This window comes from Sporomusa sp. GT1 (genome assembly GCF_014634905.1).
Classification (GTDB): Bacteria; Bacillota; Negativicutes; order Sporomusales; family Sporomusaceae; genus Sporomusa; species Sporomusa sphaeroides.
Map to the genome: position 1 here is coordinate 1 of NZ_BMBX01000012.1, position 115,343 is coordinate 115,343.

Consider the following 115,343-nt stretch of genomic DNA (forward strand, 5'->3'; position numbering starts at 1 on the left):
TTTAAAGTGCTCATTGAGCACCGCACATCTGGCTTTTTATGATGCATTACTTACATTGTTCAGTTTTCAGGGAACGACGCGCATGAATGCGCTGCTGTCTCGGACGCATCTTGCACATTTTATCCGGGACATCATCGCCGTAACAGCGACAACTCTTTTATGTTACCACGCTTACGCTACCGTGTCAACATATTTATTTTGGTATTTACTGCCGCCACTATAGGTTTTGGTTATTATTACCTCCCATTGAGACGACCTACTTATATTATCACGCATTTGTTGATTATGTCAATAACAGTTTATTCCATATTACAGTGCAGGCGGCGGTTATGCATAAGCGCAGGGTCGGCACCAACGGCGCAGCGTTGTGGAATTATACTGCTTGTTAGGACAAAAAAACAGAGCACCCCGCCATGGCGGGGCGCTGCTAGCTTTAATCGTTATTAGCCTTTTTTTCAACAACAGCCAATGCTATTACCTGATCCTCCGCATCGGTGCGCATAACTTTTACACCCTGCGTGCTGCGGCTGGTTATCGATATGGTATCAATCTCCATCCGGATGATAATGCCGTCAATGGTTATTAACATTAGCTCCTGTCCGGGCTTGACCACTTTAATGCCAACTACATGGCCAATTTTTTCAGCCGAGTTTGGTTTGATATTAATAACACCTTTGCCGCCCCGTCCGGTTATCCGGTAGTCGGTGACCGCAGTACGTTTGCCATACCCTTCAGAAGTTATTGTCAGCACTTCACCATCTTTTTTGGTTACATCCATGCCAACAACCTGATCGCCTGGTTCCAGAGTTATGCCTCTGACCCCATGCGCTGTCCGGCCCATAATCCTGACATCGGCTTCACGGAAAACAATGGCCTTGCCATCCCGGGTACCCATAATGATATCACATTCGCCATTTGTCAGTTTAACGCCAATCAAGTCATCATCTTCATCTAAGGAAATCGCGATTAAGCCGCCTTTACGGGCAGTATCAAAATCAAGCAGTTCCGATTTTTTGACAGTACCTTTTTGCGTAGCCATAAACAAGTACCGTTTGGCACTAAACTCTTTGATCGGAATAACGGCAGTGATTTTTTCATCTTTCTCCACTTGCAGCAAATTAACGATAGCCGTTCCTTTGGCTGTGCGCCCGGCCTCCGGTAGTTCATAGCCTTTTAACCGGTACATCCGTCCCCTGCTGGTGAAAAACAAGAGATTATGATGAGTTGTCGCCACAAATAAATGCTCGACAAAATCTTCTTCTTTGGTTCCCATCCCGGTTACGCCTTTACCGCCCCGCCGCTGACTGCGATAGGTATCAACCGGCAAACGCTTGATATAGCCTTGGTGAGTCAAGGTTATTACAATATCCTCTTCCGCAATCAGGTCTTCCATGTCCATTTTGGAAACATCGCTGGTAATAACCGTACGCCGTTCGTCCGAAAACCGTTTTTTAACATCTAAAAGTTCTTCTTTGATGATGTTCATTACTTTGCTTTCGTCTGCCAGTACGCCTTCCAACCATTCGATGGTCTCCATTATGTCCTTATACTCGTTCTCAATTTTTTCGCGTTCCAGTCCGGTCAAACGCTGGAGACGCATATCCAGGATAGCCTGCGATTGCTTTTCACTCAGGCTGAATTTATCCATTAATGCATTTTTAGCAATTTCCGGAGTTTGCGATTGCCTAATTGTGCTAATAACAGCATCCAGATGATCAAGCGCAATTTTCAAGCCTTCTAAAATGTGAGCTCTGGCCCGCGCTTTAGCCAATTCAAACTTAGTGCGGCGAACAATTACTTCTTTTTGATGTTCCAGATAATGATATAGAACTTCCTGTAAGTTAAACACTTTGGGACGGCCGTTTACCAGAGCCAGCATATTAACCCCGAAAGTATCCTGCATCTGGGTATGCTTATACAACTGATTTAACACAACATCTGCGTTAGCATCCCGTCTAAGTTCGATAACCACTCGCATACCATTGCGGTCGCTCTCATCTCTAAGATCGGTAATGCCGTCAATGGTTTTGTCCCTAACAAGGGCAGCAATGTTTTCAATCAATTTGGCTTTATTAACCTGATACGGCAGTTCACTCACCAAAATACGCTGTTTACCGCCAGACATATTTTCTATTCTGGCTTGAGCTCTGATTTTAACACTGCCCTTACCGGTAGTATAAGCCTGTCTAATGCCTTCCCGTCCCAGGATTAAAGCTCCTGTGGGAAAATCAGGGCCTTTAATGGCCATCATTAAGTCGGTTATAGTTACCTCAGGATTTTCAATCATCATGATTAGGCCATCAACAACTTCCCCCAGATTATGAGGAGGAATATTGGTAGCCATCCCTACCGCAATACCCGAAGAACCATTGATCAAAAGGTTGGGTATTTTGGCCGGCAGTACTGCGGGCTCTTTTAACGATTCATCATAGTTGGGAACAAAATCAACGGTGTCTTTTTCAATATCTGCCAGCATTTCTTCAGCAATCCGTGACATGCGCACTTCTGTGTAACGCATAGCCGCTGCCGAATCGCCATCCACAGAACCGAAGTTTCCATGTCCGTCTACTTGCATGTAGCGGGTCGAAAAATTCTGCGCCATACGGACAATGGCATCATATACCGAACTATCGCCATGAGGGTGGTATTTACCAAGAACTTCACCGACAATACGCGCCGATTTTTTGTACGGCTTATTGGCAGCCATTCCTGCTTCGTGCATGGCATACAGTATCCGGCGATGAACAGGTTTTAGTCCATCGCGGACATCAGGCAATGCCCGCATAACAATTACACTCATAGCGTAGTCAATATATGAATTTTTCATTTCATCTTCAATTTTGATCGGCAATACTTTGCCTAAACCAAAATCCAAACCATCTTGCACAAAACCACCTCAATAATTCGTCATTCTACTATAATTTCCCCACATATGCAAAAAAATCCTGCAAACACCAGACAAAGTCAAAAACAATCTCTATTATCCCGCCTGTAACCGAACTTTTCCTCAAACCATATACTACTATAAAGAAAACACGGCTTGCGCCGAGCCCTTGGCGACAGCACAAGCCGATGTTAATCCTGCTCTTAAGAAAGTTATACTTTCTGTTAGGGCGAAAGACAACACTGTCTCATCATGACAGCAGGAGGCGTAAGATTCATGAGCATTTTTTATGTATTGCTGCTCGGTTTGGCAGTCAGTATTGACGGTTTCGTCGCCGGTGTCGCTTATGGTTTGAAAAATATCAGGATGCCCTTAATATCACTCATCATTGTCGGTATAGTTGCAAGCATCTGCACCGCTGTGGCAATGGTTATGGCCTATATGGTCGGTCAATTTATCAATACCGATATTGCGCTTATCCTTGGCGCGTTACTCCTGATTTTGCTTGGCTTATGGAGCCTCGGCCAACAGTATTTTACCAAAAGTGTCACCTCCTATGAAATGGATGGCGAGGTTACCGCCCGTAAACTGACTTTTTCATTTGGCCGGCTGGTTGTCAGTATTATGGCCAAACCGGAAACTGCTGATGTCGACAGACTGGGCTTCATCAGTTCACTGGAAGCAGTATTCTTAGGCTTGGCCGTTGGTGCTGATGCCATGGTGGGTACCTTTGCCGTTGCGCTTATGGGTTCACTGCCGCTCTACACACCAATAGTCATAGGATTGATACATATGATATGTATTGCAGGCGGCTGCTACTCTTCCCGCAAATTTTTCCCGGAAAACTTAAAAAAACGCTTTCCCTATCTTCCCGGAACCTTATTAATTATCTTAGGACTGCTGCGTCTGGGCTGATACAATAGGAGGAAAAACTATGCTTTATGTGCTTTTACTGGGTTTTGCCGTCAGTCTGGATGCTTTTACCGCCGGGGCAGCCTATGGGTTAAAATCAATAACCGTCCCCTTACAGTCCATGGCCGTAATCGGCGTTATCACAGCCCTTTGTACCGGAGCTGCAATGGCCTTCTCTTATTACCTGGGTTCGTTTCTCAACACCCACGTGGCTGTTATTGCCGGCTCGCTGCTCTTAATTAGTATTGGAGCCTGGAACATTTTTTGCGAATACCTCACTAAAAGAAGGTTCTGCCAGGCTGCCGAATCAAGCAACAACTGCCTTACCTTTCGCCTGGGACGCATTGTTATTAATATCATGGCCGATCCGGAAACCGCCGACATGGATAATTCCCGCTCGATAAATTCCTCTGAGGCCATACTTCTCGGTTTAGCCCTGGGCATTGATAATTTTATTGCCACCTTTGCCGCAGCCCTGATTAAACCGCTGCCGCTCTATACCCCGGCAGTCATGGCTTTTATTCAGGTATCTTTGATTGCGGCAGGAATTAGCGCTGCTGCCCGCTTAGCCTCAGATGATTTAAAGAAACGGTTTCCTTATATCCCAGGGGCAATTTTAATTATTCTCGGACTCTTGCGTCTGGTCTAGCCAGACTTTTTCTTTGCTCTCGCCACTTAACAAATTCAGGTAATAATACTACAATAGAGCTAGCTATATTATTGCAGTAAATGGAGGTCATATTATGCCATATAAAATTCTAACAATAAACCCTGGTTCTACTTCCACCAAAATCGGCTTATACGAGGATACAACCGAAATCCTCAGCCAAAATATCAACCATAGCGCTGAAGATATTGCAAAATTTGCTGTTATTGGCGATCAGCTGGAATACCGCCTGGAAAAAATTCATGCCTTTTTCGCCGGCCAAAATATTAACGCCAGCGACTTAGCGGCAGTCGTCGGCCGCGGCGGACTGCTAAAACCTATGCCCAGCGGTACTTATGAAATAAATGAGGTTATGCTCGATGATTTAAAAAACAACCGCTATGGCGCCCATGCCAGTAACCTTGGCGCTATTTTGGCTGAGGGCATTGCCAGACAAAGCGGCTGCCCCGGTTATATTGTCGATCCTGTCGTTGTCGACGAACTGGCACCTGTGGCCCGGATTACCGGCCGCCCCGAGATTACCCGCAGAAGCATTTTTCACGCCTTGAACCAAAAAGCTGTCGTTAAACGGTTTGCCAAAAGCATCAACCGCGATTATGACAGCCTTAATCTGATTGTCGCCCATTTAGGCGGCGGTATTTCGGTCGGTTGTCATACCTTCGGGGAAGTGGTTGAGGTAAATAACGCCCTGGACGGCGAAGGTCCGTTTTCCCCTGAACGTGCCGGTACAGTTCCGGCTGCTCAGTTTGCTGAAATTTTGATTACGGAAAAACTGGACTACCCTGCCGCCGCTAAACTCCTGGCCGGCAAAGGCGGTTTGGTGGCCCATCTGGGCACCAACGATGTGCGTGAAGTGGAGCGTCGTGCGGCCACCGGCGACAACCAGGCAGCACTTGTCTATCAAGCGATGATTTATACTATTGCCAAGAGCATTGCCGCCGCTGCCGTACCTGTCTGCGGTAAAGTAGACTATATTATTTTGACCGGTGGTATTGCTTACTCCCAGCAGCTTACCGCCAAACTCAAAGAATATATCGGCTTCATTGCGCCGGTGATTGTCCTGCCGGGAGAAAACGAACTGCAGGCGCTGGCCGAGGGCGCTTACCGGGTACTGACCGGTGAAGAGACTGCCAAAGTATATAATGCCTAACAGCAAACCCCCAGGCCAAAACATAGGCCTGGGGGTTTGCCGTCATTATACTATATCCCACACAGATACAATCTTATCCTCGGTACACCGGATTATCTTATCCTTGTCATTAAGCCTGGTCTTTAACTCCACTTTGCCGCCCCATAGTTCTGCGACATACTTAATGGTTTCTTTGGCATAATTCATTTCCAATTCCCGTCCGTCATACATATGCTGCAGCAGCAGCACACCATTTTCCACACCCTCCGGATTAATTTCCGGCACTGTCCCCAGGCCAACAGTATTGGCCAGTTCATCCCGGATTGCTTTCCAGCCTTCTTCGTCAGCCACCTCTGATACCACAAGATCCACACCGCGCACCTTGTAATTAAACAACTTCATTTCTTCACACAATTCCTGGTTCAAATACCGCCGTAAAAACGATGTGTCCCGCTCTTGCTCCCGGATTTCGAATAGCTTTTCCCGCCCATAGTGTTTATCAAGATATTCAAACATCTTAAATCCCATAAAGTATGGATTAAGCTGCCCTTCAAAAGGCCTGACAACCAGGTTGTGGCGCTGCAGGAATTCCAGCTGCAATCCCTGTGGCAGTGAAAGTTCATTCAGCAGGCTGTAATGCCAATAACTTGCCCAGCCTTCATTCATAATTTTGGTTTCCACCTGGGGAATAAAATAGAAGCTTTCTTCCCTGACAATACTTATTATATCCCGCTCCCAGTAAGCTAATTTTCCCCGTTCGCTTAAAAACCACAGCAGGTCTCTTTTTAACCGGTCAGGCACTTGATGAGGCAGTTCTTTGGCCAGCTCACTTTTTCCCGGCACTTTCCCCTCGCCTTGCCGCCGGACTTGAAACCTTAGCGCGTGAGCGGCGTCAAGAATACGTTCCACCTTTTGCGGTCCAATGCTGGGATCGGCTATATAATCCCGTACCCGGTTGGCATGGGCTTTAAACATTTCAACAGTAAGCTCTGCCCGGGTATTTTCTTTAAACAGCCGGTTATTTTTAAAAAAATCATTATGCCCATATACATGGGCAATGGTCAATATCTGTAATAACAAGGTATTATCCCGCATGAGATAGGCAATGCAGGGATCTGAATTTATCACCATCTCATACGGCAAGCCGGTCAGATTATAGCTATAAAAAGTCTTTTGGCGTTCATACGCTTTGCCATAGCTCCAGTGGGGATAATGGGACGGCATGCCGACATAAGCTTCATAGCACAGCATATCTTCATAGCTGCAAATTTCAAATTGCTGCTCATAACAGGTAAGTCCCTTTGCTGCAACAAGCTGCTCAAGCTTCCGGCTCCACTCTTCCAGTTCATGCATTGCATAATCTGCTGCCATTAGCTGTCACCCCCGGCAGTTGTGTCAACTTCCGATTCTTTTTCCAATATCCGTCTAAGCGCCGGCCAGATATCTTCTTTCCGTCCCATAGAAACAATAACAAAATTATCATCCCTAATGCTTTTCTCCAGTTCGCGCCTGATAGTAATGCCATAGCCATAATTGGCCAGTATCTCAACATAGCCCATCAAATTACTGACACTGACCAGCTCTTTGGCTTTCTCAATGGTTCGCGGGTTGTCTTCCGTCCAGTTGTCGCCATCGGTGCAGTGAAAGGCGTAGATATTCCATACCGAGGGACTGTACCGCTGCTCGATAATCTCCAGTGCCTTGGCATAACCGCTCGAAATCATGGTGCCACCGGACTCACCGTGATGAAAAAACTCGCGTTCATTTACTTCTTTGGCTTCCGTGGTATGGGCAACAAATACTACTTCAACCTGTTCGTATTTCCAGCGCAGAAATTGATAAAGCAGAAAATAAAAAGTACGGGCCAAATACTTTTTGCTCTGGTCCATGGAGCCTGATACATCCATAATGCAAAAAACCACCGCATTGGAATGACGCCTGATATCCTCTTTTACCCGAAAATAACGCAAATCCTCCTCACGGAAAGGCACCCGCTCACGTACCGGGCAGCCATTATCATCAAGTGATGGTGTATATGCCTTTTCTCTGGACATTCCCTGCTGGCGTTTGATTTTTTCGACCATAGTCCGTTTTTTTGCCAGTCTTGGCGGAATGCCCTTGCGCTGGTAGCCTGACTTTTTAAACTTGTATTCCGACTCCTGGAGCGAAAATTTCTTGCGTTCCAAGTCAGGCAGGTTAATATCTTCAAACAAGTAGTTGATGATTTCATCCATAGTGATTTCTGTCTCGTAAATGTCTTCCCCTTGCTCGTTGCCGGCCTGACCTAAGCCTTTTTCCGGCTGGCCGTTGATCCGTCCAATGACCTGGCCGCGCTGCTCGCCGCCTGTGCCGCTGGCAGAGCCGCCATTATTCTTGCCATAGATAAACTGATATTCTCTAATACCGCGGATGGGTATTTTTATTTTTTTGTTTTTACTTTGACCAATAATACTTTCTTCGGCAATAATATCGCCTAAATTCCGTCTTATAGAGTCTTCCACCAGCTCCCGGTGGCGTTTACGGTCATATTGTGAACGGTCAGACTGGCCGGTACGTCCCTCCTTGAAGATTGCCATAAGTCACCTCCGCTCCCGCACTAGTAGTCTGCCAAGTCTAAAGTCTGTGGATTTGGGCTTGGTGGACTACTAATCCTTCCACAAGTTATTGGCTGCATATTTTAAGATTACATTGCAGCAATGCGGACAATAGCCATTCTCGTTCATGGATTCCACCATGGCGTCAAACTTGCTGTCCTGCTCTTTATCCCGCACCCTGGCTTTGGTAATAATCCGGGAAAGCTCTTTGACTGACGAAGTCAGCTTCTTTTCAATAGCTTCTTTAAGCGGTTCATAACTCTTATAATCAATTTTCCCCCCACCCCGCATAACGGTGAACATATAGGAGGTAACATCCTGACGAAAGCCTTGGGCAGCTGTAGCGGTTATACCAATTTGCTCTTCAATGGATTGCAGAAATTTGATATCAGGCTCAAGCTCTTCGCCGGTGTTTTTATCTTTTAGTTTTGTCATGTTGACATAAGCCTCGGCATGGTCCAGATAATTATTAAACAGGCTTTCGGCCTGTTCTTTGTAGCCATGAATAAAGGCTTTTGTCACTTCTTTTTCCAGTATTTTATTATACTCTTTTTTTACCGTATCCTGTAAAAATCCCAGATAGCGTTTCTTTTCATCCTCGGCAATAGCAAGGTCTTTAACGGCTCTGACCATTGTCTCAATAACAGCAATGGGATTGATGCAGTTAAATTCCGACTCCGACAAGGTAGTATCAAGCGCTTTCATAATAAAACGGGTAGAAATGCCTGTCATGCCTTCCCGCACAGCTTCCTCGCGCAATTCAAATATATCAACTTTTTTCGTAGAACCTTTCTCAACAATTTCTTCCCCATTATAAATTTTTAATTTGGTAAACGAATCCACCTTGGATGAGGGTGCCAGCCGTGTGAGTATGGCAAACATGGAGGCAACCTCGATGGTATGGGGGGCAATATGGGCATTAAAAGTGCTGTTTTTAAGCACTTTACGATAAATCTTGACTTCTTCATCAAGTTCCAGGCAATATGGCACCTCTACCTTGACAATCCGGTCAAGAATGGCTTCATTGGTATGATCGGATTTAAACTTGTTCCATTCGGCTTCATTAGAATGAGCCAGAATAATGCCGTCAAAATAAATCATAGCCCCTTTGCCCGGGGAGGGAATCGACTTTTCCTGGGTGGCTGTAATCATTGTGTGCAGATACTCTACATCGTTTTTAAATACTTCGATAAACTCGACCACACCCCGGTTGCCGACGTTAAACGCGCCGTTTAAGGATAAGACCCGCGGATCGTCTTCCGGGTATAAGTCCAGTTTGGAAATATCGACAGAGCCGGATAGTACCGATGTATCCTGATTATTAGGATCAACCGGCGGTACAACGCCAATGCCCTTGCGGGACCGGATGGAAAACCCGGTGGTAGTAACCGGAAAACGTTCGAATTCGCCATCATAATCATTTTTTAACCGGTAACGGCAAATAGGACATAAGTCACCTTCCACACTAATACCCAATAATTCTTCAAACTGCGGGCGCAAATGTTTTGGGATAAGGTGCAGCGGTTCTTCCCGCATGGGGCAGTCTTTGAGTATATAAATAGGCGGACTCATTTCCAAAGCTTGTTTCAGTGCTTCCATAATCGAAGACTTGCCTGCCCCCACCGGGCCAACCAGGTACAACACCTGCCGGGATTCTTCCCCCTTCATGGCCGCCGAATGGAAGTAACGCATAATCTTCATAATACTTTTGTCTATCCCGAAAAAGTTGTCTTGAAAAAAACGATAACGCTTGATGGTATCGTTGCCATAGATTCGCCGCAACCTTGGATTTTCTTCGGTTCTTATTGTCTCGACACCAGGCTTTATCAGCAGTTCGTGCATTCGCTGATGCGCTAATACGGCAAGCCCTGGATTTTCTTTAATAATTGTTAAATAATCCAGAAAATTACCATCAAATTTATATTGTTTATGCTCTTTTCGGTCTTGCTTAATTAGCTTCTCAAAATCATAGGCCATATAGTACCTGCCTCCTTGTTTAGAATTATAAGGTCTGACTTGGATTATTTTTAATATTTATACATTTTATGTCACGAAGTAATTATATCTTTTTACTAATTTATTACCTTGTTGCAAAATATGGGCCTGTCTTAAATAAAAAAAGAGCAATAGCTGCTTAAAAAGCATCTATTGCTCTTGGACCGGGTTCATTATTTTAGTTTTTCTCCAACAAACAGCATCCCGACAATATGTCCGGTTTTATCCTTGAGTGCTTCATAATTTACTACATACCACTGCCGCATAACGGTAGCGCGGCCAATATACTCCGTATCCCGTTCCAATACCGCTTTTTCCACATATTTGGCTGCCGGGGTGTTAGTGGCCCGGCGTCCGGCTCTGGTGGTAACGGTAGTTGCTACCCGGGTATTGCCTTGGAATATAGTAAAATCAGCGCCAATCTGCCGGGATATTTCATCAACAAGGCGCTCATTGTTATTAATTATCTGATTACCGGCCGCCAGCTGATTACTGCCGTCTATATGAACCGGCCCGTAAGCAGTCAACAAATGCCGCGCCTTATTTAGCTTATCTTTAATTCTCTGTCTGGTAATTGGGTCAACGGCAACAAATTGAACCGTCATTTCTTCCATATTCTGGGCCATATCATTAAGCTCTTTCGCCGCTGTGGTGATTTTCTCGATGGTTGCAAATACTTCTTCACTGGCAGCATTGATTTCCTCACTGGCCCCGGAGAAATGACGGGCAATATTTGTTATTTCTGATACATTGTCTGCAATATTTTGAATGTCGGTGGTTACGCCGGTTGTATTTTTCGCCATAATATCAATTTGTTCATTAAGCTTCTTGCTGATAGTAATAATCCGGGTTAATGCGGCTTCTGAGCCACTGGCCTTATCCGCACCCTGATGGGCCTGGGTAAGCGCATTTTCAATAGCTGTCACAGTATCTATTGTTTCCTGCCGTACCCCGGTAATCAATTTGGTTATTTCTTCGGCCGATTGGCGGGAGTTTTCGGCAAGCTTCCGCACTTCATCGGCAACTACAGCAAATCCTCGCCCTTGTTCGCCCGCCCTGGCGGCTTCAATGGCGGCATTAAGCGCTAAGAGATTGGTCTGATCAGCAATACCGGTAATAACCTCAACAATCTGCCCAATCTGGTTTATCCTGTCAGCTAAGCCATGAATGGCCTTTGATGAAATATCCATCTGCGTATTTACGACCTTCATGGTGGCAATGGCTTCCTTGACCTGAGCTGCCCCTTCACCGGCGCTGGCATTGGCTTCTTTCGCCAATTCAGCGGTCTGAGCCGCTAAATGATTGATGTCAAAAATCTCGTTACTGGCATGTGCCGTGGACTTACTGCACAATTCCAAATCATGCACCTGCCGGGATGAACCGGCCGCTATTTCCCCGATATTTTCGGTTGTCTGACGCATGGCTTCACTTACCTGAGCAGTATAATCTGACAGATGTTTACTGGCCGTCAATGTCTTGCCGCTAATTTGTGTAATTTCCCCGATGAGATCCGAAATTTTTCCCATAACATTATTGGTATTATGGGCAAGATGTCCGATTTCATCACTTGTCTCGACCTTTAACTGCTTTTTAAGATCACCGCCGCCTGACGCCATTTCCCGCATACTGCCAAGCAGCTGATGAATGGGGGTGGCGATACACCGGGCAACAACGATTGACCACAGCAACAAAGCTGCTGCCGATACAATAATATAAATACATAGTAGTCCTTCAAACCGGTTAGACGAAAATATCTTCATAAAAAAAACAATTCCTGCAAGCGGTGCGATACCGGTAAAAAACAAGCATACAGCCAGCTTACCGGTAATTCCTTTAAACCACTTCACCATTTGGGTCATTACACTAACTACCTCCTTTCGATTAAATTTTAAAAAATCTGATAATTTATTGTGTTTTTATTACTTCGTGAAAATTATTTCAAATCCTCCTGTTCATGAAAAATAGTTTAAAAATTTAAAAAACTAAAAATAAAAGGAAGAGCAATTCCCCTTAGAAATTACTCTTCCTTCACCTTCAGCCTGGCTTCGCATACTATGGTAGCAGAGGTGATGCACACATGACATATTCTATTAAAATTTCACTTACCAGGCGGCTCTTATATGTAAGACAGGGTAATAAGGTTGTCAGAACCTATCCTGTCGGTGTCGGCAAAATAGAGACTGCCACTCCGGTTGGCCGCTATCACATTATCAGTAAAGTCCGCAATCCCGGCGGCCCTTTCGGCGCCATGTGGCTAGGTCTCAGCCAGCCCCATTACGGCATTCACGGCACCAATAATCCGTCTTCCATTGGTGGTGCCGTTTCCAAAGGCTGTATCCGTATGTATAACCGGGATGTACTTGAACTCTCCCAGCTGGTGGCTGTCGGTACCCCGGTTAGTATTGAAAATAATTAAACTTTATTCAGTTTGCCAAAATCCATCGGTGGTTATCCGTGATAGGCATAATTCTGCCGATAATTGTTCAAAAAAATTGACATTAAACTCTCCCGGAGCAGTACCGTTAGTTCGCCGGTTACTGTGAAATCCGATAATTACTCCCTGAATAATAGCCATGGTCTTAGTTCTTGGTATCGGGATCCCCCGAAACGGGTTAAAATCGAGCGGTGCAACATAATAATTAAGTATCCCGTTATCATTTACCACCAACCGGTTAGGATCAAAGCCGTCTGCCGTATATACGGCATCGGTAGGTGCAGCCGGCCGAAGTCCCCGGTCGGTAGCAAACCACACCGTATAAACCCCCAGAGGAATAAGGCCTTCAGCCGATATCGAAATAGTGCCGCAGCCATCATAGCCACATACCTCACCGTTGGCTGTAGCCTGCACCCAGAACCCGGCATCAATGTCTGGCGGCCTATTGATAGGCATTATCACAAAATCAAGCGGACAGCAACCATGGCATTTGTCAGCTTTTCTGCTATCCATATATAAACATCTCCTTTTCGCAAGGTTCAATTAGTTTATATATTATATGTGGCAAACATTACATAAGTTCCTTGTACCTATACCCGGCCAGCAAAGATTTACAGCCAGGCTATGCAAGCACCAGTCTCAATTTTATGATATATTTCGGCTCACGCCCGGTCAATTGGCCACCATTACCGCAGGGCAAGTCATTGAGGTAAAATAATATCAAAATCCTGCCGGCATTTCACCGGCAGGATTTTTAATCCCAACAGAAAATATAACTTATTACTGAGGTGCAGTGGCATACAAAACTTATTTATATTATTTGCACCATTTTATTATGCCTGCTCCCCAGGTTAAGCCGCCGCCAAAACCGGCTAATGCAATAATATCCCCCTGCTTAATCCTGCCGCTTTTAACCCCTTCATCAAGCGCTATGGGAATGGAAGCAGCCGAAGTATTGCCATATTTATCAACATTAATGACAACCTTGTCAAGCGGCAAACCCAAACGTTTAGCAGCCGACTGAATAATTCTCATGTTGGCCTGATGTGGTACCAGACAGGTAATATCTTTCGCCGACAGGTTTGCATCGGCCAGCGCTTTTTTTACGGTTTCACCCATCACCTTAATGGCAAATTTAAATACCTCATTGCCATCCATATGAATAAAATGAAATCCCTGCGTAATGGTTTCCAGCGTAGTAGGCATCCGTGAACCGCCGGCCGGTACTTTCAAAAGATCACCACCAGCCCCTTCTGCTCCCAGATCAACGCCAAGAATTCCATACCCGGGGCTTGTTTCACCCAAAACGACAGCGCCGGCCCCATCGCCAAACAATATTGCCGTATTCCTGTCTGACCAGTCGACAATTGTTGATAAAGCTTCTGCACCAATCACTAGGACTTTTTTATAAGTACCTGATTTAATAAAAGAGCTGCCTGTAACAAGTCCGTAAATAAAACCGGAACAAACTGCTGTAAGATCAAAGGCAGCGGCATTAACGGCTTTAAGATTTTTCTGTACCAGGCAAGCAACAGAAGGAAACATCATATCAGGAGTAACAGTTCCAACAATAATCAAATCAATCTCTGCCGCACTGATTCCGGCATCAGCCAGAGCCCGTTCAGCAGCTTTGGTAGCTAAATCCGAAGTGGTTTCTCCCTTTGTTACAATGCGCCTCTCCCTGATACCGGTACGCTCAACAATCCATTCATCTGATGTCTCCATCTTCTGCTCCAGATCAAAATTGGTTACAATTGTTTCCGGAACATAGGAGCCTATCCCCAAGATACCTACATATCTTTCGTTCACCAAACGTCCTCCTTAAAATCCTTTATCGCCTTTTTATGAGTAGGTACTATTAGTATACCATAAAATTATTACAAACAATACTATTAAGTAATTGTATTGGGTAACAAATTATATACTATTTAAGAAATTTTTACTCAATTATCGCTTATTTGATCTGCGCCATATTTTCATCTGTTCTGCCTGGTTAATAAGTTCCTCACGGAAATGCGGATGGGCAATTGTGATAATTCGCTCAGCCCGCTCCCAGGTAGAGCAGCCGGCTAAATTGACTTTGCCCCACTCGGTAACAAGATAGTTGACTTGAGCCCGCGGGTCTGTCACAATACCGCCTGCCGGCAGTACCGGTACCACCCGGGAAGACATTACCCCTGATTGCTTATCAGTAAAGGACGAGCGAAAGCAAATAAAACTTTTTCCGCCCGGGGATAAATAGCTGCCTGTAACAAAATCAAGCTGTCCGCCGGTACCGCTGATTTGCCGTATTCCGGCAGATTCTGAAGATATTTGTCCATATAAATCCACTTCAACACAATTGTTAACCGAAACGAAGTTATCAATTTGCGCAATAACGGCCGGATTATTGGTATAATCCACCGGAAAACTGGCTAAAGCCGGATTACAATCCACCCAGTCATACAACTCCCGGGTTCCGGCACAAAATGCCCAAACCCCTTTGCCCTTATCCAGTTTCTTATATTTATTGGTTAATTTTCCTTTTTTATACATTGAAAGATAGGCATCCACCAGCATTTCGGTATGCATACCCAGGTCTTTTACATCTGAGTCGGCAATTAAATTACCAACAGCATTCGGCATACCGCCAATCCCCAATTGAATGGTTGCTCCATTAATAATCTCCTCGACAATCAGTCTGGCCACTTTTTCATCCAGTTCATCAGGTACGGTTGGCAACAATTCAGGAATAGCCGCACTGCCGCCTTCAACAATGAAATCCACTTCAGAAATATGAATACATTCCTCCCGGCCGCCTAAAGCTATCGGCAACCGCTCATTTGTTTCAATAATAACAACTTTGGCGGTTTCCAGAATAGCACGCATAGCAGCCGTTGACAGGGAAAAATTAAAGTAACCGTGCTTATCCATCGGTGACACGGCAACCATAGCAACATCAACAGCAAGCTCATTGCGATAAAAATGGGGTTTGTTGCGAAAAATCATGGGAATATAGTTACAAAGGTTACGGTCGTGCAATTGACGGTCATAACCGCTAAAATGCCAGCTTGAATAAGTAAAAACCTCCCGCTCCGGGTCTGCGTTGATGATCTCCCGCGGCCTTAGCGACAAAGCGCTGCGAATTTTTATATCCTTCAACTCTGTTTTGCGTTTAGCCAACGCCTGATCAAGCAGCACCGGTTGACCGGAGCCAAAGCCATAATCCACCCAGTCGCCTGATTTGACAACTTTTACTGCTGTCTCCGGACTACATAACTTTGCTTTGTACTCATTGATAAAATTCACAACTCATCCCCTCTATTTTTATTTGATTTCATAGAGTTGCTATTTTTCGCCATAAGCCCGGCTGTATCCTGCACGGCCTTACAAATAATATCTTACCCAAAATCATAGGTTGCCCTTGAGAATATTACCGATATCCATTATATTAACTTTATAATAAAACGCAAAAAGGATTGATAAAATAAAATGAAAATAGGAGCCCGTATTATAAAAACAGGTATTGCGGTAACCATCACCATGTTTATCTGCAATACGCTTAGCCTGGAACCGGCCTTTTTCGGCGCAGTCTCGGCTATTGTTAATATGCAGCCATCAATACTGCTAACTATTGAATCAGCCAAAGACCAGGTTATGGTGCACATTTTAGGAGTTTCCGTTGGCCTGATATGTGGCTACACTTTAGGCAACCATCCCATTATCATGGGACTTGTAACGATTCTGCTCATATATTTACATATAAAATTCCGCTTTCAGAGCAGTATCACCATGGGAATTATTGCGGCTTTATTCATCCTGAGCTCCAGTGCCGAACAATTTCTGCCACATGCATTAATGAGAACAGCCGTAATTTTTGTTGGTTTACTTGTGGCCATGCTTGTTAATATTACACTTTGGCCTCCCCGTTATCAACAGCAGCTTAAAGAACAACTGAAAAAAAGCAATCAGCAGATTGTCCGTTACTTTTGCCAGGCTATCCAGGATTATGTCGAGCTTAAAGATACCCAGCCGCCGCTTCGCCAGGAATTAAAAGAAAGTGTTCATGCGATTAATAAAGAATCACGCAAACTGATGAATTTTATGAGACGGGAAGGAGAATTATTAAAACCGGGAGCGTCAGAGCAGGAAGACTGGCTTGCTCTTGCGGAAAAACTGATCGATTATAACCAGTCTCTCCTTCGCAAAGCCGATCGGGTATATGAAATCTTACCACCCCGCTTTGAGCGCCGGCTGCAATTAGGCTCCCCGCCTATCGCCCCAAGTTTCCGGGTTATTTTGGAATTGCTGGCAAGCAGCTGTAATACCATAACCAGAGTCAATGAAAAAATACTGTCTGTTATTATTGACGGAGCAGCTGTAGAACCTGAAGAAATTAATGAAGAATACTGGGAAAAATTAACCGAGGCCATTGAACAATTTCAAGCCGACCCTAACAATATTGATTATGTACACCCCCTGCTTGATATAGCCGTAACAGCAAATGAAATCAAATGGGCCTCACGCCAGGCAAAAAAATTATTAGCTGACATTGTCCAGCAAACAACTTGACATTTTATTCGATTTAAAAAATAGCAGCCATCAGGCTGCTATTTTTGATAATTGACCAGCTATCAACTGGTATTCTGCCTTTATGTTACATTCTTGCTAAATTATATATCCAGATTTCTAACCTTACTTGCATTTTCCTCAATAAAATTACGTCTTGGCTCCACTTTGTCGCCCATCAGCACTGTGAAAATTTCATCGGCAGCAATGCCATCCTCAAGCTCCACTCTGAGAATTGTCCTTGTTTCAGGATTCATGGTTGTTTCCCATAACTGCTCAGGATTCATCTCACCCAGGCCTTTATAGCGCTGTACATTGATATTTTCCCGGCCAATCCTTTCCAGCAGGCTGTCCATCTCAGCATCACTGTAAAGATACCAGCTTTCTTTACCTTTTTTTATAAGATACAATGGTGGCTGAGCAATATATACATGGCCATTTTGGATTAACGGCTGCATATGGCGATAAAAGAAGGTCAACAGCAGGGTACGGATATGAGAACCATCAACATCAGCGTCTGTCATAATAATGATTCTTCCATAACGGCGTTTTTCAAGATCAAATTCTTCGCCAATACCGCTGCCAAAGGCAGTAATCATGGCACGAATTTCCTCATTGTTAAGAATTTTGTCCATACGGGCTTTCTCTACATTAAGAATTTTGCCCCGTAACGGCAAAATAGCCTGGAACCGGCGGTCGCGGCCCTGTTTTGCCGAACCGCCTGCACTATCGCCCTCGACCAGATAAATTTCAGCCTGATCAGGATCTTTTATCGAGCAATCAGCAAGTTTTCCTGGCAGTGAGCTGGATTCCAGGGCACTTTTACGCCTTGTCAGCTCACGCGCTTTGCGGGCAGCTTCCCGGGCACGGGAGGCCATAACGGATTTTTCAATAATTTTTTTAGTTATACCGGGGTTTTCCTCGAAAAATTCATTAAGTCCTTCGGATATAATATTGTCAATAATGCCACGAACCTCACTATTGCCAAGTTTAGTTTTGGTTTGGCCCTCAAATTGCGGTTCCTGAATTTTGACACTAATAACAGCGGTTAGGCCTTCGCGAACATCTTCACCGCTCAAATTTTCATCATTTTCTTTAAGTAAATTAAGCTTACGGCCAAAATCATTGATCGTCCGGGTCAGAGCGATTTTAAACCCGCTTAAATGGGTACCGCCCTCCTGGGTATTGATATTATTAACAAAAGAATGGATATTTTCCGCATAGCTGTCATTGTATTGAATAGCAATTTCCGCAATAGTGGTGTCTTTGGAACCATTTACATATATGGGGACAGCATGAACAACATCTTTACTTTTATTAAGATGTTCAACAAATGAAACTATACCGCCTTCATAATAAAATTCTTTCTTTTCATCATTCCGTTCATCTTCCAAAACAATGGTAAGGGTTTTATTAAGAAAAGCAAGCTCACGCAGGCGGGTTTTTAAGGTATCAAAACTATATTCAAGCTCCTCAAATATTTCTTTATCCGGTTTAAAAGAAACTTTAGTGCCTGTCTCCTCTGTTTCACCAGTAACTGTAAGGCTTTGAACAGTATTGCCGCGCTCAAACCGGATAAAGTGAATTTTGCCGTTTCTTTTGACTTCTACTTCCATCCATTCTGACAGCGCATTTACTACCGATACACCAACCCCATGAAGACCACCTGATACTTTATAGCCTTCACCGCCGAATTTTCCCCCGGCGTGAAGGATGGTGAGCACAACTTCAACGGCCGGTTTCCCTGTTTCATGCATATCTACCGGGATGCCGCGGCCGTTGTCAGTAACCGTTATACTGTTATCCGGATGTATTTTAACTGTCACTTTATTGCAAAAACCGGCTAAGGCTTCGTCAATACTGTTGTCCACAACCTCATATACCAGATGATGCAAACCTCTGGCCGAGGTGCTGCCAATATACATGCCAGGACGTTTACGAACAGCTTCCAAGCCTTCAAGAACCTGAATCTGTTGCGCGCCATAGCTGCCATTTACTGTTGTATCACTTATATCCACCATATCTACCATTATGTCAAACCCCCGTTATCTTCTACAACAAGTTACGACTGTGCCGCCATCTGCGGCATTACTGCTACTCTTCATCGACCGGTATATAGCCTGCCCGCTTTTTCAGCGTTTGCGAGGAGATAGCTGATAAATAAACATTTTGGTCGGTTATAACAAAACTTTTAGCATTATTATCAGAAATATCAATAACTTTATTTGTAGATTTACTGTTTTTCATATATTGGTCAGTAACCGCTGACCCGGTTATTTTAAAGTCCAAGATAGCAATTACGCTGCGTAAGGGAATAACAGTATCAGCGCCTATATGCAGAAACATGACTTTTCCTCCTGACTTTTTCCGCAAGTCGCACTTTTATCTTACCGATTACGGTATCTACCATTGTATCATTGATCCTGCCTGGCTTAACTCCGGTCATTAACATAACCAGAGTGGCTTCGTTAAGCTTGTCCCAGCCGGGTTCAAATAAAGCATGAATCAGCTTATGGACTAAACGCTTTTTCGCAGCATGGAATTGACGTGGGCTGCACGGAACAAACTGGCAAACTTCTTTATAAGTAAGCCAGGGAGCTTCTGTCAGCAGTTTGGTAATAGCCTGTTTTGTCTCCTGCTTACACTCAATACTGCATACTGTGCAATACACTTGAGCAGGTGGCACCAATACATTGCAGCGCTTACAGGATTTCCAGCCTTCTTGTTGCTTGGCTTTATGCAATGCCGTTTGTTTTATTAACACATAATAACATTTTTTTCTTAGACTGTCATCTTGTATTGCTGCTGTTGCCTGCCACAGGGCAGCTAATTCTTCCGAATTTAACTTTGCTGGCTGCAATAAGGGAATATTCACCCCATCTTCTTGATTATTCTGGTAGTTTTGCAAATTTCCTGCTTGGAATCTAATATCAAATACTAGTTTTTCGTTTAAGTATGTATTGATTTTGTCCATAAGTATGGGTTTTAGCATCATAAGATGATGGCTCCATACCGGATTATTTACAGCCAGCAATAAAACTCCACGCTGAATGGATATCGGCCAGGCATGGCTGGCAATTTCGTCACCGGCAATCTCCTGCCAATGAACAATAACCGACTGGGTATTGTATTGCTTGGTCAAACCGATGGTTTTTAGCGTATTTGGCAATATATCCTTTAGCCGAAACATCGTAATCACTCCGTTACTGTACCGCCCAGTATGCGATAAAATTTTCCCAACTTTGTTTGGCCAAAATATTGTTCGTCCGCAGCGGTAATAAAGGTCTGAACACGCTCTTTGATAAACAAGAGCAGCTCGGAACGGCGGGCGGCGTCAAGTTCACTCATAACGTCATCTAGTAGTAATATCGGATATTCACCGGTTTCTGATTTAATAAATTCCAGCTCTGCCAGCTTTAGAGCCAATACACCGGTTCGCTGCTGGCCTTGTGAACCAAAGTTGCGCAAATTTTTTCCGTTCACTAACAGAATAAGATCATCACGATGCGGACCAACGCCGGTACTGCCGCTAAAAATATCCTGTTGCCGCTGCCGGCCAAGCTGTTCATGATACCAGCCGCTTAAATCCTCGGTTTTATCTTGCTGTAAACCGTTCAGATGATAGGATACTATTAAATTTTCACGACTGTTGGTAATTTTGCGGTGATGAAGGTTAGCCAGCATGGTTAGTTTTTTTACAGCCTCTAAGCGTTTTTTGGTTATAACCGCAGCAGCGCCGGCTATTTGCTCGTCCCAGGGAGCAAGTAATTCTTGACAGGCTTTTCGTTCCCGGATTTTTTTTAAGAGGTTATTACGTTGACTAAGCATTCTGTTATAGTTTAACAACTGCCGGTAATAGGACGGATTCGCCTGCGAAATTTCATTATCCAAAAAGCGCCGACGTAAAGCCGGCGCTCCTTTTATTAATAACAAATCCTCCGGTGAAAATAATATGGCATTGAGTGAGCCTACAATTTCCCGGGCCGGTAAGGGGTGACTATTATATAGTATCTCCTTATTTTGGTTAGCTATAAATTTAATTTTTAAAGAGTTTTCAAGCTCCTGGCGAACAAACATAACTTCAATACTGGCTGCCGGCTGGTCCCAGTAAATAAGCTCCTGATCGGTATTGGTCCGGTGTGAACGCCCCATAGCTGCCAGGTATAAAGCTTCTAACAGATTAGTCTTGCCTTGCGCATTAGGGCCAATAAACACATTGATATTGGCAGTAAAATCAATATCAATGTGTTTATAATTACGAAAATTACGTAAACTAAGCCGGTTTACTCTCATACCTCACCTGTAATAATTCTCCAGCTGCCAATTCCGGCTATTTCAATAATATCTCCAGGACGGACTTTTTTCCGGCGTTCAGTAACAATAGCACCATTAAGCTTTATCAGTTGATCTTCAATAAGCGGTTTTATTTGGGCTCCATTATCAGTAATGCCTGCCCATTTTAACAGCTGGTCAATATTAATTTCCTGTGTGTGTATTTCAATTTCTTCCATCGTCAATCCTCTATTTTTACAAAGTACGAACCGGAGTAATAATATACGTGTAATTTTCGTCATTAACCGGTCTGATACTGGCCGGGCTAAGCGGTGTATTCAGCGAAAATAGCAGTTCAGGACTACCGATATTTTTAAGAATGTCGGTTACATATTTGGCATTAAAAGCAATGGTGATGTCAGTACCCTCGGTGGAAACAGGTATGGTTTCATAAGCTTTGCCGATATCAGGGTTATTGGAGGTAATGCTGACTTCACTGGTATTAAACTGGAATTTTATTACATTATATTCGCCGTCTTTGGCCATCAGGGAAACACGTTCTACAGCATCGATAAATAATGCGGTATTGATGGTGGCGGTTGTACCAAATTCTGGTGGTATAACCCGATTATAGTCAGGGTATTGTCCTTCGATCAGTCTTGATTCCAAATATACATTTTCGAAGCGAAAAGCTACTTTGTTCTTTTCCCAGCAAATATTTACATCTACCGGTAATTCCGAATTGAGTAAACGGGCTAATTCATTAAGAATCTTGGAAGGAACAATGATTTTTAGGTTGCTGTTGCTTGTAGTTTGCTCAGTTATACTCTTTTTTAACGCCAGCCTGTGAGTATTTGTGGCCACCATCCGTACATCATTTTCTGTTAGCTCCAACAATGCTCCCGTAAATATCGGTCTGCTTTCTTCGGTGGCGCAGGCAAAGACTGTTCTTTTAATTAAATCGCGTAAAACATTATCTTTAATAGTTAAGTTGCTTGTACCATTTTGCTTGTCAAATAAGGATTTTAATACAGGAAATTCATCGGCTGGCAAGCTCAATAAGTTAAATTGGGAAGTGCCTGCCATAATTTTTATTGTCCGGTCTTCGGTTGAAGAGGCAATTTCTACTGTGTCGCCAGGGAGCCTTTTTACTAATTCTTGAAAATATCTGCCAGAAATAACTATCTTCCCGGGAATATCCACCTGTGCATCAATCGTGCAGCAAATGCCAAGTTCATAATCGGTGGCCTGCAGTTCCAATTTGTTATTTTCCGCAGATAAATAGATGCCTGATAAAATCGGCAGCGTAGCTTTAGCCGCAACTGCTTTTTGGACTGTTTGCACTGCGTGATTCAGCCTGTCTTTAGAACAGGTAATTTTCATTAGAGGAGCCTCCTTGCGATTGAAAATAAGAAAAATTTTTTATTTAAAGCTGTAATATTATTATTATTTAATGCATATAGTAATAAATAGCCGTAATAGTAGTAGGCGCTGTTGATATGTTGATAAATATGTCGAATGCTTGCAGTATATGAATTTATGATGTTAGTAATATGTCGATAAGTGATAGGGCAGTTATCAACATATTAACACAAAAATACCTGAATAAAGTTATACACATTTTGTGTACATCTTTAATAAGAGGTTATTAACAGGTTTATACACTATGATTCAATACGTTTAACCAGATCCTTGATTGTATTGTTCAATTTGGCGTCCATTTGTCTTTCGCGGCTGATTTTATCATGGGCATGGATAACTGTGGTATGATCACGGCCGCCAAAGATTTCACCGATCTTAGGCAATGACGTTTCGGTTAGTTCCCGGCATAAATACATGGCAATTTGCCGGGGATAGGTTACATTGCGGGTGCGTTTTTTGGCTGAAAGATCTTCCAGCTTGATTTTAAAATGACCGGCGACAATATCTTGAATAAGTTCTGTGGTGATTTGTTTTGGCCGGCCGTTGGGAAAGATATCTTTTAAGGCTTCGGTGGCTAAATCAATATCAATTGGCTGATTATTTAAAGAAGCATAGGCAACTACGCGGATAAGAGCGCCTTCCAGTTCGCGGATGTTATTTTCAATCCGGCTGGCAATATAGACAATGACTTCATTAGGGACATTGAGGCTTTCTATCATGGCTTTTTTACGGAGGACGGCAATACGTGTTTCCAGATCAGGTGGCTGAATATCTGTGATCAGCCCCCATTCAAAACGGGAACGCAGCCGGTCTTCCAGTGTCTGAATTTCCCGCGGCGGCCGGTCGCTGGAAATAATGATCTGTTTATTGGCTTCATGCAAGGTGTTGAAGGTATGGAAAAACTCTTCCTGGGTATGCTCTTTTTTCGACAAAAACTGGATATCATCCACTAAGAGAACATCGATATTGCGGTAACGCTGGCGGAAACTCTCGGGATTGCCGCTAATAATCGAGTTAATGAGCTCATTGGTGAATTTTTCGCTGGAAATATAGACAACCTTAATATTAGGGTTATTTTCCCTAATACGGTGACCAATGGCATGCATCAGATGTGTTTTGCCAAGGCCTACACCGCCATAGATAAAAAAAGGATTATATACCTGAGCCGGCGCCTCTGAAACAGCCAGCGAAGCTGCGTGGGCCAATCGGTTGGAATTGCCGATAACAAAGGTGGAAAATACATATTTGGGATTTAGGTTAAAATCTTCTGTTGCCGGCATATTGTTGTTTGGCTGCTGGTCAAAACGTTTTGTTTTTGGCACAGCCGGCCGGGAGGGGGCCTCCAGGATAGCCGGGGAAGGAGCAAGGGCGGCGGCTTGAGGAATATCGCCGATGTCGTCAAGGTATTTTAAATAATCTACATTATCTATGTCAACATCTTCTGCCGGTTGGGATAGTTGGTCTGAAGGGGTAATGTTTTTTTCCTGCTGTTGCTGTTCCTTTTGTTTTTCTTGTATGGAATCGATCTGTGCTTCCAGTTCAATGTCCAGTAGGGCAGTTTCGTCTACTTCTTCCTCCATATCCATATTAATAAAAACAATCTCAAAGTCTTTGTTGGCGGCAGCTTTTAAGGCTTCCTTAATGATCGGGACGTAACGGCTTTCCAGCCATTCCTTGACAAATTGCTTGGGAGTGCCAATTTCAATAACGTTATCATTAATGGATAATGGCATGGTTGATTTGATCCATGTTTCAAAAAGCGGCTTGATAAATGCTTTTTTCATATGTACCAGAGCCTGCTGCCATATGCTTGCCATATAAGCGGTATCAGCGCTCATTGTAAGTAATCATTCCTTTCTGTTGTTATGAAATATTTCCACAAAATATATGAGAGATTAACATAAGTTATCCACAAAGATATCAACAACTGTGAATAACTTTTGTAAAAAAAGTATTTAGGGCGAAAAAAAAATACAACGGCGGTACATAACAAGTCCGCAAGCGTGTATTAGCAAGTTATTTAATCTTGTGGATAAACCTGTGAATAACTATGTTTTTCTGGGGATAAGTTGATAAATGTGGATAATAAGGGACATTTCCACCAAAATTGTTGATAACTGTGCATAACTATATTAACAAATCATCTGCCAGTTATCAACAAGATATTTTCAGTCATGACTAAAAAAGGGATAATTTATCCACAGATATCCAATTTTGTCGGCATCAATATTCTTGACATAGAGCCTTACGCTGGTCTATAATCTATACTAGTGAAATTTTGTAGATTTTAGTGGGTTTCTCCCTTTTATATAAGGAGGTGTTTAGAGTGAAACGTACTTATCAACCTAATACGCTTTGGAAGAAAAGAACTCATGGTTTCCGTGAGCGTATGTCAACAGCCGGTGGCCAAGCTGTATTGAAAAGAAGACGTGCCAAAGGCAGAAAAAAATTGTCCGCATAGAGCATAGTCAGTAGGCCGCTTTAGTGGCCTATTTTTTCCATTAATTAAACCTGATTATGAAACTTACTTATATTTATATGTTTTGTAAGCAGTGGCGAAAAATAATTAAGAAACCGGATGATTGAACATGGTCAAAAGGTTTACTCTGCCTAAATGGGGCAGACTTTGTAAGAATAAGAGCTTTCAGGCAGTATATCGATCAGGTAAGTCATATGCCAATAAACAATTGGTAGTATATGTCTTGCCTAATCGTTCTGCTAAACGGCAGGTTGGTTTTGCGGCGGGAAAACGTTTAGGGTCGGCTGTTGTGCGCAATCGCCTGAAACGTCTGTTACGGGAAGCCTATCGGCTGCACCAGGATAAATTTATCACCGGTGTTGACCTGGTGCTTGTTGGCCGTAAGCCATTGGTTGGAGCCGGATTGGCTCAAACAACGAAGGCTGTATTGGAGCTTAGTGCCAAAGCAAAAATATTGGCAGAAAAACTATGAAAAAACTAGTAACTTTATTAGTTATCGGTTTGATTAAGTTTTACCGGGGCTTTATTTCACCATTAAAGCCGCCAAGCTGCCGGTTTGTGCCTACCTGTTCCGAATATGCGTTACTGGCTATCGAAAAGTATGGGGTTGCCCGCGGCTTAGTGATGGCTGTGCGGCGTATCTTGCGCTGTCATCCGTTTCACCCCGGCGGATATGACCCTGTTTAAAATACATATCCTATTGCTTGCAGGAGGGAAACTTTTTTGGATTTTTTAAGCAACATTATGCAAACTGCATTGACTTTCTTCTACAATTTAACAATTAGCATGGGGTTTGCCAACTATGGTATTGCGATAATTTTGTTAACTATCGCGATTAAATTAGTGCTGTATCCGCTAACTGTAAAGCAAGTAAGGTCAATGAAAGCAATGCAGGAAATTCAGCCTAAAATGAAGGCGCTGCAGGATAAATACAAAGGCAATCCGGAAAAGCTCAATAAAGAACTGGCTGCTCTTTATAAAGAGGCAGGCGTAAACCCGCTGGCAGGCTGTTTGCCACTGCTGGTGCAAATGCCGTTTTTAATTGCCATATTCTTTGCCATCCGTGATTACCAGTATGCTCAATTGCCGCCAAGTTTTTTATGGATGACAGATTTGGCTCAGCCTGATCCTACATATATACTGCCGGTTTTGTCGGCTGTTACTACTTATATCCAGCAAAAGCAAACAACTACCGAAATGAATCAGCAAACCAAGATGATGATGATTTTTATGCCGCTGTTTATCGGGTATATTAGCATAACTTTCCCGGGTGGTTTAGTACTATATTGGGTAGTCAGCAATATATTCCAGATTTTTCAGCAGTGGTTTATGTATCGTAATAATCCGTCTGTCGTTCAGGAGGAGGTACGCTAATTGATGGCTGGTAAGCTTACTGTTACGGAAAAGACCGGAAAGACAATTGACGAGGCAATTGAACTTGCATTGGCAGATCTTAATGTAAGTCGTGACCGGATTGATTATGAAGTATTGGAAGTTCCTAGCAAAGGGCTGTTCGGGTTTATCGGTTCTAAGCTTGCTAAAGTAAGAGTGACTGTCCGGGCTATTGATTCGGTGGAAGAAGCAAAACAGTTCTTAAACAATGTATTTAAAGCCATGAATGTTACCGTAAGTATGGAAAAGATGAACCAGGGTGATCATGTGGTTATCAATTTACGCGGTGAAGATTTGGGTGTGCTTATTGGTAAACATGGACAAACACTGGATGCCCTGCAGTATTTGACTAATCTTGCCGCTAATCGGGAGGCTGACGAACGCACCCGGATTATCCTTGATGTGGAAGATTACCGTAAACGCCGTGCCGAAACGCTGTCCCGTCTGGCTACACGGTTAGCCGATAAGGTTAAGCGCCGGGGAGAGCGCGTGGTGCTTGAGCCTATGAGCCCGCAGGAACGCAAGATTATTCACATGGCACTTCAGAATGATAACAGAATTGTTACCTATAGTGAAGGCGACGAGCCCTACCGCAAGGTTGTAATTGCCTTAAAAAACAACGGCAGATAAAGTAGATTTAGCTTCAGGTGGGGTTTTCATCCTTGCTGAGGCTGAGTCAGCGGATAATAAAAAAACCGGGGATATTCCCCGGTTTTTATTTGTCCTGACAGCATGTATATGTTTTAAACGCTGCTGGTGCTTAACCGCCGCTTATGCATAACGGCTAGCCACGCCTCGGCGGTGGTAGCAGCGTATTAACGGTTTTGCTGTTTATTCAATAGGTAATCAGTGTGCGCTGGTATTGGCCGCCGCAATGGCAGTATTCTTCAGTGGAGGCGTTGTCGGTATTGCTTTCCGACACATAATCACAGACTGTGCAGGCTGTTTTTAGTTTAACCAGATAGTGACCGGCTGTTTTTGCCTGGTTTATGGCGGTTGTGACTGCGTTTAGCCCTTCTTTCGGAATAATGAACATTGTATTTTGGCAACCGGCGGCATCCTGATAGCTGATCATCAGGTTTGTTTCCGGTGATGTTGCCGCAGGGGAAAGGCTGCTGATTTGGTCATAGGGAATGATTAGCCAACGGGAACTCTGATCACCGGCAGGCTTGTCAATAAAATACAAGGCATGGCTGGTGATGACTAAGGCTCCGTTTTCTCCGGCAAAACTGGCCGGAGAAATATGATAAATAGCTTCTCCCAGCCAAAGGTTATGAGGGACATTGGCAAGCAGCGCTTGTAAGTCAAGACTTAACTTGTCAAAATTACGGTATAGCCTATAAAGCGGTAAAACTGGCGGCATATTTTCCGGCAGAACAGTTATTGCGGCAAATTCAGCTTTAAACGCGTTAAGTATTGGCAGAATTTTGTTAGTGTTGCCCTTATAGATAATAACAGACGGCATATTATCCAGAGCCAGTTTTATTGCCAATCGTCCGCGGAGTAGAATCTTGTCTAAACGCTGCCCCAGGCTTTCCCGGCGGGAGCAGTTTTTCAAAATAACACTGTAGTAGTTGGGTTTACAGTCCAATACAGGCACCTCGCTTTCACCAATATTGTGTACTGCTTACAGTATTTGAAGAATAACAGGGAAAATGGCCACTCCGGTTAATGAGCAGCCACTTAATTTTACTCACTATAAAATGAACCTGTCGACAAGTTCTATTAATTGATTGATTTCAGGCTTGGATACTTGTCCGTTAGCTCCGATGGACTCACCTTTTAAGCGCATTTCTTCGTTAATAAGCGAAGAAAAGATAACTACCGGCAAATGCTTGCATTTCTCATTTTCTTTGATGCGTTTTGTGAGATGATGACCATCCATTTGCGGCATCTCAATATCTGTTATTACCAATTGGATATTATTTTCAATCGGTTCGCCACTTTTAACAAGCTGCTCAATTTTGTTCCAGGCTTCCTGCCCATTTTCTGTTGAGATTATCTTGGCATAACCGGCAGTATGCAGCGTACTTAATAGCAGATCACGCAGCATTTTGGAATCTTCGGCAACCAGGATGGTTTTATTTTTACGGTTATCAAGTATGGTGGAAGAGGTGGAATCTATTTGGCTGAACTTTTCATTCATTTCCGGGTTTATGTCGGCCACTATTTTTTCGAAATCCAGCAATACAACCATTTTTTCCGCCATCTTAATAATGCCGACAACCATATCGGAGTTTGCAATATGGGGAGGCGGTTCCATGGCTGTCCAGGAAATGCGGTGAATGCGTGATACTTCATCCACCAGAAAAGCTACATAGTAGTTATTAAGTTCACTGACAATAACTTTGGGGGAAGTGGTTGTTGATTGATTGCCAAGGCAGCGGGGGAGATTAACAAGCGGCATAACCCGGCCGCGCAAAGTAAATATGCCGTCAACCCATGGATGAATATTGGGCATTTTTGTGACAGGAACCGGGTTAATAACTTCCCTTACTTTGGCCACATTAATGCCATAACTGACAGGGCCAATTGAAAACTCTACTATCTCAAATTCATTAGTACCGGTTTCCAGTAAAATTCCCTTTTTATCAGACATTGCCGTCCCTTCTTTCTTATATCTTATGTCACATTTGTACCTGCTATAGTGTGTAGATAAATCGGAATAGTAAATATTTCTATACTTTGCTTACTTTACCTGCTAATAATTTATAATTAATAATAATTTTTTACAGGTATTATTCAACTTAGCCGGAGAATACTATATAGATTAATCATATTTTGCAGGAAATTGGGAAAGAGTGGGGAACAATATATTTTTGCAGTATTAATATAGCGGATATGGGACGTATATGTAGATATAAGGAGTGAAAGTACTTGAGCATGCTGACAGGCGATGATACTATTAGCGCTATCGCTACAGCAATCGGCGAAGGCGGTATTGGCATTATCCGGATAAGCGGCAGTAAGGCCATGGCTATTGCCGGCAAACTGTTTATCAGTAAATCAGGTAAAACGGTTGACAGTCTTTTGTCCCATCAGGTTATGTATGGGCATATTATTGATCCCGCGAGTGGTGAGACGGTAGATGAAGCCATTTTGCTGATTATGCGTGCTCCCAGGTCATATACTTGTGAGGATGTTGTGGAGATTCACTGTCACGGAGGGCCGGTTCCGTTAAAGCGTATCTTAGATTTGACCCTTGTCCAGGGGGCGAGATTGGCGGATCCCGGAGAATTTACCAAACGGGCCTTTTTAAACGGCAGGCTGGATTTGGCGCAAGCCGAAGCGGTCATTGATATTATCAGGTCAAAAACCGATGCGTCGCTTAAAGTGGCTGTGGGCAATTTGTCAGGTCAATTATCCGAACAAGTAAGAGCCTTGCGCCATGCTGTTTTGCGAATGATTGCCCAGCTGGAGGCGGCCATTGATTTTCCGGAAGAGGATATCGAAGAGGCGGCAGCCGCTGATGTTGCCCAATTAATTGCTGAAGTTAAGAGCCGGCTTACCACACTGTTGGCTACCGCCCAAACGGGGCGAATTTTACGCGAGGGCCTGGCAACCGTTATTATCGGCAAACCCAATGTCGGTAAATCCAGTCTGCTAAATGCCCTGCTGCGGGAGAAGCGGGCCATTGTAACCGACATTCCCGGTACTACCCGGGATATTATTGAAGAATATGTCAATATTGGTGGTATACCGCTTAAAATCATTGATACGGCAGGTATTCGCGATACCGCCGATGTAGTGGAGAAAATCGGGGTAGAGCGGGCAAAAGCTTTGGTGGAGCAGGCGGATTTGATTTTGTTATTATTGGATTCATCAGCACCGCTGTCACCGGAGGACCGGGCCGTTCTGGAGCTTTTGCCAGGCAAACAAGCCATTGTGCTGATTAACAAAAGTGATTTGCCAGCCCGGCTGGAGACTGAAGAAGTTGAGAAATATACCGGCGGCCGGCTGGTACTAAAGATATCGGTCGCCAGGGAAGAGGGGCTGGCTGCACTGGAGCAGGCGATTGTCGATATGGTGTATGGTGGTCAAGTCAGCCCGGGCGAGGCAGCTTTTGTTAATAATGTCCGTCATAGTGCCGCGCTCCGGGCGGCGCTGGAGCGGCTTAACGATGCTGAAGTCACGATTGAGGCCGGCATGCCGGCCGACTGTATTGTTGTTGATCTGCGTGCGGCTTGGGAAAAGCTGGGTGAGGTTACCGGCGACACCGTGGGTGAAGATATAATTGATCAGATATTTACACAGTTTTGTATCGGTAAGTAAGAAGAGGTGACAATGTTGTTTCAAGCAGGAAGTTATGATGTGGTGGTTATCGGTGCCGGACATGCCGGGTGTGAGGCGGCGCTGGCAGCAGCGCGGCTGGGCTGCCGGACACTGGTTACCACTCTGAATATGGATAATATCGCTATGCTGCCATGCAATCCGTCGATAGGCGGACCGGCCAAAGGCCATTTGGTGCGGGAAGTGGACGCGCTGGGCGGTGAAATGGGGATTAATACCGATAAGACCTGCATCCAGATGCGGATGCTTAATACCGGGAAGGGACCGGCGGTACATGCCTTACGGGCGCAGGCTGACAAACGCCTGTATCAGTCGGGTATGAAGCATACTCTGGAAAGTCAGCCCAAGCTGGATGTCAAACAGGCGTTGATTGACAATATACTTGTGGAAAATGGCCGGATTAGCGGTGTTGTTACCGAGCTGGGGGAAATCTACAATGCCAAATGTGTTGTGATTGCTACCGGCACCTATCTGCGGGGTAAGGTCATCCTTGGTGAAACTACTTACCCTGGCGGGCCGGCCGGACAGCGGACTGCGGAAAAACTGTCTGAAGTGCTTAAAGCATTAGGTATTACACTGATGCGGTTTAAGACCGGCACACCGGCACGGGTGGATGCCCGGACGGTTGATACCGGTAAAATGACCATTCAGCCTGGTGACAGTGTGGTCCATAATTTCTCGTTTATGAGCGATATTGCTGACCGGGAGCAAATTCCCTGCTGGCTGACATATACCAATGAACGAACCCATGAGATTATCAGGGCCAACCTGCATCGTGCCCCGATGTATACCGGCATGATCGAGGGTACCGGACCGCGCTATTGTCCTTCGATTGAGGATAAGGTAGTACGGTTTGCCGAGAAATTGGCTCATCAGACATTTATTGAGCCGGAAGGCGCCAGTACTACGGAAATGTATGTCCAGGGTATGTCGTCAAGCCTGCCTGTAGATGTGCAGCTGGCTTTTTTACGAACCATCCCCGGTCTGGAGCAGGCGGAAATTATGCGTCCAGGCTATGCGATCGAATATGATTGTGTTGACCCGACAGAGCTTAAGCCAACCCTGGAAACCAAAAAGGTCGGCGGTTTATTTTCAGCCGGACAGGCCAATGGTACTTCCGGGTATGAAGAAGCTGCCGCCCAGGGGCTGATGGCCGGTATTAATGCCGCTTTGCTGGTACAAGGCAAGCCGCCTTTTATTTTGTCCCGGTCTGAGGCTTATATTGGTGTGCTGATTGACGATCTGGTGACAAAGGGAACAAGTGAACCTTACAGAATGATGACTTCCCGGGCGGAATATCGTCTGATTCTGCGGCAGGACAACGCCGACCTCCGGCTGACGGAAAAAGGGCGGGCCCTTGGGCTGGTTACCCAGGAGCGGTATGAACGGTTTGCGGCCAAGCGCGAGGCCATTGACACTACTCTGGAACTCTTAAAAAGCAGGCAAATTACCCCTATTCCCGAAACCCAGGCTAAAATGACAGCCCTTGGCACAGCAGAGCTTAGGACAGGGATTACTTTGTATGATTTACTCCGGCGCACAGAAGTAACGTATGAAGCCATACGGGCGCAGTTTGATTTACCGGAAATACCGTCACTGGTACGTGAACAGGTGGAAATTGCGGTTAAGTATGAAGGCTATATTCAAAAGCAGGTAGAACAGGTGGAGCGGTCAGCCAAGCTTGAGGTCAAGCATTTGCCTGAGGATATCGACTATAGCCAAATCAGCGGCTTGTCGCTGGAAGCCCGGCAAAAGCTCAACAAAATCCGGCCCCTGTCGGTTGGCCAGGCAGCCCGCATTTCCGGTGTTTCACCGGCAGACATCGCCATATTAATGGTGTATTTAGAGCAGCGGCGAAGTCGTCAGGCATAGAAAGGAGACGGTTATGGGGAGTTTTCAGGAGCTGGTGGCTAATGCTGCTGCTGAATATGGACTGCAACTGACAAACGGGCAAATAGCGGCAATGGATACCTATTACCGGCTGTTGCTTGAATGGAATGAAAAAATGAATTTGACAGCCATAACTGAGCCTCACGAAGTGGCTGTAAAACATATGATTGATTCGTTATCCTGTTACCGGGAGGAAATTTTTACTGCTGCTGCCAGGATTGTTGATGTTGGTACCGGCGCCGGGTTTCCCGGGATTCCACTGAAAATTTTTCAGCCGGAGCTAGAGCTTATCCTGATGGATTCGCTCAATAAGCGGCTGAATTTTTTGCGGGAAGTTGCAGGTAACCTGGGTCTGCAAGGGGTTGCTTTTGTTCATGCCCGGGCGGAGGAAGCCGGGAAAAATAAACAGCACCGTGAAAGTTATGATATCGCCGTATCACGGGCGGTTGCCAGACTGAATGTATTATGCGAGCTATGCCTGCCGATGGTCAAGGTGGGCGGCTGGTTTATTGCGCTTAAAGGCGCCCAATATGAGGATGAAGTGCACGAAGCCGCCAAAGCGCTGACTATTCTTGGCGGCAAAGTGGCAGACATCCGGCCTGTCAGCCTGCCGGGGCTTGCTGACAAACGTGCGGTAATCTATATTAAAAAGGTTGCCGCAACACCGCTCTCGTATCCGCGCAAGGCTGGAACACCCGAAAAAAAGCCCTTGTGATTTAAAGGAAAATTCCATTATTTGTAGAATATATCAGGATAAAAGTACAACATGTCTTAATGTTGTTTTGTAGGTGGTGGAAACATGAGAAATTTGGCCAGGTTATTTGGCATCGGAGATGCTTCGCCAAATGTTCCCGAAGTTGTTGCCGAGGCTGTCCCGGAATTGGTTCCGTCAGTTGCCGGTGAACAGCATGATACAGCTAATGATGCTTCTGATACTGCGATAGAGGTTAGTGCCAGCGAGCTGCAATCAGTGCAGCGGGTTTCACCGGAAATCATTGTGCCCAATCCTTTTCAGCCGCGTAAGACTTTCCATGACGAGTCGCTGCAGGAATTGTCCGCATCTATCCGGGAGTTCGGTGTAATTCAGCCGCTGTTAGTCCGCCGCCAGGGAGAACGCTTCGAACTTATTGCCGGTGAACGGCGGCTTAGGGCCTCAAAACTGGCTGGCCTTGACGAAGTTCCGGTCATAGTACGCGAGCTGGACGACAAGGAAATGGCTGAATTAGCGATGATTGAGAATCTTCAGCGGGAAGATCTGCATTTCCTGGAGGAGGCTGAAGGCTATCAGCATCTGATTGCCAGTTTTAATTTTACTCAAGAAGAATTAGCCAGACGGGTAGGCAAAAACCAATCAACCATTGCCAATAAACTCCGTTTGTTAAAACTTGCGCCAGAAGTGCGCCAAGCTGTCGTGGGGCAGAGTTTGACAGAGCGCCATGCGCGTGCGTTATTGAAACTGGAAGATACGCGTGTGCAAATGGAAGTGCTTGACGGGGTCAGGGAAAATGGTTTAAATGTCCGGGCAACAGAAGACTTGATTGAAACCTATACAGATAATATTTCCCGGGAAAAGAATAATAAAGAAGTCACCCCAAAACAGACGCTGGTTAAAATAATCAAAGATGTCCGCATTTTTATTAATACTATTAACAGTGTAATCAGCCAGATGAAGAAAAGCGGTATGGATATAAAGGTTAAACAGGATATTGAGGGCGATTATGTTACTATTAATATTCAGGTGAAAAATAGCCGTAAGTAACTAAGTTTTATACGAATTCATTCTTCATAAGAAATTCATAATGTCGCGGTATGATATAGACAGACGGAAACAGTCCAGAATTTAACTAGGAGGCGATATTATGAGCAATAAAAAAATGTATCTGATTATTGGTGCGGCTGCCCTGATTATTCTGATGGTTGGTGCGGCAGCTATGGCTGCATCAACTGCAAATGACTGTATTGCCCCCATGGATAGACAGCACCGGGTGATGCTGGATCAATTGGTGCAAGATCAGGTTATTTCCTCAGAACAAGCTGCAACTATTCAAAGCAGAATGGCGGAAACCATGTCCCGGCACATGAATACTATGCCGGAGATGATGAATAATAAAAGGGGCGGCATGCCGGATGATACTGGTTCTTGCTGCGGCTCACAGCAGGTTGTTGCCCCGGAATAGCTATGCTGAGACAAAGCCTCCCTGTGTTAGGGAGGCTTTTGTATCGTTGATGGTGGTAATAGCGAGGGATAAAACTTGTGGCTGGTTGACTGAAGGCTGCGCATCTAAGCTTCAGACGGAGGGAGAAATCATGGCCCAGTATTCTGTAGTTATTGTTGATGATGATGAAAAAATTGTCCGGTTGTTGAAAGCGTATTTTGAAAAAGAAGGCTTTGCCGTGTTTACTGCCTATGATGGTTTGGCCGCGCTGACTGCGGTAAAAGAACATGCTCCTGATATTGTTGTGCTGGATCTTATGCTGCCTGAACTTGACGGCTGGGAAGTATGCCGGCGCCTGCGGCAGGAGAGTGAGGTGGCGATACTTATGCTGACGGCGCGGGATGAGGAGAGCGACCGTTTGGTTGGCCTGGAGCTGGGGGCTGATGATTATGTTGCCAAGCCATTCAGCCCACGGGAAGTGGTGGCCAGAGCCAAAGCCATTCTGCGGCGGGTAGGACGCGCAATAAATAAAGCCGATATTTTGCGTTTTGGCTTGCTTGAAATTGATTCTTTGCGCCATCAGGTTGTATTTAATGGCAATGTTGTTGAACTTACTCCCACAGAGTTTAAGATATTGGAACTGCTTGCTAAAAAACCGGGTCAGGTATTTTCCCGGCTGCAAATTGTTGACGCGGTGCAGGGCTATGCGTTTGAGGGCTTTGAGCGTACCATTGATGCCCATGTGAAAAACCTGCGCCGTAAGATTGGCGACAATCCTAAAGAACCGCGATATATTCAAACCGTATACGGTATCGGGTACAAGTTCGGAGGAGAATATGAATAGCATTACTTACCGGATTACCGGACTCATGTTTTTAATGGTATTGTTTACCGTTGTTAGTTTGATCACACTGGCAGAATGGCAAATGACAGATTTATTTCATAATTATCTTTTAGGCAGCAGTGACAGGACGACTGACGGATTTTCGGGTCATCAGCCGATGCACGGGCAGCTGCTGGGCGCCTCTGAATTGATCTATTTATCCTCGGTACACCGGGCGCTGATCTGGGTTGGATTAGCCATTTTGGTATTTGGCTTAGGTGTCAGTTTTGCCCTGGCGCGCAGCATAACTGTACCCCTGCGAAAATTGAATCAGGCGGCGGCACAAATTGCCGAAGGCCATTTTGGCCAAAAAGTGCTGGTAGAGTCAAAGGATGAGGTGGGTCAGCTGGCCAACGCTTTTAACCATATGACCGAAGTGTTGGCGGTTAATAACCGTTTGCGCCGGCAGCTGCTGGTAGATGTCGCCCATGAGCTGAAAACACCGCTTACCGTCATTCAGGGAAATCTGGAAGGCATGATTGACGGGGTAGTGGCCAGAGACAGTGGACAACTGCACTCTCTTTTAGATGAGACCAAACAGCTTAACCGGATGATTAAAGATTTACGGGAATTATCGCTGGCCGAGGCCGGGCAGCTGTCGCTGGAAAAGGAGCCGGCCGATTTGTGTCAGCTGCTGACAAGAGCCGTCAATATGCTAAAGCCTATGGCTGAAGAAAAAGATATTGCCATTCAGGTTATTGCGCCACAACCGGTAATGGCAGATATTGATATTCAGCGCCTGAACCAGGTTGTATATAACCTGCTTACCAATGCTATTCGCTACACGCCTCCTGGCGGCGAGATAACGGTTGAGCTGCGGGAGACAGCAGAGGCAGGCAGCTGCTGGCGGCAGATAGCGATCCAGGATACAGGCCAGGGAATTCCCGCTGAGCATCTGCCCCATATTTTTAATCATTTTTATCGTGTGAATGCCGCGCGTGACCGCCGGAGCGGCGGGTCGGGCATTGGTTTGGCGATAGTCAAACGACTGGTTGAGCTTCATGGCGGCAAAATCATGGTTGAGAGCCAACTTGGCAAAGGCAGCATATTTTATGTTTATTTACCCCGGTAAACTTGTTCCGGTACAGGGCACCAGGATAATCGCCTATAGATATCTTGACTAAGACAAAATAAATCCTGACACCAGGAAAGGGGTGTCAGGATTTATTCGTTTATTTACTGTGCGGAGAGTTTGCATAACGAATCGGCCAGTTCTTCTATATATTCCCGCCGGTATACTTTGGCAAGCCAGGAAGCGGGTATGCTGTTTGCCCCGTAATAGGTTCCGGCTAATTGCCCGTAGACAGCAGCGGTGGTATCGGCGTCATCACCAAGGTTTACGGCAAGCAAAGCACCCTCGGCAAAGCTGTCGCTATGATAAAAAGCCCATAGTGCTGCTTCCAGGCAATCAACAACATAACCTGTGCCGCGAATGTCCGGCGGGTTTTTGGACTTATACGAGCCGGCAGCAATGGCGGCGATATTTGGCGACAATGGCCTGATCCAGCCTTCCGGCAGGGGTGAGTAATGCCGGGTAAGCAGTGTGGCCTTATCCTGATCCTGAAGTGCGCCGATCAGCAGGGCGGCTAAATAGCGGCAAGCATCAACGGCTTCAGGCGCGGCGTGGGTGGTACGGGAACTGTCTGCTGCCAGGTCGATAGCCAGCGCCGGGTTTGCTGCATACCGCAGCGGGACAGGCGCCAGGCGCATAAGGGAGCCATTGCCGGCGGTACGGGGGTCTTCCGAGCCGGTGTAAGGCTGGCCGGTACGGCTGTAAGTTTCCAGGGCGGCGCGTACGGTTTGGCCAATGGAAAAGCAGCTGCCTGTACTGCTTAGATAGCCTTCTTTGTACCACCGCAGGTAATGCTCCATTTGATCGGCCGGATCAAATTTCTGACTGTGGATCAAGCTTTCTGCCAGGCATAAAGCCATAGAGGTATCATCAGTCCAGTAGCCGGGCTTGAGCGCAAAAGTACCGCCGCCGATCAGGCCGGTTATCGGCGCAAAACTGCCTGGCAGCTTGCCTTCAAGCGGTACTCCCAGGGCATCCCCGGTTGCCAGCCCCAAGAGTGCGCCCCGGTAACGGTTATGTTTCATCGATATTCACTCCCGTGTTTTTATTATATACAAGACCCGGCACGGGCGACCGTCAGCCAACGCTGCGCCGCTGGCGCTTAACCTCCGCTTATGCTTAACGGCCGCCCGTGCCTCAGTACTGTTTAGGTTCGGCCAGCCCCGGTTGCTTCCGTGACCCTCCGGCCATTGCCGGAAAAAGCGTTCCGCAGGAGAAAAGCCGGGTGGTATTCCGTTAAAAAATCCGTACTGTTTGAGCGTAGCGAGTTTACGGATTTTAGGAATACCACCCGCTTTTCAGCTTTTGGAGGCTTCAGGCCTAGACTTTTTGTTACTTTTGGGGCAATGCCAAAAGTAAAACCGTTCTTCTTGTATTCCCGGATTTGCTGATATTGGGCAAAGCCAAAGGCCCGGGGTGGCTGCTTGGCTTAACAGCCAAGCAGTTGTTTAGCAATATTCACCGCCGCTACGCCGTTGGCCGCGTAAGCATCGGCTCCGGCCTGCCGGGCATAGCTTTCGGTAAGTACAGCACCGCCTACTATGGTTTGACCGGGGAAGCCGTCAGCCTTGAGCGCGGTAATGGTGGCATCGACTTGCGGCAAGGTGGTGGTCATCAGGGCGCATAAACCGACAATATGGGCCTGATGGTTCCGGGCGGCATCGACAATGGTTTCGGCAGTAACATCTTTACCTAAATCAATGACTGTAAAGCCATTGTTCTCTAATAATGCGGCAACAATGTTTTTTCCCAGGTCATGAATATCCCCTTTTACTGTGGCCAGTACTACCGTACCCAGGCTTTGGGTGGTATGGGAGGGGAGTACCTCTTTAATCGTGGTAAAAGCCGTGCGCATGGTTTCGGCCGATAAGAGTACCTGCGGCAGGAAGCAACGCCCCTGCCCGAAGGCTTGCCCGACCTCGTTCATTGCAGCTGTCAGTGCCTGTTCGGTAATGGCAAGCGGGCTATGATTTTCGGCTAAGGCCTGGCGGATCAGCGGCGCTACTCCTGTTGTTTCGCCATTGATTACTGTTTGGCGAATTTGCGTTAAGATATCAGGGGCAGTTGTGGCAGACTCCGGCGCCTGAGCGGGCATATTCACATATTTTTTGCTGTATTCGGCCACCGCCTGGCGGTGGCGTCCCCCTAAAGCCACCGCAGCCGACCAGATGTCTTGCATTAACGGATCAAAAGGATTGAGAATGGGGGCATCAAGCCCGGCATCTAACGCCATAGCGCAAAAGGCGGCATTCATTACATCACGCCGCGGCAGGCCGAAGGAGACATTACTGAGTCCCATGACTGCCGGGCAGCCGAGTTGTTCGCGATATAATTTCAGGGTTAACAGCGTTTCAGCCGCAGCCTGGGAGTCTGTTGCCACCGTCATAACCAAAGCATCCAGCAGCAGATCCTGGCGGTTTAGTCCATGCTCCTCTGCCTGCTGAATAATTTGTCTGGCTATTTTTATGCGTTCGGCTGCGGTTTTTGGTACACCGCTATCTGATAGCGGCAGACATAAAACAGCTGCGCCGTATTTTTTTGCAAGTGGCAGGAAGGTATCTAAGCGCTCGGTCTCGGCGCTGACGGAATTAATCAGCGCCCGGCCGGGATAAGCTTTTAGTCCGGCTTCCAGCGCTGCCGGGTCGGTGGTATCAATGGCCAGGGGTACATCGACCAAGGCCGATAAATCTTCGATAGCCTGTTTCATGACAAGTACCTGGTCAATACCGGGTACACCCATATTGACATCTAAAATACCGGCACCGGCCTTGATTTGTGCCAGTGCTTCTTTTTTTACGGTGACAAAACTACCGGCCTTGATCTCAGCCGCGAGGGCTTTGCGGCCTGTGGGATTAATTCTTTCACCGATTATTACCGGCGAAACCTGGGGGCCAAGGTATACCGTACGGGTGCGGCTGGTTAGTGCGGTGAATGTCTGAATCTGTTTGGCCGGCGTGGCTGTCAGCTTATCAGCCGTTTGGCGAATGGCCTGTATGTGTGCAGGGGTAGTGCCGCAGCAGCCGCCAATGTAACTGGCACCGGCAGCAGCCAGTTTGGGTACCCAGACGGCCATTTCTTCTGCCGACATCGGGAATACCGTTTGACCGTTGACCAGTTCAGGCATGCCGGCGTTAGGCTGTACACTGATGGGGAGAGAGCAGGCTTGTGCCAATATTTCCACCACCGGCAACAGCTGTGCCGGCCCCAAAGAGCAGTTGGCGCCGATAACGCTTGCACCTAAAGCTTCTAAGGTAATGGCAGCCGTTCGCGGGTCGGTACCGGTTACTGTCCGGCCGTCGGCATCAAAGGAGAGTTGGCAAATCACAGGTTGTGGGCTAACGGCTTTAGCTGCCAGCAGCGCTGCCCGCATCTCCTGGATATCAATAATTGTTTCAATAATTATGTAGTCAACCCCGGCTTGAGCCAGAGCATTAATCTGCTCATAATATACCGCGTAGGCGTCAGCAAAAGTGAGTTCACCCAAAGGTGCAATAAACTTGCCTGTCGGACCGACAGAGCCGGCAATTTTAGCGTGGGCGCCTGCTGCCTGACGGGCGGCGGCTACACCGGCGGCATTTATTGCTGTGACTTTGTTCTCCAGGCCATAGTGGGATAGTTTGATACGGTTGGCGCCAAAGGTATTTGTTTCTATTATAGTGGCGCCTGCTGCTACATATTGGCGGTGAATAGCCGTTATCTTAGCTGCTGCTTCGATATTCCATACTTCCGGACATTGGCCTGGTTCCAAACCTGCTTGCTGCAGCATGGTACCCATAGCACCATCAAAAATTGCGATCATTTGCTAATAGTCTCCTTTCGTGCGTGGCAACCGGCTTGCCCGCATTTATCACAGGCCAGTTCTTGCTGATGGGATAAGTTTACTGTCTGGTGGTAGGGATATAGACCAACAATGGCAGTAACCGATTTGCGCGGTACCAGCATTTTTGTGTCAGTGACACTAAGCTCAATACTGGCACCTGTCGCTAGTTTTAATATTTCAGGCTGCACTTCGATAGACCAACCGCCATAGCCAGGACTGAAGCGGCGTCCGGCTGTCAGGCCTGAGCGGCCGGCATGCTGACCGATGATAGTGCAGACAGCATCGCAAGCTGTTTCAACTGCTGTTGTTCCGGCAGCATCTAACAGCAGGGCTAAGGTATATTGATTTTGCGAAAATAGATTAGAAACTTCCTGCTCCAGCGGCAGACCGATGGTTACCGCCATTACGGCTACCTGGGAGGCTCCATGCAAGTGTTTAATCACACTGTCGGCAGTCAGTACCAGCGGCTCGGGAGACAGGATGGTATGCTCTTCCTGATCATAGACATAAACCTGCCAGACCCCTTTCGGCATAGCTAAAAGTTGACCTTGCGTGCAGGCTTCTGCCAGCAAAGCTGCGGAAAAATCGGATTTACTGGTGAGCCCGGCATAGCGTTTGGTTTCGGCAGGGTCAATGGTAGTTAAGCGCGGGTGGTACATGGGCATTTCTCTGGATACCTCCTTAGCGACAAGCGGTATTATTAGCATTATAGTATATTTTGCTGATTAGTTAAAGTAAGACTTAGCGGATTAAACAGTTTACGACCTTGTTATTAACATAACTAATTAATTATGTAATATATTAAGAAAATATTATGCTGCAAAGTAAAACTTCCTTTACTGTAAGTTCTACTTTGCAGCAGTTTTTGGCAGGAAATTGCGCAGATATGTGGAATGAAAAGATGGAACTAATTATTGCCTCATCCGGCGAGACCATGAAGTATATCACCGGCCTTTTTGCCGCCATGCTTTGTTGGTGTCGGCTTACATATGTCTGATATGCGCGCCTCCTTCGCCGCGCCTGACGACAAAAATGCTCGGCGCTATACTCCATAACCCCGCCGGATGAGTCACTATTTTGAGGTGAAAAAAGCTTGGTTAAAGTGATTGCTATCGCCAATCAAAAAGGCGGGGTCGGTAAAACCACGACTGCGGTCAATCTCGCGGCCTGTTTGGCTGAGTTGGGCAAACAGGTATTACTTATCGATATAGACCCCCAGGGTAACTCTACCAGTGGGTTGGGCTTCAATAAGGGGACTATTAAACGTTGTGTCTATGATGCTCTGGTTAATGATGTTCCGGTTGAATCCATTGTCGTCCAAACTCAAATTGATAAGCTTAAATTACTGCCGGCTACCATTCAATTAGCCGGTGCAGAAATTGAACTGGTATCAATGATGTCACGGGAGGGAAAACTTAAGCGGGCACTTGATAAGGCTAAGTTTGCTTATGACTATGTATTAATTGATTGTCCACCTTCGTTAGGCCTGCTTACCATCAACTCGTTGACAGCAGCTAATTCTGTGCTTGTACCCATTCAATGCGAATTTTATGCTTTGGAGGGTTTGACCCAGCTAATGAATACCGTTAGTTTGGTCCAGAAAAATCTCAATCCGGTGCTTACCCTGGAAGGGGTCGTACTTACCATGTTTGATGCCCGGACTAATTTGTCGATTCAGGTTGTTGACGAGGTGAAAAATCATTTCCGGCATAAGGTGTATCAAACCATTGTGCCGAGAAATGTTCGCTTAAGCGAGGCTCCCAGCCATGGGCAACCGGTGATAAAATATGATCCTAAATCAAAAGGGACGGAAGTCTATTTTGATTTAGCACGTGAGGTGATTGGTGATGAGTAAACGTGGATTGGGTAGAGGGCTGGATGCCTTATTTGCTGCACCTGATGCAGCGCAGGCTATAGATACTAACGAACCGGTGAATGAGATTGCAATTAAAGATATTACTCCCAACCTGCATCAACCCCGGCGGGATTTTGATGAAGAAGCATTGGCAGAACTGGCGCAGTCAATTAAGCAGCATGGGGTTATTCAGCCGGTAGTAGTGAGAAAGACCCTTAGCGGCTATGAACTGGTGGCCGGTGAACGGCGGTGGCGCGCCTCCCAAATAGCCGGATTGAAAATGATTCCGGCAGTGGTACGTGAATATACCGATGCGGAAATGATGGAAATAGCGCTTATTGAAAATCTTCAACGCCGTGACCTGAATGCAATTGAAGAAGCTATGGCTTTCCGCAGCCTGATGGAGGAATTTGGCCTCACCCAGGAAGAGGTGGCGCAAAGAATTGGGCGCAGTCGCTCAATGATTGCCAATACCGTTAGATTACTCAAGCTTCATCCTGAAGTGCAGAGTTTTGTTTCACGTGGAACATTAAATATGGGACAGGCTCGCCCGCTGCTTGCTTTAGAAAATCCGGAACTTCAACTAGATGCGGCTAATCAAATTATGGAAGAGGATCTTTCGGCGCGTGACGCTGAAGAGTTGGTACGCCGCCTGGCAGCTCGCCGTCCGGTAAAACCGGCTGAGCCAAAGCAGGAGATACAGGAAGATCAATTCTTCATGAATGAATTTGAGGACCGATTAAAAGTATTACTTGGTACACAAGTTAGAATTAAACCCGGCAAATTAAAAAGCAAGATTGAAATTGAGTACTATTCCAATGAAGATTTAGAACGCATTATGGAAATGCTATCTACTCGTCAGGAAGTAGCTGGTTCTAAATTTCATGGACAATTAATTGTGTAGCAGTTAGGCCAAATTGCGGTAGCGGCATAGTAGTGGCTGGTGCTGTAGATGTTTCACGTGAAACATTAGCAAGGGATTCTTGGTGACGGAGGTGCGTGAGGATGCGCCTGGAAAAAGATTTGCTGGGTGAGCGGGAAGTGCCGGCAGACGTATATTATGGTATTCATACCTTGCGGGCAGTAGAAAATTTTCCTCTCTCCGGTTATAAAGTATCGGTAGAGCTGATTAAAGCCATTGCGCTAATCAAAAAAGCAGCGGCTGAGGTTAATGCCGAACTGGGGTATTTACCGAATGATAAGGCCCACGCGATAGCTTTAGCAGCAGATGAGGTTATGGACGGACAGTGGGAGGAACAGTTTGTCGTTGATGCATTACAGGGAGGGGCAGGAACTTCGACAAACATGAATGTCAATGAAGTGCTGGCAAACCGGGCCATCGAACTTCTGGGCGGGCAGCGCGGCAATTATTCGCTGATTCACCCCCTTAATCATGTTAACATGCATCAGTCTACCAATGATGTTTATCCGACAGCCCTCAGAATTGCCGCCATTTGGCTGCTGAAGCCTTTGAGCGATGGCTGTGCAGCGTTGCAAGAGGCGCTGCAGGCCAAAGAAGCCGAGTTTGCGGGAATTATCAAGGTTGGCCGAACGGAAATGCAGGATGCTGTGCCGGTTATGTTAGGACAGGAGTTTAGTGCCTATGCCAGTGCAATCGCCCGTGACCGCTGGCGCTTGTACAAAGTTGAGGAACGGCTGCGTCAGGTTGGTTTAGGTGGTACTGCCATTGGTACCGGGCTCAATGCGGATAAGAAATATCTATTTATGGTTAATGAACGGGTACGGCAGTATGCTGGTGTGGGCGTAGCCAGAGCGGAAAACATGATTGATGTTATTCAAAATGCTGACGTATTTGTGGAAGTATCCGGGCTGCTAAAAGCGTTGGCTGTCAATCTAGGTAAAATGGCGCATGATTTTAGATTAATGTCATCAGGACCATGTGCCGGTTTGGGTGAGATACGACTGCCTGAACGGCAGGCCGGGTCTTCCATCATGCCTGGCAAAGTTAACCCGATAATCCCGGAAGCGGTTAACCAAACTGTCTTTCATGTTATGGCCTCCGATATGGCCATTGCTATGGCGGCACAATCAGGTCAGCTTGAACTGAACCCATTTATGCCACTTATTGCGCATCATCTGTTGGAAAGTCTGACCATCTTAAAGAATACTGTAAAAGTTGTCAATGAATTTTGTGTACAGGGAATAACGGCAGAGGTCGAACGCTGTCAAAACTTATTGCATAACAGCCAGGTTAGCGTAACAGCACTGGTGCCGCATATTGGTTATGATTTGGCATCTAAAGTGGCTCGCAGAGCCATGGAGGGAAAAATGACAGTGCGGCAAGCCGCCATTGAACTGGCCGTATTGTCTGAACAACAGCTTGACGCCGTCCTGGACCCGCGGGCTATGACTAGACCGGGTATTGCCGGAGCGCGAAAATAGGGGGAAAATAATATGGAAGAAACACCGAAAGGTTCCCGGCTGCATATTGCCATCTTTGGCCGGCGAAATGCCGGTAAGTCCAGTTTAATCAACGCTCTTACCAGTCAGGATATTGCTCTGGTTTCTGATGTGCCAGGCACTACCACTGATCCGGTATATAAAGCCATGGAAATATTGCCGATTGGTCCGGTCATGATTATTGACACAGCCGGTATTGATGATGTGGGAGATTTAGGCGCACTGCGGGTAGAACGAACCATGCAAGTGCTTAATAAAACCGATTTGGCAGTTATGGTAATTGAGCCGGAACAAGGTGTGACAGAGTTTGAACAACAGCTTGTTAAAGCAATCAGAAAACGTAATTTGCCGATTGCCGGTGTAATCAATAAAAGTGATTTGCTGTCAATAAGTCCGGAGCTGCTGGCACAGTGGAGTGTCGAGATAGATGTGCCGCTGATTGGCATTAGTGCCAAAACCGGTCAGGGAATTGAGGAACTAAAACGTCTCATGATTAAGCTGGCTCCTGATGACTGGGAAGGGCCGCCGCTGATTGGTGATTTGGTTTCACCGGGAGACACTGTCGTTTTGGTTGTTCCCATTGATTTGGCAGCGCCTAAAGGGCGCTTGATTTTACCGCAGGTGCAGACCATCCGGGATATTTTGGACAATGACGCCTGTGCTGTTGTGGTTAAGGAACGCGAGCTCAAAGAAGCATTAGCGGGTTTAAAGCAGCCACCGCATTTGGTGGTTACTGATTCGCAGGAATTTATGAAAGTAGGTGCAGATACGCCGCCGGGTGTAATGCTAACCTCATTTTCGATTCTCCTGGCGCGTCATAAAGGCGACCTGGAAACCCTGGTAACGGGGGCTAAAGCCATTGACAGTCTGGAGCCGGGCGATAAGGTGCTCATAGCGGAAGGCTGTACCCATCACCGTCAGGCTGACGATATCGGGAAAATGAAAATTCCTCGCTGGCTTAGACAGAATGTCGGTGGCGAACTGGAATTTGAATGGGTGTCTGGCGGGACTTTTCCGCCGGATTTGACAAAATATAAATTGATTGTACATTGTGGCGGATGTATGCTCAATCGCCGGGAAATGCTGTACCGTTTGGCTACGGCCAGAGAAGCAGGGGTGCCAATAGTAAATTACGGCTTGTTGATTGCTCACCTTCATGGCATTTTGCACCGGGCGCTTGCGCCTTTTCCGCTGGCACAAATGATTTTGACAGAGTAGGGGCTGAACGAATTGTGATATATCTTGATAATGCCGCTACGACGTGGCCTAAACCGGAAAGTGTGTATCAGGCGGTAGATCAGTGCCTGCGAACAAGGGGGGCTAATCCCGGACGTGGCGGACATGGCATGGCGCGGGCGGCCAGCTTGTTATTATATGAAACCCGCGAAGCTTTAGCGGAGCTATTTGGCATTGCCGATGCCAATCAACTGGTCTTTACCTATAATGCTACTGATGCCATCAGTATGGCGGTTATGGGATTGGCAGACCCGGGTGACAGCATTGTGACTACATCCATGGAGCATAATGCTGTAGCCAGAACGCTTCGGCTTGCCCAGTCGCGAGGGGTAACGATTCATGTAATTCCCTGTGATTCGACCGGGCAGCTTGATATGCAGGCAATGGCAGCAGCCATCAGGCAAAAGCCGAAAGCGGTGGTGATGACCCACGCCTCTAATGTTACCGGTACTATTATGCCGGTTGCCGAGGTAGGTAAACTAACAAAAGAGCAAGGTGTTGCGCTGGTGGTTGATGCGGCACAAACCGCCGGTGTGGAGGATATCCATGTAGCCGATATGGGGATTGATATCCTGGCTTTTAGCGGGCATAAAGGGTTGCTTGGCCCGCAAGGGACAGGCGGTTTGTATATCCATGAGGCTATTACCGTACGGCCGCTGAGGGTTGGCGGTACCGGCAGCTTGTCTGAATCTGATTTGCAGCCGGAGTTTATGCCTGACAGCTTGGAAAGCGGTACACCCAATACACCCGGTATTGCCGGACTTAATGCCGGAGTGCAATTTATTCTGCAAACCGGTCAGGCTGTTATCCGGGCGAAAGAAATGGAGCTGACCGGACAATTACTGGCAGGCTTGCTGGCAATACCGGCAGCCAGTGTCTATGGCAGGCTTGATCTTTTAGGACGGACGGCAGTGGTTTCGTTTACCCTGAAAGGGCAGGACAGTGGGCAGATAGCGCACCTGCTTGACCAGCAGTATGCCATTGCCTGCCGTTCCGGCTTACATTGCGCACCCTGGGCGCATAAAACCATCGGTACGCTTGAGACCGGCACTGTGCGCCTAAGTCCGGGATATTTCAATACACAACAAGAAATTGAGCAGGCGCTTGCCGCCATTCGCGAAATTGCCGCTCAGGGAGGATTCATTCATGAAAGGGACTTTAGTTAATGTCGCGGCTGTAGTCGTTGGCTCAGGCTTGGGCCTGGTGCTAAAACGCGGTATTCCCGAAAAATATCAAAATACCATCATGCACGGGATGGCGCTGGCCGTCGGTGTCATTGGCCTGCAGATGGCATTTAAGACAGAGAATATGCTTATCGTTATTTTGGGGTTAGCTGCCGGGGCTGTTATCGGAGAGGCACTCAATATTGATGGCGGTTTAAACCAAATAGGTAATTGGCTGTCAGAGAAACTGGGAGGCAAAGACCAGCCCGGACAAAACAACATCGGGCACGGATTTGTTACTGCCAGTTTAGTGTATTGTATTGGTGCCATGGCGGTTGTGGGGGCAATCCAGGACGGTTTAACCGGAGACACCAGTACCTTATACGCCAAATCGTTACTGGATGGGATTACTTCGATTGTATTTGCTTCCAGTATGGGGGTGGGAGTAACCTTTTCCAGCCTGTCCATTCTGGCATACCAAGGCTCGATAACTTTACTTGCCGGATTTTTCAGCTCGGTGCTGTCTGACCGGGTGGTTACCGAATTAACGGCAACCGGCGGGATTCTTATTGTCGGAGTGAGCATACTAATGCTGGAAATTAAAAAGATAAAGCTGGCCAATTTGCTGCCTGCCATACCGGCTGCCGCCGCTTTAGCCTACTTTTGGCCGGTATAGGCGTAATAGTTGGCTTTCGAAAAGATTTGCCGGTCATAATAGCAGTGAAATCCAGCTTTGACAGTTGATCACAGCTAATAATCCTATGCCCGGAATTTTGTGTGAAACTTTTGTCGCAAAAAAGAAAGGTGATGCAATGACTAACGTGGATTTATCGCAGTATACCGCATTAATTACTGCCAATTTGCCCTATATACTTCTTATACTGACAGCTTTAATCTTTTTGGCATTACTTGTTTTTATTAATATTAGCATTAAAATGAATAAGCTCAACAAGCGTTACCGGAGAATGATGACAGGAATCGACGGCGGTAATATTGAGCGGTTGCTGCAGGTGCATATGGAAGAAGTACGTCAGGCAGTTACCAAAGTAAATCAGCTTGACGGGGAATATCGCCGTTTGCAGGCTGTCGCCGCTGCCTCCGTACAACATGTAGGTGTTGTACGCTTTAGCGCGTTTGAGGAGATTGGCAGTGACCTTAGCTTTTCCCTGGCACTGCTTGACAGCAAAAGGAATGGAGTTGTGTTATCCAGCATTTACGGGCGCAGTGAGTCGCGGGTATATGCCAAACCGGTGGTTAACGGTCAGTCAACCTATTTATTAACAGGCGAAGAAAAAGAAGCTATAGACAAAGCTTTGGGAAAAATTTCATAGATTGGCAGGATTTTTGCATTTTTTGGCGAATAACACCAGGGTTGGAGTAATGCAATCTTGTCTAATGACTAGCCGCTTTAAGATTTCGGGTTGTTACAAAGGGTATTTAGAGCGGACAAGCCCTTGGATGAGGACGACGAACCTTCAGAAGGGTTAAATCCACCTGAAGCTAAGTCTACTTTACGAAGAAGGTGATATTTGTTGAAACAAAAAATGCAGAAGCCTGACAAGCGCGAATATACACTAATGATTGTGCCCCATCATGGCAAATCGGTATTTAGTCTTCGTATACCTATAAAAATAGTCAAATACGCAGCAGTAACGCTGGGTATCTGTCTTACGATACTTTCCGGCACAATGTTAAATTACCGGTATCAGGCCAATATAGCCACCCAGGAAAAGATCGAGCTAGTTCAATTGCGGGAAGTGAGCAGTAAGCAAAATGTAGAGCTGGAAGAGCTGGCTAAGGCGACTGCCGAGCTCCAGGACAATATGAACCGTCTCAACCAGTTGGACAGCGACCTTCGCCGCATGGTAAACAGTGAGGAGTCGGCTGCTGTTTCCCGTTCGGCGCCGGTACGTATCGCAAACTACAACGGACAAGGCGGGCCTGAGGTTAAGCCGGATATTAAACAGTTGACCACCCTGGTCAACGAGCTTAAGGCATCAGTAAGTGAGCGGGAGAAAAGTCTTAGCAATTTGAAAGACGCGTTAATAGAGAAAAATGAACGTTTAGCGGTTACGCCCTCCATTTGGCCGACGAATGGCGAAGTATCTTCCCGCTTCGGCTGGCGCAGTTCGCCCTGGGGTATGGGAAGCAGTTGGCATCCGGGCATTGATATCGCTAACGATATCGGTACGCCTATTGTTGCCGCAGCCGACGGTACGGTTGTCAATAGCGGCTGGTATGGCGGTTACGGTAAAATGATAGAAATTGATCATGGCAATGGCATTGTCACTATTTACGGACATAATTCCCGCAACCTGGTGGAAGCAGGCCAGAGGGTTAAAAAAGGTGAAACCATCGCTCATATGGGAAGCACAGGAATAAGTACAGGGCCGCACCTGCACTATGAGGTTCGTGTCAATGGCACGGCTGTTAACCCGTCAACTTTTTTATAAAATAGGAGGTTAAGCATTAATGTTTGGCATGAAGAAGCAGGCAGGCAGCGGTAACATTGGCGAGCAAGTCGGCACTATTATTGGCAGTGATACTTCTTTTAAAGGCAGCATTACTTCACAAGGCACCATTCGTATTGATGGCCAGCATGAAGGGGATTTGACTATAGCCGGTGATCTGGTAATTGGCGAACGCGGCCAGCTCCAATCGCAGATCAAAGCCCGCAGCATACTTGTTGCCGGCATGATCAGCGGCAATATTGAGGCCACGGATAAACTGGAGCTTATGCCTACCGCCAAAGTTTATGGGGATATTAAGGTGGGTACTCTCACCATTAACGAAGGCGCCGTGTTTCGTGGTGCCTGTCAGATGCTTAAGGAAGTACCGGCCGAAGAAAACGAGTGAAATGATTATAAAAAACCCCCGGAATACTGTTTGACGACAAGTATCCCGGGGATTTTCTATATTTACCAGAATGTATAAGTTTGGCGCGCTATTACAAGGCCGGCTTATTTTCAGTTTTGTGAATGCGTATGTGAACGGCCCAGACCAAAAGATAAGCTATGGGCAATTGTGTCGGCCATTTTCATTACCAGATTCAGTCTGGTGCTTTGCAGCACCAAATGTTCCATAAAGCCGCCAACATTAACAATACCGGTGATATAAGCATTCCCTACCGGCGGCAGGTTTTTGTTGACGGCAGCACCTGGCTTAACAGAGCCATGACCCAGTGTCACGCAGCCGACATTCTCCAGTTTTCCCAGGCAGGCATCTACGGCAATGACAAAAGGATGACTGAAGGAACTGCCAATAAATTTGAGTTTGTCTTCCAGATTGGTGGCGTGTACCGGATCGTCCAGGGTGCCGTAAATGTGGGGAAATAGATTAAGCGTTTTTAGTTTTGTACCGGTTAGCGGACCGAGAGAATCACCTGTTGAGCGGTCGGTACCAATACATAATACGATAATGTCATTTCCGTCGGCCCTGGCGGTTTCAATCAGATTACGGATGGAAATGGCTAAATCGTACATAACATTCGCTTGAGTGACATTGAACTTTAATTCGCGGCTTGGCCCGGGAACCGGTGGTGATGGCTTAGGCGGAGCTAATTTGTTTAAACGGGGAAAGTTTAAAAGATTATTTAGCATAGGCAAACTCCTGTTGCATATTTACTATTACCAGTATGTGTGAAAAAGCAATAATCTATACATCCGGGCAGGAATTTTTGCCAGAAAACAGGAATACACTATGAAATGTTTACCAGGTTATATCAATAGTTAAGGAACAATAGGGAGGCAGCAAGATAGATGGAGGGGAATAACAAGTTACGTTCTATACCGTCGATCGACCGGCTACTGTCGATTGCGTCAGCCGATAAAGAGATCAACGCCTATCCGCGCGAACTGGTGGTTGCTTGTTTGCGCCAGGTGGCGGCTGAGGCCAGAGAGGCACTCAGGCTGAACTCTGAGCAGGAATGCAGTCCGGCAGCCCTGCTGGTTGAGGCCAGGGAAATGCTGAGCCGGTGCAGCCGTCCCAGCCTGCGCCGGGTTATTAATGCCACAGGCGTAGTGCTGCATACCAATCTGGGGCGGGCGCCGTTAGGCAGGCGGGCCAGGGAATGTGTAACCGATGTAATGGCAGGCTATAGCACGCTGGAATATGATACGGAAACAGGCGGGCGCGGCAGCCGTTATGCCCATGTATCGGAGCAATTGTGTCAGTTAACAGGCGCGGAAGATGCTATTGTGGTAAATAATAATGCAGCAGCTGTGCTGTTAGTCTTGTCCGCTGTAACGAAAGGGCGGGAGGTTATTGTCAGCCGTGGTGAACTTGTGGAAATTGGCGGTTCTTTCCGCATTCCGGATGTTCTCAGACAAAGCGGCGCCACCCTTGTTGAAGTGGGAACCACTAATAAAACCCATTTGTCAGATTACGAACAAGCCATTGGGCCCAATACGGGGGCTATTTTAAAGGTGCATACCAGCAATTATCGCATCATCGGCTTTACAGCCCAACCGGACAGCCGGGAACTGGCCGCTTTAGCGCATCGCTATCAATTGCCGGTTATTGAAGACTTAGGGAGCGGGACACTGCTGCCGCTGGCTGCCGGCGGACAGACAGAACCCACGGTGGCAGAACGGCTGCAGCTGGGTTTTGATATAGTTACTTTTAGCGGCGATAAACTGCTGGGCGCAGGGCAAGCAGGTATTATTGCCGGCAAAGCTCAATATGTGGCCATGATGAAAAAACATCCGCTGCTCAGGGCTGTACGTATTGACAAGCTATCGTTAGCAGCCTTGGAAGGAACTTTGATGGAATATGTGCTGGGAGAGCCTGAACAGACTGTACCGGCATTAGCGATGCTTACTATTGCTGAGGATATATTGAAAGAACGGGCCATACAGCTTAACCGGTTAATTCTGCAGCCGGAACTAAGCGGTCTGACGGCCGAGGTCGTACCGCTGAGTTCACCCGCCGGCGGCGGCGCGCTCCCGCTTGCCGCTTTGCGGGGCTATGGTGTGGCTGTCAATATGCCGGGGATGAGTGCCGATAAGCTTGAAAGCCGCCTGAGGCAGCGGAATATACCCATTATTGTCCGGATTCAGGAAGAGCGGATTATTTTCGATGTGCGCTGTCTGGTTGAGACAGATATGGAGGAAATTGCGGCAGCGCTCAGCGAGATAGGGAGGCCTGGGGCATGAAGTATGTCATCATTGGTACGGCCGGTCATGTGGACCATGGAAAGTCAGCCATTATTAAAGCCTTGACCGGGACAGAGACCGACAGGCTGAAAGAAGAACAAATGCGCGGCATCTCAATTGATCTGGGGTTTGCCTCCCTGTCTTTGGGCGATAAGCTAAAGGCAGGGATTGTTGATGTTCCGGGACATGAACGGTTTCTTAAAAATATGCTGGCCGGCACAGGCGGCATTGATCTGGCCATGCTGGTAATTGCCGCCGATGAAGGGATTATGCCGCAGACCAAAGAACATTTGGCTATGCTCCAATTGTACGGCATCAGGCAGGGAATTATTGTTATCAATAAAATTGATAAAGTAGACGGCGAATGGCTGGAACTTGTCGAAGAAGAAATAAGAGAATATATGAAAGACACTTTTTTGCAGGCTGCCGCCATTTGCCGCGTATCGGCCATAACCGGCGAAGGCTTTGCGGGGCTTAAAGCCTCTCTGGCAGAACTGGCGGAAAAAATACCTGCCCGGGACAGCACCGCTCCGTTCCGGCTGTGGATCGACAGGGTGTTTACCGTTAAGGGGCATGGCGCGGTAGTGACCGGGTCGGTGCTGAGCGGGCAAGCCGGTGTGGGTGACAGCTTGCTGTTATACCCGGCAGAAACGGTTGTACGGATTCGCGGGTTAGAATCGCATGGTGAGAAAGCCGGCAATATTATTGCCGGCCAGCGGGCAGCCATTAATCTGACGGGAATAGAACAGGAACAGCTTTCCCGGGGAATGATGCTCAGTGCAAGCACCCGTGGTGAAATAAGCTGCCTCTGGGATGTAGCCGCCGACTGGCGGCAGGAAGTGGAAAACGGTTTGCGGGTCCGGCTGCATCTGGGAACAGGTGAGTTTTTGGGCCGGATTTATTCCTTTAAAGGCACGGATAATCGCTATATGCGGCTGATTTTGGAACAGCCGTTAGCCGCAGGGGCTGGCGACAGGGGGATTATTAGACTGTATTCGCCACAGCATCTGCTGGGCGGTGTGACCTTGATCGCTCCCGGGCGTAATACCAGGCGGTTAACTGCTGCCAGGGCTGCTTTAGCCGCAGCGGTGGCGTGCTCCGACGAAGCGGCCTCCCTGTATTATCGTCTGGCAGAGAGTCGCCAACTGTTAACAAAAGAGGAAATCAAACGGCAGAGCGGCTATCTTCCTGACCGGGCGGTGAATCAGGCGATTGAGCGGCTGACTGCGGCGGAAAAAATTCGTAAGCTGGACAAGTCGTATATTGCGACTGTGGTTCTTGAGCGGCTGAGTCATACTGTTACCGGCATTTTGCAGGATTATCATAGACGTGATCCTGACCGGAATGGTTTGTCCAAGGAAATAGTCCGGCAAAAAATGTCCCTTGGGGAGAAAAACTTTGACATCCTGCTTGCTTGCTGGCTGGAAACCGGTGTAGTGGTAATCGACGGCGGCCAGCTGGCATTAAAAAATCACGCCGAGCGTCATGGCGGCTGGCAGCAGGAGGTTGTGGCCAAAGCGGCAGTTGCGTTTGAAAATATTGGATTGATAAATATTGATCCGGAGTTATTGGCGCAAAAAATTGGTCTGCCGCCGGATAAAATTAAAGTTGCCCATGGTGAGCTGGTCCGGGCAGGGGTATTGATTAAGCTTGGAGATATGTTTGTATACAGCAAAACAATTCAAAACATTGTACAGCTTATTCATACATATTTTCAGGAGAAAGAGACCTTAACAGTGGCAGAGTTGCGAGATATTCTGAACACTTCCCGGAAAATTGCAGTTCCAATCATGGAATATCTTGATATGAATAAATATACTATAAGAGAAGGTGATATTCGTCGACCAAGCCGTAAAATCATGGATTTTTCAGAATAATTTTTTTTAAATTTGCATATTGACAGTATAACAATTCGTTTTTATAATATACTCAAGAGAAACAGTGTACAGCGTCGTGCATCTGTTACGTACAAACGTACTTTAAGGAGTGTGCCTAGGGTTCCGCGCTGCAAAGTGGGCTGGACCAAGCGGCACAGGTGCGACGTAACGAGCACTACACCGTGGGTATAAAAGACCCGGCGGAAAGTCCTAGGTTAGGATATTTCGCCAGGTCTTTTTATTGTCTTTATTCTAACAGAAAGTATAACTTTCTTTAAACGCAGGATAAGGGCAACACCGGTTTCCGCTGTCGCCAAAGGCTCGGAGCCAGCCGTGTTTTCTTTAAAAAATAAGACTTGTGAGCAAGGCCGGCTGCCAGACGCGGCAAAGCAGCCGGCCGTTTAACGAGTCTAAGAGGGTGGGAGAGAAGTAGGATGTGTAGAATTGGAGCTATTAAAAGTAAAGTGGCCTTTCATCCGTCACTGGCGTTACAGTTAATGCTGCCCCAGCAGGAAGGACATGACAACTCCGGGTTCGCCATGGTCATGCAGGATTTGGAAGGAGTATTTGCCGATTATAAGGATAAGCCGTTACTGTCATTGGCTTGTACCCAAAAGGGCGCCTCTATGGTAGAGCTTTTCATGGAAACCAATAACTTTACCCCGGTGCATGAGTGGATTCCGCGAGGTGTCCGTCAGACAGGGCTTGACATCAAGGCCATGCCTTATTATATTTTTCGGGCTTATGATTATCCTGAGTATTATCGCCAGGCCACCCAGGAGGCAAAAGCAGAACTGCTGCTGGATATTCGCCTGGCCCTCAGGGAGCTGTTAGCCAAGGAGGAAGAAGGCTATGTCTATTCTTTCTGGCCTGATGTTTTAACCTTAAAGGAAATTGGCGATCCCCGCGATATTGCCGTCTATTTTAAATTATGGGACAATAACGGCGATTTAATGGCCAAAAATGTTGTTGTGCAGTGCCGGCAAAATACCAACTATGAGATTGTGCGATATGCTGCCCATCCTTTCTTTTTACAGGGATATACGCTGTGTGCCAATGGTGAAAATACCTTTTATACCAAAAATAAAGAATATCAAAAATCGCTGCATCGCGGCTATATCGGCTTTGAATCAGATTCGCAAAACTTCCTTTATACTTTGCATTATGTTCTTGATGTGCTCAAATGGCCGATAAAGTACTACAAGCATGTGATTACGCCGCTGCCCTTTGCCGAGATTGCCAAACGGGCAGACCACCGGGAGTTGACAGCCATCCGCCAATCCTTAGGCCATCTGGAAATTAACGGGCCTAATACCATTATTGCTATGCTGCCTGATGGGCGGATGATGACCTGTTGTGACTCGAAAAAGCTGCGCCCGGTAGTTGTGGGCGGTGACGGTACCACTATTGCGATATCCTCGGAAGTTTGCGGTATAAACCAAATTTTGCCTAACCGTAACCAGGAGCTTGATATTTATCCGAATGAACGGGAAGTTGTAGTTATTACTTCGGAATTGGAGGTGGAACGATGGAAACAGTAAAAGTGCAGGATGTCAGCGTTAATGATCTGCCGTGGAAATTACAATATGTTCATGAACGCTGTACCATGTGCGGCAGCTGTGTGGCTGCCTGTACCTTTAACGCAATAGAGGCGGCCATGGAGCGGCGGTCTGTTACCGTATCCACCGGCCACCAGCCTGAACCCAGCCAGCGGCATATGGCTATTCCGGTCATTAAGCAGAAGGCAGCTGTAGGCAACGCCTGTGTGGGCTGCGGCATGTGTGAAAAGGTGTGCCCGAACAGTGCCATTAAGCCTGTGCGCAACCTGGATTCACGGATAAATTATCTGAACCGGAGCGGCGGCTCGCCGGTTAAACGCGGCGGACGCAACAATCTTAGCGGCGGCGACCGGACACTGGACCGGATTGTGGTTGGCCGGATTTCGCAAATGACCGACCCGGCGTTAGACTCTGAACGGCATACGTTTGATATCCTGGCTCCTTTTGGCCGGGTGCTTTTGCCCCATGAATTGCCGCTGGCTTCCGATGGCCGGGAACTTAAACTGACGACTCAGACACCGCCGGTAAACTGGATTTATCCGGTAATCTTCAGCGATATGTCTATTGGTGCCCTTTCAACCCGGGCCTGGGAAGCTGTTGCCATGGCCACGGCGTATCTCAACGAAAAACATAATCTGCCTGTGCGGATGTGCTCCGGTGAAGGCGGCATGCCGAAAAAGCTCCTGCAATCCGAGCAGCTGAAATATATGATTCTGCAAATTGCCTCAGGTCATTTTGGCTGGAACCGGATTATCCAGGCATTGCCGCACATGAAGGCAGACCCGGCCGGCATTCTGATCAAAATCGGTCAGGGTGCCAAACCGGGTGACGGCGGACTATTGCCGGCAGCCAAAGTATCTAAACCGGTACAGTCTATTCGCGGCGTACCTAAGGCCGACCTGTTATCACCGCCTAATCACCAGGGACTGTATTCGATTGAAGAGTCGGTACAAAAGATGTTTATGTCCATGAATGCCGCCTTCAAGTTCCGGGTACCTGTTGCCATCAAATGTGCGGCTTCAGCGACCTCGGTTTCCGTTTATAACAACTTGCTGCGCGACCCATACAAAATTTGCGGCGGCTTTTTCATTGACGGCATCCAGGGGGGGACCGGCGCCGCTAATGAAGTGTCGCTTGACCATACCGGACATCCGGTGGTGTCCAAAGCCCGCGAATGTTATCTTGCTGCGGTTAAGCAGGGCCGCCAGGGACAAATCCCGTTATGGGCCGGTGGCGGCGTAGGCTTAACCGGCAACGCGGCAGCCGATGCCTTCAAACTCATCTGTCTGGGTGCCAATGGTGTCTTTATGGGCAAAATGCTGATTCAGCTGTGCGGCTGTGTCGGCAATGAACTTGGCCGCTGCAATGCCTGCAACACCGGTAACTGTCCTGCCGGTATTTGTACCCAGAATCCGCGGCTGGTAAAGCGTCTGGATATTGATAAAGCGGCGCAAAACATTGTTGACTACATGCTGGCCTTAGACAGCGAACTCAAAAAGCTTATGGCGCCTGTCGGCAACAGCTCGCTGCCTGTGGGACGCTCTGATGCCCTGGTTAGTACCGATAAAGCCATTGCCGACAAGCTGGCTATCCAATATGTATGTTAGGGGGACCTCTGCATGTTTAAAATAAATACTATTGACGGTAACAACCGGATGTCCACGCAGGACCTCTTAGAAAGCATTAATGCAGCGTTGGCGCAGGGAGAAACCGAATTTTATATTGAAGCGGCAGGTCAGCATGATATTGGCGGCCCGCTGTGGCATCCGGAAGGAAAACCGCTTACCTTCCTGGTCAAAAATGCCGGTCAGCGGGTAGGCTCCATGTGTTTGCCGGGAACGGAAATTATTGTGGAAGGTTCTGCCTCGGCCGATATCGGCTGGCTTAACGCCGGTGGCCGGATTATCGTAAAAGGCGATGGCGGCGATACGGCTGCCCATTGTGCTGCTGCCGGCACCATTTATGTCGGCGGCAGGGCGGGAACCCGCTCCGGTTCGCTGATGAAGCATGATCCGCTGTTTGACGCGCCGGAATTCTGGGTACTTAAAAATGTCGGCAGCTTTGCCTTTGAGTTTATGGGTGGCGGCATTGCCGTAGTGTGCGGCTATGACAGTGAACAGTTTGAGTCGGTATTGGGTGACCGGGCTTGCACCGGGATGGTGGGAGGTATTGTTTACTTCCGGGGCAGTGCCGGCGGCATATCGGCTAAAGATACCAAGATTCTGCCGTTGGCAGCAGAAGATATTGCCTATCTTGACGGAAAAATGGAGGACTTCCTGAATGCAGTCGGCCGGCCGGAACTAAGAACAGAACTGACTGACTGGCAGGAATGGCACAAGGTAGTACCGCTTTCTTATGACGAACGCCCCAAAAAAGCCAACACCGACTTGTTTTCCTTCCGAAACAGTGCCTGGGTGCCTGGCAGTATTTTCAGTGATGTCTGTGACGACGACTTTACCGTTATCGATACTGTTGCGACAGGAGAATACCGCCGGCGCGTCCCTGTCTGGGAGAATGGAAAATATAGCGCCCCCTGCGAATTTAACTGCACGGCCTCAATCCCATCCCAGCAGCGTTTCAACTTGCTCCGGGACGGCAGGATTGAGGAAGCTTACCGTCTGGTGCTTGAATATACACCCTTCCCCGGTTCTGTGTGCGGCGCAGTATGCCCTAATCTCTGCATGGATGACTGTACCCGCAAAACCGTGGATATTTCAGCGCAAATCGGTAAACTGGGACGATATTCGTCAGCCGTTGACTTACCTATGCCTGAGGCTGAAACCGGCAAACATGTGGCCGTCATCGGTGGCGGCGCCGCCGGACTGACGGCTGCCTGGCAGCTGGCGCGGCTGGGCCATAAGGTAACCGTATTTGAAGCCGATGAAAAAATGGGCGGTAAAATGGAGCAGGTTATCCCGCGCTCCCGTCTGCCGCAGGAGACGCTGACACGGGAGATCGCCCGCATTGCGGCCATGGGTGTTGCCTATAAAACCGGGGTAAGTGTGGACAAAGAAAAATTTACTTCTATTAAAGACTGCCATGATGCGGTAGTGGTGGCCACCGGGACGCATGTAACCAAAGTGATTCCCTGGCCGGGGCATGAACGCATTATCAAAGGTCTGGATTTCCTTAAAGCCATCAACAAAGGAGAAAAACCGGCTATCGGTAAACAGATCATCGTTATCGGCTGCGGCAACTCGGGCATGGATGTGGCTGTCGGGGCTTATGGCCTTGGCGCAGAACAGGTTACCTGCATTGACGTGCAGCGGCCGGCTGCCTTCGCGGCGGAGATGGCGCACGTTAAGGCGCTGGGCGGAGAAATTTGCTGGCCGGTGTTTACCAAAGAGGTGACAGACGAGGGAATCATCACGCAAGATGGCAAGCTGATTAAAGGCGATACCGTAATCATTGCTATTGGTGAAGTGCCTGACCTGGATTTTGTGCCTGACGGTATTGCTTTGGAACGCGGCTTTTTGCAGCCGGCCGGTAATTATAGTGTGGCTCCCGGTATCTTTACGGCCGGTGACACCATTCGTCCCGGTCGGCTGGTGGACGCCATCGGTGCCGGCCGCGAGGCCGCCCTGGCTGCCGACGCCTATCTGAGGAGTGCCGCCTATATGCCTGCAGGGAAGATTAGGATTCCGGCAGAGCGGATGAGTACCGCCTACTTTAAAAAATGTCATAGCTGCGATGTACCTGACGCCAGCGGTGACTACGCCCGCTGCATTAGCTGTGGTACTTGCCGTGATTGCCATATGTGCCTTAAATCCTGCCCGGAAAATGCCATCACCCGGCTGGCCGGGGAAAATGGCGCCGAATATGTGTCAGATCCGGCAAGCTGTATTGGGTGCGGTATTTGTGCCGGTATTTGTCCCTGCGGTGTCTGGAATATGGAGACAAATGCCGAACCGATTAAATTTTACCGATAAATGGAGACTCAGGCATAACTCTGTTGCTAGAAACAGGAAGCCTTAAAGCTGGCCGGCCTTTGGCTGCCGTGCCGTTATCTCTGACACGGCAGCTATATGCCGGCCATGTATTCTGTCATGGGAGTTATGTTCTTTGTGCGAAAGCAGAGGCATACAGGGAACAAAAATAAATATATTGACAGTTCTGATAATTTGCAAATATAATGAATGCTACAGGATAATAAACACAAACATCTACAAGTAAAAAACATTATCCTGTTATTGGACGAAGGTAAATTTGTATAGGGGGGGTTGAGACGCGGCCGCTACAAATCTATATTGCTGCTTAATGGTAACTCAGTAGGTTTCCCGGAAATCTGTTTTAGTGTAACGAATGAGCTAAATCTGTAAAGGGAAAGAGGAGAAATCTGTATGAAGAAAAAATGGCTGATATTGATCAGTCTGGCAGTAACTTTTACCATGTTGGCAGCTTTAGTAACAGGCTGCGGCAGCTCGACCACCTCCAAACCGGCTGACTCAAAAGTTATTAAAATCGGTGGCAACTATGAACTGACCGGTGGTATTGCCAACTTTGGCACCCAGACTTCAAATGGAATTAAACTGGCGTTCAAAGAAGCCAATGCCGCCGGCGGTGTGCTTGGCAAGCAGATTACCCTTATTCTGGCCGATAACAAATCAGAACCGGCCGAAGCCGCCAATGCCATTACCAAACTTATCACGCAGGATAAAGTGGTAACAGTACTGGGGCCGGTATCCAGCTCCAACGTACTGGCTACCCTTCAGATTGCCGAAGATCATAAAATTCCTGTACTAACCGCTACCGCGACCAACCCTAAAGTCACAGTAGACAATGGCAAGGTGCGTTCCTATGTTTTCCGCGCCTGCTTTATTGATCCCTTTCAGGGCAAGGTAATGTCCGATTTTGCCATCAAGTCGGTTAAGGCCAAAACCGCCGCCGTCTACCTGGATAGCAGTTCTGATTATTCCAAAGGCCTGGCTGAGGTTTTTGCAGCTGCTTTTGTCCAGGATGGCGGCAAGATCGTAGCCAAAGAAGGTTTCTTGCAAAAAGATACAGATTTTAAAGCCACTTTAACCAAGATAAAAGCCACCAACCCTGATGTTATCTTTATTCCGGCGTATTACGAAGAAGTAGGCAAGATTGTGAAACAGGCCCGCGAGCTGGGAATTACTGTACCGCTGCTGGGCACCGACGGCTGGGATGATGGCAAGCTGGTTGAAATTGCCGGTGCGGCTGCCCTTAATGACGGTTTCTTCAGCAATCACTATTCCTCGCAGGATAAAGACCCCAACATCGTAAAATTTGTGGAAGCTTACAAAAAAGAGTATGGGCAGGAGCCCAGCGCGCTGGCTGCCCTTGGTTATGATTCCGGTATCATGATTATTGACGCCATTAAACGTGCCGGCAGCGATGATCCGGCTAAAATCCGTGAGGCCCTGGAACAAACGAAAAACCTCCAGGTAAGTACGGGTATTCTGACGCTTGACGCTAACCATAATCCGGTTAAAAGTGCGGTAGTTATTGAAATGAAAGACGGAAAGCAAATGTTCAAAGAGAAAATCAACCCTTAATGGCAAAACGAATAAGAACAAGGTGTTAATTTCTGGCTAAGCACCTTGCTTGCGCTTGTTGGTCCTTAACCCCGGATATACAAAAAAACAGATACTCAATGATACTGTCAGTGTACAATGCGGTGAAGGGGTAAGGCGGAGGCCTTACCCCTTTTCCGGCTTCAAAGGAAACCATAGGGATATGTCCATGTGTGGTGTACATTGAGGCAGATGTACTATGCTGAGAGTATTGACAGCGATGGACAAGACCCCTATAATTACACTGTATGGCATACAATGATATGTTGTTAGTGGACACGGAGTGCTAGCAACCGGAGGACTTATCGTACATTGTTTGCTGAGTCCTCCAGCAGTATGGCGGGAGATAGTGCATATATTACCCGGGCCAGCTGCATCCGTATTTAGTATTTTGGGAGGGGAAACTATGGTAAAGACAAAATTCTTCAAGCTCGTAAGTGTAATGGTTGGTGTGCTTATGGTGGCAGGGCTTGTTGCCGGCTGTGGCGGCCAGAAGGAAGATGTAATTAAGTTTGGAGCCAACTTGGAGATGACCGGCAATAATGCCACTTTCGGTCAGTCGGCTACAAATGGCGCTAAACTGGCAATTAAAGAAGTCAACGCTAAAGGCGGCGTATTGGGCAAGCAGCTTACCCTGGTAGTTGCCGACAATAAGAGCGAAGCAGCCGAGGCAGCCAATGCTATGCAAAAATTACTTACTCAAGATAAAGTGGTAGCGGTTATTGCTCCTATTGCCTCATCCAGTGTAATTGCGGCAGCGCAGGTTAATGCCGACAATAAGGTGCTGGCAATCAGCCCGACCGCATCCAATCCTAAAGTTACGGTTGATCCTAATACCGGCAAGGTTCGCGAATTCAATTTCCGGGCCGCCTTTATTGATCCGTTCCAGGGGTCGGTAATGGCTACCTTTGCGCAAAACTCGCTTAAAGCCAAAACAGCAGCTTTATATATTGATAACTCCAGTGACTATGCTAAAGGCTTAGGCCAGTTCTTTAAAGAAACCTTCGAGAAAAACGGCGGCAAAATTGTTGCCAGTGAAGCTTATCTGGCCAAGGATACTGATTTCAAAGCCACATTGACCAAAATCAAGGCCCAGAATCCGGATGTAGTATTTGTTCCCGGCTATTATCAGGAAGTGGGCATGATTATTAAGCAAGCCCGCGAGCTTGGTCTTACAGTGCCTTTCCTGGGCGGCGACGGCTGGGATTCGGCTAAGCTGCCGGAAATCGGCGGCGCACAAGCCTTAAATAATACCTTCTTCAGCAATCACTATTCGCCTGATGACAACAGTCCGGCGGTACAGACTTTCGTTGAAGCTTATAAGAAAGAATACAATCAAACTCCTGACGCCTTTGCGGCATTATCCTATGATGCTACCATGATGGTCATTGAAGCCATGAAACGTTCCAACAGCGCCGATCCGGTTAAAATCAAGGATGAATTGGCCAAAACCAAGGATTATCAGGCAGTTTCCGGTTTAATCTCTTTTGATGCCAACCATGATCCGATTAAGAGTGCCGTAATTATTGAGATGAAAGACGGCAATAAAACCTTTAAAGAAAAGGTTAATCCCTAATTAAGGGTGCGTTGCGTTCCCTGTGGCCGGGGCTGTTGCCCCGGCCATCCGGACCAACCGGCCCTTCAACACACTATACTATTTTGAAATGGAGAGGGGAGAGCGCATTGGAATCTTCACACATAATTGTACAGTTAGGACAACAATTAATTAATGGTATATCCCTGGGCAGTATTTATGCGCTCATTGCACTGGGTTATACTATGGTTTACGGTATAATCAGGCTGATCAACTTTGCCCACGGCGACATTTATATGGTGGGCGCCTATGCAGGGTTCTTTGCTACATCGATACTGAAGTTTTCTTTTGTGCCGGCCTTGATTTTTTCTATGTCTGTTGCCGGTATCCTGGGTATGGTTATTGAACGGGTTGCGTACCGTCCACTGAGGAATGCACCTAAAATAGCCATACTGATTACTGCTATCGGTGTGTCCTTGTTTTTAGAGTATGGCGGGATGCTTTTGGTGACACCACAGCCGCGTACTTTCCCGGCGATATTTGCCGCGGAGATTTATAATTTGGGCGGCCTGGTAATTAACAGCCAGCAAATCGTCATCTTAGGGGTGTCCCTGCTGCTTATGGTCACTCTGACCTATGTCGTACACCGCACAAAGATGGGCAAGGCTATGCGTGCTGTATCCTTTGATACCGATGCCGCCCGTCTCATGGGCATTGATGTTGATAAAGTAATTTCTTTTACTTTCGGTATCGGCTCGGCCTTAGCGGCTGCAGCCGGTGTGCTTGTCGGTATCTACTATAACTCAATTGATCCGCTTATGGGCATTATGCCCGGGCTAAAGGCCTTTGTTGCCGCCGTACTGGGTGGTATCGGCAATATTCCGGGTGCTATGCTTGGCGGCACTATTTTAGGTGTTATCGAAGCATTGGTCAGCGGCTTCTGGTCTTCCACTTTCCGGGACGCGGCAGCGTTTGCCATCCTGATTATTATTTTAATATGGAGACCGGCAGGCCTCTTGGGTAAAAATATCCGGGAGAAAGTGTAGGTGGCAGGCCGTGAATAAAAAAACTAAAACAGATATAAAGGCATTGTTGGCCTGTTTGGTCATTTACGCTAGTATTCAAGGCCTGATGATGGCAGATGTTATCGGCTCGTTCTGGCAGCTTAATATCATCTTAATCGGTATCAATATTATCTTGGCAGTAAGCCTTAACCTTATTAATGGCTTTACCGGTCAGTTTTCCATCGGCCATGCCGGGTTTATGGCGGTTGGCGCTTATGTAAGCGCCGTGCTTACGGTGAAAATGCAGTTGCCATTTTTAGCCGCTATTTTAGGCGGCGCAATGGCCGCCGGGGTATTAGGCTTTGCGATTGGCCTGCCGACCTTGCGGTTAAATGGCGATTACCTGGCAATTGCCACATTAGGTCTGGGTGAAATTATCCGGATCTGTATTCTCAATATTCAGTATGTCGGCGGCGCCTCCGGTTTTATGGGCATTCCCCGCTATACTGATTTTACCTGGGTATTTGCGTTTGTTGTGTTTACCGTATATGCCATTAAGAATTTTGTTAATTCAACACATGGGCGGGCTTGTATTTCTATTCGCGAAAACGAAATTGCCGCCGAAGCCATGGGTGTGGATACGACAAAATACAAAGTATTGGCCTTTACCATGGGGGCAGCCTTTGCCGGTGTGGCCGGCTCACTGTTTTCCCATTACTTTTACATTGCCCATCCGGCCTCTTTTACCTTCATGCGGTCGTTTGACATTTTGACCATGGTGGTACTGGGCGGTCTGGGCAGCATTAGCGGCAGTATTACCGGCGCTGTTTTGTTGACCTTTATTTCGGCAGCACTGGCCAGTTATCCTGAGTGGCGGATGATTATTTACTCGCTGCTGCTCATTATTTTAATGCTTTACCGGCCGCAGGGGCTGTTTGGCAACAAAGAGCTAAGCTTGAAAATGTTTAGCCGCGTGACAGGAGGTAAGAAAGATGGCTCTACTCAAGGCAACTAAGCTATCGAAAGTCTTTGGCGGCTTAAGAGCGGTATCCAATTTCGAAGTCGACATTGCGCCAGGCGAGCTGGTTGGTCTTATCGGTCCTAATGGCGCGGGTAAAACAACGGCATTTAACCTCTTAACCGGGGTGTATGAGCCGACAGAGGGGCAAATTGAGTTTGACGGCAAAAGCGTTGTCGGGCTTAAACCCTATCAAATCACGCAGCGCGGTATTGCCCGTACTTTTCAGAACATCAGGCTGTTTGCCGATCTGAGTGTGCTTGACAATGTTAAAATTGCCTATCATTTTCACGTGCAGTATGGTTTGCTGGAATCGCTGTTTCGCGTCGGCCGTTACCATAAGGAAGAAGCTGAAATTGAGGAAAAAGCCATAAAGTTTCTGGAGATATTTCAGCTGGCCGATAAAAAAGATGAGATCGCCAAAAATCTGCCCTACGGTGAGCAGCGCCGCCTGGAAATTGCCCGCGCCCTGGCCGCCCAGCCTAAGCTACTCTTGCTGGATGAACCTGCTGCCGGCATGAATCCCCAGGAAACACAGCAACTGATGGAAATGATCCGCTGGATAAAAACAAAGTTTGACCTGACCATCCTCCTGATTGAGCACGATATGAGTCTGGTTATGGGTGTATGTGAGCGCATTTACGTGCTTGATTATGGCAGTATTATCGCTTCTGGAACGCCGGAGGAAATCAAAAATAATCCGCGGGTTATCGAGGCTTACCTCGGCGAGGAGGTATAGACCATGACAATGTTAAAAATTGATAATATAAATGTATACTATGGCGCTATTCACGCCTTAAAGGGCATCAGTGTTGATGTTAACCAAGGGGAAATCGTAACCTTAATCGGCGCTAATGGCGCCGGTAAGAGCACGACACTGCGTACCATATCCGGTCTGCTCAAGCCTAAAATCGGTCAGATCATTTTTGAGGGCCAGGACATTGCCGGTATGGCGGCTCAAAATATCGTTAAACTGGGAATTTCACAGGTTCCGGAAGGCCGCCGGGTATTTGCCCATATGTCGGTGCTGGAGAATCTGGAACTGGGCGCCTATCTTCGTTCTGATACCAAAGAAATTAAAGCCGATATGGATGTCGTATTCGGACGTTTTCCCCGACTGGCAGAACGGCGCAGCCAGCTGGCCGGGACGCTTTCCGGCGGTGAGCAGCAAATGCTGGCCATGGGCCGGGCGCTAATGAGCCGTCCCCGGATTTTACTCCTGGACGAACCCTCGATGGGTCTGGCACCGCTCCTGATAAAAGAGATATTCTCCATCATTAAAGATATTAATGAAACAGGTACTACCATTCTGTTGGTGGAGCAAAACGCCAATATGGCATTGTCTATTGCGCATAAGGCCTATGTACTGGAAACCGGCCGGATAATTCTGTCAGGCAGTGGCCAGGAGTTGGCGGAAAGCGAAGAAATACGTAAAGCTTATTTGGGCGGCTAACAGCCGCCCAAATACCCATAGCTAAAATACATATGCAGGGAAGTGTTATGTTATGATCGTATCCAAACGAATGACACCCAATCCCACTACCATAACGTCTGCCATGACTATTGTGGATGCGCTGCAAATCATGCGCAATAACAAGTTCCGCCGTTTGCCGGTGGTGGATAACGGCAAGCTGGTTGGTATTGTCACCGATAGGGACCTTAGGGAAGTATCGGCTTCACCGGCTACCTCGCTGTCTGTATTTGAACTTAACTATCTTTTGTCCAAAATGCAGGTTAAAGACATTATGACCAAAAAGGTGCTGACGGTGAGTGCGGACGCTACTGTGGAAGAAGCCGCGCTGATTATGTACAATCATAAGATCGGCGGCCTGGTTGTTATGGATCAGAACCAGCAAGTTGTCGGAATCTTAACCGAAACCGATATTTTTAAAACCTTTGTGGATATCATGGGATTACCGCAGGGGAAAACCCGCTTAAGTATTGTGGTGCCTGACCGGTTAGGCGTTGTTCATGATATTTCCGGCGTGTTCAAAGAGTTCGGGATTAGCATCGGCAGCTTTGCCAGCTACCCAACCGATGAGGGGCAGTATGAAGTGGTTATCCGGGCCGATATTAAAGATGTGAAAGCCTTTACCGAACGACTGGCGGCAGTGGGCTACCCGGTGCAGCATGTTGTGCATATCGGTTAGTAAGTAACGGTTCCCTCACAAAATTTTACACATTTTGTTTGCTGTGTTAATATAATATAAAGTAGGAACAGGCGGCCTTTACCATAAGGCGCAGCCGGGCAGCAAGCAGCAGGAAAGCCTGCGGGACCTATATCCCGCAGGCTTATTTTGATTTTCCATTTATTGGGAGGGAACGGTTTGGATAAAGATTACAATCAACTAAAGCAGAAAACCGCACGGCTGTCGGTAGTATCAAACACCCTGCTTGTGGCGTTAAAATTATTTGTGGGGATAATGACCGGTGCTGTAAGTATTATCTCTGAGGCAGCCCATTCCGGCGTGGACTTGATTGCTGCTTTGGTTGCCTATTTTGCTGTAAAGAAGTCTGCTCAGCCACCTGATGGCCAGCATGCGTACGGTCATGGCAAAATTGAAAACCTGTCGGCAGCCTTTGAAGCGGTGCTGATTGTGCTGGCAGCACTATGGATTGTATATGAGGCGGTAGATAAAATAAATAATCCGCATGTGCCGGAATACCTGGAATATGGACTTATTGTCATGGCCCTGTCGGTCGCTGTGAACTATTGGGTATCCAGCAAACTGTATGCTGTGGCCCGCCTGACCGGTTCACAAGCGCTGGAAGCCGATGCGCTTCACCTCAGAGCCGACATCTGGACAAGTATGGGGGTCTTTATCGGGTTGGTTATTATCAAACTGACCAATCTGTATTGGCTGGACCCGGTTATTGCCATTGTGGTGGCGGTCATTGTCTTTAAGGCCGGTTTTTCGATGACCATGAAAAGCATCTATGAACTGACAGATGTCAGTTTGCCGCCGGAAGAAGAAGAAATCATCAGAGGCATTGTTTACGCTCATCCGGCTGTTATTGCCTTTCATCAGCTGCGCACCCGGCGGTCAGGCAGTTGCCGGCTTATTGACATGCATATTGTCCTGCAAAAAAATATGCATCTCGATAAGGCTCATGCTGTATGTGACGAGCTTGAGGCCTTAATCAAGCAACAATTCATACCCTGTGATGTTACTATCCATTTAGAGCCTTGTGATTATACCGAGGGCTTTAGTACCTGTCCGGCCGAATGTGGTGAAAATTGCAAGCGTGATTAGGGTAAAGAGGACACTATCGGCTTGCGCCGTTGCCACAGGCACGGCACAAGCCGTAGTTTTTTATTTATTGGTTTTTTCTATAGCAGCTTAGAATAGTTTAAGGGTATAATATAGGATAGGAAAGGGGGACTTTATTGTGGTGAAACTTACACAGTATACAACACGGGGCGGCTGAGCTGCTAAAGTGGGGCCAGGGGACCTGGCCGGAATATTAAATCAGCTGCCGGTAATGACTAACCCCAACGTGCTTGTTGGCATTACTACGTCAGATGACGCCGGTGTTTATAAATTGAATGAAACAACCGCCTTGGTGCAAACAGTGGATTTTTTTACGCCGATTGTGGACGACCCGTATCTGTTTGGCCAAATTGCGGCAGCCAATAGTTTGAGCGATATTTATGCCATGGGGGCGACACCGTTGACAGCACTCAACCTGGTGGCATTTCCTAACTGCAAACTTCCTGGTGAAGCCTTGCTGGCTATTTTACAAGGCGGCCAGGATAAAGTTGCCGAGGCCGGGGCAGTGATTATCGGGGGCCATACCATTGATGATACTGAGCCCAAATATGGCCTGGCGGTTACGGGGATTACCCATCCTGACAGGATATGGACCAATGCCGGTGCGCAGCCGGGCGATTGTCTGGTATTAACGAAAGCGTTGGGAACAGGAATTTTAGCTTCGGCAGCAAGGGCTGATTTGTTTTTGCAGGGTGTGGCGGCAGCTACCGCCAGCATGGCTGCACTGAATGCAACGGCAGCTAAAATAGCAGCCGGCTTTAGTGTCCATGCCTGCACCGATATTACCGGGTTTGGACTTATTGGGCATGTGTACGAAATGGCGGCAGGCAGCAAAGTGACAATCCGCCTTGACAGTACGGCATTGCCGTTATTGCCGGAGGCGGCAGAGGCTGCTGCCATGGGCTTTGTGCCCGGAGGGGCTTATCAGAACCGGAACTATCTCACGGCCGCAACTTTTGCCGGGAACGTACCGGAACCTATCCGGGACATTTGTTTTGATCCGCAGACCTCTGGCGGACTTTTACTGGCCGTGCCGGCCAGCGAGGCCGGGCCTTTGGTTGCGGCACTTAAGGCCGCAGGCCTGGTGCCGGCTAGTATTATTGGAGAAGTAACTGGAATTGGAGAGGGAGAAGTGCATGTCAGATAGAATTGTTGATTGCCGGGGGCTGGTTTGTCCGCAGCCGGTCATTCATACCAAAAAAGCGGTGGAAGAAACGGTTTCAGGAAAAATTACCATTATTGTAGACAATGAAGTGGCTAAAACCAATGTTGTTAAATTTGCGGCTGCCCATGCACTGGGGGTCGCGGTCGAAGCCAAAGACGGAAACTACTATATCAGCATGATCAAGGGGACAGGCCAGCAGCCGAAAGCAGCCGCAAGCCTGCTTCCGGACGCTGAGGCCGGCGGCCAGGTGTACCTGATTACCCAAAATACCTTAGGTCAGGGTTCGCCGGAACTGGGTGCCGTATTGATGAAGGCCTTCATGACGACACTGCTGGAGATCAAACCGCAGCCGGCCGCACTCTTGTTCATCAATAGCGGTATCAAGCTGACCATACAGGATTCGCCGGTGCTTGAACAACTCCGGACTTTGGCCGGGCGGGGCGTAAGCATTTTGTCCTGCGGTACCTGCCTGGATTATTATCAGCACAAATCCGACCTGGCAATCGGTGAAATTACGAATATGTATACCATACTTGAGACCATTTCCACTAATAAAACGGTGACTTTATAAGCAGGTGATTTTATTACAAACCAGCACTATGACCGGTTGATTTCCTTTGATTCGGTACATCAGGCCATTAAGGCGGAGACGCTTTTAAGCCGGCAAGGCATTCCTGTTTATGCCTTGCCCACGCCGCGCGAGATTGATATTAGCTGCGGTCAGTGCCTGCTGTTTATGGCAGGATGGCAAGAAGAGCTTATCCGCCTCTTTGCTCAGACCAATGTGCGTTGGTCAAAATTATTTAGCCGGACAGCGGCAGGCAGTGCCGTTATTTATGAAAAAATAACCGAATATGGAGGTTAGCGTGGAACAGCTGTTGACACCTGATTTTTGGCTAAACGCGACGGTAAGCCTTATCCGCGCGGTGATTATTCTCTGCGGGGGATACCTGCTGCTGCGGATTACCAATATGCTGGTTGACCAGTTTTTTGTACCCAGACCGGGAGCGACAATGTATATAGATGAAAAACGGGCCAGGACACTCAGCAGTCTCCTGCGCAGCGTAATTCGCTATATTATTTATTTTATTGTGGCGGTAATGGTTTTACGGGAGTTTAAGGTAGATACCACTTCGGTTTTAGCCGGTGCCAGTATTATCGGTTTAGCGGTAGGCTTTGGCGCGCAAAGCCTTGTTAAAGATTTTATGACCGGATTTTTTATTATTTTGGAAGACCAGTATGGGGTAGGCGACTATGTGGTACTGGGTGATATGGCCGGAACAGTTGAGGAAATGGGTTTTCGCGTTACCAAGCTGCGGGACGGCAACGGTATTCTGCACATTATTCCCAATGGCTCGGTGCTCAGAGTCAGTAACCATACCAGAGGACAAATGCTGGCAACGGTGAATGTGCCGGTTTCCTACGAGGCCGACCTTGACCAGGTATTTGCTCTCCTGGAGGAGGTCTGCACTACTATCGGCGACACTGTACCAGAGGTGCTGGACGGCCCCAGGGTAGTCGGGGTGGTTGACTTTAAGCCCGGTGAAGTGGTTATCCGGATAACGGCCAAATCGATGCCCTTGCAGCAGACGAAAGTGGAAACGGCGTTGCGCCGCCTGGTAAGGGAGAAGTTTGCCGCCGCCAGAATTCCGCCGCCGCAGCTTAAGATCAGCGTATAGGTCGCTAGGGGATACGGGAGGTTACTATGAGTCAGGAAAGATATAATTATAAAGTTGGCGAAATTGTAAAAATGAAGAAAGCTCATCCCTGTGGCGGTGACCGCTGGGAGATCACCCGCACCGGCATTGATTTCGGGCTTAAATGCCTGCAGTGCGGCCGGCAGGTTATGATTCCCCGGCCCAAGTTTGAAAAAGGGGTAAAAACGGTTATTTCCGGCCCGCAGGCGTAATAGTATTTCTCTACTTGAAATTACACCGTCAGTATCTTACAATAGGGTAATAGCAAAGTAAACATTCAGGCTGTACCCTGTAACCAGCCTTAAAGGTGGAGTAGCATTTATGAGTACTAACTTAGAAGTAGGTATCGTGGGCCTGCCGAATGTCGGCAAAAGCACACTGTTTAACGCCATTACCAAGGCCGGAGCCGAGGCGGCCAATTATCCCTTTTGTACGATCGAACCCAATGTTGGTGTTGTTGATGTACCTGATGACCGTCTGTGGAAACTGACGGAGATGTATAAGCCGAAACAACGGACAATACCTGCTGCCATGCGGTTTGTTGATATTGCCGGCTTGGTGGCCGGGGCGGCCCAGGGGGAGGGACTTGGCAATAAGTTTTTGTCCCATATCCGTCAGGTAGATGCGGTCGCACAGGTGGTGCGCTGTTTTACTGATGAAAACATTACCCATGTGGCCGGTGGTCTTGATCCCATCAGAGATATTGAAATCATCAATACCGAACTGTGTCTTGCCGATTTGGAAACGGTGGAAAAGCGCATAGAACGGCTGCAGAAACTGTTGAAAAGCGGCGATAAAAAGGCGCCGGCCGAGCTGGAAGTCCTTAAGCAGGTGCAGCAGGCACTTTCAGACGGACAGCCTGCCCGCCGTGTTGTTCAAGATGAAGAAACCGCAGCCTTACTGCGCGATTTATTCTTATTGACCTTAAAGCCTACATTGTTTGTTGCCAATGTCAGCGAGCAGGAGGCGGCAGATGCCAGTGCCAATCCGCATGTCGCCAAAGTGTGCGAGTACGCTGCCCGTGAGGGTGCGGAAGTGATTGTTGTATCAGCCAAAGTAGAATCCGAGATTGCCGAACTGGACGCTGAGGAGTCCCGCGAGTTCCTGGCAGATTTAGGGCTGGAGGAATCCGGACTGGATAAGCTCATTCGCGCCAGCTTTACCCTGCTGGGACTGATGACCTTTTTTACCGCAGGTGAGCAGGAAGTACGGGCCTGGACCATTGTGCGGGGGACCAAAGCGCCACAGGCTGCCGGCAAGATCCACAGCGATATTGAACGTGGCTTTATCCGGGCCGAAATTGTTTCCTATAATGACTTAATGGCTGCCGGGTCGCATGGTGCCGCCAAGGAAAAAGGGCTGGTGCGCCTGGAAGGCAAAGAGTACATTATGCAGGATGGCGATGTAACCTATTTTAGATTTAATGTGTAATTAGGCTGCTGGAGGGTGAACGGTTTTTGGGCCGTTCTTTTCCTTTTAAGGAGGGAATTGTAATGGAAAAGGAGTTCAGAAAATCTACGGTTTTTCAGGTATCCTTATTAGGAACAGGGCACTTTTTCAGTGACTTTTATGCCAACTTCTTACCGGCGTTACTGCCTGTTGTGATGATTAAGCTGGGCTTGTCACTCACGCTGAGCGGCATGCTGGTCATGGCTTATTCGGTATTATCCAGTGTGCTTCAGCCGGTTTCCGGCTATATTATTGACAAGTATGGCTATTCCTGGCTAATCCTGGTTACAACCCCGGTAAGCGCAATATTTATTTGTCTGGCCGGGTTGGCTGACAGTAAGCTTGTGCTATTTCTCTTAGTCGGTTTGGCCGGCTTGGGTTCTTCGATTTTTCATCCCCTGGCTGCCAGCCTGATGGGCAAGGTAGTTACTGCGGAAACCAAGGGCACGGCAATGTCGGTCTTTGTCTTCGGCGGCAATGCCGGTTTTGCCATAGCGCCTGCTGTTATTATGTATTGCCTTACTGTATGGGGGACGGCCAGTCTGCTATGGTTAATTATTCCCGGAATTATCTTTACGGCAGCGTCTTATTTCGCCGGCTTGCACAAGGTGGATATCAGTCCGGCAGTCCGCCGGGAGCAAAATACTGCCGTTGCTGTGGCGGCAGCACCCTGGCATAAGTCGCGCGACCTGCTGCTGTTAAATGTTGTTACAGCCCTTAGATCGTGGATGCAAGTGGCCTTGCTCACGTTTCTGCCGCTGCTCTTAGTTCGGGCCGGGCAACCACCGGCAGTTGCCGCCACTATGGTCACCGTGCTGCTGCTGGGGGCTGCGGGCGGCTCGCTGGTCGGCGGCTGGGTGGGTGACAGGATTGGCCGTAAGGCCGGCGTTATTGGTTCTATGGCCCTGTGTCTGCCTGTTACTTATCTGTTTTTAATTGATATCAGTCCGTCGCCGATGAGTTATTTGTTACTGGCAGTCAGCGGCGCTTTATTACAAAGCACGGCACCGACCTCGGTTGTCTGGGCACAGGAGCTTATTCCCGGCAATGCAGCCATGGCATCAGGCATGATGCTGGGGCTGGCATTCGGCCTGGGCGGCGTGGGCGCGGCCATAACCGGCGCTCTGGGAGACAGAATCGGTTTGGAGGCCGCGTTGATGTGGTCACTGCTTTCGCTGGCAGCTGCCGCCGTATTGGCTGTCGCCATTTCAGAGCCGGGCCGGAAACAGGCCGAGAGAGTTGCCGAGCAATCGTTATAATAAGTATACCTAGGACTGGCGCTGGCGCCCGTCATGCAACGCTGCGCCGCTGGCGCTTAACCTCCGCTTATGCACAACGGCCGCCCACGCCTCAATAGTGTTTCTAAAGATTTTCATGGGTTGCCATGAAAATCTTTGCTTTTTCCTTGCATTTGGCGGACAACTAATGCTATAATAGTTTAGTCGCAAAAGTACATATTGTGACATGGTTTTGTTATTCAAAACCTTCCCTGCTCCCGTCTGTGGGGGCCAATAGTCCAAAGGAGGAGGTGATTTCGTGAGAAAATACGAAGTCGTGATTATTAGTAAAGTTGGTGACGAAGAGGTTCTTAACGCCACCATCGCTAAGTTCGAAAACATCATTAAGAACACTGGCGGCAATGTCGACAAAGTGGATCGCTGGGGCAAAAAGCGCCTGGCTTATGAAGTAAAAGACGTCATGGAAGGGTACTATACCCTGATTAACTTCACTGCTGAGCCAGCTACCGTATTTGAGCTGGAGCGTGTACTCAAAATTACTGACGATGTTCTTAAGCACATGGTTATCAAGTTGGAAGACTAATGTTTTAGCCGGGGGTATGAGGAATTATGAATAAAGTCATCCTTCTCGGTCGTTTGACGCGAGATCCTGAGGTGAGATATACACAGAGCGGTAAAGCAGTGGCATCTTTTTCTATTGCAGTTAACCGTTTTGCCGGTGGCCAAGAGCAAGCGGATTTCATTCCGATTGTAGCTTGGGAGAAGCTGGCCGAGACTTGTGGCAATAACCTTACCAAAGGTCGGCGGGTTCTGGTGGAGGGCAGGCTCTCAGTTCGCTCATATGAAGCTAATGATGGCCAAAAACGCCGTGTTACCGAAGTGGTAGCACAGAATGTTGAATATCTGGACAGCAGACAGACATCCGGCACTGAGGCCGGGAATATAGATATAAATTCGTTCGGCAAAGATGTCTTCCCTGAAGAGGAAATACCGTTTTAAAAGGGGGGTAAATGAATGGCTATAAAACGCGAAAGAGGTCGCAAACCTAAGAAAAAAGTTTGTAGCTTCTGTGTTGATAAAGTAACCGATATTGATTATAAGGATGTTCCGAAATTGCGCCGGTACACCACCGAGCGTGGCAAAATTCTGCCGCGCCGCATTTCCGGTAACTGCGCCAAACATCAACGCCAACTGACCTTGGCTGTTAAGCGGGCGCGTAATATCGCTCTGCTGCCGTTTACAGCAGAATAAGATTGATAAAGGGCAAGAATGTCTGCCATGGCAGACTTCTTGCCCTTTTTATGTCTAACAGCTGGTATAGTTTTGTGTGCCGGCACAAAACCCGGCTGCTGAGTTTAGCCGGGCTTGCATAATTATATAGCCAGGCAGTAATAATTTGTTAATTGCTTGCATAAAATGTTACTAACATATGTGGATAAGACTGTCTGGCAGGGAGTTTTAATTTGCCAACACGGAACTTTACCAGCGAACCGCCCTGGCCAGTGCCAGGGTTTCATACTATTTTCCTAAATAGAAAAGCAGGAAATAGCCCGGCCTCTTTCGAATATAAACAGGATGGAGTAAGGAGGCGGTTTAGTGTTTTCACAGGAATCGGATATCTTGCGTAAACTTAGGCTGATCGAAGGCCTTAAAGCCGATCTTCTGACCGAAGTGGGTAAACTATACCAGGCAATGGCCCGCAATAAGCGGGAAGCCATTGGTGAAGCGCTGGCCCAGATTATTATTTCAGCCTTTGCTTTAGGACGGCGGCTGGGTATTGATTACCCGCAAATGGATGAGCTTATAAATAACAGGCTTGGAACCAATATAAACCAGGAGCCTGAAATCGAACGTTGGTTTGGAGATATGAGCGAATATCGCCGACATCTTCGCCAGAAGAGGTGAAATATGCAAAAAAGTCCGGTTAGGCCGGTGGTTGAAGGCGGCATACTTACCGCAGTGGCTATAATTTTTGCTCTTATCAGTACGTATGTGCCGATACTGGGTGCTTTTGTCAATTTAATTTGGCCGGTCCCGATTGTATTACTGGGAGTGCGGCATGGCTATCGGCGGAGTATTATGGCTGTCGTCGCGGCAGGGATCATTATTTCCATGCTTATGCACCCGCTTAGTGCCATCTCGGTGGTGGTAGGTTTTGGACTGATTGGTATTGCCTTGGGTTATGCAATTAAAGAAGGGTTTTCCCCGGCAAAAACCGTTTTGCTTGGTGCGGTTGCTTCCTTGGTTTCTAAAGCTGCCGTTTTGGCGCTTACCGCTGTTATTATGGGCTTTAATCCCCTTAACTTTCAGACCGAGGCTATGGCTCACGGTCTGGAGCAGGCGATAGCGTTTTACCGGGAGATGGGGATGAAAGCGGAAGATTTGGCGCAAATGGAAGCCGCTATGGGCCCCATGCTGGAGCTTGTGAAGGTTATTCTGCCTGCCGGCTTTGTCCTCGCAGCCTTTCTTGACACCTTCCTGAATTATCAGGTGGCTAAAGCCGTACTTGCCAAGCTGGGGCAAAGGATTGAGCCATTTCCCCTGTTTCGTCACTGGACAATGCCGCGTATTACGGTATATGCGCTGGCGGTGGCGCTGGTATCCATTTACTGGGGTCAGACCCGGGAAATTGAGCTTTTGTATCAGGTGGGCATGAATCTTCAGGTTATTACCACTATGGTGCTTTTTGTTCAGGGAATGGCTTTGTTTTACTTCCTTGCCGATAAATACAATTTGTCAAGAATCGTCAAGGGGCTTATAATATTCTTGATATTTTCTAACGGGTTTATCATGCAGGGACTGATTCTCGCCGGTGCCTTTGATCTCATTTTCGACTATCGTCAACTGCGTGCTCCGCATATGGAGTAACAGGAGGAAAGCATATGCCTCAAGGACCATCGTTTTGGTTTGACACCCGTATTTATTTAGCAGTGATGGCAGCCTTTTTAGTGATTATCAGTTATTATAACCATTATGCGGCCATTCTTGGCGCTATTTTGCTCTATGCTCTCTATTTATATGGGCGGGAACGCTATACTATGCGGCAAAAAGAAGTGAATAATTATCTGGAAACTGTAGGGCGCAGTGTGGATAATGCGGCAGTCCAGGCGTTTACCAATTTACCGCTGGCAATAGTAATTGTTGACCAGCAGGGTATTATTTACTGGCGCAATGAACTGCTGAGCGAATGGGTTACCGAGTCGGTTGAACCGGGGGAATCGTTAGCCGCCATTTGGCCTGCCCTGCCGTTAGAAAAAATGACAGGCAAAGACGGACAGCTTAAATTTGAAGCCGGGCAGCAGCATTACGACATTGTCCACAGGGCTGTTGACCATGAGCTTACGGTATTTTATATATCGGATGTTACCGGTTTGGAGTCTTACCGGGCATCCTGCTGCCAGATTCAGACCGTACTTGCCTATATTCAAATTGACAATTATGATGATGCCTTAACCGGCTTGAATGAAAGCCAGCGTACGACTATCCTGGGTGAGGTCAACCGCATGCTGGCAGAGTGGATGACAGAGCTGGACGGACATATAAAAAAATACAGTGAAGACACCTATATTGCTGTTTTAAATCGTTTAGCCCTTGACCGTCTGATGACTGATGATAAATTTGAGATTTTGGACCGCATTCGCGCCATTCAGGCAGGCAATAAAATCCCGGTAACGCTAAGCATTGGTGCCGCCACCGGCGAAATCTCAATTGCGGAACTGGGACAGCGGGCTCAGGCCGGGCTGGATCTGGCGTTAAGCCGCGGCGGTGATCAGGCAGCGGTGAATATTAGCAGCAAAGTTCAGTTTTTTGGCGGTAAAGCCAAGGCGGTTGAGAAAAATACCAGGGTGAAAGCCCGGATTGTGGCGCAAGCTATCAGAGAGCTCATCGACCAGGCGGACAGTATTGTGATTATGGGGCATGCCGGTGAAGATTTTGACAGCCTGGGAGCAGCCTTTGGGGTAGCCAAAATGGTGCGCCATATGGGCAAGCAAGTCCATATTGTTGTCAGTCAGCCGGGGATGGCTATGGATAAGCTGTCAGAGCTGCTGCTGGACTATGAAGAATTCCGGGACCTCTTTATATCGCCGATGCAGGCGGCCTTCCTGGGCAATTCCAAAACACTGGTATTTGTTGTTGACACCCACCGGCCGGAACTGGTGGCGGCACCGGATGTACTGGCCAGAGCCGAACGGACGGTTATTATTGACCATCATCGCCGGGCTGAGACCATTATTCCCAATACGCTGCTGGTGTATCTTGAACCTTCGGCTTCGTCCACCAGTGAACTGGTAACAGAGCTATTAGGTTACTTTGACGAAAAAATTGAACTAAACCGCCTGGAAGCTTCGGCACTCTATGCGGGGATTGTGGTGGATACCAAGAATTTCGCGGTTCAGACAGGGGTGCGTACCTTCGAAGCGGCTTCTTATCTGCGCCGGGCAGGTGCCGATCCTACACTGGTGCGCCACTTATTCCGCGTCGATTTCCAGACAATGAAAAACCGGGCGGCAATCATTGATAATACCGAGATGCCATACGAGGGTGTAGTTATCGCCGTCTGTCCGGCTGATGTCAAAAATCCTCAGGTGGCGGCGGCGCAGACGGCAGATATGCTGCTGAATATTGAAGGTGTGCGGGTGAGCTTTGTTCTGTTTGAGGTTGAAGAGGGTGTTGCTATCAGCGCCAGATCGCATGGCGATATTAACGTCCAGGTGATCATGGAGCAATTAGATGGCGGCGGTCATCAATCGGTAGCCGGTGCTAAAGTAAAAGATGCCAGCATTGATGAAGTGAAAGCAAGAATTATTGATATAGTAGATAGTTACATAAAGGAGAGTGCAATACATGAAAGTAATTCTGCAGCAAGAAGTGAAAAAACTCGGTAAGAAGGGCGACATCATTGAAGTCTCTGAGGGTTATGCCCGCAACTATCTTTTACCGCAAAAACTGGCCATTGCGGCCACTGCCAATAATGTGAATAATGCTAATCTGCAAAAGGCAGCCGAGGAGCGCAAAAAAGAGCGCGCTCTGGATGAAGCCAAGCTGCTGGCCGCACAGATGGCCAAAATTGTTGTCACCATCCCGGTCAAAATGGGAGAGGGCGGCCGCCTGTTTGGCTCGGTAACGGCCAAGGACATTGCCGAGGCTGTGGCCCGGGAGCACAAACTTGATCTGGATAAGCGTAAAATTGAGCTTAAAGATGCCATCAAGTCTTTGGGGACATTTACCGTACCCATAAAGCTTCATCCTGAAGTAAGCACCGAAATCCAGGTAATCATTAAAGCCGAGTAAATCCAGAGCGAATGGATAGGCAGTGACGGTTTCGCGCTGCCCGCACTCGCAATGTATACGTGGTTTACCCCAAACGGTCATTGCGAAAGCTGTGCGCCAATTGCGTTTTTGCTTTTTGTTTCTAACCCTTACTATTAGAAAGGTATAATTATGAAAGATTTTTTTAACAAACTAGTACGTAGTGGCAACATCGACCGCGCTGTCAGCAGCGGTCATGGCAACCAGGAAGATCAGCTCAAACGCCAGGTAGCCGCCTTGTACGGTTTGTACACCGGTGTTCTGGGCGCAGAAAAGGTGGTGCTCAAAGCAGGCAAACTGGGAGCGCTGGAACTTATGCGTTCAAACAGCCTGCCGGAACGGGTGCTGGCGCTGCAGAAGCTGGTGTTTGAAGATCCGACAATTGATAAATTACCGTCTGTGGGTGAAATTCCGGAGCTGCTTAGTGAAATCGAAGATGAGCTGGCAGACCTGTGTGCCCGCCGTACAGTAGAAGACCGTATTGAGAAGAAAATTGCCGAAAAGATGGAAGAACGCCATCAGGAATATGTCCAGGAAATCCGTACCCAGGTTATCAAGGAAGAAGCCCCGGTCAATGCCGAGAACCCTCAGACTCTCAAGAAATATGCCCTTTTGGAAAAACTGGAGACCCGTAAATTAACCCGTTCGGCTATGGAGCTGTTGCGTCCGGCCACTCTTGATGAAATCATCGGGCAGGAGCGGGCGGTGGAGGCGCTTAAGGCCAAACTTGCCTCTCCCTATCCTCAGCATCTGATTCTTTACGGACCGCCGGGAGTGGGTAAAACCACAGCCGCCCGGCTGGTACTGGAAGCAGCCAAGCAAATTAAAAAGACACCTTTTACCCAGGATGCTCCGTTTATTGAAGTCGACGGGACTACTTTGCGCTGGGACCCCCGCGATGTCACCAATCCGCTCTTAGGCTCGGTGCATGACCCCATTTATCAGGGAGCGCGCCGGGATTTAGCCGACAGTGGTGTGCCGGAGCCGAAACCGGGTTTGGCGACAGATGCCCATGGCGGCATTCTGTTTATTGATGAAATTGGCGAGATGGACCCGATGCTGCAAAATAAGCTGTTAAAGGTTCTGGAAGATAAACGGGTGTTTTTTGATTCGGCGTACTATGATCCTTCTGATAGTAATGTACCTAAGTACATTAAAAAGCTGTTTGAGGAAGGGGCGCCGGCCGATTTTATCCTCATTGGCGCTACCACCCGTGAGGCCGGCGATGTTATGCCTGCCGTACGGTCGCGGTGTGCGGAGATATACTTTGAACCGTTGACACCCAAGCATATTGAGGAAATTGTCTATAATGCGGCAGTCAAGCTGGAGGTTGTCATTGAGCCGGAAGTGCCGCAGCTGATTAGCGATTATACCATCGAAGGCCGGAAAGCTGTCAACATCTTGTCAGATGCCTACAGCATGGCGCTTATGCGGGTGGGTGAGACCCAAGAGCCGGTTACCATTACCCGGGAGGATGTGTACCGGGTGGCTCAGGTCAGCCGGTTGTCGCCGTATGTTAACCGTAAGGCAGCAGCTACCCTGGAAGTGGGGAAAGTGTTTGGCTTGGGGGTAAGCGGCTACCTTGGTTCTGTTCTGGAAATTGAAGCAGTAGCTTTTCCGTCAGAAAAGGGTAAAGGCAGTATTCGCTTTAATGACACTGCCGGCAGCATGGCCAAGGACTCGGTATTTAACGCCGCGGCTGTTGTCAGGAAAATTACCGGCCAGGATTTAGCCAGCTTTGATTTGCATATAAACATTATCGGCGGTGGCCGGATTGACGGCCCGTCAGCCGGTACGGCGATTCTTTCAGCCATTATTTCCGCCATAAACGGTAAACCTATCCGTCAGGATGTAGCCATTACCGGTGAAATTTCTATCCAAGGCCGGGTGAAAGCCGTTGGCGGTGTTTTTGAAAAGGCTTATGGTGCCAAACAAGCCGGTATTACCACAATGGTTATTCCTGAGGAAAATAAGTCAGACATTCCGGAAAGTCATCTGGGCCTGGATATTCGTCCTGTTGCCACCGTCGAGGAAGCGTTGGCAATTCTGTTTGCGGAAAGTCAGGAAGCCAGTGCTGAGTTAGCTTAGAGATGAAATTGCCGCGCTTACCCGGGTTTTCTGTGCGATAATCCCGGCAGGCGCGGCATTTTAAGCGAGGAGAGTTTACATGATTGACCGCGTTCCCCCCCAAAACGTTGAAGCTGAGCAAGCGGTACTGGGCGCTATGATGATTGAACGCGAGGCTATTTCCAAGGTATCGGAAGTTATCCGGCCGGAGGATTTTTATCGTGAGGCCCACCGGTTGATCTTTAATGCCATGATGGAATTATTCAATAAGAATGAAGCTGTCGATCTGGTAACCGTAGTTGAAGTATTGCGCCGGGACGAAAAGCTTGAGGGTGCCGGTGGGATTGCTTATGTATCGGCACTGGCCAACAGTGTGCCGACAGCCGCTAATGTGATGTACCATGCCCGGATTGTGGAGGAAAAGGCCTTATTGCGTCAACTGATCAATACCGCGACCCATGTGGCCGGTATGGGCTATGAAGCCAATGAAGAAGTAGCCGTAATTATGGACAAAGCCGAGAAATTGATTCTTGAAGTATCCAACCGCAAGGCCGGCCAGGAATTTGCTTCAATTAAAAATATCATTTTTGACGTATTTGACAAAGTATCGGAGCTATATTCCTCCAAGGGCGGGATTACGGGGCTGCCAACCGGGTTTAAAGACCTCGATAAGCTGACATCAGGCCTCCAGCCTTCTGATCTTATCCTGATTGCGGCCCGTCCCAGTATGGGTAAAACAGCGTTTGTCCTTAATATTGCCCAGAATATTGCCGTCAAGGAAAAGAAAGCGGTGGCTTTTTTCAGTCTGGAGATGTCCAAAGAGCAGCTGGTGCAGCGGATGCTGTGCGCCGAGGCTCCGATTGACGCGCAGCGCCTTAGAATCGGCGAATTGGAAAACAATGACTGGGACAAGCTGGTACGGGCTGCCGACCGGCTGGCGGCGGCACCGATTTTTATTGATGATACCGCCGGTATTACGGTGATGGAGATGCGTTCCAAGGCCCGCCGCCTCAAAATTGAACATGATTTACAGCTGATTATCATTGACTATCTTCAGCTCATGCAGGGCGGCACCGGCAGCTCCCGCAGCGAAAACCGCCAGCAGGAGATTTCCGAAATTTCCCGTTCCTTGAAAGCCCTGGCCCGTGAACTTAAAGTGCCTGTTATCGCTTTATCCCAGCTCAGCCGGGGTGTCGAATCCCGTCAGGTCAAAAAACCCATGCTTAGTGACCTTAGAGAATCAGGCTCACTTGAGCAGGATGCCGACATTGTTGCCTTTATTTACCGGGAAGATTATTATGAGCCGGAAACCGAACGGAAGAATATTACCGATATTATTGTTGCCAAACACCGTAACGGACCTGTTGACAGCGTTCAGCTGTTCTTTCATAAACAATTTACGAAGTTTAGTGATTTATCGAGAATATCAGGGTGAGGTTAGAGAATTTTGCCGCAAGCAATACAAAAATAGAGAAGGCTATCGCCTTCTCTATTTTTTTGTCCTAACAGAAAGTATAACTTTCTTAAAAGCAGGATAAGGGCAACATCGGTTTGCGCTGTCGCCAAAGGCTTGGCGCAAGCCGTGTTTTCTTTACGTGCTACTGCCTAATATATATATACTTATACAGCGGCTTCAGCCGCATTGCTCTTTTTCCTGGTAAGCAAGGTCGCGCTGGTGACAGCCGTAAAAGGCGCAACGGTAATTAAACCGAAACTGCCAATCATCGTATTTAATATTTCCGCTGAAATATAATTTAAGTTCAATATATTTATCACCGGCGTACCCTGAGCCACAAACACCATCAGGAGGCCGATGTATCCGCCGGAATAGGCCAACAGCAAAGTAGTGCTCATTGTCCCAATAACCGTGCGGCCAACGTTCAGTCCGGCCTTAATAGCTGCCGCTTTGCTAATTGCCGGATTTGCTTCAATCACTTCATGAACGGCAGAGGTGATATCTACGGCAATATCCATTACCGCTCCCGCTGAAGCAATAAAAATGCTGGCAATAAATATTTCTGTCAGGTTAAGCTGAAAACCGGTATATAAGAGACTTTCGGAATAGTCCATAACGGCACCATGAATTTTCGACATGTTAACAAAAATAATAGCCAATAGCGCCGTCAGACCGGTGCCTAACAGCGACCCCATTGTCGCAGCAATAAATCGCCTGTCAAAACCATATACCAAGATGATAATGACTGTTGTCAGCATAGCTGTAATCAAAAGACCGCACAAGATCGGCTGGTATCCTGCCAGCAAAAGCGGAATCAGCATTTTCCAGATACAAAGAATGGTAAATGCAAAAGCTAAAATAGCCCGCACGCCAATCCAACCGGCCAAGACAATCAGCAGCAGCATAAAGGCGCCGACAAGCAACAGCTGATAATTAAGCCGGTAATGATCTACCATTGATATTTTATAGACTCCCTGGCTTTGGCTTCCGCCCACTGTAACCAGCGCAATATCTCCTGCCTGATACTGCTTATCGGTTCCCAGAGAACCGGACAGCATATTCATGGCTTCGGCAACCGTTCCCTGGTAGCTGCCGTCCAGCAGTTCAACCATGCACTGCTGCTGACCATACGCCACAATACCGGCTCTTTGGATATCGCTATTATTTACGGATATCACCCGGGCTTTTGCAGTTTCGAATTGCTTGTATACGGGATTTACGAATCGATCAGGCAGCATGAGGAGTACAAGAACTGACAGCAAAACCACTACTGACGGTATAAAGGATTTTGAAGTAACGCATTTGTTGTAATATTGTTTTATCATGGTTAACCTCGCAATAGTAGTTATAAGTCACGCCTGCCGCCTTTTCCATAGGAAAGGCGGCAGGCGCAGCATTAGCGCAAGCCTACAAGAGCTTTGATTTTCTTGGCTATATCGGTATTATCATAGAACCCATTGAATACATCCTGCCCTGTTCCCAAGGCATATACGGCAACAGGAAGGCCGGTATGAGCAGTTGATGTCCAGCCAAGTCCTGAACGGCTATTTAAAATACGGGTAATGACAATTTGGAAAGGTTCCTGGTCATACATGCTGTACGTGGTTTGATATTCCTTATCGCGCTGGCGCTGTTTGTAGGGAATCATACTTACGGCATAAGCTTCCTGTAACTGCGCAACTTCTTTGGCTGTCAAGACCAGCGGCTGATTCTTCATGCCGGCAACAGCCGGGTCGTTGGGCAGCATCAGGCCAAACAGCTGCTTAACATCAGCCATTGCAGTTTCGAACGGAACTTTATTGTCGCGATATTGCTGTACATATTCATCGGCAAACCTTTTAAATGACAGCTTTTGGTTTTGGAGCAAATGAAGATATGTGTCATATTGGGTGCCGTTATAGCCCAGGGTGAAGCCGCCTGTTTCATGATCACCTGTCACAATAATGAGCGTTTCCCTGGGATGCTTTTTGGCAAAAGCCACTGCTACATTAACTGCATTTTCCAGGTCTTTCACTTCCTGAATGGTTGTATAAGCATCATTGGCATGGCTTGACCAGTCAATTTTGCCGCCCTCAGCCATAATAAAGAAACTGTTCTTTTCTCCTAGAACATCAATGGCTTTTTGCACATAATCCGCAAGCGCCAAATCGCCGGCATCACGGTCAATATTATAATGGATGGCCACATCGCCAGGGTTGTCCAAAACGGGATTAATGGCAATGGTTTTACCTGAGCGGGAATTTAAGGCTTTTATGTCTTCATAAGTATTGGCTATAGTATAACCGGCTTGTTTGGCCAAATCGAACAGATGAGTTTGATTCTTATCTTTACCGGTAGGTTGTTTAAAACCGCCGCCGCCAAAGAAATCAAAGTCACTGGCAATCAAGTCCAGTCCAATTTCATAAAAACTGTTCCGGTTGGGAAGATGCGCATAAAAACCTGCCGGTGTTGCGTGATCAAGCGAAACACTGGTCACAATACCAATCTTATAGCCTGCTTGTGCTTTTAACTGTTCTGCAATCGAGATAACGCGCTTGTTGTAAGGGTCAACGCCAAGCGCGCCGTCTAAGGTCTTTACGCTGCAGGCGATGGCTGTCGCCGCGGAAGCTGAGTCGGTAATAAACTTGGAAGCATCATAGGTTGTGGCAGCGCCAACAGCAGGAAAATTAACAAAGGAGGGCATTTCTGCTTTAGGAATATTTTCGCGTGTAGGCTTATCCAGGGTTCCGACAAAATTATGGTCAACAGTTCCGTTATAATGACCCAATGCTGTGGCCTGAGGGAAACTCATGCCATCACCAATAAATAAGAAAATATATTTTGGCTTTACACCTGTAGGATCGACATTGGTTTTAGCAATACTGGATATTTCCTGAGCAGTCCTTTTGTCGGATTGGGCAGTTATTGGCGAGTATCCTGTGATAAAGGTAATACAGAAAAAAAATACTAAACAGATAGCCACTAACTGTAAAGGTAATCGTTTCTTTTTAAACATAAACTATCTCCTCCTTCTTATATACATCTTAGACTTTCTGACAAACATCTGCCAATACTATCTACCGCCTGAGCCTCCTTCTTGTCTGGGCAAAAAAATAAAAGCCAAAATTAACACCAGAGCAGTCAGTGCTGCCCAGATGGAAATTCGGACTTTTCTTTATCTCTGTCCCATATTCTTCTAGATTATACATATTCTACTTTCCTTTTATAATTCCTGCTTATTCAGAAGAGTGTGAAAAATTATTATTTTCACGCTCCTTCAAACTATATTCTAAATAAAAGAGGAAAACGCCATTCTAAAAAAGGAGGCAGCCTACTTCGTAAAAAACCGGAATTTAAAATATGGACTCTGTTGTACAAAAATTGACAGCAGAGTGTACAATTTTGTACAATATGACAAAATTTGCCGGACCGTTATCCTTTACAAATGTTGATACAATAAGCTTTGCAGACGTTGGCACGATTTTTGCTATTAAATATAACAGACGAAAAACAAGTAAATAGCAGTCAATGGACAAAGGTACTTGTATAAAATAACGAAAATTGGACAACAAGGGGTAGGTAAAGTGCTGGCAGAGTGTTTTTACAATGACGGAAGAATTAATAATGAAGAGTTTGAAAGAATAGTATCCAAATATAACAAAATAATTCTGCGCTATGTCAAGATCTATTATTTGCCTGGCGGTGATTACCGCGATATGTACCAATGGGGATTAATCGGCCTGTATAAAGCAGTTTGTCATTATGATGAAGCCCGCGGCAGTTCTTTTCGTCTGATTGCCGAGCTTAATATCAAGAACACAATTAAATCGGCAGTTACCATGCACAATCGTAAAAAACACTATATTCTTAATGAAGCAATTTCACTTAATACCATAGTTGAATCATCAAACACAAAAAGCCAACTCGAATCACAGGGAGTATTTAATAAGAATTCTTCCGATGACCCTGCCGATATGATTATTGAAAAGGAAACCATCACTAAGATTAATGGCGAGCTGGCAAATGTTTTGTCACGCCTGGAGAAAAGAGTTATTGACTTATATATTGAAGGCTACAAACAGCGGGAAATTGCGCAAAAGCTGAATTTGCAGGAAAAGGTGGTAGACAATGCCGTCCAAAGAGCACGCAAAAAGATGGCATTACATATGAAAGAATGGAAAAGTTTTTGCAAGAAGCATAAACAACCAGGCACCTCCGGCCGGGTACAAACAGGACTGCTTTGCGCAACCGTATAAGCTAAAGCAGCTCATTTTTCGAGTCAGCCACTCTAAACTTCCAGCTTGATACAGACAGGGAGCTTAGAGTGGTTTACTTTATTGGGGCTGTTTCTTTACGAAGCTCCGGTCATACAGTAAAATAATAGTAGAATTACTGTGGCACTGGAGTGAGCGGTCATGGATAGTAGACAACAGGCGGTTATCACTCATAATAAAGGCTTGCATGCCCGGGTGGCAGCTATGATCGTACAAAAGGCGTATGAAATTGAAGACCGCAGAAAAGTCCAGCTATATTTCCGGCCCCCGGGTGGTGCGGCTATTTTGGCAACCAGCATGATGCCGTTGGTGGCATTGCGGGTCAAGCAGGGGGATCGGTTATGGGTAGAGGCGGAAGGGTTATCCGCGGCTGCCGCGGCTGCTGAAATGGCAGCCTTTCTGGAAAGTGATTTTTTGCCGGCCGATGCTGCCATCATGAATCAGGTGGATAATGTGCTGCAGGATAATGCGTTAACTGCCGGGCAGATATTTGCCAGCATGGCTAATGGTTTGCTGGTTACTGACGAAAATGATGTGATTACCATCTTTAATCCGGCGGCAGAGCGTATCTTGGGTATCCCGGTCTGCCAGGCCATAGGCAATAAAGCGCAATGCGTTATTCCCGGGTCACGGCTGCACAGCATTGTTGAGACGAAAGCAGCCGAAATAGGCTGCCGCCAGTCCATTGGTTCGCGGACCATCCTGACTAACCGGACGCCTATTATTGCCGAAGGGCAAGTACGTGGGGCGATGGCTATCTTTGAGGACATATCGGTGCTGGAAGCGGTGACCGGTGAACTGAAGGCAGTAAAAGAACTCAAAGAACGCTTGCAATTGGTATTGGCCTCAGTACAAGACGGAATCTGTGTAGTCGACCGGGAGGGGTATATAACTTACGTTAATCCGGCCTATGTTGAGCTGGTACAACAATCGCGCCAGAGCCTGATTGGGCAAAATGTCCGCAACCTGTCGCCCGACGGCATACGCAGCCGGGTCCTGACCACAGGCCGGCCGGCTATTGGCAATATTGTGGTAAAGCCTGATGGCGTGACGCTGGTGGCGAATGTCAGCCCGATCCTGGTGGATGGGGAGCTCACCGGAGCGGTATCTGTTGTTAAAAGTGTCAATGAGGTACATAAATTAGTAGATAAACTCAATCATGTTTCTGCCAAAGCCGAATATCTGGAACAGGAACTGCGGCGAACCCGAAAACCCGGACCGTCTTTTGAAAAGTTTATTGGACACAGTGGCAAACTCCGGGAGGCTTTGGCTGTTGCCGCCAAGGCGGCTGCCAGCAGGACAACTGTTTTGATTTCCGGTGAAAGCGGTACCGGCAAGGAATTGGTAGCCGAAGGCATCCATTATGCCAGCAGCCGTAATGCCGGTCCGCTCATCAAAGTCAACTGTGCCGCTATTCCTGACAGCCTGTTGGAAAGCGAGCTGTTCGGCCATGAAAAAGGCGCGTTTACCGGCGCCGTTCGCCAGAAGCCGGGTAAATTCAGTCTGGCAGATAAGGGAACGATTTTCCTTGATGAGATTGGTGAACTTAGTAAAAGTATGCAGGCAAAACTGCTGAGAGTGCTGCAGCAAAAGGAATTTACCCGGGTAGGCGGTGAAGCTGTTATCAGGGTGGATGTCCGGATTATCGCCGCTACCAATCGCAACCTGGTGCAGATGGTGGAAGACGGCGAGTTCCGGGAAGATCTGTATTACCGGCTCAACGTCATTCCCATTCTCCTGCCGCCGCTGCGGGAACGGGTGGAGGATATACCGCTGCTGGTCGATTATTTTTTACATAAAATTATTACCGAACAAGGTAAAATTATTTCCGGAATAACCGGGGAAGCGCTTGCCGGCTTGATGGCTTACCGCTGGCCGGGCAATGTGCGGGAGCTGGAGAATGTCATTGAACGGATGGTCACACTTGCTGACAGCAAAGTATTGACTGCCGCGGACTTACCGTTATATCTCCGGGAAAGCGAGAACCAACCTTCCGGCTTATTTTCCGGCAGCAATATCACTCTGCCTGCTTCCCTGGGACAGGAGGCCGTTTTGCCCTGGGCGGAGTATGAGAAAGAAATTATCAGCAGAGCTTTGGCTGTATATGGCAGCTTTAACGCCGCAGGCAAGGCGCTGGGGTTAACCCACAAAACCGTGGCAGCCAAAGCGCAAAAGTACGGAATTGCCAAAACGGTATCCTGGGAAAATTGTAGCAGTATGGTAAAAAGTATCAAGAAAAATATAGAAAGTTGATATTTTTGTACAAGAGCGCCAGCAAAATTGGGTGCTCTTTTTGGCGTGCAGGTCTGCGATTCTCGCTAATCCTGGTGATATGCCGGCAAGATGGCAGGCGGCTTTGCCTGGCATAGTTCTTGCTCTGACTATGAGCAGCTACTGATATATATACAATCAGTAATTTGTGAGGAGGGGGTAAGTAATGAAAAAGATAATTAATGATGCCGAGCAGGTTGTTGAGGAAATGCTGCAGGGGGCCGTATTGGCACATCCCCAGTATGTTAAGCGGGTAGAAGGCTTTAATGTATTGGTGCGGGCCAACTCGCCGGTGCAGGGAAAGGTTGCACTGGTATCGGGGGGCGGCAGCGGTCATGAACCGTCTCATGCCGGCTATGTCGGACGCGGTATGCTTGACGGGGCCGTTGCCGGCGCGGTGTTTACTTCACCCACACCTGATCAGGTATATGAAGCTGTTAAGGTTGTTGATGGCGGTAAAGGAGTGCTGCTGATCATCAAAAATTATACCGGCGACATTATGAATTTTGAAATGGCGGCAGAGATGGCTGAGGCTGATGGGGTTGCTGTAGCCAAAGTGGTTGTCAATGATGACGTAGCGGTGGAAAACAGTACCTGGACCACAGGCCGGCGCGGCATTGCCGGTACCGTGTTTGTCCATAAGATTGCAGGGGCTAAGGCCGAAACCGGCGCTGACCTGGCGGAAGTCCAAAGGGTTGCCGAAAAGGTAATTGCCAATGTCCGTTCCATGGGTATGGCGCTGTCGCCTTGTATTGTTCCCGCAGCCGGTAAGCCCAGCTTCACCCTGGCTGATAACGAAGTGGAAATCGGTATGGGCATTCATGGAGAACCGGGAACCCATCGCGAGAGTCTCCGCACGGCTGATGCAACCGCAGAGCACCTTGTTGGCAAAATTCTGGACGATCTTTCGGTGAATGCCGGTGAGGAAGTGGCGGTAATGATCAACGGGCTGGGTGGAACGCCGCTGATGGAGCTGTATGTAGTTAACCGCAAGGTAGCAGCCCTGCTTGCCGGGAAAAATATCAACATTGCCAAGACCTATATCGGCAACTACATGACCTCTCTGGAAATGGCCGGTTTTTCGGTTACGGTATTAAAGCTGGACGGCGAGCTCAAAGAACTGCTGCTGGCGCCGGCAGATACACCGGCTCTGGTTCAATTCTAAAGGGAGAGAAGGAGTTTATTATGGCAACTGCAATTGCGGCAATTGCAGCACTGGCTGAGATCATAATTGCCAATAAGGAGAAATTAACAGAGCTGGACGCTGCCATCGGTGATGCCGACCATGGACTTAACATGGCGCGGGGGTTTGAAGCTGTACGCGGTAAGCTGGCAGGTGCTCAGGCAGAAGATGCTGCCAGTGTTCTTAAACTGACCGGCATGACGCTCATATCGACAGTAGGCGGTGCCGCCGGGCCGTTATATGGTACTGCCTTCCTGAGAGCCGGTGCTGTTTTGCAGGGACAGGCGGAACTGGATACTGACACTGCGGCAGCCATGCTGAAGGCTGCGATTGGCGGAATTAAAGAACGCGGGAAGGCGGTTCGCGGTGAAAAAACCATGCTGGATGCCCTTGAACCGGCGTATGAGGCATTTACGCAGGCTATGAACGAAGGCGAGACCTTGCTGCAGTGTCTGGAACTGGCCACAGAAGCTGCCGCCAACGGTGTAGAATATACCAAAACAATTATTGCAACCAAAGGGCGGGCCAGTTATCTGGGGGAACGCAGCCTCGGCCATCAGGATGCCGGTGCCACTTCGTCCTATCTCATGCTGAAGGCACTTACGAGTTTTGCCAGGCAGCATAGTCCGGGGGTATAAGCAGATGGTCGGAATTGTTGTAGTTTCGCACAGCGCCAAGATTGCGGAAGGCATCTGCGAACTGGCCGGTCAAATGGCGGCTGCCGGACAGAGGCTGATTGCTGCCGGCGGCATGGCGGACGGCAGTATCGGCACAGATGCCGTCAGAATTCGGGCAGCTATTGAAGCCGCCGATACCGGTGACGGAGTGCTGGTCATGGTTGATTTGGGCAGTGCTGTTATCAGTGCCGAACTGGCCATAGATATGCTGGGCGCGACAGACAAAGCCCGGGTAGCTATTGCCGATGCACCCATTCTGGAAGGAACGATTGCTGCTGCCGTGGATGCTTCTATTGGCCAGTCACTGGCCGGTGTGCTGGCTACAGCCGAAGCTGCCAGAAACCTGCAAAAGCTCTAACAGTTTTTGCCGGACAGATTTGGCAAAGTAGAAATATACCTTGACTTAATTGGAGGAAACATATGACCAAAATTGAGTTGGTGCTAAACAATTCAGCCGGGCTACATGCCAGGCCGGCTGCGCAATTTATCCAGAAGGCCTCAGGTTTTGCGAGCACAGTAACCATCCAGGCAGGGGAAAGAGCGGCAGATGCTAAAAGCATCCTGGCTGTGATGGGTTTGGGGCTGCGGCAGGGGGCGAAGTTTACGCTGCTGGCCGATGGGCCGGACGAGGTGGCGTGTGTGACCGCTTTGCAGGCACTGGTTGAGAACAATTTTGGTGAGGGCTAAACAATGGAAGAAATATTACGTGGCACCGGGGTAGTGCCAGGCATTGCTATTGGCCGCGTCAAGGTGCTGTCAGAAGATTTGGCGCCCCGTTTGGCCGCCTATAGTGCCGGCACACCTGAGGCAGAGTCTGGCAAAATTGCTGCGGCCATTAAAGCCGCCAGCACCGAACTGGCGCAGTTAATTGCGGCGGCGAAAGCAAGCGGACGGACAAGTCAGGCAGCTATTATAGAAGCGCATCATGCCATGGTGAATGATCCGGGACTGGCTGCTAACATGCATGACAAGGCCGGACAGGGTATAGCGGCCCCGCAGGCGGCGCTGGCGGCAACCGAAGAGTTTGCCGCTTTGTTTGACACAATGCCTGACGCCTATTTGCGGGAACGGGCCGCCGACGTGCGGGACATAGGCCGGAGGCTGGCCCGGCTGCTGGCAGGGGGCGCCCAGATAGAAGATGAAGATCCTGAACCGGTGGTCATATGCGCCCAGGAGCTTGCGCCTTCTGCCGCTGCCGGTATGTCTGAGAAGGTATGCGGCATTGTACTGGGGCAGGGCAGCACTACCTCGCATGCTGTAATTATTGCCAAGGCACGGGGGATACCGGCTGTCACCGGCCTGGGAGGAGCAATAGACCGTCTGCTGCCTGGTACTATGGTTATTGTTGACGGCAGCACCGGTCAGGTCATTCTCCAGCCGGCGGCAGCGCGATTGGCGGAGTATCGCAGTCAAGTTGAAACTGAAGCGGCCAGGAAGCGTCAGGATGGAGAAATGGCTGCTTTAGCTGCGGTTACCCTTGGCGGCAGAAAGCTGCAGCTGGCAGCCAACATTGGCTCTCCGACCGATATGGCGTCTGCGCTTATGCAGGGAGCCGAAGGGGTTGGCTTATTTAGAAGTGAGTTTTTGTTTTTGGGGCGGGATAACCCGCCTGGTGAAGAAGAACAATTTGCTGCCTACAAAGCGGTGGCAGCCCAGTGCGGCAAGCATTTGTGCATTGTTCGGACCATGGATGCCGGTGGTGATAAGCCGCTGCAGTATTTGCATATAGCTAAAGAAGAAAATCCATTTTTAGGCTGGCGGGCCATTCGTATCAGTCTGGAACAGCCGGACTTGTTCATTACTCAGCTCAAAGCCATTCTGCGGGCAGGTGTTTTTGGTAATGTGGCCATCATGCTGCCAATGATTATCAGCGCCGCCGAAATTACCGCAGCCAAGGCATGCCTTGAGCAGGCGGCTGCCCAGCTGATAGATGAAGGAAAACCCTTTGCTGCCAAGGTACCGTTGGGTATCATGATCGAAACCCCGGCGGCTGCTGTTACTGCCAGGGAACTTGCCGCGGAGTGTGACTTTTTTAGTATTGGGACCAATGACTTAGTGCAGTATACGTTGGCGGTGGACCGCGGTAATCCGGCGGTCAGCCCGCTTTACAGTCATTTTCATCCGGCTGTCCTCAGGCTGATTGACGGGATTGTCAAAGCCGGGCACGAGCAGGGCATCTGGGTGGGCATGTGCGGCGAAATGGCCGGGGACCCATTGGCTGCGCCGCTCTTAGCGGCCATGGGGCTGGATGAACTTAGCATGAGTGCTCCCGCCATACCCAGAGTAAAGGCAGTAATCCGTAAACTCCATGACCGGGAAATCGAGGAACTGCTGCCTAAAGCCCTTAGTCTCCAAAATGCCGGTGATATCCGTGCTCTGATGGAGCGTTTTATTACTGCTAACTCTTAAAAGCAAACTAAGACAGCCTGCAGCTATGCAGGCTGTCTTAGTTTCCGAACGATATTTATATTATTAATATAATCATTCGAATTTTATTGACAGTGATTGGCGGCAAATGCTATGATAAACAAGGGAAAAAAGGGAAAAACTAGGCTGAGTTGTTTTTGCGTATGGTCTTAATGGTATAAAATAAATTGGACTGGCTGCTAAACGGGAGAACAGTTCGGAAAGCGAAGTGTTATCATGATTGAACGCTATACTTATCCTGAAATGGGACATATCTGGACCGACCAAAATGAGTTTCAGACGATGCTGGAGATTGAGATTGCTGCTTGCGAAGCTATGGCTAAGCTGGGGCAAATACCCGCAGAGGCTGTACCTGTTATTAAGGAAAAGGCTAAGTTTTCGGTTGAACGTATCCGCGAAATCGAAAAGGAAACCCGTCATGATATTTTGGCATTTTTGCAGGCGGTTGCCGAGAATGTGGGCGATCCTGCCAAGTACATTCATATGGGCTTAACCTCAAGTGATGTTAAAGACACCGCTTTAGGTGTCATGATGAAACAAGCGGCAGATATTATTATTGATGATCTTATTAAACTTCGCGATGTCTTAAAACGCCGCGCGGCTGAACATAAATATACGGTCATGATTGGCCGTACCCATGGGATTCATGCCGAACCCCTTACTCTGGGTTTAAAATTTGCTTTATGGTTTGATGAAACAGAACGCAATATTGAGCGCGTCAAACGGGCCAAAGAGGCAGTGGCTATTGGCAAGCTGTCAGGTGCTGTCGGTACCTATGCCAATATTGATCCATATATCGAAACCCATGTATGCCAGCAAATGGGCATTAAAGCGGCTAAATTAGCCACTCAGGTTATTCAGCGTGACCGTCATGCAGAGTTTTTGACCACTCTGGCTATTGTGGCCGGTTCACTTGATAAAATTGCCACTGAGATTAGAAATCTGCAGCGGACTGATATCCGGGAAGCGGAGGAATATTTCCATCCCGGCCAAAAAGGCTCCTCAGCCATGCCGCATAAACGCAATCCAATTACCTGTGAACGTGTCAGTGGTCTGGCACGGGTGGTACGCGGCAATGCGCTGGCTGCTCTGGAGGATATGCCGCTATGGCATGAACGGGATATTTCCCATTCTTCGGTGGAGCGCGTCATTTTGCCTGACAGCACTATTTTAGTGGATTACATGCTGAGAATTCTTACCGATGTTGTAGACCGTCTGCTGGTGTATCCTGATGCCATGCAAGCCAATATTGAAAAAACCGGCGGTTTGATTTTCAGTCAACGGGTGCTTTTAAAGCTTGTTGACAAAGGTGCCGTCAGGGAAGAGGCCTATCGCTGGGTACAGCGGAATGCTATGGCCAGATGGCTGGAAGGCGCCGACTTTAAAAGTAATGTAATTGCCGACCCGGATATTAAACAATATTTATCCCCGGCAGAGATTGAAGAGTGCTTTGAATATTCCCATTATCTCAGACATGTAGATACCATCATGGCCCGGTTTGGCTTATAAAGCAAACCGGTAATTTTAGTTTACCTTATATTTTAACAAGAAAGAGAAAGGATTGATCCTATGTCTTCTGTAGTGGTTATCGGCACCCAATGGGGCGACGAAGGTAAAGGTAAAATTGTTGATTTTCTGGCCGAAAAGGCCGATGTGGTTGTTCGTTACCAGGGAGGTAACAATGCCGGTCATACCGTTGTTGTTAATGGCAATGAGTTTAAGCTGCATTTATTGCCGTCAGGCATATTATATTCCGGTAAAACCTGCGTAGTGGGCAACGGTGTGGTGGTTGACCCGGCGGTTATGCTTAAAGAACTGAAAGGGATGCAGGACAAAGGCATCGATACTTCGGCCCTTAAAGTGTCCAACCGCGCCCATGTAATCATGCCCTATCACCGTCTGCTTGACGAAGTGGAGGAAGAGTCCCGCGGCGACCGAAAAATCGGCACCACTAAGCGGGGAATCGGCCCTTGCTATATGGATAAGAATTCCCGTTCCGGCATCCGCATGGTTGATTTGATGGATGAGGAAGAATTCTGCTCTAAGTTGGAGTATAACCTGGAAGCCAAAAACCATTTGCTGAAAGCGGTTTATGGGGTAGAAGGCTTTGATTATGAAGAAGTAAAAGCAGAGTATCTGGAATATGCCCGTCAACTTAAACCCTATGTGACAGACACTGCTGCTGTGCTGCATCAGGCTATCAAAAACGATAAAAAAGTGCTGTTTGAAGGCGCGCAAGCCACCCTTCTGGATTTAGACCATGGAACTTACCCCTATGTAACCTCTTCACACCCGATTGCCGGCGGTGCCTGCATCGGTGCCGGAGTAGGGCCAACCCAAATTCATAAGGTTATTGGTGTAGTGAAAGCATACACCACCCGTGTTGGTGAAGGTCCCTTCCCGACCGAGCTTAATGATGAAGTTGGTGACACTATCCGGGAACGGGGGCATGAATATGGCACCACTACCGGACGTCCGCGCCGCTGCGGCTGGATGGATGCCTGCGTAGTGCGTTATGCCGGTTATGTGAGTGGAATCGACTATATGGCAATTACCCGTCTGGATATTCTTGATGGCTTAAAGACTCTCAAGATTTGCACCGGTTACAAATATAAAGGCGAACTCCTGAATGAATTCCCTGCCAGCCTTAAGGTGCTTGCCCAGGTTGAGCCGATCTATGAGGAACTGCCAGGCTGGGAGGAGCCGACAAGCCATGTACGAAGCTATGATGAGCTGCCGCTTAATGCCCGCCGTTATATTGAACGCCTGAGCGAGGTTGCCGATATTAAAATCGGGATCGTTTCTGTTGGCCCTGGCCGCGAGCAGACAATTATCCTTGCCGATATGTTTTAAACTATTAACAAAAAGAGATAACCTGCATTGGCGGGTTATCTCTTTTTGACTTTGCGATTTTTCCGGAAAATATTATTGACAAGCCTATATGTATCTTGTATAATTCTATCTTGTGAAGACGACCCACTAGCTCAGTCGGTAGAGCACCTGACTTTTAATCAGGGTGTCGATGGTTCGAGTCCATCGTGGGTCACCATAAGCAGCGAACCGGGTTCTCACGAGCCGATAGGCGAAATGAGAACCCGAGTGAGTCGCTTACTTCTGAGCGGTAGTGAAGAAGAGTATTCCTTGTTAGAATTGTTCATGGCCCGTTGGTCAAGCGGTTAAGACACCGCCCTTTCACGGCGGTATCAAGGGTTCGATTCCCTTACGGGTCACCATAAGCAGCGAACCAGGTTCTCACGAGCCGATAGGCGAAATGAGAACCTGAGTGATAAGCAGAGAGCCAGGTTTTGGAGAGCGAAAGCGATACCAGAACCTGTGCGAATCGCTTAGTTCTGAGCGAAAGCGAAGAACCTCCTTTTGCAAATTATGGGCGATTAGCTCAGCCGGGAGAGCGCCTGCCTTACAAGCAGGATGTCGGCAGTTCGATCCTGTCATCGCCCACCACAAAATAAGCTTTGAGTAGTCTCGAAGCTTATTTTTTTGTTTGGTAAAATATTCGATGCTGAGAAACAATGACACATCGGTTGGTAAATGGGTCATTTCGGCGCGAAGTTTATACCGTTCAGCAGGATAGTGTGGCGGGATTGTTTTGATGGTGGCTATAATAGTAATGTAAAAGAGGTCTCATTTGATAGGGTGGCAGCTTTCACGGCGCCGGAAGCATGTCGCTTAAGTAATGCGAATATTTCGTATATACTCAATTGCCACAAAACCATTTTATTGTAATACCGTCTTTGCTCCGATGTCAGCTGACAAGCAAAAGTTACTATTACCAATGGAACTATGTAAAGGAGAGAAGAACTATGGGAACAGAAAAACAAAATATTCCAAACCGATGGGTGATAGCCATCATGGGTACCTTGCTGCAGGTTGCCCTGGGAACTGTGTATGCCTGGAGCTTTTTCCAAAAGCCAGTTATGGATGCCAACAATTGGACTAACTCCGAAGCAGCTTGGGCATTTAGCCTGGCCATTTTCTCTCTCGGGCTGGCTGCAGCCTGGGGCGGCATTAATCTTCCTAAATTCGGACCGCGCAAGCTTGCCATGACAGGCGGTTTCTTATTCAGTCTCGGCTATCTGATTGCTGCCTATGCGCTTTCCATCAAAAGCCTAGGACTCCTCTATGTCGGGTATGGTGTTATTGGTGGGATTGGTTTGGGTCTTGGTTATGTAACTCCGGTAGCAACTGCTGCCAAGTGGTTTCCTGACAAAAAGGGATTTATTACCGGTATGGTAGTTATGGGCTTTGGTTTTGGCGCCCTCATTATGGCAAAAATTCTGGCTCCCATCTTTATGAGCATGACAGGTGGCAATCTTGTTCTGGTATTTTCTTATGTAGGTACGGTCATGTTCTTCATTACCTTACCGGCAGGTTACTACATGATTAATCCGCCTGCTGGTTTCGTGCCGCCAGGCTATACCCCTCCGGCCACTTCAGCGTCAGCGCAAGCTTCGCAGGATGCAATTACAGCGAGAGAATGTATTATGTCCGGTAAATTTCTGATGATGTGGACCGTTTTCTTCTTTAATATTATTGCAGGTATTATGTTTATCAGTTTCCAATCTCCTTTATTACAGGATCTTCTGAAAAAGACTATGGATCCAGCCACCCTGTCAGACCCGCAGGTGATTGCCGGGTTGGCCGCTGCCGGTGCTACCTTAATTGCCGTTAGCTCCATCTTTAACGGTGTAGGCCGTTTCTTCTGGGGCGGTTTATCCGATAAAATCGGCCGGGTTCAGACATTCCGTCTCATTCTCGGTACACAACTGCTGGTATTTATTGCTTTGCTGTTTGTTAGCAATCCTATTGTCTTTGGTGTACTTGTCTGCTATGTCCTGCTCTGCTATGGCGGCGGATTTGGTTCTATGCCTTCCTTTGTCCTTGATGTATTCGGTCAGAAGCTGATGCCGATTGTTTATGGCACCATTCTTACCGCATGGGGCTGTGGCGGTATCGTTGGTCCGCAAATCGTAGCTTTTCTGAAAGATAATTTTGCTAATCAGGCTGCCCAGTACACCTTCGTGGCGGCAGCGATACTCTTGTTCCTTGGCTTGCTCATTACCTTGGCTCTTAGCAATAAAAAGTTTGAATCAAGCGGAGCTGCCAAAATTGCAGCTACAGAAGAAATAACAGTGAAGTAAGGTAAGATATAGGATTATAAGATTAAAAAACGCCACGCAATCAGCGTGGCGTTTTTCCATGTTTAGAGTTTTTCTTCCAACAGAGCACAGGACGATTGTCAAAGCCGATTGACCAGGTATCCAACGGGATAAAGCAGGTGCCAGCCAATGCGAACAGCAAGGCAATTCGAGCAGATAATACTGCAATCGATGTAAAGCTGTGTCTAAGCTGGTCTGCCAATTTTTTCGAGACGCCGATGTAGAACATGCCAATAATGTTGCCGGAATCATCTTTAAGCGGGGCGTAGCAAGTCTGGTAGTTTTCGCCGACAACTTCCGCTTCTCCAATATAGAGATTGCCATTGGTAAGCACTGTCTCGGTAACATAGTCGGCAGCAACTGTACCGGTTGCTCTGGTGCCGTCCCGCATGATATTGGTAGCCACACGGGTATTATTTAAAAATATCGTAACCGTATCATCTGTTAAGCGGGCAATCTTGTCTACCAGCTCGGTATTGTCATTAATGCGATACTGTCCTTTGTATAATTCGCCATTTCTCACCTGCCAGGAACCGGGAAGCATATAATCGGTAATTTCCAGTGCGGTGGCAAGATCTGATTTGGATTTTTCGGCCATCGCTGTTTCAATCTGAATTTGCATATCTCTGATAATGAGAATGCTTGCCACTAAACAGACCAATAAAGCTATTCCTACAGCAAACACTGTAAGTTTAGCTTTCAGACCTAATCCCACGGCTAAACCTCCTTGCCACTATCTATTTAAGCCCAAGCGCTGTCCTAAAGGCTTTTACCCGGTTGCGGCTGACAGGCACTTCCTGTTTAGAGAAATCATTCATACGTAATAGATAGGAACCGTGAAACCAAGGGGTAATTTCCAGTATTTCATCTAAGTTAATTACATATTGACGGTGGATGCGGAAAAAGTTAGTTTCAGTCAAGAGGTTATCAAATTCCTGTAATGTTAACATTGTTGAGAACTCGTTAGTATGGGTGCGTACATAAACGTTTTTGTCTTTGACATAAATAAAAACAATATCCTTTTTATTTAGCGGCACAATTTTATCACCAGATACGACACAGACTTTTGCTGTCAGTGTCCCTTTTTCCGGAGGAGCTTTTGCAGACAGATTGCGGATTTTGGCTAATGCCTTGGCGAGTTTTTCTTGTGTAACAGGTTTGGTAATATAGGCGACAGCCGGGGTATTAAAGGCTTCGACAGCATGTTCAGGATAGGCGGTAATGAAGACTATATAGGGGGGATTCTGGAGGATGCTTAGCTTTTGCGCCATTTCCATACCAGACATACCGGGCATATTGATATCCAAAAACACCAATTGGGGCTTTCTGTCCAAAATATAAACAAGCGCATCTATGCAACTGGTAAACTTTTTACATACTTCAACATCATTCTGCTGGCTTAGCAGAAATTCAATTTCATCGCAAATAGGCAGTTCATCATCAACAATCACAGCTTTTGTTTTCATGATACACTCCTTTCTCCTGAACGGTTGATATTTGAGGCACGAAAGGAATACACAGTCTGGCTTCGGTACCAAACGGCGGCTGGGAAGTTATTGTCAGGCCATATTTTGACCCGTAGAGACTGGTTAAACGTTTATTGACATTGTTTATACCGACGCCTTCAGAATGACCGTCCTGGATTTGCTCTAACTTTTGTGCTGGAATACCAATGCCATTATCTGTAACAGAAACAATTAGCGTATCTTCTTCAATATAGGCTTCCATTGCCAGCAGGCAATGGCCTAGTTTGGGAAAGAGTCCGTGGTTTAAAGCGTTTTCTACTAACGGTTGCAGTGATAAGGCCGGTATCAAGGCTAGTGCAGCGGTGTCATCAATATTTACGGCAATATCGAGCCTGTCGCCGAAACGGGATCTGGCAATTTCGAGATAAGCCGTAATGGACGCAAGTTCATCTTCCAGTGTTATCAGCTCGTCCTGGTTGGAATAGCCCCGCAGCATCAGTGTGGCCAAACTCCCCAGCAGATTACGGGCCTTATCCGGGTCGGTGCGGCAAAAGGACATAATAATATTAATCGTATTAAAGAGAAAGTGAGGGTTAATTTGTGCCCTAAGTGCTTTGAGTTCGGCCTTTTCCCTCATTTTCCGCTGCTCATCAATTTCCGCCAGTTGAATTTGTACGGACAGCAATTTAGCAAGACCATCCGCAATGTGGATATCTAGTTCTGACACCGATTCACCACTAGTCCGAGCCAGCTCGATGGTTCCAACTATGTTATTTCCGGTAAACAACGGCACCACAACCCCGGCTTTTAACGGGCAAGCAGGATAAGGACATCCCCGGTCTGCCGGTGTATTAATAATTTTTATTGTTTTATCGGCAATGGCATCCTTTACTGCGGTAGAGAGAATGGGTTCACCCGGCCTATGGTGTTCCGCTCCTTGTCCGACAAAGGCTAACCGCTTATACCTGCCGGTAACGGATACTGCATCTGCCTCGGTCAGTTCGTAGATGATTTGCGCCGTTACGGTGGCTGAGTGGGTATTGAAACCCAGCCTAAGATAGGGGAGCGTGCGACTGGCAATTTCTAATGATAATTGCGCTGCCCGTGCTCCGTAAATATCCTGTTCTGCTGCAATCCAATTAATAATGAACAGAAACAGCCATACGCCAAGAATACTGACAAGCATAGTAAACACGGCGGCCTTAACATTGAATAACAGCATGGCGGTTGTGGTATTGGTAAGCATTGTATTAAATATAAGTTGAAGTAATTCAACAAATAGCGCAATTCCGGCTCCGGTCAGGGGCTTAATCTGGTGAAAGCTAAAGCGAAACCGCAGCAATCCGGATAATGTCCCGGCAAATATCATATAAAGGGCGGGAATTAAAGCTGCGTTTTCTACCAGAATCAGATATGTGGTGCTAATGAGACCGACACAAACTCCCGCAATCGGACCACCGGCCAGACCGGCCAATAATATACCGATCATGCGTGTCGTGACTACAGGATCGCCCCAGGGCAGGGTGCTGTAATTGCCTATAATCGACAGAAAGGAAAATAGCACAATCAAGGAGAATTGACTGGCCGGGTGGTAGGGATAATGGGTGCAACGCATAATAAAGCGGCTACGACCGGTAAGATAGGCTGTCATAGCGATAAAGGATAAAGCGCTTACTATTTCTAATAGCGTTAAAACGTCCATATTAGCCTCCGTGGCATTCTATCAAAGATATTCGTCATGATAAACTTTTTCCCTTTATCTGCTTGTTAGAATTTTACATCAAGAGCAAATGTTTTAAAAATAGAGGGGAAACCGGTAGCCAAAAGAGGGTATACAGAAGCTTGACTAATAATAGCCCATAAGATATAATGATATCTGTCAATCAAGGCCCGGTGGTGTAGTGGTTAACATGCCGCCCTGTCACGGCGGAGATCGAGGGTTCAAGTCCCTTCCGGGTCGCCACTTGTTTAAATGCCTCGGTAGCTCAGTCGGTAGAGCAGAGGACTGAAAATCCTCGTGTCGGCAGTTCGATTCTGCCCTGAGGCACCACAAAGAGACCTTGCGATTGCAAGGTCTCTTTTAATATATTTTGGCGTTTTTCACTATGCGAAGTTGTTTACAGGCATTTTGACTAAAAAAACATTTTAGTCAGATGCTTTTTTTGTATTAAAATTACGGCAGCCACAAATCCTATAATTACGAATAAGAAGGAGGGGAAGCTATGTTTGATGACCGTATTCATGCCGGAAAAATGCTGGCAGAACAATTAGCCGCACATAGTTTGAAGAAACCATATATAGTGGCAGTTCCCCGTGGTGGGATAGCGGTGGCATCACCCATTGCGGCAAAATTACAAGCTAAAATGGGTATTCTTGTTGCTAAAAAGATTGGGCATCCGCTTAACCCCAAAATAGCCATCGGTGCCATTATGCCCGATGGCAGCTTGATTCATGACAATCAATATGTTACCGGCATTGGTGTTAAGCAGGAGAATTTTGACCAACTCGTTGCCGAAGCCCGCAAGGTGTTTGAAGAACGGAGTAAAAATTACGAAGCTATGCTTATAAAAAATCATGAGGTAAAGGATCGCGATATTGTCCTTGTTGATGATGGCATTGCTACCGGCTATACTATGCTGGCTTCCGTCAAATGGCTTAAAAAATGGAACCCCACCAGCATAACGGTGGCTGTACCGGTGGCTCCCACTGATACTATCAATGGGCTGCTAAAGGAACACGTTGAGGTTGTGTGTATTGGCAAGCGGGATGTATATGCCGCAGTAGGCAGCTATTATAAAGACTTCAAAGACATGACAGACCGGGAAGCACTGGAATATCATCGTCTTGCCCCCGGTAGTATTGTCCGGGTTTAAATGAGAATGGGTAAGCAATAGAGAGTGTAGATAAAAAAACTTTTGATTTAAATGTCCCCAATTTGTAGACCGTATATCATACTGTCCAACAAATTGGGGACATTTCCTGTTAAAAGCGATATTGCAATACAAATGTAAATCCTATGTCCTAAATAGCCAAAATGGTAGAATTAAAACTTATTTATATGAATAGTTCAGTCCTAGTATTTAGATACTAAATATTGTTTATGTACAATGAGAGCATGAAGAGGTGTATCGAGCCGGTTCAGGTGTAGGACATATGCGATATGGCGTTTTTGTGAAGTTCATAAGATAGTTGAATTTTGGATGCTGAATAAAAGCGAGGGGTTAAAGTGGCCGACTACACAAATGTAATTCATAACTTACGACTAGAACAATACAGTATCGTTTATGCAGCTTGGTTAGAAAATGTGTTTACGACTCGTTGGTGGTTGCTTGTTGGCTTAGTAATCACCATGTATACTCTTTGGTGGATATTGGTTGATAAGGCAAGAATTAAGACTTTATTGCTGTATGGTTCGCTGGTAGCCGTCTCAAGAGTAATTCTGGACGTAGTTATGGCTATCAATTTAGGGCGTTGGGTTTATGCTGTTAGCTTATTTCCAATAGCACCTGACATATTTGTTCATGACTTGACTGTCACCCCTCTTACCTTTATGATGGTTTACCAATACTCGAATAGTTGGAAACAGTTTTGGATTGCTAATTTAATTGGTTCAAGTTTAATTTTTTATGGCATATTACCGCTATTTGAATATCTCGGCATATTTAAGGGCTTTCCCGGTTGGACGCTTACTAGCAGCTTCTTAGTGATATTTATTGCTGCAGGAGTAATGAGGGCAATTATGGTACTAATTGAGAATGTCGAAGATAAAGCCAAAGCGAAGGTAAAACAAGCTTCAGAACAGACTTCCTTTATTGCTAAACCTGCTATGAAGCCAGACGACAATAAGGAATAGAGGCAAACGAGGCTTCTTTTCGTTTGTATAGTTCCTTTCAGGCAATGCAAATACGACATGTGTACTAGAGCTTCATTGCACCTAATTGGTCATACAAGAAAGGTGTAGATATTACCGGAATACGGCAGCTATTGAATTATTCTGCTCCTTCAGTTACTCTCCGCTATATGGCATACTAAGGAAGAACTGGACGAGGTATATATTAACTTAATTTTTGGCGTGTAGGGCAGGCATAGAGCCTGTCTTTTTTCTTCTGGTAAACTTAAAAGCCTGATAAATACAAAAAAGTGCCAATTATGGCACCTTCGTCAATTCAAATAATATGCAGCTAATTACTTTTTTATATAAGGACTGCTTATTTCAATAGGATTAAAGAATGCTGCAATATCGATGTCCAACCCTTCGGCAATTAAGTACAGCATGTCTAGTGAGAGGGAGGTATTAGCTTGGGGAGCCTCAATTTTACTAATATGGCTCACGCTGACTTCTATTTTTTCAGCAAGTTCTTCCTGTGTTAATCCGCGAAGATTTCGGTAAAAAGCTACTTTCCTTCCAAGTTCTCTATATTTTTCTACGAACTTTTTTCGTCTACGCAAGAGCTATTCACCTCCTGCGTTCATTATAGGGGCGAAAAAATGCAATTGCACTTCATTAAAAACGCAATAATATTGCATTAATTTTGAATAATATGGTATAATATGGAGGAAGTTTTTCGGACATAGCTTGAAAGTACTTAGTGTTTTGGACAAATTTTATGAATTTATTGGTTTCAGTAGGGGTGGATAAATATAAGTGATTTACAATGCTACTCTTTTGATAATAACAATATTTAGAATATTATAAGGTGAATATAAGAAATGTATAAATCACGAGAGTATAAACAAAAAGAAATTGAACTAAGCGATAAAATTCGTGAACTATCCGAAGAATTTGACCAACTATGTAAGGAGAAAAGGGATACAACTGAAGTTCTTCAACAACTTGGAATAGCGTTGGAAGAGTTTTTGTTGTTCAGGCGGAATTTTAAAGGGTAAAAATGAGGAGATAAGGCTTATTTGATCTAGACTAAGGTTATAGAAATAACCGGATGAACCCGACTTAAATTACTTGTGTAAGATTGAATAAAAGACTGAGAATCCTTGTGTTGTGTGACTACTTAGGAATTTTTCTATGGACTCTAAAAGCCAAAGCCGGTATTAGATATACCAGTCAGGTCAAATAACAAGTTTCTATTAGTACAAAATGGAGTTACAAAATGTAATTTTAGGTCGGTATTTTTACATAGAGACCAACTTGCGTCTGGATGTTATGTATGCTATAATTTCACCAGAGAACGAGAGCATAGGCTTCTTTAGTCGTGGATAGTTTATGCTAAAGGGTGCAAAAACTCTCTATGTTTAACATGTGCGGGCGTAGCTCAGTGGTAGAGTACCGGCTTCCCAAGCCGTGGGTCGCGAGTTCGAATCTCGTTGCCCGCTCCAGTAAGATCAAGCCTTCCAGCGATTTGCTGGAAGGCTTTTTTCATTTATGGGGCAATTCGTGGGGCAATAGCAAATTTTGTTAAAGACGGAAGCGTGGGGACGGACGTTTTGCTTCTATCGTGTCAGACCCCAGTCTCCCTCCAGAAACTATAAAATCAAGTGTTGTTACGAAGCAGATTTTGCGTCCCCTTGCTTCTCCATTTCGAGTAAATGAGAGATGAGGTAAAGGCTAAAAAAGATAATGGACTGATAAGTGATATAGAACCAATCGAACAATTAGCCAAAAGGGCAAATCTCGAAATAATATATCAAAGTGTATATCGGCTTTACTTTGATGATACTCATGTATCTGTCAACTCTATTGAAAAATATATTGCTCACGAAGACTCTCCCTATTTAATCAATCTTAGGGATACTTCAGATCTTACTGAGATTCAGACATGTAATATATTAATTTTGCTTACTGCACTTTCTTTATACTTGGGTCTAATGGGGCAGGCAAATGATAGAAATGTATTTATGGTCGAACAGATATCAGAGTCATTCTAAAGGTTGCCGAGAGGTTCTTTTAAAAAGTAATACATGGTCAGCGGGATGCTTCCTGCCGACTGCTCATTTTAGCAATTGTACAATTTATCGTGTGATATCTTGCAGGAATTGTGTATTGTCTATAGAAAAACTTGGTAGAGGTGGGTAGATGAAGTACATTAAGGAATATTTCTTTTGTAGTCCCAAGCTACTAAATAACATAGATGAAATAAAAGAGATAGAAGCATGCGTATCTAACATCATGTAGCAAAGCCATTTTCAAATTTCAATTGGGGAAAAAACATTAAAACATCAAACTGTTTATAACAAAGCATCTGAAATAGAATTTACAAAATACTCATGGGAAAAGCAACCTTTATTGTATGATAATCCGAGGCTTATTGGAGACTTTCGAAAAATTATAAATTTCATTATGGATTAACACACAATTTGTTGTCCCTGGCAGTGAAAATCGCAGTTTATCGAGCGGAGTTTCTTGAGATAGCATTAGCTATACCAGCAGATAGCAATGTTAGTTTAATGGTCAGCAATGGAATTTTGTCTATTGTTATCTTTATAGCTGGAAAGTCTTTGAAAATTATTGGATACATGATTGAATCAGGGAAGGCCTACTTATCGGCTGTACAATGGCATGAGTTAGTTTATTCCGTTTATCAGTCGGAAAAATTAGGTGTGTTCGTTTTTGAAGCATTAATGATTAAGGAGTTTAGCATGGATAGAGTTGAAATATATACCGATGGTGCCTGTAGTGGCAACCCTGGCCCTGGTGGTTGGGGAGCAATACTTATATATAAAAGCATAGAAAAAGATTTGTCCGGCAATGAATCGCATACTACTAATAATCGGATGGAATTGACAGGGCCAATTAAGGCATTAGAGACATTAAAGCGGCCATGTGAAGTTGTAATATATACAGACAGTGCCTATGTGTGTAAGGCATTTACTGATAATTGGGTTAACAAATGGCAAAAGAATAACTGGCAAACTAGTAAAAAGACACCTGTTGAGAATCAAGATTTGTGGGTCAGGTTGATAGAATTATTAAATATCCATAGCGTTAGTTGGGTAAAGGTAAAAGGTCATAGCGATAATGAGAAGAATAATAGGTGTGATTTGTTAGCTAGGAATGCTATAAAAGTTCTAAAAGGTTAGATATAGCCACCTACCGGGTTTTCTGGTGGGTGGTTATTATTTTACAGTGCGGCAGGATTTTATCGGTTCATATGTAAATATATGTATTTATATTGTTTTGGCAATTAAAGTATTGGGAGGAGTCTATGATACTATATAAGTACCTTACCCCAGATAGAATAGACGTTCTTCAGAATTGTATGGTTAGATATACGCAACCTGGAGCATTTAATGATCCATTTGAAGTTAAGCCATACATTAGTAAGCTTTCCGAGGAGCAAGAAGTGTATAACGCTTTTGATGAACTTATGCCTAAAGTGCTACGAGAGAAATATGACGAACTACCGAGAGAGTTTCAAGCTATGATGTCTTTTGACATGTTTTATAAAAAAGCCCAAGAAGAACTAAGGAAAAATGCCAAAGCATTATTTCACAAAATAGTAGAGTCTAACGCCCCAATGGTTCGAAAAATGTTAGATGAAGGGTTTAACGATAAGATAGGAATTTTGTCTCTTACCGAGAAACAGGATAATCTTTTAATGTGGGCTCATTACGCTGCAAGTCACGAAGGATTTGTAATTGGTTTTGATGCAAATAATCTTTACTTTCATGAGGAGAAAGGACTGAAGGGTGAATTTCGTCATCTGCGTAAAATTGAATATCGTGAAAAACGACCGGCGTTACCCATGCTAGAAATGTCAGGTACTGATATGTTTCTGGTAAAAAGTACTCAATGGAGTTATGAGCAAGAATGGAGAATTATTCGCCCACTACAAGAAGCAAGTAAAATCATTCAGGCTTCCCCTTACTCAATCCATCTCTTTCAATTTCCCGCAAATGCAGTCAAAGAGGTTATTTTCGGCTCTAGAATGAGTGATGAGAAGAAGAAAGAGATTACATCAATCTTGTCAGATTCTTTTCGTCATGTACAGATTAAGCAAGCCGAGCCTGATGAAATTGAATTCAATCTGAAGATGTTGTATATAACGCGGTAGCTTATATGCGTGTCAGGGCTGTATGGCCGAACAGAAGAATCTTCTTACCAACTCGCCGATAAGGAACTTTTATTGGTCAAACAGAGGCTCTAAAGGATGAATCGCTAACCCTGGACTCGCAGCGATTTTATATATTATTTTTCCTCCCAAGCAACAATCTGGTTTCTACCATTTCTTTTTGCTTGATACAGCACTTCGTCTGCGCTTTTGAAGATCTCTTCATATCCCATATCCTGATCCACTAATGTTATGCCAACACTAATTGTTACTGGTATATCTTCTATTGCTGTATTGATTAGTGTGCTCACTTTCTGGCATCTTGTTTTAACAAAATCGAGCGAAGGGATGTTTGGCATATATATGCCAAACTCATCACCGCCAATTCGCCCACTAATATCAGTGGTTCTGAATGATTGTTTCAAGACTTTTCCCAGCTGGAGTAATACGTTATCACCGGCTAAATGCCCGTGCGTATCATTAATATCCTTAAAATAGTCCAAATCAATCAGGATAAATGCATCAATTCGTTGTTTTCCCTGCCGGCTGCATATCGCGGTTTGAATGAGTTCCTTAGTTGTTATAGCATTATATAAACCTGTTAAGCCATCTAATAACGCTTTGTTGGCTAGTTCTTCCCTTTTCGCAGCTTCATCACTAATATTAACTACTTTGCCAATAATGGAAACTAAATTTCCATTGTCGTCGTTTACACTCAGGTGTATTACCTTGAATATACCTACTTCGCCATTGGCAAGCGGAAGCTTAATCTCAAAATATTGCCTATCCGCAGCAGTATTGGCTAACATGTTTTTTAGTATCCTGTTAGCTTCATTAAGGTTTTCTTGAGTTCCTATTTGTTGAATAAAGCTTTCTGACAACTGTAAGCGATTAGTCTTTGTAAAATATTCAAACAGGTACTCGTTGGAGATTTCAGACAAGACCTCATAGCGGCGATTATTCATTCTCAGAGTTTTATTTGCTTTAACATTGGAAGTAATAGCAAATAGCAAGATACTCAAGACTCCAATAATGATAAAAGTAATTTCTTTGCCATACCTATTTATAACCATTGAAAAAGTAATTTTTCTTTCAACTTGTGCCGCAACATCTAACACCAGATTTTGCAATTGATTTTCACCAATCGCACTAAGTGCTTTATTGATAATTGAGATTAGTATCTCATCTTCATGAAAAAAGCCAATACAATATGCTCTTGCTTCTTTGCCTTTAGGAATTGTAACTAAATTTTTATAGCCATTTTGCAGTGTATAAAATGCTACTGAATATGCATTACCATAGCCATAATCAGCTCTTCCGGCTTCTACGGCATCTAAGCTTTGTTCTCTTGTCTCAAAGTAAATAGAATTTTCTTCTTTTATGCCTTTGGGCAGTGCGCTTCCCCTTACCGCAGCATATATTTTGTTATCAAGGTTATTGGGATCTTGCGCGGCATTTATATATAGTATTGTTTCGCTTCGTAAATATGGTTTAGACAATATCATGTCAGGTGGCGCATAATTATTGGGTATACCAAAAGCAATCTCTGCATTACTTTCAAACACTTCACGTAAAGACCCATATAACGTATACTCGAATGTAAGCCCTGTTATTGCTGATATTTCCTGGAGCACCCGTTTGGAGATGCCCTGTACTTCTTTGTTTTTATCTGAATATTGTATTGGCGCTACTCCGTCAAGCGATACCGCTTTTATTACTCCCTTTTTCGCGATATAAGCCCGTTCTTCTTCTGTTAAGAATATATTGCTTGCTGCGTGTGAAGAGTTACTTAATCCTATAATCAATAATATAAATAAAAGTATAAAACTTATATTTTTTAACGTTTGCCTGTGTTGAATCATTGGCTTTCATTCACTTTCTTTATCGTTGTGTTATCTAAATAAACGTTTCTATCGTGCTTGCTTTGATAACTAAACTCCGCAAATAACTGATTTCCCAAGGTATTCTACCAATAGTTGTTTTTCCCTGCTGCATCAGTAAATCCGTAGTGCACGGCAAATGCAAGAGAAAGAGGGCCTTCCCGGGGGCTTATTTTTATGCATAACTCCATAGCATATAGATTAAGCTATACGAGGGGTGATAATAATGATGATAGATGACGGATTTTTTCCGTTTGGGATGATCTTTATGGTTTTGTACGCTGGCGTGGTTATTTACACATTAATGCAACTGGGCGGCATAAATAAAGCATTACAACGGATTGCCAGTGCGTTAGAAAGGAAGCAAGAGTAGATTACAGCTGTCTGGCAGGTAACTGGTGGCAGTCTCCTTCCCGGTTTCTGCCAAGCCGTCATGAGCAGAGACTCAGCATCCCTCCCGGGACAAACCTTGTCTGAGTATATTGATGATTACAGGTAAAACCCATATACTATAATCAAGCAGGTAATGCAGACCAATACTGCCGAGAAGCGAAGGCTGACGGACAAGCCTATTTCACGGTGTTTGAGTAGTCGAAAGGGAGTGGGGCAATATGGACTATGCACCGAATACAATTTTTATCACCGGACAGGCAAAGCCAAGTAAGGAAGATGCCATTTCTACTGTCTATAATGTATTCTTTCTAAGCTTTATTGTTGATACAGAGACAGATCTTATTGTAGACGTCACCTGCAATACCGTCAGGACCATGACGCAGGATTTTATCCGGTCACTGTTGATTGGACAGAACTTAGCCACTGGGATTGACGGTATGGTGCGGGATATCCAGCAGCGGTTTTTCGGCCTGGTGCAAAAAACATTAATTGTCGCGTTAAAGGATGCGCACAACCGGTACATGATGGTTAAGAAAAATATCCTCTAAAAAAAGTAATTGCAATTCTCAGGCAATTGTGTTACGATACATACAAATTAAATATAGTCTTATCTATTGGTATGTGAATATTCTTCATTTACCGAGATATTTAAGACCAAGATGTGTGAGTACAGCTCACTCTTCTTGGTCTTTTTTATTTTCGGTGCCGCATTACCAAAATAACAAAAAAGAAAAGAGGGTATTTTTATGGAAAAAGAAACAAAAATGCAAATGCTGGAACGGTTTGATCCAGTCATGGCCAAGCTGCTCCAACAGGAAGAAGACAGACAAAGAACCACGCTTGGCCTGATTGCATCAGAAAACTATGCGTCTCCTCTGGCGACTTTCCTGGAAGGCAGCGTTTTTACCAATAAGAATACGGAAGGTTATCCGGGCAGGCGTTTTGTCGGCGGCTGTGAATTTGCCGATGAAGTTGAAAATTTGGCGATAGAAAGACTCAAACAGTTATTTGGTTGCGAGCATGCCAATCTGCAGGCCGCAAATGCGACTATCGGCAATATTTCTATTTTGCATGGGCTTTTGAAGCAAGGGGATACCATTTTGTCTATGAGTTTAAGTCATGGCGGGCATTTAAGCCATGGTGCGGCCTTTCATGTCAGTGGGAAAATGTTCAATGTTGTTCAATATGGAGTAAGCCAGGAAACTGAACGCATTGATCTGGAGGAAGTTAAACAATTAGCACAGCAGCACAATCCCAAAATGATCATTTGCGGTGCATCTTCTTATCCGCGCTTGATTGATTATGCGGGATTTGCTGCAATTGCCAAATCAGTGGGGGCATTTTTGTGGGTTGATTGTGCCCATGATGTCGGCTTAATTGCCGCCGGGGTCATCCCGTCACCAGTGCCGCACGCCGATGTGGTTAGTTTTTCAACGCAAAAAACGCTGCGGGGACCGCGTGGTTGTGGCGTTATTCTTTGCCGCCAGGCATTGGCCGACAAAATTGACAGAGCGGTATTTCCGAACATTCAGGGTGGCCCGAAAATGGACATGATTGCCGCCAGGGCCGTGCTGTTCAAGGAGTGTATGTCTGAGGAGTTCAAGCTTTACAGCAGGCAAGTCCTTTTGAATGCACAAGCGCTGACGCAAGGCTGCTTGTCGCAGGGGTTGCGGTTAATTACCGGCGGTACGGATACACATCTCATTGTGGCTGATGTTACCCCCCTGATTCCCTCAGGCAAAGAGGCGGAGGATGTCTTGAACTCGGTTGGGATTGTCACCAATAAAAACATGATTCCGTTCGATGCTTTGCCACCCAATGTATCCAGTGGAATACGCATCGGCAGCCCGTTTTTAACCACACGTGGTGTGACGGAAGCCGAGATGTATGAGGTCGGCGTTTTAGTAGGGAAAGTGTTGCAAAATCATAATCAGCCTGAAGTATTGGCAGAGATTCGCCGGCAAGTGGCCGGGATTGCTGAGAAATATCCGCTGTTTGCCGAGGAATGGCTGCCCCGGTAACGACAAAAAATATGTAGTAAACACTGCAAACAAATAAATATAATAGTAACGAATAGGGCTGTGCTAACAAGTTTAGCGCAGCTTTTTTTCGCTTTAGCAGCATTTATCAAGAGGGAAAAAACCTGGTGATAATGAGTGTGAGGAATAGGACCGTTCAGACTATTGCATAGCCTGGGTGGCAATACTATCTAATACTGATTGATAATTATTGCTTAGTTGCGTTACCTTAACAATCGCTGAAACGTTAAACTAAGTATGAGAAAAAAATTTACTGCATGAAAGGAGCTTGGCATGAAAAAGTTTATACATAAAATAACAAACATCAGCCTGATTCTTATATTCGTTTTGGCGGTAGGGGGCTGTGCGAATAACGGTAGTGCACCATCACCGGAACCTGCTGAGCAACAAGCTTCTCAGGCTGCGGCAGTCAAAGAAAAAGCGGTTATCGATAACTTTAATGCACTGCGCCAAAAAGCAGAGGTCACCGTTCCGGAAATAATTGAGTATATTGACGGTAATATGGCTGCCGTATCGCAAGCCGGTGCAGCAACGATGATTATTGGGCTTGAAACAGTGCAGAAAGAGAAGCTGCCAAAACTGCAAGATAAGTTTGGCGATAATGAAGCAGTCCAAAAGGTATTGGCAAAAAGCTATAAAAATGGTTTGACAAGCCAGGCTATCAGTAGCATTGAAAATAAAGAAGTGAGAGATTTATTGCTAGAGACTCAAAGCAGCGGCTTCAAGATAGAAACAGCCGAAGGAATGTACTTTCCTGTTATTGACTATGCCTTCTACAACAAGTACCGGAACGCAGTAGCCCAGGATATTGTTGCGTACATTGATATTATGGCTGTTGAATCAGATAAAACCCCGGTTAAAGATGCAGCCCTGATGATAAGCTGGAGTGAAATAATTAAGCGGGCGAAGACGCAGGAACAGTTTATTAAAGAATATGCCAATTCTGCCAAAATAGAAGATATGAGACAACTGCTAAAGCGGTATTCGGTGTTTGCACTCTATGGGGCTAATAATACGCCGCTTTTTAGCTATGATACCAAGCAGATGGTGCCGGAGGCCCGGAAAACGTATTCAGAAACTGCATTTGATGCTAATAGTGGTAGTTTTTCAAAAGTTATGAGCGGGTTTCTTGTTGAGTTGAAAAAGAATGAGTACAAACTAACTGCTGAAATCCAGGAATACAGGGATAAGGCAGCCGGAGAAATTTAAATTTGAGATTGCTATTGACAGCAATCTCAAATAATGGTAATATACAAATGAGAATTGTTATCACTCGATGAGATGATAGTTGTTTCTGGCGATGACTACACCGCTTTAAGATTTCCGGCTGCTGCAAGTGGCTTATTTAAAGGAAGATAGTCTAGCCGCATCTCAATTAAGTGCATTATTAACAAAAGCCTGCGCAGGCTTATTTTTTCGACAATTTATTGAGAATTATTTTCAATAACAAGATGATTGGGAATCTGATGAACCGCAAGTTATCAAATAGCGTGGAACAAGGCTGGGTATTTTTACCTGAGGCCCAAATATATGGAGGGATGAATTATGAAAAAAGTAGTGGTTATTTACTGGAGTGGCACAGGCAATACAGAGGAGATGGCGAAAGCAGTTGCGGCAGGGGCCGGCCTGGATGGAGTTACCGTGCAGTTAACTTCTGTTGATAAGGCTTCGATTGAGGATGTGCTTAGTGCCAATGCTGTTGCTCTTGGATGCCCTTCCATGGGGGATGAAGTTCTGGAAGAATCCGAGATGGAGCCATTCATTCAATCCCTGGAGGGGCAAAGCTTATCCGGCATACCATTAGCTTTGTTCGGATCTTACGATTGGGGCGATGGACAATGGATGAGAGATTGGATGGAGCGGATGAAGAAACTCGGTGTTGTGTTGGTGGACGACGGGTTGACAGTTCAAAGTACTCCTGATGACGCAGGTCTTGCTAAATGCAAAGAATTAGGAGCTAAACTTACTTCTGCCCTTGCTTAAGGGGTGTGACGTGTTCGTATAAAATATTAAATTTTTGGGCCGTTTGCCTTTTTAAGGTAAACGGCTTTTTTTATTTTCAGCCAGTATTTTCTAATAAAAATCAAAAAAGTGGATGCTATCATTAAAGCATAATAATAAGAGGAAGTGGTTCATATGAAGTTTGTGGCGAAAAAGGCAATCATATATTCCATGGTCGGTTTATTGCAAGTTGGCATGTTTTCGTCGGTAGCTGCTGCGGCACCTGGATCTATACATAATAATGGTTCTAACCGAATGGCGTATCATCAGCGTGATAACCGCCACGACCATGACAATGAACAAAAGCGTAAGCATGACGAGCAGAAACGCAAACATGATGAACGGAAACGCCAGGAAAACGAACGTCATGAGCGGGAAATGAAACAGCGGCCTCATGAAAGCGAGCGTGAATGGCGGGAGCGCCAAAGGCAGGAAAAAGACCGGCATGACAATGCATTGCGCGAAATTGCAGCTCTTTTGATCGGAATTGCCATTGGTGCCGGAGCGTCAGATTAATGTGCAGAAGTAGCCGCAGCCCTCGGGGTGCGGCTGCTTCATTTATATGGATATGGAGACAGAGCCTTGTTTGAAAGGCAAGCCGGTTTGAAGCGGCTACCACCAAGCTCATGAACTTTTTATTGAAAATAGTGCACAGATGTGTTACTATAAAATGGAAAAAGAGAATAGGCGTGTTTTATAGGGGAGCTGGAAAGGCCGGCT

At 46.7% G+C, this 115,343-nt stretch carries 107 protein-coding genes, 6 tRNA genes and 1 riboswitch (1 of these 114 running past the window's edge); of the genes, 84 read left to right on the forward strand and 29 right to left on the reverse strand.

The genetic code is table 11. The features are described from left to right. On the forward strand, positions 1–223 hold a 223-nt coding region (locus GT1_RS22275; RefSeq protein ID WP_223226260.1), incomplete at its 5' end, for a hypothetical protein. Between the two features lie 210 nt (positions 224–433). On the opposite strand, the gene gyrA is transcribed toward GT1_RS22275, so the two are convergent. Next, positions 434–2,875, reverse strand: a complete 2,442-nt coding sequence (gene gyrA, locus GT1_RS13755; RefSeq protein ID WP_188399322.1) for a DNA gyrase subunit A — start codon at positions 2,873–2,875, stop codon at positions 434–436. A 285-nt stretch (positions 2,876–3,160) separates the two neighbouring features. Between gyrA and GT1_RS13760 the strand changes: the two genes are divergently transcribed. From GT1_RS13760 to buk, 3 genes are all read left to right on the forward strand, one after another. Continuing rightward, the gene (locus tag GT1_RS13760) at positions 3,161–3,799 is read left to right on the forward strand and encodes a manganese efflux pump (protein WP_075756520.1); all 639 of its coding nucleotides are present in this window, start codon (positions 3,161–3,163) and stop codon (positions 3,797–3,799) included. A 19-nt stretch (positions 3,800–3,818) separates the two neighbouring features. Then, the gene (ytaF, locus tag GT1_RS13765) at positions 3,819–4,445 is read left to right on the forward strand and encodes a sporulation membrane protein YtaF (protein WP_188399247.1); all 627 of its coding nucleotides are present in this window, start codon (positions 3,819–3,821) and stop codon (positions 4,443–4,445) included. Between the two features lie 94 nt (positions 4,446–4,539). Beyond that, complete coding sequence (gene buk / locus GT1_RS13770) at positions 4,540–5,613, forward strand: butyrate kinase (protein ID WP_188399248.1); 1,074 nt, start codon at positions 4,540–4,542, stop codon at positions 5,611–5,613. A 45-nt stretch (positions 5,614–5,658) separates the two neighbouring features. On the opposite strand, the gene GT1_RS13775 is transcribed toward buk, so the two are convergent. The 4 genes from GT1_RS13775 to GT1_RS13790 form a co-directional block, all read right to left on the reverse strand. Continuing rightward, complete coding sequence (locus tag GT1_RS13775) at positions 5,659–6,963, reverse strand: SpoVR family protein (protein ID WP_188399249.1); 1,305 nt, start codon at positions 6,961–6,963, stop codon at positions 5,659–5,661. Then, entirely contained in the window at positions 6,963–8,168 is a 1,206-nt protein-coding gene (locus GT1_RS13780; protein ID WP_188399250.1) for a YeaH/YhbH family protein, read from the reverse strand. Before GT1_RS13780 ends, GT1_RS13775 begins: the two co-directional genes overlap by 1 nt. Before the next feature lie 69 nt (positions 8,169–8,237). Next, entirely contained in the window at positions 8,238–10,163 is a 1,926-nt protein-coding gene (locus GT1_RS13785) for a PrkA family serine protein kinase (protein ID WP_188399251.1), read from the reverse strand. A 191-nt stretch (positions 10,164–10,354) separates the two neighbouring features. Beyond that, positions 10,355–12,040, reverse strand: coding sequence for a methyl-accepting chemotaxis protein (locus tag GT1_RS13790; protein WP_188399252.1), 1,686 nt, complete (start codon positions 12,038–12,040; stop codon positions 10,355–10,357). Between the two features lie 218 nt (positions 12,041–12,258). On the opposite strand from GT1_RS13790, the gene GT1_RS13795 reads away from it, so the two are divergent. Next, complete coding sequence (locus GT1_RS13795) at positions 12,259–12,597, forward strand: L,D-transpeptidase (RefSeq protein ID WP_075756513.1); 339 nt, start codon at positions 12,259–12,261, stop codon at positions 12,595–12,597. A 3-nt stretch (positions 12,598–12,600) separates the two neighbouring features. On the opposite strand, the gene GT1_RS13800 is transcribed toward GT1_RS13795, so the two are convergent. From GT1_RS13800 to GT1_RS13810, 3 genes are all read right to left on the reverse strand, one after another. Continuing rightward, positions 12,601–13,128, reverse strand: coding sequence for a hypothetical protein (locus GT1_RS13800; protein WP_188399253.1), 528 nt, complete (start codon positions 13,126–13,128; stop codon positions 12,601–12,603). Between the two features lie 303 nt (positions 13,129–13,431). Beyond that, a complete protein-coding gene (locus GT1_RS13805; protein WP_188399254.1) occupies positions 13,432–14,424 on the reverse strand; it encodes a beta-ketoacyl-ACP synthase III in 993 nt (330 codons plus the stop codon). A 138-nt stretch (positions 14,425–14,562) separates the two neighbouring features. Continuing rightward, positions 14,563–15,903 (reverse strand): acetyl-CoA hydrolase/transferase family protein, encoded by a 1,341-nt coding sequence (locus tag GT1_RS13810; RefSeq protein WP_188399255.1) that lies wholly within the window; start codon positions 15,901–15,903, stop codon positions 14,563–14,565. Positions 15,904–16,086: 183 nt separating this feature from the next. On the opposite strand from GT1_RS13810, the gene GT1_RS13815 reads away from it, so the two are divergent. Continuing rightward, the gene (locus GT1_RS13815; protein WP_188399256.1) at positions 16,087–17,166 is read left to right on the forward strand and encodes an aromatic acid exporter family protein; all 1,080 of its coding nucleotides are present in this window, start codon (positions 16,087–16,089) and stop codon (positions 17,164–17,166) included. Positions 17,167–17,267: 101 nt separating this feature from the next. On the opposite strand, the gene gyrB is transcribed toward GT1_RS13815, so the two are convergent. The 7 genes from gyrB to dnaA form a co-directional block, all read right to left on the reverse strand. Further along, entirely contained in the window at positions 17,268–19,184 is a 1,917-nt protein-coding gene (gene gyrB / locus GT1_RS13820; RefSeq protein WP_188399323.1) for a DNA topoisomerase (ATP-hydrolyzing) subunit B, read from the reverse strand. Positions 19,185–19,257: 73 nt separating this feature from the next. Beyond that, entirely contained in the window at positions 19,258–19,509 is a 252-nt protein-coding gene (remB, locus tag GT1_RS13825; protein ID WP_075756507.1) for an extracellular matrix regulator RemB, read from the reverse strand. Next, positions 19,487–20,353, reverse strand: a complete 867-nt coding sequence (locus tag GT1_RS13830) for a DUF721 domain-containing protein (protein ID WP_188399257.1) — start codon at positions 20,351–20,353, stop codon at positions 19,487–19,489. Before GT1_RS13830 ends, remB begins: the two co-directional genes overlap by 23 nt. Before the next feature lie 5 nt (positions 20,354–20,358). Beyond that, entirely contained in the window at positions 20,359–21,456 is a 1,098-nt protein-coding gene (recF, locus tag GT1_RS13835; protein ID WP_188399258.1) for a DNA replication/repair protein RecF, read from the reverse strand. Next, positions 21,453–21,674 (reverse strand): RNA-binding S4 domain-containing protein, encoded by a 222-nt coding sequence (locus GT1_RS13840; RefSeq protein WP_188399259.1) that lies wholly within the window; start codon positions 21,672–21,674, stop codon positions 21,453–21,455. The genes recF and GT1_RS13840 overlap by 4 nt, the downstream gene beginning before the upstream one ends. Positions 21,675–21,690: 16 nt before the next feature. Then, complete coding sequence (dnaN, locus tag GT1_RS13845) at positions 21,691–22,818, reverse strand: DNA polymerase III subunit beta (RefSeq protein WP_188399260.1); 1,128 nt, start codon at positions 22,816–22,818, stop codon at positions 21,691–21,693. 281 nt (positions 22,819–23,099) lie between these two features. Further along, on the reverse strand, positions 23,100–24,674 hold the full coding sequence (gene dnaA / locus GT1_RS13850; RefSeq protein ID WP_188399261.1) for a chromosomal replication initiator protein DnaA: 1,575 nt from the start codon (positions 24,672–24,674) through the stop codon (positions 23,100–23,102). A 509-nt stretch (positions 24,675–25,183) separates the two neighbouring features. Here dnaA and rpmH point away from each other — a divergent pair. From rpmH to jag, 5 genes are all read left to right on the forward strand, one after another. After that, a complete protein-coding gene (gene rpmH, locus GT1_RS13855) occupies positions 25,184–25,318 on the forward strand; it encodes a 50S ribosomal protein L34 (protein WP_188399262.1) in 135 nt (44 codons plus the stop codon). 127 nt (positions 25,319–25,445) lie between these two features. Then, on the forward strand, positions 25,446–25,808 hold the full coding sequence (gene rnpA / locus GT1_RS13860; protein WP_075756500.1) for a ribonuclease P protein component: 363 nt from the start codon (positions 25,446–25,448) through the stop codon (positions 25,806–25,808). Next, positions 25,805–26,023: a membrane protein insertion efficiency factor YidD gene (gene yidD / locus GT1_RS13865; protein WP_075756499.1), complete on the forward strand. Its 219-nt coding sequence runs from the start codon at positions 25,805–25,807 to the stop codon at positions 26,021–26,023. The genes rnpA and yidD overlap by 4 nt, the downstream gene beginning before the upstream one ends. 57 nt (positions 26,024–26,080) lie before the next feature. Then, the gene (locus GT1_RS13870) at positions 26,081–26,710 is read left to right on the forward strand and encodes a YidC/Oxa1 family membrane protein insertase (protein WP_083945602.1); all 630 of its coding nucleotides are present in this window, start codon (positions 26,081–26,083) and stop codon (positions 26,708–26,710) included. Between the two features lie 3 nt (positions 26,711–26,713). Beyond that, complete coding sequence (jag, locus tag GT1_RS13875; protein WP_188399263.1) at positions 26,714–27,358, forward strand: RNA-binding cell elongation regulator Jag/EloR; 645 nt, start codon at positions 26,714–26,716, stop codon at positions 27,356–27,358. A 205-nt stretch (positions 27,359–27,563) separates the two neighbouring features. On the opposite strand, the gene GT1_RS13880 is transcribed toward jag, so the two are convergent. Both GT1_RS13880 and GT1_RS13885 read right to left on the reverse strand, forming a co-directional pair. Then, positions 27,564–28,319 carry a hypothetical protein gene (locus GT1_RS13880; protein WP_143559001.1) on the reverse strand — a complete coding sequence of 252 codons (756 nt, stop codon included), beginning with the start codon at positions 28,317–28,319 and terminating at the stop codon, positions 27,564–27,566. A gap of 105 nt (positions 28,320–28,424) precedes the next feature. Continuing rightward, a complete protein-coding gene (locus GT1_RS13885) occupies positions 28,425–29,327 on the reverse strand; it encodes a chemotaxis protein (RefSeq protein ID WP_075756496.1) in 903 nt (300 codons plus the stop codon). 287 nt (positions 29,328–29,614) lie between these two features. On the opposite strand from GT1_RS13885, the gene mnmE reads away from it, so the two are divergent. The 7 genes from mnmE (at position 29,615) to GT1_RS13920 (ending at position 37,019) form a co-directional block, all read left to right on the forward strand. Continuing rightward, entirely contained in the window at positions 29,615–31,000 is a 1,386-nt protein-coding gene (mnmE, locus tag GT1_RS13890; RefSeq protein WP_188399324.1) for a tRNA uridine-5-carboxymethylaminomethyl(34) synthesis GTPase MnmE, read from the forward strand. 15 nt (positions 31,001–31,015) lie between these two features. After that, the gene (gene mnmG / locus GT1_RS13895; RefSeq protein ID WP_075756566.1) at positions 31,016–32,890 is read left to right on the forward strand and encodes a tRNA uridine-5-carboxymethylaminomethyl(34) synthesis enzyme MnmG; all 1,875 of its coding nucleotides are present in this window, start codon (positions 31,016–31,018) and stop codon (positions 32,888–32,890) included. A 13-nt stretch (positions 32,891–32,903) separates the two neighbouring features. Further along, positions 32,904–33,623: a 16S rRNA (guanine(527)-N(7))-methyltransferase RsmG gene (rsmG, locus tag GT1_RS13900; protein WP_188399264.1), complete on the forward strand. Its 720-nt coding sequence runs from the start codon at positions 32,904–32,906 to the stop codon at positions 33,621–33,623. Positions 33,624–33,707: 84 nt separating this feature from the next. Then, the gene (gene noc, locus GT1_RS13905; RefSeq protein ID WP_188399265.1) at positions 33,708–34,667 is read left to right on the forward strand and encodes a nucleoid occlusion protein; all 960 of its coding nucleotides are present in this window, start codon (positions 33,708–33,710) and stop codon (positions 34,665–34,667) included. Positions 34,668–34,767: 100 nt separating this feature from the next. Then, positions 34,768–35,085 carry a hypothetical protein gene (locus GT1_RS13910; protein WP_188399266.1) on the forward strand — a complete coding sequence of 106 codons (318 nt, stop codon included), beginning with the start codon at positions 34,768–34,770 and terminating at the stop codon, positions 35,083–35,085. A gap of 130 nt (positions 35,086–35,215) precedes the next feature. Next, complete coding sequence (locus tag GT1_RS13915) at positions 35,216–35,908, forward strand: response regulator transcription factor (protein ID WP_188399267.1); 693 nt, start codon at positions 35,216–35,218, stop codon at positions 35,906–35,908. Then, on the forward strand, positions 35,901–37,019 hold the full coding sequence (locus tag GT1_RS13920) for a cell wall metabolism sensor histidine kinase WalK (RefSeq protein WP_188399268.1): 1,119 nt from the start codon (positions 35,901–35,903) through the stop codon (positions 37,017–37,019). The genes GT1_RS13915 and GT1_RS13920 overlap by 8 nt, the downstream gene beginning before the upstream one ends. 104 nt (positions 37,020–37,123) lie before the next feature. Here the strand turns inward: GT1_RS13920 and GT1_RS13925 are convergent, their stop codons facing one another. The 3 genes from GT1_RS13925 to GT1_RS13935 all read right to left on the reverse strand — a co-directional run bounded on the left by GT1_RS13925 (position 37,124) and on the right by GT1_RS13935 (position 41,546). After that, a complete protein-coding gene (locus tag GT1_RS13925; protein WP_188399269.1) occupies positions 37,124–38,044 on the reverse strand; it encodes an ADP-ribosylglycohydrolase family protein in 921 nt (306 codons plus the stop codon). Positions 38,045–38,448: 404 nt separating this feature from the next. Continuing rightward, complete coding sequence (locus GT1_RS13930) at positions 38,449–40,818, reverse strand: homocysteine S-methyltransferase family protein (RefSeq protein WP_188399270.1); 2,370 nt, start codon at positions 40,816–40,818, stop codon at positions 38,449–38,451. After that, entirely contained in the window at positions 40,815–41,546 is a 732-nt protein-coding gene (locus tag GT1_RS13935; protein WP_223226261.1) for a methionine synthase, read from the reverse strand. The genes GT1_RS13930 and GT1_RS13935 overlap by 4 nt, the downstream gene beginning before the upstream one ends. 386 nt (positions 41,547–41,932) lie before the next feature. Here GT1_RS13935 and GT1_RS13940 point away from each other — a divergent pair, with 386 nt between their 5' ends. The 9 genes from GT1_RS13940 (at position 41,933) to GT1_RS13980 (ending at position 50,370) form a co-directional block, all read left to right on the forward strand. Next, positions 41,933–42,694 (forward strand): ParA family protein, encoded by a 762-nt coding sequence (locus GT1_RS13940; protein WP_075756487.1) that lies wholly within the window; start codon positions 41,933–41,935, stop codon positions 42,692–42,694. After that, positions 42,687–43,598: a ParB/RepB/Spo0J family partition protein gene (locus GT1_RS13945; RefSeq protein ID WP_109298154.1), complete on the forward strand. Its 912-nt coding sequence runs from the start codon at positions 42,687–42,689 to the stop codon at positions 43,596–43,598. The genes GT1_RS13940 and GT1_RS13945 overlap by 8 nt, the downstream gene beginning before the upstream one ends. A gap of 101 nt (positions 43,599–43,699) precedes the next feature. Beyond that, positions 43,700–45,097: an aspartate ammonia-lyase gene (locus tag GT1_RS13950; protein ID WP_188399271.1), complete on the forward strand. Its 1,398-nt coding sequence runs from the start codon at positions 43,700–43,702 to the stop codon at positions 45,095–45,097. 12 nt (positions 45,098–45,109) lie between these two features. Continuing rightward, the gene (hydF, locus tag GT1_RS13955; RefSeq protein WP_188399272.1) at positions 45,110–46,333 is read left to right on the forward strand and encodes a [FeFe] hydrogenase H-cluster maturation GTPase HydF; all 1,224 of its coding nucleotides are present in this window, start codon (positions 45,110–45,112) and stop codon (positions 46,331–46,333) included. A 14-nt stretch (positions 46,334–46,347) separates the two neighbouring features. Next, on the forward strand, positions 46,348–47,517 hold the full coding sequence (locus tag GT1_RS13960) for an aminotransferase class V-fold PLP-dependent enzyme (RefSeq protein ID WP_188399273.1): 1,170 nt from the start codon (positions 46,348–46,350) through the stop codon (positions 47,515–47,517). After that, on the forward strand, positions 47,498–48,190 hold the full coding sequence (locus GT1_RS13965; RefSeq protein ID WP_075756482.1) for a DUF554 domain-containing protein: 693 nt from the start codon (positions 47,498–47,500) through the stop codon (positions 48,188–48,190). The genes GT1_RS13960 and GT1_RS13965 overlap by 20 nt, the downstream gene beginning before the upstream one ends. Before the next feature lie 136 nt (positions 48,191–48,326). Then, the gene (locus GT1_RS13970) at positions 48,327–48,845 is read left to right on the forward strand and encodes a DUF4446 family protein (protein ID WP_223226262.1); all 519 of its coding nucleotides are present in this window, start codon (positions 48,327–48,329) and stop codon (positions 48,843–48,845) included. A 198-nt stretch (positions 48,846–49,043) separates the two neighbouring features. Beyond that, on the forward strand, positions 49,044–49,967 hold the full coding sequence (locus tag GT1_RS13975) for a M23 family metallopeptidase (protein WP_223226263.1): 924 nt from the start codon (positions 49,044–49,046) through the stop codon (positions 49,965–49,967). A 19-nt stretch (positions 49,968–49,986) separates the two neighbouring features. After that, positions 49,987–50,370 carry a polymer-forming cytoskeletal protein gene (locus GT1_RS13980; protein ID WP_188399274.1) on the forward strand — a complete coding sequence of 128 codons (384 nt, stop codon included), beginning with the start codon at positions 49,987–49,989 and terminating at the stop codon, positions 50,368–50,370. A 110-nt stretch (positions 50,371–50,480) separates the two neighbouring features. Here GT1_RS13980 and yyaC read toward each other — a convergent pair whose 3' ends face one another. Beyond that, a complete protein-coding gene (gene yyaC, locus GT1_RS13985) occupies positions 50,481–51,113 on the reverse strand; it encodes a spore protease YyaC (protein ID WP_075756479.1) in 633 nt (210 codons plus the stop codon). Positions 51,114–51,272: 159 nt separating this feature from the next. Here yyaC and selA point away from each other — a divergent pair, with 159 nt between their 5' ends. The 29 genes from selA (at position 51,273) to dnaB (ending at position 82,829) form a co-directional block, all read left to right on the forward strand. Beyond that, complete coding sequence (gene selA, locus GT1_RS13990; protein ID WP_188399275.1) at positions 51,273–52,667, forward strand: L-seryl-tRNA(Sec) selenium transferase; 1,395 nt, start codon at positions 51,273–51,275, stop codon at positions 52,665–52,667. Continuing rightward, positions 52,664–54,544 (forward strand): selenocysteine-specific translation elongation factor, encoded by a 1,881-nt coding sequence (gene selB / locus GT1_RS13995; protein WP_188399276.1) that lies wholly within the window; start codon positions 52,664–52,666, stop codon positions 54,542–54,544. Before selA ends, selB begins: the two co-directional genes overlap by 4 nt. Positions 54,545–54,978: 434 nt before the next feature. After that, the gene (locus tag GT1_RS14000) at positions 54,979–56,085 is read left to right on the forward strand and encodes a glutamate synthase (RefSeq protein ID WP_075756476.1); all 1,107 of its coding nucleotides are present in this window, start codon (positions 54,979–54,981) and stop codon (positions 56,083–56,085) included. Continuing rightward, positions 56,073–57,710, forward strand: a complete 1,638-nt coding sequence (locus GT1_RS14005; protein ID WP_075756475.1) for a glutamate synthase-related protein — start codon at positions 56,073–56,075, stop codon at positions 57,708–57,710. Before GT1_RS14000 ends, GT1_RS14005 begins: the two co-directional genes overlap by 13 nt. A 12-nt stretch (positions 57,711–57,722) precedes the next feature. Next, the gene (locus tag GT1_RS14010) at positions 57,723–60,032 is read left to right on the forward strand and encodes an FAD-dependent oxidoreductase (RefSeq protein ID WP_188399277.1); all 2,310 of its coding nucleotides are present in this window, start codon (positions 57,723–57,725) and stop codon (positions 60,030–60,032) included. Between the two features lie 411 nt (positions 60,033–60,443). Then, positions 60,444–61,622, forward strand: coding sequence for an ABC transporter substrate-binding protein (locus GT1_RS14015; protein ID WP_188399278.1), 1,179 nt, complete (start codon positions 60,444–60,446; stop codon positions 61,620–61,622). Positions 61,623–62,082: 460 nt separating this feature from the next. Next, the gene (locus GT1_RS14020; protein WP_373325934.1) at positions 62,083–63,216 is read left to right on the forward strand and encodes an ABC transporter substrate-binding protein; all 1,134 of its coding nucleotides are present in this window, start codon (positions 62,083–62,085) and stop codon (positions 63,214–63,216) included. 107 nt (positions 63,217–63,323) lie between these two features. Beyond that, positions 63,324–64,220, forward strand: a complete 897-nt coding sequence (locus GT1_RS14025) for a branched-chain amino acid ABC transporter permease (RefSeq protein ID WP_188399279.1) — start codon at positions 63,324–63,326, stop codon at positions 64,218–64,220. Positions 64,221–64,230: 10 nt separating this feature from the next. After that, the gene (locus tag GT1_RS14030) at positions 64,231–65,193 is read left to right on the forward strand and encodes a branched-chain amino acid ABC transporter permease (protein WP_188399280.1); all 963 of its coding nucleotides are present in this window, start codon (positions 64,231–64,233) and stop codon (positions 65,191–65,193) included. Continuing rightward, positions 65,171–65,935, forward strand: coding sequence for an ABC transporter ATP-binding protein (locus GT1_RS14035; protein WP_188399281.1), 765 nt, complete (start codon positions 65,171–65,173; stop codon positions 65,933–65,935). The genes GT1_RS14030 and GT1_RS14035 overlap by 23 nt, the downstream gene beginning before the upstream one ends. Before the next feature lie 9 nt (positions 65,936–65,944). Beyond that, the gene (locus GT1_RS14040; RefSeq protein WP_188399326.1) at positions 65,945–66,649 is read left to right on the forward strand and encodes an ABC transporter ATP-binding protein; all 705 of its coding nucleotides are present in this window, start codon (positions 65,945–65,947) and stop codon (positions 66,647–66,649) included. 52 nt (positions 66,650–66,701) lie between these two features. Beyond that, the gene (locus GT1_RS14045; RefSeq protein WP_188399282.1) at positions 66,702–67,346 is read left to right on the forward strand and encodes a CBS and ACT domain-containing protein; all 645 of its coding nucleotides are present in this window, start codon (positions 66,702–66,704) and stop codon (positions 67,344–67,346) included. A gap of 177 nt (positions 67,347–67,523) precedes the next feature. Further along, positions 67,524–68,450: a cation diffusion facilitator family transporter gene (locus GT1_RS14050; RefSeq protein ID WP_188399283.1), complete on the forward strand. Its 927-nt coding sequence runs from the start codon at positions 67,524–67,526 to the stop codon at positions 68,448–68,450. A 133-nt stretch (positions 68,451–68,583) separates the two neighbouring features. Beyond that, the gene (selD, locus tag GT1_RS14055) at positions 68,584–69,615 is read left to right on the forward strand and encodes a selenide, water dikinase SelD (protein WP_250727378.1); all 1,032 of its coding nucleotides are present in this window, start codon (positions 68,584–68,586) and stop codon (positions 69,613–69,615) included. Next, complete coding sequence (gene yedF / locus GT1_RS14060) at positions 69,605–70,204, forward strand: sulfurtransferase-like selenium metabolism protein YedF (protein WP_188399285.1); 600 nt, start codon at positions 69,605–69,607, stop codon at positions 70,202–70,204. Before selD ends, yedF begins: the two co-directional genes overlap by 11 nt. A 36-nt stretch (positions 70,205–70,240) precedes the next feature. Beyond that, positions 70,241–70,498: a DUF3343 domain-containing protein gene (locus GT1_RS14065; RefSeq protein WP_188399286.1), complete on the forward strand. Its 258-nt coding sequence runs from the start codon at positions 70,241–70,243 to the stop codon at positions 70,496–70,498. Further along, the gene (locus GT1_RS14070; RefSeq protein ID WP_188399287.1) at positions 70,488–71,312 is read left to right on the forward strand and encodes a mechanosensitive ion channel family protein; all 825 of its coding nucleotides are present in this window, start codon (positions 70,488–70,490) and stop codon (positions 71,310–71,312) included. Before GT1_RS14065 ends, GT1_RS14070 begins: the two co-directional genes overlap by 11 nt. A gap of 26 nt (positions 71,313–71,338) precedes the next feature. Further along, complete coding sequence (locus tag GT1_RS14075) at positions 71,339–71,542, forward strand: DUF951 domain-containing protein (protein WP_075756463.1); 204 nt, start codon at positions 71,339–71,341, stop codon at positions 71,540–71,542. A 109-nt stretch (positions 71,543–71,651) separates the two neighbouring features. Further along, a complete protein-coding gene (gene ychF / locus GT1_RS14080; protein ID WP_188399288.1) occupies positions 71,652–72,761 on the forward strand; it encodes a redox-regulated ATPase YchF in 1,110 nt (369 codons plus the stop codon). A 62-nt stretch (positions 72,762–72,823) separates the two neighbouring features. Beyond that, positions 72,824–74,038 carry an MFS transporter gene (locus tag GT1_RS14085; protein WP_188399289.1) on the forward strand — a complete coding sequence of 405 codons (1,215 nt, stop codon included), beginning with the start codon at positions 72,824–72,826 and terminating at the stop codon, positions 74,036–74,038. Positions 74,039–74,315: 277 nt separating this feature from the next. Further along, the gene (rpsF, locus tag GT1_RS14090; protein ID WP_075756460.1) at positions 74,316–74,600 is read left to right on the forward strand and encodes a 30S ribosomal protein S6; all 285 of its coding nucleotides are present in this window, start codon (positions 74,316–74,318) and stop codon (positions 74,598–74,600) included. A 26-nt stretch (positions 74,601–74,626) separates the two neighbouring features. Then, positions 74,627–75,016, forward strand: a complete 390-nt coding sequence (locus tag GT1_RS14095; protein WP_075756459.1) for a single-stranded DNA-binding protein — start codon at positions 74,627–74,629, stop codon at positions 75,014–75,016. Between the two features lie 15 nt (positions 75,017–75,031). Further along, entirely contained in the window at positions 75,032–75,268 is a 237-nt protein-coding gene (gene rpsR / locus GT1_RS14100; protein WP_075756458.1) for a 30S ribosomal protein S18, read from the forward strand. Between the two features lie 345 nt (positions 75,269–75,613). Beyond that, a complete protein-coding gene (locus GT1_RS14105; RefSeq protein ID WP_188399290.1) occupies positions 75,614–75,922 on the forward strand; it encodes a MazG-like family protein in 309 nt (102 codons plus the stop codon). 3 nt (positions 75,923–75,925) lie between these two features. Continuing rightward, positions 75,926–76,885, forward strand: a complete 960-nt coding sequence (locus GT1_RS14110; RefSeq protein WP_075756456.1) for a YybS family protein — start codon at positions 75,926–75,928, stop codon at positions 76,883–76,885. A gap of 14 nt (positions 76,886–76,899) precedes the next feature. Further along, complete coding sequence (locus GT1_RS14115; RefSeq protein WP_075756455.1) at positions 76,900–78,903, forward strand: DHH family phosphoesterase; 2,004 nt, start codon at positions 76,900–76,902, stop codon at positions 78,901–78,903. Continuing rightward, the gene (gene rplI / locus GT1_RS14120; RefSeq protein WP_188399291.1) at positions 78,863–79,309 is read left to right on the forward strand and encodes a 50S ribosomal protein L9; all 447 of its coding nucleotides are present in this window, start codon (positions 78,863–78,865) and stop codon (positions 79,307–79,309) included. Before GT1_RS14115 ends, rplI begins: the two co-directional genes overlap by 41 nt. Before the next feature lie 150 nt (positions 79,310–79,459). Further along, positions 79,460–81,415: a Lon family ATP-dependent protease gene (gene lonC / locus GT1_RS14125; protein WP_188399292.1), complete on the forward strand. Its 1,956-nt coding sequence runs from the start codon at positions 79,460–79,462 to the stop codon at positions 81,413–81,415. A gap of 79 nt (positions 81,416–81,494) precedes the next feature. Then, positions 81,495–82,829, forward strand: coding sequence for a replicative DNA helicase (gene dnaB / locus GT1_RS14130; RefSeq protein WP_075756452.1), 1,335 nt, complete (start codon positions 81,495–81,497; stop codon positions 82,827–82,829). 185 nt (positions 82,830–83,014) lie between these two features. On the opposite strand, the gene GT1_RS14135 is transcribed toward dnaB, so the two are convergent. From GT1_RS14135 to GT1_RS14140, 3 genes are all read right to left on the reverse strand, one after another. After that, positions 83,015–83,962 (reverse strand): YibE/F family protein, encoded by a 948-nt coding sequence (locus tag GT1_RS14135; RefSeq protein ID WP_223226265.1) that lies wholly within the window; start codon positions 83,960–83,962, stop codon positions 83,015–83,017. Between the two features lie 115 nt (positions 83,963–84,077). After that, positions 84,078–84,224: a hypothetical protein gene (locus tag GT1_RS22280; protein ID WP_223226266.1), complete on the reverse strand. Its 147-nt coding sequence runs from the start codon at positions 84,222–84,224 to the stop codon at positions 84,078–84,080. Positions 84,225–84,246: 22 nt separating this feature from the next. Beyond that, positions 84,247–85,845 carry an alkaline phosphatase gene (locus tag GT1_RS14140; protein ID WP_188399294.1) on the reverse strand — a complete coding sequence of 533 codons (1,599 nt, stop codon included), beginning with the start codon at positions 85,843–85,845 and terminating at the stop codon, positions 84,247–84,249. 526 nt (positions 85,846–86,371) lie between these two features. On the opposite strand from GT1_RS14140, the gene GT1_RS14145 reads away from it, so the two are divergent. The 13 genes from GT1_RS14145 (at position 86,372) to GT1_RS14205 (ending at position 98,820) form a co-directional block, all read left to right on the forward strand. Next, complete coding sequence (locus tag GT1_RS14145; protein ID WP_158027092.1) at positions 86,372–87,085, forward strand: sigma-70 family RNA polymerase sigma factor; 714 nt, start codon at positions 86,372–86,374, stop codon at positions 87,083–87,085. A gap of 159 nt (positions 87,086–87,244) precedes the next feature. Further along, a complete protein-coding gene (locus tag GT1_RS14150; RefSeq protein WP_188399295.1) occupies positions 87,245–89,356 on the forward strand; it encodes a sigma 54-interacting transcriptional regulator in 2,112 nt (703 codons plus the stop codon). A gap of 184 nt (positions 89,357–89,540) precedes the next feature. Further along, positions 89,541–90,539 carry a dihydroxyacetone kinase subunit DhaK gene (gene dhaK / locus GT1_RS14155; protein WP_188399296.1) on the forward strand — a complete coding sequence of 333 codons (999 nt, stop codon included), beginning with the start codon at positions 89,541–89,543 and terminating at the stop codon, positions 90,537–90,539. Between the two features lie 20 nt (positions 90,540–90,559). Then, positions 90,560–91,195, forward strand: coding sequence for a dihydroxyacetone kinase subunit DhaL (dhaL, locus tag GT1_RS14160; RefSeq protein WP_188399297.1), 636 nt, complete (start codon positions 90,560–90,562; stop codon positions 91,193–91,195). 4 nt (positions 91,196–91,199) lie between these two features. Beyond that, a complete protein-coding gene (gene dhaM, locus GT1_RS14165; RefSeq protein ID WP_188399298.1) occupies positions 91,200–91,592 on the forward strand; it encodes a dihydroxyacetone kinase phosphoryl donor subunit DhaM in 393 nt (130 codons plus the stop codon). A 62-nt stretch (positions 91,593–91,654) separates the two neighbouring features. Further along, positions 91,655–91,921 carry an HPr family phosphocarrier protein gene (locus tag GT1_RS14170; protein ID WP_075756443.1) on the forward strand — a complete coding sequence of 89 codons (267 nt, stop codon included), beginning with the start codon at positions 91,655–91,657 and terminating at the stop codon, positions 91,919–91,921. Positions 91,922–91,924: 3 nt separating this feature from the next. Next, complete coding sequence (ptsP, locus tag GT1_RS14175; protein WP_188399299.1) at positions 91,925–93,643, forward strand: phosphoenolpyruvate--protein phosphotransferase; 1,719 nt, start codon at positions 91,925–91,927, stop codon at positions 93,641–93,643. A 234-nt stretch (positions 93,644–93,877) separates the two neighbouring features. Continuing rightward, positions 93,878–95,170 (forward strand): adenylosuccinate lyase, encoded by a 1,293-nt coding sequence (gene purB / locus GT1_RS14180; RefSeq protein ID WP_188399300.1) that lies wholly within the window; start codon positions 93,878–93,880, stop codon positions 95,168–95,170. A 60-nt stretch (positions 95,171–95,230) separates the two neighbouring features. Next, complete coding sequence (locus GT1_RS14185; protein WP_188399301.1) at positions 95,231–96,514, forward strand: adenylosuccinate synthase; 1,284 nt, start codon at positions 95,231–95,233, stop codon at positions 96,512–96,514. A gap of 120 nt (positions 96,515–96,634) precedes the next feature. Continuing rightward, positions 96,635–96,710: transfer RNA gene (locus GT1_RS14190), tRNA-Lys, on the forward strand. A gap of 109 nt (positions 96,711–96,819) precedes the next feature. Continuing rightward, positions 96,820–96,894, forward strand: a tRNA-Glu gene (locus tag GT1_RS14195). Positions 96,895–97,047: 153 nt separating this feature from the next. Continuing rightward, positions 97,048–97,123 (forward strand) — tRNA-Val (locus GT1_RS14200). Between the two features lie 359 nt (positions 97,124–97,482). Further along, entirely contained in the window at positions 97,483–98,820 is a 1,338-nt protein-coding gene (locus GT1_RS14205; protein ID WP_188399302.1) for an OFA family MFS transporter, read from the forward strand. Between the two features lie 40 nt (positions 98,821–98,860). Here GT1_RS14205 and GT1_RS14210 read toward each other — a convergent pair whose 3' ends face one another. The 3 genes from GT1_RS14210 to GT1_RS14220 are packed head-to-tail and all read right to left on the reverse strand — an operon-like array spanning position 98,861 to position 102,006. Then, positions 98,861–99,553, reverse strand: coding sequence for a cache domain-containing protein (locus tag GT1_RS14210; protein WP_188399303.1), 693 nt, complete (start codon positions 99,551–99,553; stop codon positions 98,861–98,863). Between the two features lie 22 nt (positions 99,554–99,575). Then, complete coding sequence (locus GT1_RS14215) at positions 99,576–100,304, reverse strand: LytTR family DNA-binding domain-containing protein (RefSeq protein ID WP_075756437.1); 729 nt, start codon at positions 100,302–100,304, stop codon at positions 99,576–99,578. Continuing rightward, complete coding sequence (locus GT1_RS14220) at positions 100,279–102,006, reverse strand: histidine kinase (RefSeq protein ID WP_188399304.1); 1,728 nt, start codon at positions 102,004–102,006, stop codon at positions 100,279–100,281. Before GT1_RS14220 ends, GT1_RS14215 begins: the two co-directional genes overlap by 26 nt. A gap of 185 nt (positions 102,007–102,191) precedes the next feature. On the opposite strand from GT1_RS14220, the gene GT1_RS14225 reads away from it, so the two are divergent. From GT1_RS14225 to GT1_RS14240, 4 genes are all read left to right on the forward strand, one after another. Next, positions 102,192–102,267 (forward strand) — tRNA-Asp (locus GT1_RS14225). An 11-nt stretch (positions 102,268–102,278) separates the two neighbouring features. Beyond that, positions 102,279–102,354, forward strand: a tRNA-Phe gene (locus GT1_RS14230). A gap of 172 nt (positions 102,355–102,526) precedes the next feature. Next, entirely contained in the window at positions 102,527–103,177 is a 651-nt protein-coding gene (locus tag GT1_RS14235) for a phosphoribosyltransferase (protein ID WP_075756435.1), read from the forward strand. A gap of 353 nt (positions 103,178–103,530) precedes the next feature. Then, positions 103,531–104,157 carry a CBO0543 family protein gene (locus tag GT1_RS14240; protein ID WP_188399305.1) on the forward strand — a complete coding sequence of 209 codons (627 nt, stop codon included), beginning with the start codon at positions 103,531–103,533 and terminating at the stop codon, positions 104,155–104,157. 332 nt (positions 104,158–104,489) lie between these two features. On the opposite strand, the gene GT1_RS14245 is transcribed toward GT1_RS14240, so the two are convergent. Beyond that, positions 104,490–104,753, reverse strand: a complete 264-nt coding sequence (locus tag GT1_RS14245; RefSeq protein WP_188399306.1) for a helix-turn-helix domain-containing protein — start codon at positions 104,751–104,753, stop codon at positions 104,490–104,492. 261 nt (positions 104,754–105,014) lie between these two features. Between GT1_RS14245 and GT1_RS14250 the strand changes: the two genes are divergently transcribed. From GT1_RS14250 to GT1_RS14270, 5 genes are all read left to right on the forward strand, one after another. After that, the gene (locus tag GT1_RS14250) at positions 105,015–105,191 is read left to right on the forward strand and encodes a hypothetical protein (protein WP_188399307.1); all 177 of its coding nucleotides are present in this window, start codon (positions 105,015–105,017) and stop codon (positions 105,189–105,191) included. A gap of 372 nt (positions 105,192–105,563) precedes the next feature. Then, positions 105,564–105,638: transfer RNA gene (locus GT1_RS14255), tRNA-Gly, on the forward strand. A gap of 210 nt (positions 105,639–105,848) precedes the next feature. Further along, complete coding sequence (locus GT1_RS14260) at positions 105,849–106,187, forward strand: DUF5677 domain-containing protein (RefSeq protein WP_188399308.1); 339 nt, start codon at positions 105,849–105,851, stop codon at positions 106,185–106,187. A 444-nt stretch (positions 106,188–106,631) separates the two neighbouring features. Further along, positions 106,632–107,339 (forward strand): ribonuclease HI, encoded by a 708-nt coding sequence (rnhA, locus tag GT1_RS22290; RefSeq protein WP_223226267.1) that lies wholly within the window; start codon positions 106,632–106,634, stop codon positions 107,337–107,339. A gap of 125 nt (positions 107,340–107,464) precedes the next feature. After that, positions 107,465–108,313, forward strand: a complete 849-nt coding sequence (locus GT1_RS14270; protein ID WP_083945570.1) for a DUF2971 domain-containing protein — start codon at positions 107,465–107,467, stop codon at positions 108,311–108,313. Positions 108,314–108,447: 134 nt separating this feature from the next. On the opposite strand, the gene GT1_RS14275 is transcribed toward GT1_RS14270, so the two are convergent. Further along, entirely contained in the window at positions 108,448–110,172 is a 1,725-nt protein-coding gene (locus GT1_RS14275; RefSeq protein ID WP_188399309.1) for a GGDEF domain-containing protein, read from the reverse strand. A gap of 244 nt (positions 110,173–110,416) precedes the next feature. On the opposite strand from GT1_RS14275, the gene GT1_RS14280 reads away from it, so the two are divergent. From GT1_RS14280 to GT1_RS14305, 6 genes are all read left to right on the forward strand, one after another. After that, positions 110,417–110,563, forward strand: coding sequence for a hypothetical protein (locus GT1_RS14280; protein WP_158027086.1), 147 nt, complete (start codon positions 110,417–110,419; stop codon positions 110,561–110,563). A gap of 238 nt (positions 110,564–110,801) precedes the next feature. After that, positions 110,802–111,131: a DUF3870 domain-containing protein gene (locus GT1_RS14285; RefSeq protein ID WP_075756332.1), complete on the forward strand. Its 330-nt coding sequence runs from the start codon at positions 110,802–110,804 to the stop codon at positions 111,129–111,131. 198 nt (positions 111,132–111,329) lie between these two features. Further along, complete coding sequence (glyA, locus tag GT1_RS14290) at positions 111,330–112,604, forward strand: serine hydroxymethyltransferase (RefSeq protein WP_223226268.1); 1,275 nt, start codon at positions 111,330–111,332, stop codon at positions 112,602–112,604. Between the two features lie 291 nt (positions 112,605–112,895). Continuing rightward, on the forward strand, positions 112,896–113,831 hold the full coding sequence (locus GT1_RS14295) for a hypothetical protein (RefSeq protein ID WP_188399310.1): 936 nt from the start codon (positions 112,896–112,898) through the stop codon (positions 113,829–113,831). A gap of 336 nt (positions 113,832–114,167) precedes the next feature. After that, positions 114,168–114,605, forward strand: coding sequence for a flavodoxin (locus GT1_RS14300; RefSeq protein WP_075756330.1), 438 nt, complete (start codon positions 114,168–114,170; stop codon positions 114,603–114,605). 153 nt (positions 114,606–114,758) lie between these two features. Next, positions 114,759–115,139: a hypothetical protein gene (locus GT1_RS14305; RefSeq protein WP_075756329.1), complete on the forward strand. Its 381-nt coding sequence runs from the start codon at positions 114,759–114,761 to the stop codon at positions 115,137–115,139. 172 nt (positions 115,140–115,311) lie between these two features. Then, positions 115,312–115,343, forward strand: a riboswitch (TPP riboswitch) (it continues 81 nt past the right edge of the window).

Bases quoted from the DNA above. Each gene is read 5' to 3' on its own strand.
- GT1_RS13965 (WP_075756482.1), top strand. From the start codon at position 47,498: ATGAAAGGGACTTTAGTTAATGTCGCGGCTGTAGTCGTTGGCTCAGGC.
- GT1_RS13930 (WP_188399270.1), bottom strand. From the start codon at position 40,818: ATGATCGCAATTTTTGATGGTGCTATGGGTACCATGCTGCAGCAAGCA.
- dhaM (WP_188399298.1), top strand. From the start codon at position 91,200: ATGGTCGGAATTGTTGTAGTTTCGCACAGCGCCAAGATTGCGGAAGGC.
- GT1_RS13925 (WP_188399269.1), bottom strand. From the start codon at position 38,044: ATGAAACATAACCGTTACCGGGGCGCACTCTTGGGGCTGGCAACCGGG.
- dnaN (WP_188399260.1), bottom strand. From the start codon at position 22,818: ATGAAAATTACCTGTTCTAAAGACAGGCTGAATCACGCAGTGCAAACA.
- GT1_RS14070 (WP_188399287.1), top strand. From the start codon at position 70,488: ATGGAGGTTAGCGTGGAACAGCTGTTGACACCTGATTTTTGGCTAAAC.
- yedF (WP_188399285.1), top strand. From the start codon at position 69,605: ATGTCAGATAGAATTGTTGATTGCCGGGGGCTGGTTTGTCCGCAGCCG.
- GT1_RS14085 (WP_188399289.1), top strand. From the start codon at position 72,824: ATGGAAAAGGAGTTCAGAAAATCTACGGTTTTTCAGGTATCCTTATTA.
- GT1_RS14280 (WP_158027086.1), top strand. From the start codon at position 110,417: ATGATGATAGATGACGGATTTTTTCCGTTTGGGATGATCTTTATGGTT.
- GT1_RS14185 (WP_188399301.1), top strand. From the start codon at position 95,231: ATGTCTTCTGTAGTGGTTATCGGCACCCAATGGGGCGACGAAGGTAAA.
- GT1_RS13785 (WP_188399251.1), bottom strand. From the start codon at position 10,163: ATGGCCTATGATTTTGAGAAGCTAATTAAGCAAGACCGAAAAGAGCAT.
- GT1_RS13790 (WP_188399252.1), bottom strand. From the start codon at position 12,040: ATGACCCAAATGGTGAAGTGGTTTAAAGGAATTACCGGTAAGCTGGCT.
- GT1_RS13760 (WP_075756520.1), top strand. From the start codon at position 3,161: ATGAGCATTTTTTATGTATTGCTGCTCGGTTTGGCAGTCAGTATTGAC.
- GT1_RS14135 (WP_223226265.1), bottom strand. From the start codon at position 83,962: ATGGTTGAACTGCTGGACGGCAGCTACCAGGGAACGGTTGCCGAAGCC.
- rplI (WP_188399291.1), top strand. From the start codon at position 78,863: ATGAAAGTAATTCTGCAGCAAGAAGTGAAAAAACTCGGTAAGAAGGGC.
- ptsP (WP_188399299.1), top strand. From the start codon at position 91,925: ATGGAAGAAATATTACGTGGCACCGGGGTAGTGCCAGGCATTGCTATT.
- GT1_RS14305 (WP_075756329.1), top strand. From the start codon at position 114,759: ATGAAGTTTGTGGCGAAAAAGGCAATCATATATTCCATGGTCGGTTTA.
- purB (WP_188399300.1), top strand. From the start codon at position 93,878: ATGATTGAACGCTATACTTATCCTGAAATGGGACATATCTGGACCGAC.
- GT1_RS13950 (WP_188399271.1), top strand. From the start codon at position 43,700: ATGCGCCTGGAAAAAGATTTGCTGGGTGAGCGGGAAGTGCCGGCAGAC.
- glyA (WP_223226268.1), top strand. From the start codon at position 111,330: ATGGAAAAAGAAACAAAAATGCAAATGCTGGAACGGTTTGATCCAGTC.
- GT1_RS14170 (WP_075756443.1), top strand. From the start codon at position 91,655: ATGACCAAAATTGAGTTGGTGCTAAACAATTCAGCCGGGCTACATGCC.
- GT1_RS14250 (WP_188399307.1), top strand. From the start codon at position 105,015: ATGTATAAATCACGAGAGTATAAACAAAAAGAAATTGAACTAAGCGAT.
- GT1_RS13980 (WP_188399274.1), top strand. From the start codon at position 49,987: ATGTTTGGCATGAAGAAGCAGGCAGGCAGCGGTAACATTGGCGAGCAA.
- GT1_RS14110 (WP_075756456.1), top strand. From the start codon at position 75,926: ATGCAAAAAAGTCCGGTTAGGCCGGTGGTTGAAGGCGGCATACTTACC.
- rsmG (WP_188399264.1), top strand. From the start codon at position 32,904: ATGGGGAGTTTTCAGGAGCTGGTGGCTAATGCTGCTGCTGAATATGGA.
- GT1_RS14260 (WP_188399308.1), top strand. From the start codon at position 105,849: ATGAGAGATGAGGTAAAGGCTAAAAAAGATAATGGACTGATAAGTGAT.
- GT1_RS13945 (WP_109298154.1), top strand. From the start codon at position 42,687: ATGAGTAAACGTGGATTGGGTAGAGGGCTGGATGCCTTATTTGCTGCA.
- jag (WP_188399263.1), top strand. From the start codon at position 26,714: ATGGCTGGTAAGCTTACTGTTACGGAAAAGACCGGAAAGACAATTGAC.
- dhaL (WP_188399297.1), top strand. From the start codon at position 90,560: ATGGCAACTGCAATTGCGGCAATTGCAGCACTGGCTGAGATCATAATT.
- GT1_RS14075 (WP_075756463.1), top strand. From the start codon at position 71,339: ATGAGTCAGGAAAGATATAATTATAAAGTTGGCGAAATTGTAAAAATG.
- GT1_RS14035 (WP_188399281.1), top strand. From the start codon at position 65,171: ATGGCTCTACTCAAGGCAACTAAGCTATCGAAAGTCTTTGGCGGCTTA.
- GT1_RS14275 (WP_188399309.1), bottom strand. From the start codon at position 110,172: ATGATTCAACACAGGCAAACGTTAAAAAATATAAGTTTTATACTTTTA.
- GT1_RS13885 (WP_075756496.1), bottom strand. From the start codon at position 29,327: ATGTCTGATAAAAAGGGAATTTTACTGGAAACCGGTACTAATGAATTT.
- GT1_RS14045 (WP_188399282.1), top strand. From the start codon at position 66,702: ATGATCGTATCCAAACGAATGACACCCAATCCCACTACCATAACGTCT.
- GT1_RS14270 (WP_083945570.1), top strand. From the start codon at position 107,465: ATGATACTATATAAGTACCTTACCCCAGATAGAATAGACGTTCTTCAG.
- GT1_RS13840 (WP_188399259.1), bottom strand. From the start codon at position 21,674: ATGGAAGAAATTGAAATACACACACAGGAAATTAATATTGACCAGCTG.
- GT1_RS14010 (WP_188399277.1), top strand. From the start codon at position 57,723: ATGTTTAAAATAAATACTATTGACGGTAACAACCGGATGTCCACGCAG.
- GT1_RS13830 (WP_188399257.1), bottom strand. From the start codon at position 20,353: ATGTTTCGGCTAAAGGATATATTGCCAAATACGCTAAAAACCATCGGT.
- GT1_RS14005 (WP_075756475.1), top strand. From the start codon at position 56,073: ATGGAAACAGTAAAAGTGCAGGATGTCAGCGTTAATGATCTGCCGTGG.
- GT1_RS14220 (WP_188399304.1), bottom strand. From the start codon at position 102,006: ATGGACGTTTTAACGCTATTAGAAATAGTAAGCGCTTTATCCTTTATC.
- GT1_RS13935 (WP_223226261.1), bottom strand. From the start codon at position 41,546: ATGCTAATAATACCGCTTGTCGCTAAGGAGGTATCCAGAGAAATGCCC.
- dhaK (WP_188399296.1), top strand. From the start codon at position 89,541: ATGAAAAAGATAATTAATGATGCCGAGCAGGTTGTTGAGGAAATGCTG.
- GT1_RS13910 (WP_188399266.1), top strand. From the start codon at position 34,768: ATGAGCAATAAAAAAATGTATCTGATTATTGGTGCGGCTGCCCTGATT.
- dnaA (WP_188399261.1), bottom strand. From the start codon at position 24,674: ATGGCAAGCATATGGCAGCAGGCTCTGGTACATATGAAAAAAGCATTT.
- ytaF (WP_188399247.1), top strand. From the start codon at position 3,819: ATGCTTTATGTGCTTTTACTGGGTTTTGCCGTCAGTCTGGATGCTTTT.
- hydF (WP_188399272.1), top strand. From the start codon at position 45,110: ATGGAAGAAACACCGAAAGGTTCCCGGCTGCATATTGCCATCTTTGGC.
- GT1_RS14215 (WP_075756437.1), bottom strand. From the start codon at position 100,304: ATGAAAACAAAAGCTGTGATTGTTGATGATGAACTGCCTATTTGCGAT.
- GT1_RS13815 (WP_188399256.1), top strand. From the start codon at position 16,087: ATGAAAATAGGAGCCCGTATTATAAAAACAGGTATTGCGGTAACCATC.
- selA (WP_188399275.1), top strand. From the start codon at position 51,273: ATGGAGGGGAATAACAAGTTACGTTCTATACCGTCGATCGACCGGCTA.
- GT1_RS13800 (WP_188399253.1), bottom strand. From the start codon at position 13,128: ATGGATAGCAGAAAAGCTGACAAATGCCATGGTTGCTGTCCGCTTGAT.
- GT1_RS14285 (WP_075756332.1), top strand. From the start codon at position 110,802: ATGGACTATGCACCGAATACAATTTTTATCACCGGACAGGCAAAGCCA.
- buk (WP_188399248.1), top strand. From the start codon at position 4,540: ATGCCATATAAAATTCTAACAATAAACCCTGGTTCTACTTCCACCAAA.
- GT1_RS13780 (WP_188399250.1), bottom strand. From the start codon at position 8,168: ATGGCAATCTTCAAGGAGGGACGTACCGGCCAGTCTGACCGTTCACAA.
- rnpA (WP_075756500.1), top strand. From the start codon at position 25,446: ATGGTCAAAAGGTTTACTCTGCCTAAATGGGGCAGACTTTGTAAGAAT.
- GT1_RS13775 (WP_188399249.1), bottom strand. From the start codon at position 6,963: ATGGCAGCAGATTATGCAATGCATGAACTGGAAGAGTGGAGCCGGAAG.
- GT1_RS14235 (WP_075756435.1), top strand. From the start codon at position 102,527: ATGTTTGATGACCGTATTCATGCCGGAAAAATGCTGGCAGAACAATTA.
- gyrB (WP_188399323.1), bottom strand. From the start codon at position 19,184: ATGGTGGATATAAGTGATACAACAGTAAATGGCAGCTATGGCGCGCAA.
- yyaC (WP_075756479.1), bottom strand. From the start codon at position 51,113: ATGCTAAATAATCTTTTAAACTTTCCCCGTTTAAACAAATTAGCTCCG.
- GT1_RS14000 (WP_075756476.1), top strand. From the start codon at position 54,979: ATGTGTAGAATTGGAGCTATTAAAAGTAAAGTGGCCTTTCATCCGTCA.
- dnaB (WP_075756452.1), top strand. From the start codon at position 81,495: ATGATTGACCGCGTTCCCCCCCAAAACGTTGAAGCTGAGCAAGCGGTA.
- GT1_RS14095 (WP_075756459.1), top strand. From the start codon at position 74,627: ATGAATAAAGTCATCCTTCTCGGTCGTTTGACGCGAGATCCTGAGGTG.
- GT1_RS13970 (WP_223226262.1), top strand. From the start codon at position 48,327: ATGACTAACGTGGATTTATCGCAGTATACCGCATTAATTACTGCCAAT.
- GT1_RS14020 (WP_373325934.1), top strand. From the start codon at position 62,083: ATGGTTGGTGTGCTTATGGTGGCAGGGCTTGTTGCCGGCTGTGGCGGC.
- GT1_RS14040 (WP_188399326.1), top strand. From the start codon at position 65,945: ATGTTAAAAATTGATAATATAAATGTATACTATGGCGCTATTCACGCC.
- recF (WP_188399258.1), bottom strand. From the start codon at position 21,456: ATGAGAGTAAACCGGCTTAGTTTACGTAATTTTCGTAATTATAAACAC.
- selB (WP_188399276.1), top strand. From the start codon at position 52,664: ATGAAGTATGTCATCATTGGTACGGCCGGTCATGTGGACCATGGAAAG.
- GT1_RS13870 (WP_083945602.1), top strand. From the start codon at position 26,081: ATGCAAACTGCATTGACTTTCTTCTACAATTTAACAATTAGCATGGGG.
- GT1_RS14150 (WP_188399295.1), top strand. From the start codon at position 87,245: ATGGATAGTAGACAACAGGCGGTTATCACTCATAATAAAGGCTTGCAT.
- GT1_RS13795 (WP_075756513.1), top strand. From the start codon at position 12,259: ATGACATATTCTATTAAAATTTCACTTACCAGGCGGCTCTTATATGTA.
- lonC (WP_188399292.1), top strand. From the start codon at position 79,460: ATGAAAGATTTTTTTAACAAACTAGTACGTAGTGGCAACATCGACCGC.
- noc (WP_188399265.1), top strand. From the start codon at position 33,708: ATGAGAAATTTGGCCAGGTTATTTGGCATCGGAGATGCTTCGCCAAAT.
- GT1_RS14295 (WP_188399310.1), top strand. From the start codon at position 112,896: ATGAAAAAGTTTATACATAAAATAACAAACATCAGCCTGATTCTTATA.
- GT1_RS22280 (WP_223226266.1), bottom strand. From the start codon at position 84,224: ATGGAAAAGGCGGCAGGCGTGACTTATAACTACTATTGCGAGGTTAAC.
- GT1_RS14205 (WP_188399302.1), top strand. From the start codon at position 97,483: ATGGGAACAGAAAAACAAAATATTCCAAACCGATGGGTGATAGCCATC.
- GT1_RS14300 (WP_075756330.1), top strand. From the start codon at position 114,168: ATGAAAAAAGTAGTGGTTATTTACTGGAGTGGCACAGGCAATACAGAG.
- yidD (WP_075756499.1), top strand. From the start codon at position 25,805: ATGAAAAAACTAGTAACTTTATTAGTTATCGGTTTGATTAAGTTTTAC.
- GT1_RS14140 (WP_188399294.1), bottom strand. From the start codon at position 85,845: ATGTTTAAAAAGAAACGATTACCTTTACAGTTAGTGGCTATCTGTTTA.
- rpsR (WP_075756458.1), top strand. From the start codon at position 75,032: ATGGCTATAAAACGCGAAAGAGGTCGCAAACCTAAGAAAAAAGTTTGT.
- GT1_RS13920 (WP_188399268.1), top strand. From the start codon at position 35,901: ATGAATAGCATTACTTACCGGATTACCGGACTCATGTTTTTAATGGTA.
- GT1_RS14115 (WP_075756455.1), top strand. From the start codon at position 76,900: ATGCCTCAAGGACCATCGTTTTGGTTTGACACCCGTATTTATTTAGCA.
- remB (WP_075756507.1), bottom strand. From the start codon at position 19,509: ATGTTTCTGCATATAGGCGCTGATACTGTTATTCCCTTACGCAGCGTA.
- ychF (WP_188399288.1), top strand. From the start codon at position 71,652: ATGAGTACTAACTTAGAAGTAGGTATCGTGGGCCTGCCGAATGTCGGC.
- GT1_RS14015 (WP_188399278.1), top strand. From the start codon at position 60,444: ATGAAGAAAAAATGGCTGATATTGATCAGTCTGGCAGTAACTTTTACC.
- GT1_RS13915 (WP_188399267.1), top strand. From the start codon at position 35,216: ATGGCCCAGTATTCTGTAGTTATTGTTGATGATGATGAAAAAATTGTC.